This is a genomic window from Dietzia sp. Die43, assembly GCF_024519835.1.
In the GTDB taxonomy this organism is placed as follows: Bacteria; Actinomycetota; Actinomycetes; order Mycobacteriales; family Mycobacteriaceae; genus Dietzia; species Dietzia kunjamensis.
The window spans coordinates 56,384-167,534 of sequence record NZ_JALJRF010000006.1 but is presented as its reverse complement, the minus strand read 5'-3'; the positions used below and the strand labels follow the sequence as shown (position 1 = coordinate 167,534).

General features: G+C 70.4%; 116 protein-coding genes, 1 tRNA gene and 1 riboswitch (2 of these 118 cut by a window edge). Of the genes, 54 read left to right on the top strand and 63 right to left on the bottom strand.

What is annotated here, in order from left to right; genetic code table 11:
* The 3 genes from NR111_RS07100 to NR111_RS07090 all read left to right on the top strand — a co-directional run.
* Positions 1–2,083: the 3' portion of a helix-turn-helix transcriptional regulator gene (locus tag NR111_RS07100; RefSeq protein WP_256820400.1), read on the top strand. 506 nt of this gene lie to the left of the window's left edge; the window shows 2,083 of its 2,589 coding nt (coding positions 507–2,589); its start codon lies beyond the left edge, outside the window; it ends in the stop codon at positions 2,081–2,083.
* 37 nt (positions 2,084–2,120) lie between these two features.
* Positions 2,121–2,807 (top strand): hypothetical protein, encoded by a 687-nt coding sequence (locus NR111_RS07095; RefSeq protein ID WP_256820399.1) that lies wholly within the window; start codon positions 2,121–2,123, stop codon positions 2,805–2,807.
* 101 nt (positions 2,808–2,908) lie between these two features.
* On the top strand, positions 2,909–3,286 hold the full coding sequence (locus NR111_RS07090) for an excalibur calcium-binding domain-containing protein (protein WP_256820398.1): 378 nt from the start codon (positions 2,909–2,911) through the stop codon (positions 3,284–3,286).
* A 51-nt stretch (positions 3,287–3,337) separates the two neighbouring features.
* On the opposite strand, the gene NR111_RS07085 is transcribed toward NR111_RS07090, so the two are convergent.
* Both NR111_RS07085 and NR111_RS07080 read right to left on the bottom strand, forming a co-directional pair.
* Positions 3,338–4,381: an NAD(P)-dependent alcohol dehydrogenase gene (locus NR111_RS07085; RefSeq protein ID WP_256820397.1), complete on the bottom strand. Its 1,044-nt coding sequence runs from the start codon at positions 4,379–4,381 to the stop codon at positions 3,338–3,340.
* Positions 4,382–4,588: 207 nt separating this feature from the next.
* The gene (locus NR111_RS07080) at positions 4,589–5,131 is read right to left on the bottom strand and encodes a Dps family protein (protein WP_256820396.1); all 543 of its coding nucleotides are present in this window, start codon (positions 5,129–5,131) and stop codon (positions 4,589–4,591) included.
* Between the two features lie 287 nt (positions 5,132–5,418).
* On the opposite strand from NR111_RS07080, the gene NR111_RS07075 reads away from it, so the two are divergent.
* Positions 5,419–6,189: a hypothetical protein gene (locus tag NR111_RS07075; RefSeq protein ID WP_256820395.1), complete on the top strand. Its 771-nt coding sequence runs from the start codon at positions 5,419–5,421 to the stop codon at positions 6,187–6,189.
* 72 nt (positions 6,190–6,261) lie between these two features.
* Here NR111_RS07075 and NR111_RS07070 read toward each other — a convergent pair whose 3' ends face one another.
* The 9 genes from NR111_RS07070 to NR111_RS07030 form a co-directional block, all read right to left on the bottom strand.
* Entirely contained in the window at positions 6,262–6,507 is a 246-nt protein-coding gene (locus NR111_RS07070; protein ID WP_256820394.1) for a DUF6480 family protein, read from the bottom strand.
* Positions 6,504–7,691 (bottom strand): GDSL-type esterase/lipase family protein, encoded by a 1,188-nt coding sequence (locus NR111_RS07065; RefSeq protein WP_256820393.1) that lies wholly within the window; start codon positions 7,689–7,691, stop codon positions 6,504–6,506. The genes NR111_RS07070 and NR111_RS07065 overlap by 4 nt, the downstream gene beginning before the upstream one ends.
* A 71-nt stretch (positions 7,692–7,762) precedes the next feature.
* Positions 7,763–8,881, bottom strand: coding sequence for an FAD-dependent oxidoreductase (locus tag NR111_RS07060; protein WP_256820391.1), 1,119 nt, complete (start codon positions 8,879–8,881; stop codon positions 7,763–7,765).
* 30 nt (positions 8,882–8,911) lie between these two features.
* Positions 8,912–9,796 carry a DUF1295 domain-containing protein gene (locus NR111_RS07055; RefSeq protein ID WP_256820390.1) on the bottom strand — a complete coding sequence of 295 codons (885 nt, stop codon included), beginning with the start codon at positions 9,794–9,796 and terminating at the stop codon, positions 8,912–8,914.
* 66 nt (positions 9,797–9,862) lie between these two features.
* Positions 9,863–9,935 (bottom strand) — tRNA-Gly (locus NR111_RS07050).
* A gap of 115 nt (positions 9,936–10,050) precedes the next feature.
* Positions 10,051–10,341, bottom strand: a complete 291-nt coding sequence (locus tag NR111_RS07045) for a DUF4287 domain-containing protein (RefSeq protein ID WP_256820389.1) — start codon at positions 10,339–10,341, stop codon at positions 10,051–10,053.
* Between the two features lie 64 nt (positions 10,342–10,405).
* On the bottom strand, positions 10,406–10,966 hold the full coding sequence (locus tag NR111_RS07040; RefSeq protein WP_256820388.1) for a dihydrofolate reductase family protein: 561 nt from the start codon (positions 10,964–10,966) through the stop codon (positions 10,406–10,408).
* A gap of 142 nt (positions 10,967–11,108) precedes the next feature.
* On the bottom strand, positions 11,109–12,104 hold the full coding sequence (locus NR111_RS07035) for an RNA polymerase subunit sigma-70 (protein WP_256820387.1): 996 nt from the start codon (positions 12,102–12,104) through the stop codon (positions 11,109–11,111).
* 60 nt (positions 12,105–12,164) lie between these two features.
* A complete protein-coding gene (locus tag NR111_RS07030) occupies positions 12,165–12,524 on the bottom strand; it encodes an Rv2640c family ArsR-like transcriptional regulator (protein ID WP_256820386.1) in 360 nt (119 codons plus the stop codon).
* Positions 12,525–12,621: 97 nt separating this feature from the next.
* On the opposite strand from NR111_RS07030, the gene NR111_RS07025 reads away from it, so the two are divergent.
* Positions 12,622–13,149 carry an ArsI/CadI family heavy metal resistance metalloenzyme gene (locus NR111_RS07025; protein ID WP_256820385.1) on the top strand — a complete coding sequence of 176 codons (528 nt, stop codon included), beginning with the start codon at positions 12,622–12,624 and terminating at the stop codon, positions 13,147–13,149.
* Positions 13,150–13,171: 22 nt separating this feature from the next.
* Here the strand turns inward: NR111_RS07025 and NR111_RS07020 are convergent, their stop codons facing one another.
* A complete protein-coding gene (locus NR111_RS07020; RefSeq protein ID WP_256820384.1) occupies positions 13,172–13,960 on the bottom strand; it encodes an SDR family NAD(P)-dependent oxidoreductase in 789 nt (262 codons plus the stop codon).
* Between the two features lie 193 nt (positions 13,961–14,153).
* Here NR111_RS07020 and NR111_RS07015 point away from each other — a divergent pair, with 193 nt between their 5' ends.
* Positions 14,154–14,564, top strand: a complete 411-nt coding sequence (locus tag NR111_RS07015; RefSeq protein WP_256820383.1) for a YciI family protein — start codon at positions 14,154–14,156, stop codon at positions 14,562–14,564.
* Positions 14,565–14,580: 16 nt separating this feature from the next.
* On the opposite strand, the gene NR111_RS07010 is transcribed toward NR111_RS07015, so the two are convergent.
* Both NR111_RS07010 and NR111_RS07005 read right to left on the bottom strand, forming a co-directional pair.
* Positions 14,581–15,321 carry an RES domain-containing protein gene (locus NR111_RS07010; RefSeq protein ID WP_256820382.1) on the bottom strand — a complete coding sequence of 247 codons (741 nt, stop codon included), beginning with the start codon at positions 15,319–15,321 and terminating at the stop codon, positions 14,581–14,583.
* Positions 15,318–15,710, bottom strand: a complete 393-nt coding sequence (locus NR111_RS07005) for a hypothetical protein (protein WP_067716113.1) — start codon at positions 15,708–15,710, stop codon at positions 15,318–15,320. The genes NR111_RS07010 and NR111_RS07005 overlap by 4 nt, the downstream gene beginning before the upstream one ends.
* 155 nt (positions 15,711–15,865) lie before the next feature.
* Here NR111_RS07005 and NR111_RS07000 point away from each other — a divergent pair, with 155 nt between their 5' ends.
* The 5 genes from NR111_RS07000 (at position 15,866) to NR111_RS06980 (ending at position 19,201) form a co-directional block, all read left to right on the top strand.
* Positions 15,866–16,156, top strand: a complete 291-nt coding sequence (locus NR111_RS07000) for a DUF3072 domain-containing protein (RefSeq protein WP_159147892.1) — start codon at positions 15,866–15,868, stop codon at positions 16,154–16,156.
* Positions 16,157–16,169: 13 nt separating this feature from the next.
* Entirely contained in the window at positions 16,170–17,387 is a 1,218-nt protein-coding gene (locus NR111_RS06995) for an RNA polymerase sigma factor (RefSeq protein WP_256820381.1), read from the top strand.
* A gap of 142 nt (positions 17,388–17,529) precedes the next feature.
* Entirely contained in the window at positions 17,530–18,135 is a 606-nt protein-coding gene (locus NR111_RS06990; protein WP_167507222.1) for a hypothetical protein, read from the top strand.
* 13 nt (positions 18,136–18,148) lie between these two features.
* Positions 18,149–18,718 (top strand): dihydrofolate reductase family protein, encoded by a 570-nt coding sequence (locus tag NR111_RS06985; RefSeq protein WP_154829987.1) that lies wholly within the window; start codon positions 18,149–18,151, stop codon positions 18,716–18,718.
* 57 nt (positions 18,719–18,775) lie between these two features.
* Positions 18,776–19,201, top strand: a complete 426-nt coding sequence (locus NR111_RS06980; RefSeq protein WP_069390463.1) for an organic hydroperoxide resistance protein — start codon at positions 18,776–18,778, stop codon at positions 19,199–19,201.
* A gap of 49 nt (positions 19,202–19,250) precedes the next feature.
* Here NR111_RS06980 and NR111_RS06975 read toward each other — a convergent pair whose 3' ends face one another.
* Entirely contained in the window at positions 19,251–19,721 is a 471-nt protein-coding gene (locus tag NR111_RS06975) for a hypothetical protein (protein WP_256820380.1), read from the bottom strand.
* A 277-nt stretch (positions 19,722–19,998) separates the two neighbouring features.
* On the opposite strand from NR111_RS06975, the gene NR111_RS06970 reads away from it, so the two are divergent.
* Positions 19,999–20,532: a cupin domain-containing protein gene (locus NR111_RS06970; RefSeq protein WP_256820379.1), complete on the top strand. Its 534-nt coding sequence runs from the start codon at positions 19,999–20,001 to the stop codon at positions 20,530–20,532.
* Between the two features lie 45 nt (positions 20,533–20,577).
* Here the strand turns inward: NR111_RS06970 and NR111_RS06965 are convergent, their stop codons facing one another.
* Both NR111_RS06965 and NR111_RS06960 read right to left on the bottom strand, forming a co-directional pair.
* Complete coding sequence (locus NR111_RS06965; protein ID WP_256820378.1) at positions 20,578–21,333, bottom strand: SDR family NAD(P)-dependent oxidoreductase; 756 nt, start codon at positions 21,331–21,333, stop codon at positions 20,578–20,580.
* 55 nt (positions 21,334–21,388) lie between these two features.
* Complete coding sequence (locus tag NR111_RS06960; protein WP_256820377.1) at positions 21,389–22,255, bottom strand: enoyl-CoA hydratase-related protein; 867 nt, start codon at positions 22,253–22,255, stop codon at positions 21,389–21,391.
* 354 nt (positions 22,256–22,609) lie between these two features.
* Between NR111_RS06960 and NR111_RS06955 the strand changes: the two genes are divergently transcribed.
* Positions 22,610–23,053 carry a DUF4234 domain-containing protein gene (locus NR111_RS06955; RefSeq protein WP_256820376.1) on the top strand — a complete coding sequence of 148 codons (444 nt, stop codon included), beginning with the start codon at positions 22,610–22,612 and terminating at the stop codon, positions 23,051–23,053.
* Positions 23,054–23,330: 277 nt separating this feature from the next.
* On the opposite strand, the gene NR111_RS06950 is transcribed toward NR111_RS06955, so the two are convergent.
* The 3 genes from NR111_RS06950 to NR111_RS06940 form a co-directional block, all read right to left on the bottom strand.
* Entirely contained in the window at positions 23,331–26,141 is a 2,811-nt protein-coding gene (locus NR111_RS06950) for an aconitate hydratase (protein WP_256820375.1), read from the bottom strand.
* 184 nt (positions 26,142–26,325) lie between these two features.
* Positions 26,326–27,378, bottom strand: coding sequence for a TerC family protein (locus NR111_RS06945; RefSeq protein WP_256820374.1), 1,053 nt, complete (start codon positions 27,376–27,378; stop codon positions 26,326–26,328).
* 231 nt (positions 27,379–27,609) lie between these two features.
* Positions 27,610–27,813 (bottom strand): hypothetical protein, encoded by a 204-nt coding sequence (locus tag NR111_RS06940; protein ID WP_067716139.1) that lies wholly within the window; start codon positions 27,811–27,813, stop codon positions 27,610–27,612.
* A gap of 528 nt (positions 27,814–28,341) precedes the next feature.
* Between NR111_RS06940 and NR111_RS06935 the strand changes: the two genes are divergently transcribed.
* Entirely contained in the window at positions 28,342–30,030 is a 1,689-nt protein-coding gene (locus NR111_RS06935; RefSeq protein ID WP_256820373.1) for an HNH endonuclease signature motif containing protein, read from the top strand.
* Between the two features lie 43 nt (positions 30,031–30,073).
* On the opposite strand, the gene NR111_RS06930 is transcribed toward NR111_RS06935, so the two are convergent.
* The 3 genes from NR111_RS06930 to NR111_RS06920 are packed head-to-tail and all read right to left on the bottom strand — an operon-like array spanning position 30,074 to position 34,712.
* On the bottom strand, positions 30,074–32,572 hold the full coding sequence (locus NR111_RS06930; protein ID WP_256820372.1) for a PEP/pyruvate-binding domain-containing protein: 2,499 nt from the start codon (positions 32,570–32,572) through the stop codon (positions 30,074–30,076).
* Entirely contained in the window at positions 32,569–33,573 is a 1,005-nt protein-coding gene (locus tag NR111_RS06925) for a TIGR03617 family F420-dependent LLM class oxidoreductase (protein WP_256820371.1), read from the bottom strand. The genes NR111_RS06930 and NR111_RS06925 overlap by 4 nt, the downstream gene beginning before the upstream one ends.
* Positions 33,570–34,712 carry a hypothetical protein gene (locus tag NR111_RS06920; RefSeq protein ID WP_256820370.1) on the bottom strand — a complete coding sequence of 381 codons (1,143 nt, stop codon included), beginning with the start codon at positions 34,710–34,712 and terminating at the stop codon, positions 33,570–33,572. The genes NR111_RS06925 and NR111_RS06920 overlap by 4 nt, the downstream gene beginning before the upstream one ends.
* Before the next feature lie 87 nt (positions 34,713–34,799).
* Between NR111_RS06920 and NR111_RS06915 the strand changes: the two genes are divergently transcribed.
* Positions 34,800–35,435, top strand: coding sequence for a TetR/AcrR family transcriptional regulator (locus tag NR111_RS06915; protein WP_256820369.1), 636 nt, complete (start codon positions 34,800–34,802; stop codon positions 35,433–35,435).
* Between the two features lie 12 nt (positions 35,436–35,447).
* Here NR111_RS06915 and NR111_RS06910 read toward each other — a convergent pair whose 3' ends face one another.
* Positions 35,448–35,984: a hypothetical protein gene (locus NR111_RS06910; protein ID WP_256820368.1), complete on the bottom strand. Its 537-nt coding sequence runs from the start codon at positions 35,982–35,984 to the stop codon at positions 35,448–35,450.
* 235 nt (positions 35,985–36,219) lie between these two features.
* Between NR111_RS06910 and NR111_RS06905 the strand changes: the two genes are divergently transcribed.
* Both NR111_RS06905 and NR111_RS06900 read left to right on the top strand, forming a co-directional pair.
* Positions 36,220–36,612: a hypothetical protein gene (locus NR111_RS06905; RefSeq protein ID WP_256820366.1), complete on the top strand. Its 393-nt coding sequence runs from the start codon at positions 36,220–36,222 to the stop codon at positions 36,610–36,612.
* A 77-nt stretch (positions 36,613–36,689) separates the two neighbouring features.
* Positions 36,690–36,878, top strand: coding sequence for a DUF6440 family protein (locus NR111_RS06900; RefSeq protein WP_067716403.1), 189 nt, complete (start codon positions 36,690–36,692; stop codon positions 36,876–36,878).
* A 29-nt stretch (positions 36,879–36,907) separates the two neighbouring features.
* On the opposite strand, the gene NR111_RS06895 is transcribed toward NR111_RS06900, so the two are convergent.
* From NR111_RS06895 to NR111_RS06885, 3 genes are all read right to left on the bottom strand, one after another.
* Positions 36,908–37,396 carry a hypothetical protein gene (locus NR111_RS06895; RefSeq protein WP_256820365.1) on the bottom strand — a complete coding sequence of 163 codons (489 nt, stop codon included), beginning with the start codon at positions 37,394–37,396 and terminating at the stop codon, positions 36,908–36,910.
* Positions 37,397–37,760: 364 nt separating this feature from the next.
* Positions 37,761–38,165 (bottom strand): four-helix bundle copper-binding protein, encoded by a 405-nt coding sequence (locus NR111_RS06890; RefSeq protein ID WP_256820364.1) that lies wholly within the window; start codon positions 38,163–38,165, stop codon positions 37,761–37,763.
* An 85-nt stretch (positions 38,166–38,250) separates the two neighbouring features.
* The gene (locus NR111_RS06885) at positions 38,251–38,928 is read right to left on the bottom strand and encodes a TetR/AcrR family transcriptional regulator (protein WP_256820363.1); all 678 of its coding nucleotides are present in this window, start codon (positions 38,926–38,928) and stop codon (positions 38,251–38,253) included.
* Positions 38,929–38,985: 57 nt separating this feature from the next.
* Here NR111_RS06885 and NR111_RS06880 point away from each other — a divergent pair, with 57 nt between their 5' ends.
* Positions 38,986–40,224, top strand: a complete 1,239-nt coding sequence (locus NR111_RS06880; protein WP_256820362.1) for a cytochrome P450 — start codon at positions 38,986–38,988, stop codon at positions 40,222–40,224.
* Between the two features lie 24 nt (positions 40,225–40,248).
* Here the strand turns inward: NR111_RS06880 and arfB are convergent, their stop codons facing one another.
* Both arfB and NR111_RS06870 read right to left on the bottom strand, forming a co-directional pair.
* Entirely contained in the window at positions 40,249–40,689 is a 441-nt protein-coding gene (gene arfB / locus NR111_RS06875) for an alternative ribosome rescue aminoacyl-tRNA hydrolase ArfB (RefSeq protein WP_256820361.1), read from the bottom strand.
* Positions 40,690–40,745: 56 nt separating this feature from the next.
* Positions 40,746–41,357, bottom strand: a complete 612-nt coding sequence (locus NR111_RS06870; RefSeq protein WP_096906941.1) for a 1-acyl-sn-glycerol-3-phosphate acyltransferase — start codon at positions 41,355–41,357, stop codon at positions 40,746–40,748.
* A gap of 166 nt (positions 41,358–41,523) precedes the next feature.
* Here NR111_RS06870 and NR111_RS06865 point away from each other — a divergent pair, with 166 nt between their 5' ends.
* A complete protein-coding gene (locus NR111_RS06865) occupies positions 41,524–43,095 on the top strand; it encodes a DUF4389 domain-containing protein (protein WP_254050625.1) in 1,572 nt (523 codons plus the stop codon).
* Between the two features lie 17 nt (positions 43,096–43,112).
* Here the strand turns inward: NR111_RS06865 and NR111_RS06860 are convergent, their stop codons facing one another.
* Positions 43,113–43,775 (bottom strand): TetR/AcrR family transcriptional regulator, encoded by a 663-nt coding sequence (locus NR111_RS06860; RefSeq protein WP_254050626.1) that lies wholly within the window; start codon positions 43,773–43,775, stop codon positions 43,113–43,115.
* 79 nt (positions 43,776–43,854) lie between these two features.
* Here NR111_RS06860 and NR111_RS06855 point away from each other — a divergent pair, with 79 nt between their 5' ends.
* From NR111_RS06855 to NR111_RS06840, 4 genes are all read left to right on the top strand, one after another.
* Positions 43,855–44,331, top strand: a complete 477-nt coding sequence (locus tag NR111_RS06855; protein WP_256820360.1) for a nuclear transport factor 2 family protein — start codon at positions 43,855–43,857, stop codon at positions 44,329–44,331.
* A 19-nt stretch (positions 44,332–44,350) separates the two neighbouring features.
* Positions 44,351–45,079: a sulfite exporter TauE/SafE family protein gene (locus NR111_RS06850; protein WP_256820359.1), complete on the top strand. Its 729-nt coding sequence runs from the start codon at positions 44,351–44,353 to the stop codon at positions 45,077–45,079.
* Positions 45,080–45,119: 40 nt separating this feature from the next.
* On the top strand, positions 45,120–45,959 hold the full coding sequence (locus NR111_RS06845; protein ID WP_256820358.1) for an SDR family NAD(P)-dependent oxidoreductase: 840 nt from the start codon (positions 45,120–45,122) through the stop codon (positions 45,957–45,959).
* 99 nt (positions 45,960–46,058) lie between these two features.
* On the top strand, positions 46,059–47,492 hold the full coding sequence (locus tag NR111_RS06840; RefSeq protein ID WP_256820357.1) for an amidase: 1,434 nt from the start codon (positions 46,059–46,061) through the stop codon (positions 47,490–47,492).
* A gap of 487 nt (positions 47,493–47,979) precedes the next feature.
* Here the strand turns inward: NR111_RS06840 and NR111_RS06835 are convergent, their stop codons facing one another.
* The 4 genes from NR111_RS06835 to NR111_RS06820 all read right to left on the bottom strand — a co-directional run bounded on the left by NR111_RS06835 (position 47,980) and on the right by NR111_RS06820 (position 53,366).
* Positions 47,980–49,581, bottom strand: coding sequence for an ABC transporter substrate-binding protein (locus NR111_RS06835; RefSeq protein WP_256820356.1), 1,602 nt, complete (start codon positions 49,579–49,581; stop codon positions 47,980–47,982).
* A 151-nt stretch (positions 49,582–49,732) separates the two neighbouring features.
* Entirely contained in the window at positions 49,733–51,337 is a 1,605-nt protein-coding gene (locus NR111_RS06830; protein ID WP_256820355.1) for an ABC transporter substrate-binding protein, read from the bottom strand.
* Entirely contained in the window at positions 51,334–52,401 is a 1,068-nt protein-coding gene (locus tag NR111_RS06825) for an ABC transporter ATP-binding protein (protein WP_256820354.1), read from the bottom strand. The genes NR111_RS06830 and NR111_RS06825 overlap by 4 nt, the downstream gene beginning before the upstream one ends.
* Positions 52,398–53,366 carry an ABC transporter ATP-binding protein gene (locus tag NR111_RS06820; RefSeq protein ID WP_256820353.1) on the bottom strand — a complete coding sequence of 323 codons (969 nt, stop codon included), beginning with the start codon at positions 53,364–53,366 and terminating at the stop codon, positions 52,398–52,400. The genes NR111_RS06825 and NR111_RS06820 overlap by 4 nt, the downstream gene beginning before the upstream one ends.
* Before the next feature lie 267 nt (positions 53,367–53,633).
* Here NR111_RS06820 and NR111_RS06815 point away from each other — a divergent pair, with 267 nt between their 5' ends.
* The 3 genes from NR111_RS06815 to NR111_RS06805 all read left to right on the top strand — a co-directional run bounded on the left by NR111_RS06815 (position 53,634) and on the right by NR111_RS06805 (position 56,443).
* On the top strand, positions 53,634–54,752 hold the full coding sequence (locus NR111_RS06815) for an ABC transporter permease (protein ID WP_120282963.1): 1,119 nt from the start codon (positions 53,634–53,636) through the stop codon (positions 54,750–54,752).
* Entirely contained in the window at positions 54,745–55,668 is a 924-nt protein-coding gene (locus tag NR111_RS06810) for an ABC transporter permease (protein WP_256820352.1), read from the top strand. Before NR111_RS06815 ends, NR111_RS06810 begins: the two co-directional genes overlap by 8 nt.
* A 70-nt stretch (positions 55,669–55,738) precedes the next feature.
* A complete protein-coding gene (locus tag NR111_RS06805) occupies positions 55,739–56,443 on the top strand; it encodes a TetR/AcrR family transcriptional regulator (protein WP_256820351.1) in 705 nt (234 codons plus the stop codon).
* On the opposite strand, the gene NR111_RS06800 is transcribed toward NR111_RS06805, so the two are convergent.
* Both NR111_RS06800 and NR111_RS06795 read right to left on the bottom strand, forming a co-directional pair.
* On the bottom strand, positions 56,399–57,229 hold the full coding sequence (locus NR111_RS06800) for a formylglycine-generating enzyme family protein (protein ID WP_067716444.1): 831 nt from the start codon (positions 57,227–57,229) through the stop codon (positions 56,399–56,401). The genes NR111_RS06805 and NR111_RS06800 overlap by 45 nt on opposite strands.
* 134 nt (positions 57,230–57,363) lie before the next feature.
* On the bottom strand, positions 57,364–57,948 hold the full coding sequence (locus NR111_RS06795; protein WP_132063103.1) for a TetR/AcrR family transcriptional regulator: 585 nt from the start codon (positions 57,946–57,948) through the stop codon (positions 57,364–57,366).
* A 113-nt stretch (positions 57,949–58,061) separates the two neighbouring features.
* Here NR111_RS06795 and NR111_RS06790 point away from each other — a divergent pair, with 113 nt between their 5' ends.
* Entirely contained in the window at positions 58,062–58,961 is a 900-nt protein-coding gene (locus NR111_RS06790; RefSeq protein WP_119192572.1) for a TauD/TfdA family dioxygenase, read from the top strand.
* A complete protein-coding gene (locus NR111_RS06785) occupies positions 58,958–61,351 on the top strand; it encodes an arylsulfatase (protein WP_256820350.1) in 2,394 nt (797 codons plus the stop codon). Before NR111_RS06790 ends, NR111_RS06785 begins: the two co-directional genes overlap by 4 nt.
* Before the next feature lie 25 nt (positions 61,352–61,376).
* On the opposite strand, the gene NR111_RS06780 is transcribed toward NR111_RS06785, so the two are convergent.
* The 3 genes from NR111_RS06780 to NR111_RS06770 are packed head-to-tail and all read right to left on the bottom strand — an operon-like array spanning position 61,377 to position 63,806.
* Entirely contained in the window at positions 61,377–62,561 is a 1,185-nt protein-coding gene (locus NR111_RS06780; protein WP_256820349.1) for an NAD(P)/FAD-dependent oxidoreductase, read from the bottom strand.
* Between the two features lie 4 nt (positions 62,562–62,565).
* On the bottom strand, positions 62,566–62,832 hold the full coding sequence (locus NR111_RS06775) for a hypothetical protein (RefSeq protein WP_067716453.1): 267 nt from the start codon (positions 62,830–62,832) through the stop codon (positions 62,566–62,568).
* Positions 62,833–62,864: 32 nt separating this feature from the next.
* Positions 62,865–63,806 (bottom strand): aspartate dehydrogenase domain-containing protein, encoded by a 942-nt coding sequence (locus NR111_RS06770; RefSeq protein ID WP_306227600.1) that lies wholly within the window; start codon positions 63,804–63,806, stop codon positions 62,865–62,867.
* 21 nt (positions 63,807–63,827) lie between these two features.
* On the opposite strand from NR111_RS06770, the gene NR111_RS06765 reads away from it, so the two are divergent.
* Positions 63,828–64,514, top strand: coding sequence for a TetR/AcrR family transcriptional regulator (locus NR111_RS06765; protein WP_256820348.1), 687 nt, complete (start codon positions 63,828–63,830; stop codon positions 64,512–64,514).
* A 22-nt stretch (positions 64,515–64,536) separates the two neighbouring features.
* Here the strand turns inward: NR111_RS06765 and NR111_RS06760 are convergent, their stop codons facing one another.
* The gene (locus NR111_RS06760) at positions 64,537–64,836 is read right to left on the bottom strand and encodes an EthD family reductase (protein ID WP_154830542.1); all 300 of its coding nucleotides are present in this window, start codon (positions 64,834–64,836) and stop codon (positions 64,537–64,539) included.
* A gap of 154 nt (positions 64,837–64,990) precedes the next feature.
* Here NR111_RS06760 and NR111_RS06755 point away from each other — a divergent pair, with 154 nt between their 5' ends.
* Complete coding sequence (locus tag NR111_RS06755) at positions 64,991–65,185, top strand: hypothetical protein (protein WP_256820347.1); 195 nt, start codon at positions 64,991–64,993, stop codon at positions 65,183–65,185.
* A 72-nt stretch (positions 65,186–65,257) separates the two neighbouring features.
* The gene (locus NR111_RS06750; protein WP_256820346.1) at positions 65,258–65,734 is read left to right on the top strand and encodes an SRPBCC family protein; all 477 of its coding nucleotides are present in this window, start codon (positions 65,258–65,260) and stop codon (positions 65,732–65,734) included.
* Here NR111_RS06750 and pgi read toward each other — a convergent pair.
* On the bottom strand, positions 65,731–67,407 hold the full coding sequence (pgi, locus tag NR111_RS06745) for a glucose-6-phosphate isomerase (protein ID WP_256820345.1): 1,677 nt from the start codon (positions 67,405–67,407) through the stop codon (positions 65,731–65,733). The two genes, NR111_RS06750 and pgi, sit on opposite strands and share 4 nt — an antisense overlap.
* A 142-nt stretch (positions 67,408–67,549) precedes the next feature.
* Between pgi and NR111_RS06740 the strand changes: the two genes are divergently transcribed.
* The 3 genes from NR111_RS06740 to fgd are packed head-to-tail and all read left to right on the top strand — an operon-like array spanning position 67,550 to position 70,339.
* On the top strand, positions 67,550–68,350 hold the full coding sequence (locus NR111_RS06740) for an SDR family NAD(P)-dependent oxidoreductase (RefSeq protein WP_256820344.1): 801 nt from the start codon (positions 67,550–67,552) through the stop codon (positions 68,348–68,350).
* Entirely contained in the window at positions 68,341–69,273 is a 933-nt protein-coding gene (locus NR111_RS06735; protein WP_256820343.1) for a TIGR03619 family F420-dependent LLM class oxidoreductase, read from the top strand. Before NR111_RS06740 ends, NR111_RS06735 begins: the two co-directional genes overlap by 10 nt.
* 46 nt (positions 69,274–69,319) lie before the next feature.
* Positions 69,320–70,339: a glucose-6-phosphate dehydrogenase (coenzyme-F420) gene (fgd, locus tag NR111_RS06730; RefSeq protein ID WP_256820342.1), complete on the top strand. Its 1,020-nt coding sequence runs from the start codon at positions 69,320–69,322 to the stop codon at positions 70,337–70,339.
* A 49-nt stretch (positions 70,340–70,388) separates the two neighbouring features.
* Here the strand turns inward: fgd and NR111_RS06725 are convergent, their stop codons facing one another.
* Both NR111_RS06725 and NR111_RS06720 read right to left on the bottom strand, forming a co-directional pair.
* Positions 70,389–70,844 (bottom strand): hypothetical protein, encoded by a 456-nt coding sequence (locus tag NR111_RS06725; RefSeq protein WP_256820341.1) that lies wholly within the window; start codon positions 70,842–70,844, stop codon positions 70,389–70,391.
* The gene (locus tag NR111_RS06720; protein ID WP_256820340.1) at positions 70,841–72,487 is read right to left on the bottom strand and encodes a GMC oxidoreductase; all 1,647 of its coding nucleotides are present in this window, start codon (positions 72,485–72,487) and stop codon (positions 70,841–70,843) included. Before NR111_RS06720 ends, NR111_RS06725 begins: the two co-directional genes overlap by 4 nt.
* An 89-nt stretch (positions 72,488–72,576) precedes the next feature.
* A riboswitch (TPP riboswitch) is annotated at positions 72,577–72,674 on the top strand.
* A gap of 91 nt (positions 72,675–72,765) precedes the next feature.
* On the opposite strand from NR111_RS06720, the gene NR111_RS06715 reads away from it, so the two are divergent.
* From NR111_RS06715 to NR111_RS06705, 3 genes are read left to right on the top strand one after another with little or no spacing between them, the layout of a single operon-like run.
* Positions 72,766–73,530, top strand: coding sequence for a 3-oxoacyl-ACP reductase (locus NR111_RS06715; protein ID WP_256820339.1), 765 nt, complete (start codon positions 72,766–72,768; stop codon positions 73,528–73,530).
* Between the two features lie 39 nt (positions 73,531–73,569).
* Complete coding sequence (locus tag NR111_RS06710) at positions 73,570–73,935, top strand: hypothetical protein (RefSeq protein ID WP_182634564.1); 366 nt, start codon at positions 73,570–73,572, stop codon at positions 73,933–73,935.
* 4 nt (positions 73,936–73,939) lie between these two features.
* Complete coding sequence (locus NR111_RS06705; protein ID WP_256820338.1) at positions 73,940–74,410, top strand: hypothetical protein; 471 nt, start codon at positions 73,940–73,942, stop codon at positions 74,408–74,410.
* Positions 74,411–74,483: 73 nt separating this feature from the next.
* Here the strand turns inward: NR111_RS06705 and NR111_RS06700 are convergent, their stop codons facing one another.
* The gene (locus tag NR111_RS06700; protein ID WP_256820336.1) at positions 74,484–74,708 is read right to left on the bottom strand and encodes a hypothetical protein; all 225 of its coding nucleotides are present in this window, start codon (positions 74,706–74,708) and stop codon (positions 74,484–74,486) included.
* 135 nt (positions 74,709–74,843) lie between these two features.
* Here NR111_RS06700 and NR111_RS06695 point away from each other — a divergent pair, with 135 nt between their 5' ends.
* Complete coding sequence (locus NR111_RS06695) at positions 74,844–75,782, top strand: SDR family oxidoreductase (RefSeq protein WP_271799431.1); 939 nt, start codon at positions 74,844–74,846, stop codon at positions 75,780–75,782.
* Positions 75,783–75,955: 173 nt separating this feature from the next.
* Here NR111_RS06695 and NR111_RS06690 read toward each other — a convergent pair whose 3' ends face one another.
* The gene (locus NR111_RS06690; protein WP_182634558.1) at positions 75,956–76,273 is read right to left on the bottom strand and encodes a hypothetical protein; all 318 of its coding nucleotides are present in this window, start codon (positions 76,271–76,273) and stop codon (positions 75,956–75,958) included.
* A 93-nt stretch (positions 76,274–76,366) separates the two neighbouring features.
* Here NR111_RS06690 and NR111_RS06685 point away from each other — a divergent pair, with 93 nt between their 5' ends.
* Entirely contained in the window at positions 76,367–76,528 is a 162-nt protein-coding gene (locus NR111_RS06685; RefSeq protein WP_182634556.1) for a hypothetical protein, read from the top strand.
* A 594-nt stretch (positions 76,529–77,122) separates the two neighbouring features.
* Here NR111_RS06685 and NR111_RS06680 read toward each other — a convergent pair.
* From NR111_RS06680 to NR111_RS06665, 4 genes are all read right to left on the bottom strand, one after another.
* The gene (locus tag NR111_RS06680) at positions 77,123–78,235 is read right to left on the bottom strand and encodes an NDMA-dependent alcohol dehydrogenase (RefSeq protein WP_163375527.1); all 1,113 of its coding nucleotides are present in this window, start codon (positions 78,233–78,235) and stop codon (positions 77,123–77,125) included.
* Positions 78,236–78,413: 178 nt separating this feature from the next.
* A complete protein-coding gene (locus NR111_RS06675; protein ID WP_256820335.1) occupies positions 78,414–79,943 on the bottom strand; it encodes an aldehyde dehydrogenase family protein in 1,530 nt (509 codons plus the stop codon).
* A gap of 167 nt (positions 79,944–80,110) precedes the next feature.
* A complete protein-coding gene (locus tag NR111_RS06670; protein WP_256820334.1) occupies positions 80,111–81,817 on the bottom strand; it encodes a helix-turn-helix domain-containing protein in 1,707 nt (568 codons plus the stop codon).
* Positions 81,818–81,976: 159 nt separating this feature from the next.
* Positions 81,977–82,915 (bottom strand): IclR family transcriptional regulator, encoded by a 939-nt coding sequence (locus tag NR111_RS06665; RefSeq protein WP_256820333.1) that lies wholly within the window; start codon positions 82,913–82,915, stop codon positions 81,977–81,979.
* Positions 82,916–83,081: 166 nt separating this feature from the next.
* Between NR111_RS06665 and cysD the strand changes: the two genes are divergently transcribed.
* The 4 genes from cysD to NR111_RS06645 all read left to right on the top strand — a co-directional run bounded on the left by cysD (position 83,082) and on the right by NR111_RS06645 (position 88,184).
* The gene (gene cysD / locus NR111_RS06660; RefSeq protein ID WP_256820332.1) at positions 83,082–83,999 is read left to right on the top strand and encodes a sulfate adenylyltransferase subunit CysD; all 918 of its coding nucleotides are present in this window, start codon (positions 83,082–83,084) and stop codon (positions 83,997–83,999) included.
* Positions 83,999–85,912, top strand: coding sequence for a sulfate adenylyltransferase subunit CysN (gene cysN / locus NR111_RS06655; RefSeq protein ID WP_306227592.1), 1,914 nt, complete (start codon positions 83,999–84,001; stop codon positions 85,910–85,912). Before cysD ends, cysN begins: the two co-directional genes overlap by 1 nt.
* Before the next feature lie 4 nt (positions 85,913–85,916).
* Positions 85,917–86,834 carry a sulfite exporter TauE/SafE family protein gene (locus NR111_RS06650; RefSeq protein ID WP_256820331.1) on the top strand — a complete coding sequence of 306 codons (918 nt, stop codon included), beginning with the start codon at positions 85,917–85,919 and terminating at the stop codon, positions 86,832–86,834.
* A gap of 81 nt (positions 86,835–86,915) precedes the next feature.
* The gene (locus NR111_RS06645; protein WP_256820330.1) at positions 86,916–88,184 is read left to right on the top strand and encodes a sodium:proton antiporter; all 1,269 of its coding nucleotides are present in this window, start codon (positions 86,916–86,918) and stop codon (positions 88,182–88,184) included.
* Positions 88,185–88,224: 40 nt separating this feature from the next.
* Here NR111_RS06645 and NR111_RS06640 read toward each other — a convergent pair whose 3' ends face one another.
* The gene (locus NR111_RS06640; protein ID WP_154830557.1) at positions 88,225–88,707 is read right to left on the bottom strand and encodes an Rrf2 family transcriptional regulator; all 483 of its coding nucleotides are present in this window, start codon (positions 88,705–88,707) and stop codon (positions 88,225–88,227) included.
* A 46-nt stretch (positions 88,708–88,753) separates the two neighbouring features.
* Positions 88,754–89,695: a sulfite exporter TauE/SafE family protein gene (locus NR111_RS06635; protein WP_256820430.1), complete on the bottom strand. Its 942-nt coding sequence runs from the start codon at positions 89,693–89,695 to the stop codon at positions 88,754–88,756.
* A 249-nt stretch (positions 89,696–89,944) separates the two neighbouring features.
* On the opposite strand from NR111_RS06635, the gene NR111_RS06630 reads away from it, so the two are divergent.
* Positions 89,945–90,160, top strand: coding sequence for a hypothetical protein (locus NR111_RS06630; protein ID WP_067716955.1), 216 nt, complete (start codon positions 89,945–89,947; stop codon positions 90,158–90,160).
* Positions 90,161–90,203: 43 nt separating this feature from the next.
* Entirely contained in the window at positions 90,204–91,031 is an 828-nt protein-coding gene (locus tag NR111_RS06625) for a 3'(2'),5'-bisphosphate nucleotidase CysQ (RefSeq protein ID WP_256820329.1), read from the top strand.
* A gap of 52 nt (positions 91,032–91,083) precedes the next feature.
* Here NR111_RS06625 and NR111_RS06620 read toward each other — a convergent pair whose 3' ends face one another.
* Both NR111_RS06620 and NR111_RS06615 read right to left on the bottom strand, forming a co-directional pair.
* The gene (locus NR111_RS06620) at positions 91,084–92,208 is read right to left on the bottom strand and encodes an NAD-dependent epimerase/dehydratase family protein (protein ID WP_256820328.1); all 1,125 of its coding nucleotides are present in this window, start codon (positions 92,206–92,208) and stop codon (positions 91,084–91,086) included.
* 212 nt (positions 92,209–92,420) lie between these two features.
* Positions 92,421–92,816, bottom strand: a complete 396-nt coding sequence (locus NR111_RS06615) for a hypothetical protein (protein WP_119192591.1) — start codon at positions 92,814–92,816, stop codon at positions 92,421–92,423.
* Between the two features lie 168 nt (positions 92,817–92,984).
* Between NR111_RS06615 and NR111_RS06610 the strand changes: the two genes are divergently transcribed.
* A complete protein-coding gene (locus NR111_RS06610) occupies positions 92,985–94,058 on the top strand; it encodes a YihY/virulence factor BrkB family protein (RefSeq protein WP_182636011.1) in 1,074 nt (357 codons plus the stop codon).
* Between the two features lie 32 nt (positions 94,059–94,090).
* On the opposite strand, the gene NR111_RS06605 is transcribed toward NR111_RS06610, so the two are convergent.
* From NR111_RS06605 to NR111_RS06565, 9 genes are all read right to left on the bottom strand, one after another.
* Positions 94,091–94,702, bottom strand: coding sequence for a TetR/AcrR family transcriptional regulator (locus NR111_RS06605; protein WP_154830560.1), 612 nt, complete (start codon positions 94,700–94,702; stop codon positions 94,091–94,093).
* A gap of 13 nt (positions 94,703–94,715) precedes the next feature.
* The gene (locus NR111_RS06600; RefSeq protein ID WP_374210697.1) at positions 94,716–95,492 is read right to left on the bottom strand and encodes a crotonase/enoyl-CoA hydratase family protein; all 777 of its coding nucleotides are present in this window, start codon (positions 95,490–95,492) and stop codon (positions 94,716–94,718) included.
* An 11-nt stretch (positions 95,493–95,503) separates the two neighbouring features.
* Positions 95,504–96,268, bottom strand: coding sequence for an SDR family NAD(P)-dependent oxidoreductase (locus NR111_RS06595; protein WP_185950724.1), 765 nt, complete (start codon positions 96,266–96,268; stop codon positions 95,504–95,506).
* 48 nt (positions 96,269–96,316) lie between these two features.
* Positions 96,317–97,492, bottom strand: coding sequence for a thiolase family protein (locus NR111_RS06590; protein ID WP_120284236.1), 1,176 nt, complete (start codon positions 97,490–97,492; stop codon positions 96,317–96,319).
* Between the two features lie 42 nt (positions 97,493–97,534).
* Positions 97,535–99,073 carry an acyl-CoA synthetase gene (locus tag NR111_RS06585; RefSeq protein WP_154830562.1) on the bottom strand — a complete coding sequence of 513 codons (1,539 nt, stop codon included), beginning with the start codon at positions 99,071–99,073 and terminating at the stop codon, positions 97,535–97,537.
* A 31-nt stretch (positions 99,074–99,104) separates the two neighbouring features.
* Complete coding sequence (locus NR111_RS06580) at positions 99,105–100,262, bottom strand: acyl-CoA dehydrogenase family protein (RefSeq protein ID WP_120284232.1); 1,158 nt, start codon at positions 100,260–100,262, stop codon at positions 99,105–99,107.
* Between the two features lie 68 nt (positions 100,263–100,330).
* On the bottom strand, positions 100,331–101,833 hold the full coding sequence (locus NR111_RS06575; protein ID WP_120284230.1) for a TRAP transporter large permease: 1,503 nt from the start codon (positions 101,831–101,833) through the stop codon (positions 100,331–100,333).
* Entirely contained in the window at positions 101,826–102,392 is a 567-nt protein-coding gene (locus tag NR111_RS06570; RefSeq protein WP_120284228.1) for a TRAP transporter small permease subunit, read from the bottom strand. Before NR111_RS06570 ends, NR111_RS06575 begins: the two co-directional genes overlap by 8 nt.
* Positions 102,389–103,609 (bottom strand): C4-dicarboxylate TRAP transporter substrate-binding protein, encoded by a 1,221-nt coding sequence (locus NR111_RS06565; protein WP_206474817.1) that lies wholly within the window; start codon positions 103,607–103,609, stop codon positions 102,389–102,391. Before NR111_RS06565 ends, NR111_RS06570 begins: the two co-directional genes overlap by 4 nt.
* Before the next feature lie 362 nt (positions 103,610–103,971).
* Here NR111_RS06565 and NR111_RS06560 point away from each other — a divergent pair, with 362 nt between their 5' ends.
* Genes NR111_RS06560 through NR111_RS06540 form a run of 5 tightly spaced genes read left to right on the top strand, consistent with a single transcriptional unit; the run spans position 103,972 to position 108,514 of the window.
* Positions 103,972–105,009: a YihY/virulence factor BrkB family protein gene (locus tag NR111_RS06560; protein ID WP_256820326.1), complete on the top strand. Its 1,038-nt coding sequence runs from the start codon at positions 103,972–103,974 to the stop codon at positions 105,007–105,009.
* 10 nt (positions 105,010–105,019) lie between these two features.
* Positions 105,020–106,090 (top strand): dTDP-glucose 4,6-dehydratase, encoded by a 1,071-nt coding sequence (rfbB, locus tag NR111_RS06555; protein ID WP_256820325.1) that lies wholly within the window; start codon positions 105,020–105,022, stop codon positions 106,088–106,090.
* Positions 106,087–106,968: a glucose-1-phosphate thymidylyltransferase RfbA gene (gene rfbA, locus NR111_RS06550; protein WP_256820324.1), complete on the top strand. Its 882-nt coding sequence runs from the start codon at positions 106,087–106,089 to the stop codon at positions 106,966–106,968. Before rfbB ends, rfbA begins: the two co-directional genes overlap by 4 nt.
* The gene (rfbD, locus tag NR111_RS06545) at positions 106,965–107,951 is read left to right on the top strand and encodes a dTDP-4-dehydrorhamnose reductase (RefSeq protein WP_256820323.1); all 987 of its coding nucleotides are present in this window, start codon (positions 106,965–106,967) and stop codon (positions 107,949–107,951) included. The genes rfbA and rfbD overlap by 4 nt, the downstream gene beginning before the upstream one ends.
* Positions 107,948–108,514, top strand: a complete 567-nt coding sequence (locus NR111_RS06540; RefSeq protein WP_256820322.1) for a YdcF family protein — start codon at positions 107,948–107,950, stop codon at positions 108,512–108,514. The genes rfbD and NR111_RS06540 overlap by 4 nt, the downstream gene beginning before the upstream one ends.
* A gap of 36 nt (positions 108,515–108,550) precedes the next feature.
* Here NR111_RS06540 and NR111_RS06535 read toward each other — a convergent pair whose 3' ends face one another.
* Positions 108,551–109,378 (bottom strand): oxygenase MpaB family protein, encoded by an 828-nt coding sequence (locus NR111_RS06535; protein ID WP_256820321.1) that lies wholly within the window; start codon positions 109,376–109,378, stop codon positions 108,551–108,553.
* A gap of 249 nt (positions 109,379–109,627) precedes the next feature.
* Here NR111_RS06535 and NR111_RS06530 point away from each other — a divergent pair, with 249 nt between their 5' ends.
* From NR111_RS06530 to rfbC, 3 genes are all read left to right on the top strand, one after another.
* Positions 109,628–110,434, top strand: coding sequence for an SDR family oxidoreductase (locus NR111_RS06530; RefSeq protein ID WP_082923945.1), 807 nt, complete (start codon positions 109,628–109,630; stop codon positions 110,432–110,434).
* Positions 110,435–110,454: 20 nt separating this feature from the next.
* Positions 110,455–111,006 (top strand): LpqN/LpqT family lipoprotein, encoded by a 552-nt coding sequence (locus tag NR111_RS06525; protein ID WP_256820320.1) that lies wholly within the window; start codon positions 110,455–110,457, stop codon positions 111,004–111,006.
* Between the two features lie 64 nt (positions 111,007–111,070).
* Positions 111,071–111,151, top strand: the beginning of a protein-coding gene (gene rfbC, locus NR111_RS06520; protein ID WP_256820319.1) for a dTDP-4-dehydrorhamnose 3,5-epimerase. The gene runs 579 nt beyond the window's last position; only the first 81 of its 660 coding nucleotides appear in the window; it begins with the start codon at positions 111,071–111,073; the stop codon falls past the right edge of the window.

The following is a 111,151-nucleotide window of genomic DNA, read 5'->3' as shown; positions in this document are numbered from 1 at the left end:
CGCCCGCAAGCTGACCCGCCGCACCCGCGATCGGCTGGAACTCGTCGAGGATCCCGCCACCGCGATCGCGGGCGTGGCCGTTGACCCGCACCTGTGGATCGACCCCCGCACCGCCGCCACCGACACCGGCCCCCTGACCACCGCGGCGCTCGCCCGCCGCATCCCCCTCGCCGACCTGGTCCATCTCCACGACGACGACGTGGTGAGCGACCTCCTCTCCCGCGGGCTGCTGCTCGAGCGGCACGAGGGCGGCATCGAGGTGCTGTCGGTCCAGCCGCCGGTCCTGGCCAGGGCGCTGCGGGCCGGCGCCGATCACCGGCGGCGCCGCGAGGTCTACGACGCCGTGCTCGATCGCGCCGGCGAACGAGCGGGACACCATGAGGGGGACGACACAGGTGCAGGCTCAGGCGTGGGTGTAGGCGCAGGCGAAGGTGCGGGCGACGGCGTCGCCGGCCTGCCAGCCCTGTTCCAACCGGATCCGCGGATCGTGGCGTGGGCGCTGACCAACGCCCGCCGCCCCATGGCGCCCGCATGCGTGCTGGCCGCGGCCCGAGCCGCGCTCGACAGCCACGACTACCGCACCGGGGTGGAGATCCACGACGCCGCCGAGCGCGCGGGGCTCCCCCTCGCGCCGCTGCAGCAGGCCGAGCTGTCGCTGATCGCGGGCTCGTGCCTGCGGCTGCTCGACCGGCTGCCCGAGGCCGCCGCGATGCTCGACCGCTCGCTGAACTGTCTCCGGGGCGATCTCGGCGGGCCCGAGTTCACCCGGGTGCTGATCGAGAACGTCACGGCCCGCGCGGACCTCGCGCACTACCGCGACCGCGACCCTGAGCAGTCGCTGCCGCTCATCGCCTCAGCGCATCAGTGGCTCCCCGCCGACCACCCGGGGCACGCGGTGCTCGACGCGCTGACCGTGGTGCACCTGAGCTACTCGGGCCGATACCGCGAGGCGGACCGCGCCTACGGCGAGCTCACCGCTGATCTTCCGGCCGAGTGGGCGCGCCGCCTAGAGCCGATCCACGCCCTCGCGCTGGATGCCATGGGGCAGTCGGATGCGGCGCTCGCGGTCATCCGGCGCGTGGCCCGCCGGTCCCGCTCGATGGGCAACCAGACGTGGGCGTCCGAGGAGTTCCTGGCGGCGCTGGTGTCGGTGATGCTGCACGGCTTCGGGATCACTGCGCTGCTCACCGAGTTGGCGCCGGTCGTTGCCGTGGAGCAGGACGATTCCGTGCGTGTCGATTACGGCGTGCGACGGGTGGTCGACGCCGAGATCTCACTGGCCGCCGGTGACCTGCCGGCCGCGATCAGTGCGGCGTCCGACGCGGTGGCGGTCGTCGAGGTGGACGGTCCCGAGGATTTCCTGTCCCGTGCGCTGTCGTTGTACGCGCTGGCCGCCGCGATGTCCGGGCAGGCGGCCACGGCGGAGAAGTACCTGCAGCGGATGCGCGCCATCCCGGGGTACGCCAACTCGCCGGTGGGTCCCGAGATCCGCGGCGTGGAGGCGGGGGTGCTCGTCTGCCTGGGCCGCCCCGACGAGGCGGGCGAGGTCGTCCGGTCGCTGATCGACGAGGGGCTGAACGGTGCCGCCACCCGCGCTGCCCTGGCCGGGGTCCTCACCGCGGACCCGGAGATCTGCCGGGCACTGGCCGAGGTGGACGTCACCGGCGACGTGCCGGTGCTGGTACGCGACCTGGCGGTGGCGATGTCGGCCCGCAACCCCCGGTTGTTGCTGGACGCGGCCCGCCGGGCCCGGACGTACGGGCTGCACATGGTGGCGGCGGTCGCCGCGGACCGTGCCCGCGATGCAGCGTCGCCGGGATCGAAGTTCCACTCCCAGGCCGAGCGGATGCTCGCGACCACCGAGCTGGGCGGGCCACTGGCCGGCCTCACCCGCGTCGGTGCCCCCACAGTCTCGGTTCCGGCCGGAGTCTCGTTGACGCGCCGCGAATCCCAGATCGCTGACCTGGTCGGGCAGGGGCTGACCAACGCCGAGATCGCCGCCGAGTTGCACCTGTCCAAGCGCACGGTCGAGGGGCACCTCAACCGGATCTACAGCAAGACGGGCACCCGACTGCGAGGCTGAGACCACGGCGGGGCCGAGTCGGATTCGAGGTGTGCGCGTGCAGCAGTCAGAGAGTGGTCGGCAGGCCCCGGGCGATCGGGCGACCTTCTGCGAGGCCCCGGCGGCCTACATCGTGGAGACCTACTTCGTGCTCCGGATGGTGATCGCGGGCGCGGCCATCGGCCTGCCCGTGGCACTTCTGGTGTGGGTGACCCTCGACCCCGATTTTCCGATGATGGACTCGCTGAGCTCCTTCTACTACACCCCGGCTCGCGGGCTGTTCGTCGGAACGCTGGTGGCGATCGGGGTCGCTCTGGTGGCGTACCGCGGCTACACGCGCGGTGAGAACTGGCTGCTCAACGCCGCCGGGACGCTCGCGATCGTCGTCGCCCTGTTCCCGACCGAGGACCCGGTGTTGCCCGGGCTGAACGCGGTGAGCATCACCCACGCGGTGGCGGCCACGTCCTTCTTCGTGCTGGCGGCACTGTCGATCTTCTTCTACGGGCAGGAGACGATCGCCTCCATCCTGAACGCGGAGCTGCAGCGCAGCTACCGCCTGGGCTATCGGATCCTGGTGGTGCTGGTCCTGCTCTTCCCGGCCGTCGCGCTGCTCATCGCCTGGCTGATGGAGTCCACCCTGTGGCTGTTCCTGGTCGAGACCGCCGCGCTCTACGCCTTCGCGACGTTCTGGATCGTCAAGACCTACGAACTCTCGCGGTCGCATTCCCGGCGCATGCTCGTGTGATGCGTCCGCGCGAAACGGTCAGCGACGTGAACATGACTCGGTTAATCTGAGCTCACTATTCAACGCCACTCCCATGGCCTTCTCCCCTCGAGGTTCTCACCATGATCCGTCGTTCCCTCACCGCTCTCGGCCTGGCGACTCTCGCAGCTCTCGGCGCCGCCCCCTCCGCCGTCGCCGCCGAGATCCCCGTCGGATCAGGGGGCATCGCCGTGCCGGACATCGCGCCGATCGTCGTTCCGGTCCCGATGGGATTCGACGCCGCCGCCCTGCCGCTCCTGCCGTTCCCACTGGTCTGGGCCCCGCAGTTCATGCCCGCGCCGGTCGAGATCGCGCCCGCGACCACGCCGGTCCGGCGTCTCTCGGGTTGCCGCGAAGCGTGGGACCTCGGAGTGGCGCCAATCCACCGCGGCAGCGAGTACTACGACCCGTCGATGGACGGCGACAACGACGGCATCGCCTGCGAGCGGGACAACCGCTAGTGCCGGCTGGCTCCTGCGGCGGGCGGGCGGAGGCGTGGCCTCCTCGCGGGGCTATGTGCCGTGCGGCGCGATCACGGCCCGCCCGCTGATCTGGCCGTCGACGAGCTGCTGGTAGGCCTCCAAGGCCCGGTCGAGCGGGTACACGTGGACCTCCGGTGAGATCTTGCCCGAACGGTACAACTCCACCACCTCGTGGAGGTCCTCGAGCGTGCCCCAGTAGGTGGAGGAGAAGTCGACCTCGTAGGGCAGCTTGAAGGCGTTCCAGGCGAAGTCGTCGCCGGCCAGGCCCACCACCGTCAGCGAGCCCTGCTGGGCGACGCAGGCCGCGGCGAGCTCGAGGGTCGGGGCGGCGCCGACGAAGTCGAACACCGCGTTGACGCCGAGCCCGCCGGTGAGCTCCCTGATCTTCTCGGCGGCGCCGTCGGTCGGGACACCGATCGCGCCATCGGCCTCCGCGGCGGCTACGGCGTCGGGCTTGGTGTCGGTGGCGTACACGGTGGCCCCGGTGAGCGCCTTGATGATCTGCACCCCGACCAGGCCCAGACCGCCCAGGCCGATGCACAGCGCGGTCGCCCCGGGCGTGGTGAGGTGGGGCATCGCGCGCTTGATGGCGTGGTACGGGGTCAGGCCGGCGTCGGCGAGCGGGGCCGCGGCCACGGGGTCGGCGTCGCCGAGGGGGACGAGGTTGCGGGCATAGGTGGTCATGTACTCGGCCATGCCGCCGTCGCGACCCAACCCGGTGGCGAGGTAGCCCACCGACGGCACGTCCTGGCAGTACGTGTCCTGCCCGCGCGAACACGGCTTGCACCGGCCGCAGCCGATCGGGCCGTAGACCAGGTAGGCATCGCCCTTCGTGAGCCCGGTGACCCCCGGGCCCAGCTCCTCCACCCAGCCCGAGACCTCGTGGCCCAGGGTGAACGGCGGGGTGAGAAAGCCCGTGGGGTCGCCGGGGAAATCGTGGAACAGCCCCACGTCGGAATGACATGCACCGGAGCCGGCCACCTTGAGCAGGACCTCGCCGGGGCCCGGGGAGGGCCGATCGACATCCTTGAGTACGGGGAAGGTCTTGAAACCCTCGAACACGACTGCCTTCATGGCTGCGCACCTCGCTGAATCGCCGGAGGACGCACCGGACGAGTGACGTCCGTCACAAGTATCCCCCGGCTGTCCAGAGGCACCGGTTGTCCAGAGACGCCAGCGGGCCGGACCCCGGGGAGAGGTCCGGCCCGACGGCTCAGCGCGCGTGGCCGCTCAGCGCGCGTGGCCGCTCAGCGCGCGTGGCCGCTCAGCGCGCGTGGCGGCTCAGGCGGAGGCGTTCTTGGCGGCGGCCTTCTCCGAGGCGTCGTCAGCGGTGGGCAGGCTGCCAGCGGCGTTCTCGAGGTGCGCGCGCACGAACCACTGGAACTTCTCGAGCTCCGCGGTCTGGCCGATGAGGATGTCCTCGGTGACCGGGTCGACGTCGCCGGCCACCGAGATGGCCTTGCGGTGGTCGGAGATCATGCCGTCGTAGACCTTGTCGAGCGCACCGAGGTGGGCCTGCGCGGTGTCCCGGCCGAGGGAGTAGTCGTCCCACGAGCGGTGATCGGCGTTCGCGCCCATTGTGCCCACCGGCGAACCGCCCAGCGTGGCGATGCGCTCGGCCAGCACGTCCGCGAAGCCGCGCACCAGCTCGACCTGCGGGTCCAGCATCTCGTGCACCGAGATGAAGTTGGGACCCACCACGTTCCAGTGCACGTGCTTGAGCGTGAGGTGCAGGTCGTTGCACGCCGTCAGACGCTTCTGCAGCGTCTCGGCGAGCGTGGCCGAGTCGGCGGTGGACAGTCCGGGAACAGTGAATTGAGGCATGGCCCGACCGTAGCGGCGGCGGCTGCCGGTTGCGACCGATCGCCGCTTCGCCGGCGTCCGGCGGCCCGGCCGGCGCGGCCCGGCCGGCGCGGCCCGGCCGGCGTGGCCCAGCGATCGGCCGGGGATCGGCCTTGAGGTTGACACCGTCAAGACCAAGACAACCGTCCAAAATGGCGGGTTTCGACCTACCATCAGGAGCGCCGACACGTGGCGAGCACCAGCTCACCTGCCGGCCACCACGCCCGCATCGAGCGGCCCCGCGGCCGTCGCCTGAAGACAGGAATCACATGACATCACGGACCCTCCGATCCCTCGCCACCGGCGCGGCCGCGCTACTCGTCGCCTCCGGACTCGCCGCGGGAACCGGGGCCGGCGTCGCCGGTGCCGAGCCCGTCACCGCCGAGCCGACCGCCACCGAGTGCGCGACCTCGCAGACCGTGACGTACAACGACTCCTCCACCCTGTGGACCGACTACCACCTCACCAAGGAGGTCGTGGGCGACGGCACCGCCGCCCCCGGCGGGACCGTGACGTTCCGGACCACCGTCAGCGGCGCCGGGGCCCTGGTCAGCCGGATCGACGACTTCCACCCGGCCGGGTTCGAGCTCGTCCGGGCGAGGGAGAGCGTCTGGTTCCTCATCGGCGGCCAGACGTGGTCGACGGTCACCGACGACGTGACCCGCGATTCCGCCACCAACTCCGTCCGCCACTCCGGGGCCGGATGGACCACCGCCGGCAACGCCAAGGCCACCCTCGAGACCACCTACCGCGTGCCCGACGACGCCACCCCCGGCGACGTGCTCAACACCGGCGCCGCCACGAACCTCGTCCTGGCCGACGGCCGCAAGGTGGCCAACCCCATCAACACCTGCGTCACCATCCGCGAGCCCAACCCCGCCGAGGCCGTCACCGGCAGCCTCGAGGGACTCGGCCTGGGGTCGCTGACCTCCGGCTCGAGCGCGCTGGGTGACATCGGCGCCGACCCCGCGGTGTTCTCCGCCGACCTCATCAACAACATCGACGTCGGTCAGCTGATCGGCGCAGTCGCCGGGAGCTGAGCCCCGGAGCGCCGAGGGCCGCGGCAGGATCGAACTCTGCCGCGGCCCTTGTCGTCGTCGTCATCCCAGTCGTCATCCCAGTCCGAACATCCGCCCGACGAGCCCGAAGACCATCACCAGCACCACCAGGATGATGATCGCCAGCAGCACCACGATGCCGACGCGGGAGTTCGACTTGGTCGGGCTCTGGCCGGTGCGAGCGCTGTCGGAGGCCAGGGAGGTGGAATCCGAGTCCGGCGTCATGGGACCCACGGGGGAGCCGCCCGCGTCGAGGTCGGGGGAGTCGCTGGGATCCGGATCCGGGGGCGTAGTCGTCATAGCCCGTGTGTACACGATTCGCCACGGGCGCGATCGCCGCGAGCGAAGGGGCCCCCGTCCCCGAACGCGTGCCGGGCGAAGCGCGTGCCGATCAGCTCATGCGTGGCGGTGTCGGGGTGCAGGGCGTCGGGGAGCGGGTGCTCGTCGGCGTCCGCGGATCCGTACAGCGCGGTGCCGTCGAGATGGTGGAGGTTCTCGTCGTCCCGGGCCTCCACGATCGACGCGAGTGCGTCCCGGATGACGCGGAGAGTCAGCCGCCCCTGCGCGGTGTCCCCGGTCTCGCCCGTCGCGATGAACCGCACCTCGCCCGTGCGGAAGGTGTCCGGATCGAACGCGCCGGGGCCCGGCGTGTCCTCGTGGATCCCGCAGTAGATCGGCGAGACGAGCAGCAGCGGGGTGGTGGGGTGCCCGTCACGGATCGTGTCGAGGAACCCGTGCACCGCGGGGACGAACGCGCGCAGCCGCATCGAGTCCGAGTTGGTGACGTTGATGCCCAGCTTGAGGCTGATCAGGTCGGCGGGGGTGTCGCGCATGACGCGGGCCATGAACGGGTCGACGAGCGCGCTGCCGCCGACGCCGAGGTTGCGCAGGTCCACTCCCCCGAGGCGGGCGGCGAGGGCGGGCCAGGTCCGCGCCGACGACGTGGCGTTGGAACCGTGGCTGATCGAGCTCCCGTGGTGGAGCCAGCGGCGCCTGTCCGTCGGTGCGGGTGTCACCGGGGCATCCGTCCGGAGTTTGAGGAGCTCGACTTGCTCGTTGTGCGGCAGCCACAGCTCGACGAGTTTCTCGCCAGCGCCCAGCCCGGTGAACCGCGTGAGGTGCGGTGGGCCGGGCACGAGTTCGGTCACGCCGGTCTGGAGGTCCGTCTCGATGGCGTCGCCGCCGGTGAGCTGGTCGCTCGCGACGAGTCGGTGGTCGACCACCAGATCGATGCTCCCGCGGGGGCGTTGGATACCGCGGTAGACGAGGCGGGTGGGGTGGGTGACCAGCTCGATGCTCTCCGCGTCGGTGACCACCGCGACCCGGACCCCGGAGGGCTGCGCCTCGACCGAGAGCAACTGCGGATCGGGGAACCGGGCGCCGACCCAGGCCGGAAGCCGGTGCGGTCGCAGCCCGCGCGAGGTCGTCTCGAGGTACTCGTGACCGCGCAGGAGCTCGGGCGTCAGGGGAGTGCGGATGGTCATGGGCCAAGTGTCCACTACGGGGTGCCGTGTGGCCGGGCTGGTGGGCGCCTGCGTATGCCCGCGCGGCCACGTCACCGCGGACGGCGACGCACCCCGCCGTAGATCCCCTGGCGGGTGATGAGGCGCTGGAGCACGACGTCGTTGACCCGCGCCGGCACGCGCACGCCTTGGCCGGTGGGCGCGAACACGATGAGGCCGTCGCGGAGCGGACCGAGCACCGAACCCCATCGGCGCGGCGGCCGGCGGTAGTCGCGCAACGGCTGGCCGGCGAGATGCGCCCGGATGTTGCGCGCGAGCAGGACGTGTCCGCGGTTGCGGGCGGAGGTGCGCAGCGGGTCGGTGGCCGCGACATCCCCCACGGCGAACACGCCCGGATAGCCGGTGACCTCCAGAGTCGGCTCCACGGCGACGAACCCGCGGTCGTCGAGCATCCCGTCCGGAAGCCACGCGGTGTTGGGGGTGACGCGGCCGATCGCCCAGATCACCACGTCGGCGTCGGCCGGCGGCTGCCCCGTGGTCCAGGTGACGGGCCCGCCGGTGAGGTGGCGGGTCTCGTGGTCGGGCGGCAGGTCCGCGCGGTGACCCGGGTGCAGGCCCACGCCGAGGCGCTCGAGGCGGGACCGCACGCGCAACCAGACGCGGTGGTGGTGATGGGGCAGCGCCCGCTCACCGGGGAAGCACAGGTCCACGGCCGTGGCCGGCCACCGCTCGGCCACCTGCGCGGCCGCGCTCACCGCCGCCGCGCCGCCGCCGATCACCGCCACCGACCCGGCCGCCGCGAGGCGCTGGTGCGGAGAGGCGAGCTCGGCGTCGACGTCCGCCGCGTCCCGGAGGGTGGGGTGGCGCCAGAAGCCGTTGGTCACCCCGGTGGAGACGACGACGACGTCGTACGGTTCCTCGGCACGGGTTCCATCGGCGAGGGTCACGCGCACGAGCCGCTCGCGGGTGTCCAGGCCGGTCGCGGTGCCGTGCACGATGCGCGTGCGGTCGAGGCCGCGGAACCGGCGGTAGGCGATGCGGTAGTCCCGCTCCCACTCCTCCGGCCGGGCCAGGCGCAGGCCGAGCTCCTGGCCGCTGACGAACTCCGGCGTGGCGGTGATTCCCACGACGTCGGCATACCGGTGCAGCGCGATGGCGGTGAGGACGCCCGTGTCGCCGAGGCCGACGATCACGACGCGGGGGCGGGTCACGCGCGGGGCCGGGTCATATGCGGCGCCGCGTCATACGCGGGCGGTGGCCTTCCTGGGCGGTCGCGGGAGGAACCGGGACACGCGCTGCATGACGTCGTCGTACTCGGGGCGGCGTTCGAGGCTGCGGCGCTCCATCATCGGGATGCTCACGCCGAGGAACATGGCGAGCATCGCGGCGGCGCCGACGAACACCCACCACGCGCCGGGCCAGGCGGCCAGGCCGAACAGGGCCATCGACAGCCAGATGCCGCACTCGCCGACGTAGTTCGGGTGCCGCGACCACGACCACACCCCGGTCTGCATGACCTGGCCCGGCGTGCGGGTGGCGAGGAAGCGGTGCATCTGCAGGTCGGCGATCGTCTCCAGTGCCAGTGCGGCGATGCCGACGGCGAACGCGACGATGTCCAGCCAGCCGAGTGGTTGCCCGGCGCGCGTGGCCACCACGTAGACGGGGATGACGCCCGCGAACACCACCAGGGTGGGAAAGACGTGGATCCCCATGAGGTCGGCGACGAGGCCGAACCTCCCGGCCTTCTCGCGGACCAGCGGGTAGCGCCAGTCCTCGTGATGCATCCCGGGGAAGGTGCGGACCCAGTTGGCGGTGAGGCGGATCGCCCACGCCACCAGCACAGCCATCATGAGCCACCAGCGGACGTCGTTCACGCCGGCATCGGCGGCGACCCACCAGTAGAACGCCAGCAGCGGCGGGATGACCGACCAGTAGGCGTCGTAGGTGCTGGAGTTCCGGAAGATGCGGCTGAACCCGAAGATGACCAGCGTCGCCACGAGGTCGGCGATCAGCCCGTCCAGCCACAACTGCCCGGTGTCCGGACCCCACACCAGCCACGCCAGCCCGGCGGCGATGGCGATGACGTACGCGACGGTGATTCGCAGGAGGGACGCGCCTCGACTCATGTCAGGAGGGTAGAGCGGCGCGCGGCTGTTGGTTGAGGAAACAGCGAATGCCATGTGGTTCACGAGAGCGGATGACGAGATTCGAACTCGCGACCCTCACCTTGGCAAGGTGATGCGCTACCAGCTGCGCCACATCCGCATCGCTCCGCAGGCTCGCTCTCGCTCACCGCGTTGCGAGAAAGAACTCTAGACCATCCCTCCGGGAGCTCGTCGGGGAGGTACCCCTCGGGCGCCCACGTCGCCCGGCGGCCCTGTCACCTGTCGGGGTTGGTGGCCGCCCCGTCGAGCCACAGCGTGTCGGAGGCGTCGGAGTGGGAGCCCCCCGACCCCACGTGCTTCGGGTCGATCTTCGGACCCTTGGTGATGACGTGGACCAGGGCCATCCCGTGTCCGCGGCCCAGGTCGTAGTCCTCCTTGAGCCACGCGAGGATCGGGCCCGCCTTGGTTCCGGGGCCGAAGCCCTTCTCGGTGGCGGCGTCGGCCAGTTGCCGGGGTGTGAGTCCGGTCTTGGTCTCGATCGTGTCGAGGTACGCCTGGAATGACATGGGGTGCTCCTTGCTGGTGGGTGGTGGCGGGTACGTGGTGGCCGACAGGTGCTGTGCGGGGCGGTCAGGTGGCCGGGGTGTCGGGGCGGACGGAGTAGGTGGCGACGATGTTGCCCGCCGGGGTCTGGGTAGAGTTCAGCAGTTGCAGCCGCGTGGTGGGGACGGAGTCGTCGAAGAGCCTGCGACCGTCACCGGTGATCACCGGGTGGATGGTCAGGGTGAGCTCGTCGATCAGGCCGGCCAGGACCAGTCGCCGGGTGGTCTCGATCCCGCCGCCGACGGCGATGTCCCCGCCGGGCTGCGTGCGCAGCTGCTTGAGGTACTCCGCCGGGTCGCCGGAGACGATCGTGCTGTTCCACGGCAGGTCGCCGGTCAGCGTCGAGGTGAGCACGTGCTTGCGGACCGGGTTGACCCACTGGGCGAACGGGTCGTCGGCGTGGGTGGGCCAGAATCCGGACCATTCCTGCCAGAGCGTGCGGCCCAGCACCAGGTCAGTGGTGGTGGCGGTCATCTGCTGCATGGACTGCATCTCGTCGGGGCCGAACGCGTCGAATTGCCAGCGCTCCGCGTGCTCGGACACGCCGTTGAGCGTGGAGAACATGTGCGCGGTGATCGTGCGGCTCATGATGATCCCTCCTGCGGGGTTTCGGGGGCCGGTCGAGCGGGTGCTCGTGGCCCGGGGGAGCTGCCTTCACAGGGGTAGACGGGACGGGGCGGCGAAAATGATCGGTGCTGCGAGAAACTCCTCGGCGCGCCGGCGTCCGGGCCTACGGCAGCTGTGCGGGGAGGCCGAACTCGGCGAAGTGGTGCGCGCCGATGAAGTGGGTGATGGTCGAGATGCGGCCGGCGGCGGAGTCGAGGACGTGGATCGCGAACGGTTCCCAGCGCTGGTCGCCGGCCTGGTGGTAGACCGCGACGGCGGGTCGGCCGTTGGCGGAGGTGGTGATCGTGCGCGCGTTGCGGCAGACCTCGCCCGGACCACGCCACCACCGTTCGATCTCCGCCGCTCCGCGCAGCCAGAGTTCGAACGGCGGCATGGTGAACTCGGCGTCGTCGGTGAGCAGGGCGACCAGGCGGTCGACGTCGTAGGCCTCGAACGCCGCGACGTACTGCTCGAGGAGGCGCGCGTCGACGTGGGGGTCGGGGCGGGGCGGCAGTGACGACCGTGACGACGAGGACGACGAGGTGTTCTCCGTCGGGTCGGGGAGCGCGGTCTCGTGCTGGGACAGGGTCTTCCGGGCGCGGGCGAGCGCGGAATTGACGGAGGGGAGCGTCATCCCCAGGAGTTCGGCGCACTCCGCGGCCGAGTGGTCGAGGACGTCGCGCAGGAGCAGGACGACCCGCTGCCGGGGCGGCAGGTACTGGAGGGCGGCGACAAAGGCGAGCCGGACGGACTCACGCTCGATCGCGGTCGCAGAGGGGTCGATCCCCAGGTGCGCGTCGCTCGCCGGGCCGATCCAGGTGGTCTCGGGCAGGGTGGTCAGCGTCGTGGGGTCGTCGGGTACGCGGCCGGGTCCGGTGAGGTCCGCGGGCAGGGCCCTGCGCTGCGGGGCCCGGGTCATGTCCAGGCAGACGTGGGTGGCGATCGAGTACAGCCACGTGCGCAGGGACGACCGGCCCTGGAACCCGGCGCCGTCGCGGGCCTTCCACGCGCGGAGCATGGTCTCCTGCGTCGCGTCCTCGGCCTCGGCGAAGCAGCCGAAGTAGCGGTAGCAGTAGCCGAGGATCTCGCGCCGGTAGTCCTCTGCCTCGATCGTGTGCACGGAAGACAGTCTCCGCCGAGGCGCGACGGTCGTGGGGTGGTTTGCGCCTCAGCCGGGCGGTCAGCGGCAGCAGTTCGGGTCGAGCACCCCGCGCAGGGCGTCGAGGGACTCGGCGCGCGCCCGGTGGTAGACGTTCATGCCGCGGCGTTCGGAGTCGACCATGCCGGCCTTGCGCAACTGCCCGAGGTGGTAGCTGACGGTGGATTCGGCAAGGTCGACACCCGTGGCGAGGTCGCAGGTGCACACGCCGTCGCCGCTGTCGGTGAGCAGGATCGACACGAGCCTGAGGCGAACCGGGTCGGCGAGGGCCTTGAGGCGCAGCGCCAGTTCAAGGGCGGCGGCATCGCTCATGGGGGCGGCCGACACGGGCTCGCAACAGATGGGTCCGCTGACGTCGATCACCGGGAGCGCTTTGGGCATGAGCCGATTCTAGCAACCCTCTTGACATATATCGAAGAGCAGGAGCATCCTGGCAGAGCAGAGTAATTCGATATACGTCACACAGGTGGAGGTCACCATGTCCCGCGCTCAACTCGCCCTCAACGTCGACGACCTGGACGAGGCGGTGACGTTCTACTCCAAGCTCTTCGGAGTCCAGCCCGCCAAGCTCAAGCCGGGCTACGCGAACTTCGCGATCACCGAGCCGCCGCTCAAGCTCGTCCTGCTCGAGAACCCCGGCAAGGGTGGCTCCATCAACCACCTCGGCGTTGAAGTCGAGTCGTCGGAGAAGGTCCACGCCGAGATCGCCCGCCTGACCGACGAAGGGCTGTTCACTGACGAGGAGATCGGCACCACCTGCTGCTTCGCCACCCAGGACAAGGTGTGGGTCACCGGGCCGGCGGGGGAGAAGTGGGAGGTCTACACCGTCCTCGCCGACTCCGAGACCTTCGGCACGAGTCCGCAGCACCTCGACGACCCGGCCGACTCCGAGGCCGGCCCGGCCGGCTCCGACGGCGGCGTGTGCTGTGGCACCGCAGCCGCGGCCGCTTCCCCCGAGCCGGGCGATCACGCACCGGCCGAGACCGCGGGCACGTCCTGCTGCTGAAGGCCCTCGTCGTCGTCGTTCCTCAGTCCACCGACGGCGCCCACTGCACACCGTTGATGTGCGCGCCACCGTCGACGAACAGGGTGTTGCCGGTGAGGTAGCGGCTGGCGTCGCCCGCGAGGAACGCCGCCACCGGGCCGATGTCGGCGAGCGGGTCGCCGACGCGGCCCATCGGGTTGGCCGCCGCCATGCCCGCCGCCATCTCCGGATCGGCCTCCGTCACCCGCCGATAGGCCTCGCTCTGCGCGCCGGGGCAGATGACGTTGCAGCACACCTGACGCGGCGCCCACTCCCGGGCGGCCGTGCGGGTGAGGGTCCGCAGCGCTTCCTTGGCCGCGTTGTACTGCACCGAGTACATGTGTGCGTTGACGCCGTTGAGCGAGCACAGGTTGATGACCCGGCCGGTGCCACGCTTCTCCAGCTCCGGCAGGGCCGCCTGCATCGCCCAGAACGCGGCCATCACGGCCATGTCGAAGCCGGCGCGCAGCTTGTCGTCGGTCATGTTCTCCAGGCGGGCGAACCCCGATCCCCGCCAGGCGTTGTTGACCAGGATGTCCAGGCGGCCGAAGCGGTCGGTGGCGGCGTCCACCATGGCCAGGACCTGCTCCTTGTCGGTGACATCGGTGCGCACGAACTCGGCCTGCGCACCCCACTCGTCCCGCAGCCACTGCGCGGTGTCCGTGCCGGCGGCCTCGTCGATCTCGGCCACCACCACCGAGGCGCCCTCGCGGGCCAACGCCCCGGCGATCCCCCGGCCGATGCCCATCCCGGCGCCGGTCACCACGGCCACCCGTCCGTCCAGAGTTCCCATGCCCATCCTTAAGTCGGTTTCTTAAATCGATTACTGGAACAAGTTCTACTAGAAACTCTCCGCCCGGCGCGGCGGATCGGTGACGGGTCGGGCTATGGCGGTTATCTGCGGTCCGATGTCGAGAACCCGCGACCTGTTCCGTCTCCCCGGTGAAGCGACCACACTGGGGCGCACCGCACGAGGAGGTTCTGTCATGGCCAAGTACCTGATGCTCAAGCACTATCGCGGCTCCGCGCCCGAGGAGCCCGCCTATCCGCCGCTGGGTGAGTGGGATTCCGACGACGTCGCCGCCCACTTCCAGTACATGGAGGACTTCGCGGACCGTCTGCGGGACTCAGGGGAGTACGTGGACTCCCACGCGCTGTCGGAGTCGGGGACGTGGGTGCGGTACGACGGCGAGGGCCGCCCGCCGCTGACCGACGGCCCCTTCGCCGAGACCAAGGACCTGATCGCCGGCTGGATGATCATCGATGTGGCCGACTACGACCGGGCCCTGGCTCTCGCGTCCGAGCTGTCCGCGGCGCCGGGCCCGGGCGGCGAACCGATCCGCGAGTGGCTCGAACTGCGGCCCCTGCTCACCGCTCCCACGGAGATCGGGGACTGACCGCGGCCGGTCCGCCTCAGTCGGCCCAGCGCAGGCCGAGCAATTCCATCGCGCGGTTAAGGTCTGCGTCACCCGTTCCGAGACCCGCGTTGTCGAAGCGCGGCGCCAGGATGGCCGACACGTCCCCATCTCGGGAGCGTTCGAAGATCGCCCACAAGGTGAGGTCGTCCCCGTGTCGGGAGGCGAATTCGATTCCGTCGAGTGGGACGTCGTCTACGTCCGTGACCCCGTGGAGCCAGGAGGCGATTCCCCGTGTGAGGGTGCGGGGTCTCGCGTCCCTGATCGCCGCAGCATCGAGGTCGTCGAGCCCGAGTCCGAGGGCGGTCATTCTGAACCTTGATCGCAGAGCGGCCAGCGAGCGGTGATCACCAGGAACAGCAAAGCTGCCTGACATCATCGCTGTTCCACTGCATCGCACCTCGCACCAGTCGGGTGGAATCGTGCCCGCCTCGATGGTCGGGAATTCGTCTTCCCCGTCGACTTCTATCTCCGCGAGTTCGTCGGACACCCGCGAGCTGGGCCTGAACCTCGCGAGGAGCTCCAGAAGGCAGGCGAGCCGGGTCTCGCCCACGTAGAGGGTCCGCCAGGAGCCTCCGGGGTCGTCCCACCGTCCATCGAATCGGCCTTCCTCGGCGTAAGCCCAATCGGTCCACTGCCACGGTGTGGGAGCGAATCCCACGCGGTGAACTGTTATGGCGGTGTGTCTCCGGACGACTATGTCGCCGGCGTCGGTACTGACTACCGTCTCGCGGCTCATCCGACCGATACGAATTGACGCGCGGCGGCGAGCACCATCGGGCCGGTTTCTCCGACGTCACCATCGCGGAGCAGCAGAGCCGGGGCCCTGTCATCGAGAAGCGGATTGAGTCCTTGCATCCACGCCTGGGCGACCGCCGGGGAATCGCGCTCGCAGATCATTCGAGCGATCCGGTAGGCGATTCGAAGCCGTTCCACGGTTTCCGGCCCGGCGATCTGTCGGGTGCCGTCGGCCCATCCCCGTACCGCACGGGTTTCTTTGACCTGCCCCAAGTAGGCGACCAACCGATCACCCAGGAGTGGCCGGAGTGCACCGACGAGCTCGGCGTTCGTCATCCGGTTCGCCTCTTCGAACGCGGCGAGATCCGGCCGCCGATGAAGTATCGCCATCGTGATGCTCCCTGACGTGTGGGCTGTCACTGCTGAATCCCACCTTGTTTCCCACATCGTATCCCCAGCAGGTCCCAGTGACCATCCCCATTCTGGCGTCGGGCACCCCGCACTGGCCGGTGGTTCGACCGGGAGCGCGGGCGTACCGTGCGGGCATGACCAACCCGGACGCGACCACCCCGATGCCCGACGAGAACCAGAACCGCGCAGAGGAGACCCTCGGTTCGCCCGTCCCCGAGGGCCGGACCACCGACGGCAGCTCGGTGCAGCGTGACCCCGACGACTGGGTCACCGGCGACGAGCCCATGACGGAGGCGCAGAAGAGCTACCTCGATACCCTCGCCCGCGAGGCCGGCGAGGAACTCCCGGCGACGCTGACCAAGGCCGAGGCCTCCGAGCACATCGACCGCCTGCAGAAGAACAGCCCGCGCACCGGCCACGCCTAGACGAGCCGGTGCCATGACCGCCCCCGACCTCCGGACGCTGACGCCGCAGGTCATCGGCATCCTCATCCGCCGCGGAGCCGACTTCGCCACGGCCGAGGACGCCGTCCAGGAGGCGCTCATCGAGGCACTGCGCGTCTGGCCTGACGACCCACCGCGTGACCCCCACGCCTGGCTGACCGCCGTGGCCTGGCGCAGATTCCTCGACATCGTCCGTTCCGAGGGCGCCCGTCGGCGTCGTGAGCAGCGGGCGGCGGAGGAGCAGGGGCCGGGCTCGTCGTTGTCGCTGTCGTCGTCGTTGCTCGTGCCTCCGGACCCCACCGACGACACCCTCTGGCTCTACTTCCTGTGCGCCCACCCGTCGCTGCCGATGCCGTCGGCGATCGCGCTGACCCTCCGCGCGGTGGGTGGGCTGACCACCCGCCAGATCGCGCGGGCGTTCCTCGTGCCGGAGGCGACCATGGCGCAGCGGATCAGCCGCGCCAAGCGCACCCTCGCCGGCGAGCGCCTCGACCGGCCCGGCGAGGTGGCCACTGTCCTGCGGGTGCTGTACCTGGTGTTCAACGAGGGCTACACCGGCGAGGTCGACCTCGCCGAGGAGGCCCTGCGCCTGACCCGGCAGCTGTCGGCGGCCATCGACCACCCCGAGGTGCGGGGCCTGCTCGCGTTGATGCTGCTGCACCACGCGCGCCGCGCCGCGCGGTTCAGGAGCGGCGGGGCCGGCCGTGACAGCAACGACGACGACGACGGCGACGACGACGAGCTGATCCCCCTCGCCGAGCAGGACCGCACCCGATGGGACGCGCGAGCGATCGCGGAAGGTGTCGCGATCCTGCAGGCAGCGCTCGCACGCGACCAGCTGGGGGAGTACCAGGCGCAGGCCGCGATCGCCGCTCTGCACGCCGACGCCGCGAGCACCGCCGAGACCGACTGGGTCCAGATCGTCGAGTGGTACGACGAGCTGCTCGCCCTGCACGACAATCCCGTGGCGCGGCTGGGGCGGGCCGTCGCGGTGGGCCACGCCGTCGGCCCGCACGCCGGCCTGGCGGCGCTGGTCGATCTGCCGGAGTCGCTGCCCCGCCGCACCGCCGCGCAGGCGTACCTCCACGAACTGGCGGGGGACACCGGCGAGGCCGCCGGGCTGTACGGCCGCGCCGCCACCGAGGCGACGTCGGTGGCCGAGCGCCGGTACCTGGCCCGCAAGGCCGCCGAGCTGCGGCGGGCACACTCCTGAGACCCGTACCGGCGGCCACGTTTCCAGCATGTTTCGAGTCGGCCCAGCCCCTCGCTGTGGGCGACTGCGCGGTCTAAAATTCGCTGGAGAAGGCGAGGTGCCCGCGATGACTCTTCAGAACCGGACGGCGTCACGGAGGTCCGTGTCCGAGGACACCGCGGAGCGTGCCCTGCGGGACCTCGACGACCGACACTTCACCGAGGTCATGCTGCGGGAGTTGAGGCGGCGCAGGACGTTCGCCAGGGTGGCCGACCAGGTCGACGGAGCCCTCCGGGCAGCGCGCTTCCCGATAGGGGATCCGTTCCGGCCGCCCGCCGACCCCGCCGCTGCCGCCCGTCGGGCGATGATCGCCTCCGCAGTGCACAGTGCCGTGCTGCAGGTACCCCACGCCTGCTCCACCGAGGCATGCGAGATCCTCATCGAGCGGGGCGTGGTCCCCGGCTCCACACCCGCGGATGCGCTGCGGACCTTCGCGAGGGACGGCCGGCTCATCGTGCTCCGCGGCGACCGACGCTGGGTCTACCCGCGGTTCCAGCTCGACCACTTCGACCCGCGCGACCCGGACAACATCGTCGCCGTGATCAACCGGATGCTCGACGCCGGCCACTACCCCGAGTCCGCCACCGCGTGGTGGACAGCGCCGGCCGACTCGTTGCCGGACCGCCGCTCACCCACGGGGTTGCTCGGACAGGACCACGCCACCCTGCGGCAGCTCGCAGCGGGGTACGCGGCCGCGGCGGGACTCTGAGGACGGTGACGTGATGGGCGTCGTCGCGTGGGGCTTCACCTGTTCGATCGATGGGTTCATCGCCGGGCCGGGGCACGACATGAGCTGGATGGAGGCCGCCGAGCCGCTCGCCGAGGGCACCGTCGAGCGCATGGCCGCCGACGTCGCGGTGATCATCGCCGGCCGGGACGGGTACGACGCGGCCCGCGCCCAGCGTGACGAGCGAGACGATCTCACCAGCGAGGCGTACGGAGGGGCGTGGTCCGGAACCGAGTTCATCCTCACCCATCGGCCCGAGGAACTGGCGGACGACCCGAGTGTGGTGGCTCTGGACTGCCACATCACCGAGGTGATCAGCCGAGCGCAGGAGATCGCCGGGGACCGGAACATCCAGATCATCAGCGCCGACATCGCCCGGCAGGCACTCGAGCACGACCTCATCGACGAACTGCAGGTGTTCGTGGCGCCGGTGTTCCTGGGCGACGGGATCCGCATTTTCGACGTGCCCGGAGGCAGGCGGATCGTCTGGGAACTCGTGGAGATCTACTCCGACAGCCCCCGCAGCTTCGGCCGGGTATACCGACCCGCAGGGAGAGCCGAGTAGCCGCCGGGGGCGTACGTTGGGCCACACCTGCACGTCCCCGACCGAGGAGATTCCCGAATGTCCGATGCGCTCTACACCGTCGAAGCCCTCTCCACCGGCGGAGGCCGGGACGGGCACGTCGCCACCGCCGACAAGGCCGTGGACCTGGAGATGGCCCCGCCGAAGGAACTCGGCGGCTCGGGCGAGGGCAACAATCCCGAGCAGCTGTTCGCCGCCGGGTTCGCCGCCTGCTTCCACTCCGCCCTGCAGAGCGCGGCGCGGGCGAAGAAGGTCACGATCAACGGCTCGTCCGTGGGCGCGCGGGTGTCACTGGTGCGCTCGGGCGAGGAGAGCATCGACATCGCCGTGGACCTCGAGGTCATCATCCCCGACGTCGAGGCCGAGCAGGCCGACGAACTCGCGAAGCTGGCCCACGAGCTGTGCCCGTACTCGCGGGCCACGCGGGGCAACATCGAGGTGACCGTCTCGGTCGGCGAGGACTGAGGCCCGGCCCCGTCAGTGGGCCGCTCGGGGCGTGGGCTAGGTGAACGGGCTACGAGAGCGTGCGATCCGTCAGCCACCAGGTCACGGCGCGGTTCACCGGCTCGCGCGTGGACCCGTCGCCCAGGCGGGGCACGTCGAACCACACCCGTAGGGGCGGCCCACCGATCGCGGGCACGTCCACGAACTCCAGCGAACGCTGCCTCGAGTCGAAGTCCCACCTGTTGATGGTCGAACACGAGATGACCGGCACGAAACCCGTCGCACAGATCACCTCGGCGCGCGGCTCGAGCGGGGTCAGGACCCTCGTCCCCGGGATCGCCGGGTTCCAGAACGCCGGGTCCTCCGGCCCGAGCACGTCGCTGACGACCTGCGGCATCCCGCGGGGCACCGGAGGCGCCGCGGCGGGCAGTCCCGCGGCGTCCGGATCGGCGGCAGCAGTGGCGGTGCCGAGCGCGCTCACCGCGCCGGCCAGGGCGACCGCGAGGCCGAGACGACGACACGCGAAATGGGGCAGGGGCACGGCAACTCCTGGGTGGGTGAGAGAGGCCCCACGCTAGCAGCGGGGTCGCGCGACCGGTTCGGCCTTCCGCGAGGCGGCGGCGGTTCGCTGAGGGGCTGACTTCGTCGTCGTCGTCGTCGTTCAGGCCGTCGCCTACAGGCCGTCGCGATCGACGCCCGCTCGGCCCCGACCTCGGTAGAAGAACGATGATGGCCGAACTCGGGGCCCGTTCGCTGATAGCGTTTGTTCAGCCGACCGAATCCCCCTTCGGTCCGAGCAGACTCAGGGATCAGCAGGTATGCGCCACAGACTGACCAGATCGACCATCTCCATACTCGCCGGGGTCTGCGTCCTCGCCACCGCCGCGTGCGGTTCCGACGACCCCACGGCGGAGTCGCCCGAGGTGAGAACAGTGAACCCGACCGAGCCGCTCCCGCCCGCCTCGACGATAGCGGGGTCGCAGCCCTTCCTGGCCGTCGACATCGTGCAGGGCCGACAGGCCCGCCCCGTCGACCTACAGGTCGACGGCGGCGAGGACGGCGTCTCGGTGACCTTCCGCGAGATCACGATCGAGCCCGGGGCGAGCACCGGCGAACACTGCCACCACGGATCCCTGATCGCCGTCGTCAAGCAAGGCGAACTCACGCACTACTCCGATCGCCACCCCGGCGGCTCCCGCATCTACCGCGTCGGGGACTCGAACATCGAGGAAGCGGGCTCGATCTACGAGAGCCGGAACCACGGGACGGAGGACGTGGTTCTGATGGCGACCTACGTCACCCCGGTCGGGCAGGAGCTCCTCGAGACGGACCTGACGAAGTGTGAGGCGTGACTGCCCCGCTCGTCGGCTGAGGAGCCAGCGGGGGGTCAGCGGGGGTCAGCGGGGAAGCTGCCCGTCGTCGATCTTGATGACGGTGCCGGTGACCGCCTCCGACGCGTCGGACACCAGGTAGAGCAGCGTCGAATCGATCTGCTCGGGCTGGCCGAGGCGCTGACGGGGGAGCCCGGGCGCGATGTCGCCGACGCGGGCGAGCATGCCGTCGGTCATCTCCGAGGCGAAGACCCCCGGAGCGATCGCGTTGACGTTGATGAACCTGCGCGACCACTCCACGGCGAGGGCCTCCGTCATCCGACTGACCGCGGCTTTGGTGGTCGAGTAGAGAGCCGCTCCGTTGCCGTCGTACTGGTAGGCGCTCATCGACGTGATGTTGACGATCCGGCCCGGCACCCCGGCCTCGATCAGGCGGCGGGCCACGCCGGTCGCCATGAGCCACGGGCCGCGGACATTGGTGTCCAGCACGGCGTCCACCAGCTCCAACGACATCTTGTGCGCACGCTGCGCGTCAGGGATGCCGGCGTTGTTGACGAGGATCTGCGGGAGGCCGATCTGCTCGGTGACTCCGGTGAGGCAATCCTCGATCGAGGCGGGATCGGTGACGTCGAGCCGAACGCCGTGCGCCTTGCCGCCGCTCCGGCCGATGGACTCGACGACCTCCCGGATCCGTTCGGTGCGCCGCCCGGTGACGACGACAGTCGCGCCCGCGCCTGCGAGTACGTGCGCGAATCTGGCACCGAGTCCGGCCGTCGATCCGGTGACGATCGCGACGCGACCCGTGAGGTCGTCAGCAGTCATGGTGGGGTCCTATCGGTCGTGGGCCCGAGAGCGGCCGGGGTAAGGAGAAGCCGGGTCAGGAGAAGAGGTCGGGCAGGCCGTCGGACACCCGATCAGGGAACTCCGGCTCCTTCTTGGCGAGGAACGCGGTGACGCCAGCCCGCACGTCCGCCGACTTCCCACGGGTGTAGATGCCGATCGACTCGGCGCGGTGGGCCACCTCGGGATCGGGCGCGCCGAGCATGCGCCACATCAGCTGGCGGGTCAGCGCGGCCGACACGGGCGACGTGCCGCGCGTCATCTCGCGTGCGACCTCGATGGCGCGCGGGAGGACCTCGTCCGCCGGGAGCACCTCGCTCACCAGTCCTCTCTCCAGAGCTTCGGCGGCGAGGATCGTCTTGCCGCCAACAGCCCATTCGATCGCGGTCGAGATGCCCACGATGCGGGGCAGGAACCACGTCGAGCACGCCTCCGGGACCAGGCCCCGGCGCGTGAACACGAACCCGAACTTGGCGGTGTCCGCGGCGATGCGCACGTCCGTCGGCAGGGTCATGGTCACCCCGACGCCCGCGGCCGACCCGTTGATCGCCGAGATGACCGGCTTGGTCATGCGGAAGATGCGCAGCGCGACCTGACCGCCGGTGTCCGGCGGGGCCTCGCCGGTGTCGGCATCGGGATCAGCCGCGAACGTGTCGCCCCCGCCCGAGATGTCGGCCCCCGCGCAGAACGCCCGGCCCGTGCCGGTGAGGACCACGGCACGCACATCGTCGTCCGCATCGCAGTTGTCCAACGCGGTGATGATGTCCGTCAGGTTCTCGTACGTCGCCGCGTTGAGCTTGGTCGGACGATTGAGCCGGATCACGGCGATCTCGCCGTGGCGATCAAGGATGACCTCGGGCTGGTCGGGCGGGTTCTCGGAAGCCTGATCCGGCGAGGGCTGCATGGTGTCGGACGTTACCTGCCTTGCCGGGGGGTCTGCGACGTTCCGTCGAACCCGCACTTGAGTCCAGCCGAGCAGAGATCACACCTGTGGGAAGGCGACCATCTTTCTCGTCCTCATAATGTGAGATGTACCCGTGTAAATACTGAGCAATTCGGAAGTGATCGGGTGTAAGATCCTTCGAGTACGTTCCAGCGCCGCGTCGAACTGCACTAACGGCGACCCGAGCTCGGCCCCTATTCCAAAGGTTCTCTCATGTCTGACCCCTCATCCCTTACTTCCGGGCCGTCATACCCACCGCAGGCCACGCACCAGTACGGCCAGGCCCCGACTTACCCGGCGCCGCATGTTCAGGCGATGGCTGTGCACTCACACCCCGGTGGCCAGGGCGGCCCTGTCGCCTCGGGCCTGATGTTCAAGAAGCGCAATCCAGTCATGACCTGGCTGGTGTTCCCGCTGATCACCCTCGGTATCTACCAGCTGGTCTGGTACTACAAGATCCACAAGGAGATGGCAGAGTTCGACCGTCGCCGCCAGGTGCCGGTCGCCGGGCCGGCGCTGGTCATGTTCTTCCTCGGTTGGACCGGCATCGCGTTGCTGATCAGCTACTACAACACCGGCCAGCGAATTCAGAACGCCCAGCGGGCGGCGGGACTCGCCCCGACCTGTTCGCCGGCCGTGTCCTGCGTGCTCGCCATCGTCTTCGGACTTAGCACCTTCTACATGCAGTCGGAGCTCAACAAGATTGTCGAGCACTACGGAAGCGCTCCTGAGGGCGCAGTGGTTCCGCTCTTCGTCTGACGCCGTCCGTGTCATCAGCTACACCCGAGCCATACCCGGCTCGGGCGTAGTGGTCTCCAATGAGGCGGGACCCCGAATCCGGGCCGGCACCTGAGCCGGTTCGGAAGGCCTCGACGACGCGGGCGTGCGCGAGAGCTCACCTCGTCGTCGTCGACACCCCGCGAGCCAACTCGCGCCTCATCGACAAGACAGTTCAGCGCACCTGCCTCTCGCAGAACGTGCGCGGAACGCTCTTCGCGACGGTGGGCTGGGTCGCGGGCGTGGGAGGGGCGCGGCGTCAGAGCATCTGGCGGAGCATGTACGGCAGGATGCCGCCGTGCTCGTAGTACGCCTCCTCCGCCGGGGTGTCGATGCGGACCTTCGCCGTGAACTCGACCGCCGAGTCGCCCTCGCCGGCCCGGACCGTCACCTCCTCCGGAACGCTGTCCCGGCCCTCGAGCCCGGTGATGGAGAACAACTCGTCGCCCTTGAGGCCGAGACTCTCGGCGGACTCGCCCTCGGGGAACTGCAGGGGCAGGACACCCATCCCGATGAGGTTCGAGCGGTGGATCCGCTCGTACGACTGCGCGATCACCGCCCGTACCCCCAGCAGGGACGTACCCTTGGCCGCCCAGTCCCGCGACGACCCGGACCCGTACTCGGCCCCGGCGATCACCACCAACGGCACGCCCTCCTCGGCGTAGCGGTTCGAGGCGTCATAGATGCTGGTCTGCTCACCGCTGGGGAAATGGGTGGTGACCCCGCCCTCGGTGCCGGGCGCCAACAGATTCCGCAGCCGGACGTTGGCGAACGTGCCACGGATCATCACCTCGTGATTGCCGCGCCTCGACCCGTACGAATTGAAGTCCGCCGGCTCGACCCCCTGCTGCTGCAGGTACTCGCCCGCGGGCGAACTGGGCTTGATCGCCCCGGCCGGTGAGATGTGGTCCGTGGTCACAGAATCGCCCAGCAGCGCCAGGACGCGGGCGTCGGTGATGTCCCGCATCGGCTCGGGCTCGACCGCCATTCCGTCGAAGTACGGCGGCCGGCGGATGTAGGTGGAGTCCTCGATCCAGTCGAACTTGTCACCCCCCGGCACGTCCATGCCGCGCCAGTTGTCGTCCCCGTCGAAGACGTCGGCGTAGCCCTTGGTGAACATGTCTGCCTCGAGATTGGCGTCCACGACCTCCTTGATCTCCGCCGAGCTGGGCCACACATCACGGAGGTAGACCGGCTCGCCGTCAGAGCCCGTTCCGAGCGGGTCCTCAAGAAGGTTCTTGCGCATCGTTCCGGCCAGCGCATAGGCGATGACCAGCGGCGGGGACGCCAGGAAGTTCATCTTGACCTCGGGGTGGATGCGGCCCTCGAAGTTGCGGTTGCCCGACAGGACCGCGGCGACGTTGAGGTCCTTGTCATTGACCGCCCTGCTCACCGCCGGGGTCAGCGGCCCGGAGTTGCCGATACACGTCGTGCAGCCGTAGCCGACCAGATCGAACCCGAGCTCCGCCAGGTAGGGGGTGAGGCCGGACCGGTCGTAATAGTCGGTGACGACCCGAGACCCGGGGGCCAACGTCGTCTTGACCCACGGCTTGGGCTTCAGACCCCGCTCGACGGCCTTCTTGGCCAGCAGCGCCGCACCGATCATCACCGAGGGGTTGGACGTGTTGGTGCACGAGGTGATCGCCGCGATGACCACGTCCGCGTGGTCGAAGATCACCGGCGACTCGTCACCGTCGATCATGATCTCCGCGGGATCGCTCGGCCACCCGAGCTCGGCGTTGGCGGTCAGCTGCTCCTCGGAGTAGTGGCGGGGAGGCTCGTTCTTCGCCGTACTGGAACCGGGGGAGACCGGATCGCTGGCGGGGAAGGAGTCCGCCGAGGCGTCATCCAGGCTCCCGTCGTCCTTCTCCGACCGGTTCTTCTCCTCGTCGAGATTGCCCAGCACCACGGCCGGCGCATCACCCAGCGCGATGCGGTCCTGCGGCCGCTTGGGTCCGGCGATCGAGGGCACCACCGTCCCCAGGTCCAGCTCGATGATCTCGCTGTACTCGGCAGGGTTGTCCGGGTCGTGCCACAGGCCCTGCTCCTTGGCATAGACCTCGACCAGCTCGATCTGCTGCTCCGACCGACCGGTCAGCCGCAGGTAGTCGAGAGTCTCGTCGTCCACGGGGAAGATGGCGCACGTCGAGCCGAACTCGGGGCTCATGTTGCCCAGTGTCGCCCGGTTGGCCAGCGGGACCGCGGCGACACCGGGGCCGAAGAACTCCACGAACTTGCCCACGACGCCGGTCTGGCGCAGCAGCTCCGCGACTGTGAGGACGAGATCGGTTGCCGTGGTGCCCTCCCGCAACTCGCCGGTCAGCTTGAGCCCGATGACCTGCGGGATCAGCATGCTCATCGGCTGGCCGAGCAACGCGGCCTCCGCCTCGATGCCGCCGACGCCCCAGCCCAGCACGCCGAGACCGTTGACCATCGGCGTGTGGGAGTCGGTACCGACGAGCGTGTCCGGGTAGGCCTGGGTCATACCGTCGGTCCCCTCGCGCGTGAAGACGACCCGGGACAGGTATTCGAGGTTGACCTGGTGGCAGATGCCGGTGTTCGGCGGGACCACCACGAAGTCGGCGAACGACTCCTGCGCCCACCGGAGCAGCTGGTAGCGCTCCTGGTTGCGGCCGAACTCCAGCTCGGCATTGACCTCGAACGCATCTGGGCGGCCGAATACGTCCGCGATGATCGAGTGGTCGATCACGAGCTCGCCGGGGATGAGCGGATTGATCTTCTTGGGGTCGCCGCCGAGGTCGGTGATGGCATCGCGCATCGCGACCAGATCCACCACGCACGGCACCCCGGTGAAGTCCTGCATCAGCACCCGGGCGGGCGTGTACTGGATCTCCCGCTCCGGCGGGGACTGGGGAGTCCACTCCCGCAGTGCCTCGACCTGCTCGGCCGTCACCACTCGGCCGTCCTCGTTGCGCAGGAGATTCTCCAGCAGGACCTTGAGGCTGTAGGGGAGCGGGACCGCGGTGGAGACCTGATCGAGTCGGTAGACCTCGTAGTCCACGCCCCCGACTGCCAGCGAATCCCTCGAACCGAAACTGTTGACACTCATGACCGGCCCTTTCGTAGAGGTGCCGGTGCGGCCCGTGCTAGTGACGAGGATCACCGGCGTTGTTGCCGACCCTACTCCCGAAAGCCGGAAGTTATAAGGCGTCACGCGTACCCGGGCCGGGGCTCGAGAGAGTCCCGCGCACCCGCTTCTCGCGGGGTGTGCGCGGGACGCTCTTCGGCAACGGTCAGCGTGGTGTCGCGGCGGGGGAGTCCTCTGACACGCCGCGCGTCCGCCCGCGACGGAACAGCGGCTCGAGCTGCGTGTCCTCCTCGGCGGTGGCGATACGGAACGGAGGTTCGGCCGGTGTCGGCAGGCTCTGGCGCTCGTGACCACGCGTGGCCCGCAGGCTCGCCACGATCGACACGGTGAGGATGGTCGCGATCACGGCCAGCGAGATGGGGGTCGGAATGTAGAGGACGTCGATCTTGAGCAGCATCTTCGCGCCGACCCACATCAGCACTAGTGCCAGCCCGATCTTGAGGTAGACGAACCGGTGGACCAGATCCGCCAGCAGGAAGTACATCGCGCGCAGGCCCAGGATCGCGAACGCGTTGGCCGTGAAGACCAGGAACACCTCGTCGGTGACCGCGAAGATGGCGGGAATGGAGTCGACGGCGAAGACCACATCGGTCGTCTCGACCAGCACCAGCACAGCCAACAGGGGAGTGGCCATGATCAGCCCGCCCTTACGGACCAGCAGCCGCTGACCGTGGAACGTGTCCGTCATGGGCACCAGCCGGCGGAAGACCGCGAGAATGCGGGACTGGTCCGGGTTGAGGTGCTCGTCGCGCTGGCGGATCATGCGAAAGCCCGTGTACAGCAGGAATGCGGCGAAGATGTACAGGATCCAGGAGAAGTTCTGGATGAGCAGCGCGCCGCCGGCGATGAAGATGCCGCGGAATACCAGCGCGCCCAGGACGCCGAGGAACAGGACCCGGTGCTGGAACTGGGCGGGCACCGCGAAGTGGGCGAAGATGATCGCCCAGACGAAGACGTTGTCCACTGCCAGAGACTTCTCGATGAGATATCCGGCGAAGTACTGCTGGCCGAAGTCCGCGCCCCAGACCGCCCAGACGATCGCGCCGAAGCCGACGCCGAGGGCGATCCAGATGGCAGACCACATCGCGGCTTCCCTGACGCCAATGACATGGGCTTTGCGGTGGGCGAAGAGGTCGATGGCCAGCATCAAGACGATGAAGGCGATGACCGCGAGCCAGAGCCAGAGAGGGGTGTGCATTATCTGGGACCTTTCGATCAGTGGGTGATCGAAGGTCTCTCCCGGCCTGGTCGGCCCGCGCCGCCGGGCCCGAGGGCCGGAATGACGACGACGCGTGTGAGGGATACTCCCCTTCTGGTGCTGCAAGGTTAGCGGCACCGGCAGGGCGGCGCAACGGCGGATTCGTCACCTTGGCTACACCCCTTGCCGGTTCGGCACGCTCCGCGCCCGGCTCAGGCGCGGAGCGCAGGGTCAGGCGACCTCGTCGTCGTCACCCACCGCTTCGCCGTCGCCGTCATCGGCGGGGAGCTCGATGGCCTGCTCGGCAACGTCGGCCGGATTTGCCTCGCGGAAGGGGTCCTCGACGGTCACCTCGGGCTCGTACTCCTCGGGTGCGGTGACTGAATCCGGGCCCGGGGTGTACTCGTCCGGGTCGATACGGTCCTCGGCGATCATCTCGTCCTCCTCCTGGCGCAGGGGCGTGTACCTCCACCTCTAGCAGCCTCCCGCGAGCGGCGCCAGGGGCGGCGGCAACGAATGATCGTCTCGCTGGCATCGTCCCGGGTCGAGAGCCTGTTGTGGTCGATGCTTCGGGGGATCTTGCGGCGTGGAGGGGGCCTGTTGCGACGAGTCCACCTTGCTGGTTGAGGGCTTCTGCGCCAGTCAAGAGGGCTGGGCCTCGGGTGGCGAAATATCCTGATTCAACCCTTGCCTGTTCGAATGTGTGTGCGTATCATAGAACAAAGATTCGATATCAGGTAGCCGGACGGTCAGGGGGTGGAGCACATGGGCGGAAACGCAGACGCCTCGGCCGGTGGCCCGTCCCCGTCCCCGTCCGGTGGCTCGCCCTCGGCCGGTGGTCCGTCCCCGTCCCCGTCCGGTGGCCCCTCCTCGTCCGGTGGTCCGTCCCCGTCTGATGGCGGCGCCGGTTCCGCGGCGCCCTCTTCGTTGTCGGGGTTGCGGGCGGCGGCGCGTGAGGGGTGGATGGGCGAGAATCGTGCGGTGGCGCGCCGGTTCGTGGCCTGTTACGAGTTGTTTGTCGAATGCCAGCGTCGGGAGGAGTCCGGGGCGGGCGGCGGTGAGTGTCGGCCCGGTCATGCCGTGCTCGATCCGATCGATGTCGCGGCCGGGTACGTGGTGTCGGCGATGGCGATCTCGACGGGCCGGGCCGAACGGATGATCACCTTCGCCCTCGATCTGCACCTGCGGTATCCGGCGATCCTGTCCGCGATGGCGCAGGGGCGGCTGGATCTGCAGGCCGCGAATATCCTCGCCTCGCAGATGGCCACCGTCCACGTCGATGTGCTCGAGGCGGTGCAGCGGCAGGTCGTCGAGGAGTATCTCGCCGCGATCGAGGGCGGGGTGCGCCTGGGCGAGAAAGCCATCCGCGGCAACATCGACGCCATCATCGCCCGCTACGACTCGAACGGCATCCGCCTGCGCCGCCAGGAAGCGGCCCGCACCCGCGGGGTGCGACTGCACAAGGGCGTCGACGGCATGTCCAGCGTCTCGGCGATCCTGGCCACCGAGGAAGCGGCCGTCCTGGCCGAGGCCCTCGACCAGCGCGTGAAAGACCACAAGTACGCCGACGCCCAAGCATCTGCCAACACCCAAGCCGACACCGCCAACCCCGGCGCCGGCGGCGCTGGCGGCGCTGGCGGCTCTGGCGAGGTCGAGGATTACTCGATCGCCGAGCGTCGCGCCGACGCCCTGATGTCTCTGGTGTGCGGCGATCCCGCCCCGGCCGGCACCGCGGCCCGCCCCGGCGGGACCGGTGGGGTGGCGTTGCGGCCGAAGGTCACCGTCATCGCCACCGGCAACACCGCCCGCGACGCTGGCGGCGCCCGAGTGGAGTTCACCCGCACCGGCCAGGCCGCCCTGCAGGCCCTGCTCGACATGCTCGCCACCAGCGACGGCGCCACCCTCGAGCCCATCGACCCGCGCATCGGCGCCGCCGACGACGCCCGCGCCGCCCTGAAATACCGGCCCAGCGCCGAACTCGCGCGACGGATCCGGCTGCGCGATGGCACCTGCCGCCACCCCGGCTGCGCGATCCCGGCCGAGGCCTGTGATCTGGACCATGTGGTGCCGTTTGATCACGCCGACCCCCAACGGGGCGGACACACCATCGAGGCCAACCTCGCCGCAATGTGCCGGCGCCATCACCGGTTCAAGACCTTCTCCGACTGGATCTACGACCTGCAGCCCGACGGCACCCTGCTGGTGCGCACCCCGGACGGCACCACCATGCTCACCCGACCCTCCGGCCCGCTGGCCGAGTACCGGCGTGAACATGCCCGCGCCGAAACCGAGGCGTGGACCCGGCAACAACGCCGCAGCCCAAGGCCCACCGGTGACGAGCAGGCCGACGCCGAGCCGACCTTCTGGTCGCGCCGCGCCTCCCGCCACCGCACCGAACGCCGCAAGGCCGAACGCGCCCGCACCTTTGACCCCACCCCACCCGCCCCCGGCACCGGGACGGGCGCCTCCGGGAACGGCACGGTCGCAGAGACCGGCACGGGCACGGACGCCGCCACCCCCGCCAGCGCCACCCCCGAGAGCGCCAGCCGCTGGTGGGCCCGCAACAAACCCCACCACAGCGACATCGAAAAAGGCATCCGCGCCCTACTCCACGAACGCCTCGACGAACTCATCGACCCACCACCGTTCTGACCTGACCGCGCAGTTTGCGGCGCAGTAGCTGGGTGCCGGGCCCTCACCCCTCCAGTCGAGTCACCACGCCGCGGTCGCCGTCCACTCGGACGCGGTCGCCGGTGCGCAGCGTTCGGGTGGCATCGATGGTGTTGACCACGCATGGCAGGCCGTACTCGCGGGCGACCACCGCGCCGTGAGAGACAGAACTGCCGATATCAGTGACCAGCGCCGCGATCACCGTGAAATACGGAGTCCAGCCCACGTCCGTCACGGGCGCGACCAGGATCTCACCGGGCTGCACCTCGCGGGCGTCGACGATCGAGCGGGCCACCCGCACCACGCCCTCCACCGTTCCGCGGCTCGCCGGACGGCCCACGATCTCGCCGCCCGCAGCCTCGCGGGGCGGCCGGGCGATCAACGCAGTCGGCCGGCCCACCGACACGTCCGGGAACTCGAGCGCGTCCTGGAACGCCAGCGCCTTCCGACGCTCGACAGCCTGCGCGACCAGTTCCTCCGGGGAGGCCGACACGCTGCCGTCCGGGCCGTGGCTCCCGAGTCCGCCGGTCACCGGGCCCGGCGCGCCGACGATCCGCGCCAGCTCGGGCCGGTCGAAGAAGAACACCAGATCCGCATCGGGCAGCCGCCCGGACGCCGAGAGCACCTCGCCCAGATGTCGATAACCGCGCTTCAAGGAGTGCGCCATCAGCGCCATCCTGGACTTGGTCTCCTCGCGGCCCCGCGCCCCGGCCCGGGCCCACCGCGCCAGCTGGCGGATCGCGGGTGACTCCGGCTCCGGGACCGCCGCGGTCTCGGACGCCCGCCCACCCCGCTCGAGCGTGGACCGCACCATGACCTGCATGATCGCGCCCAACCCCTCGGGATCGTCGGCCCACGACGCGTCTCGCATACACAGCTCGCGATACCCGCGATGGCCATGGCGTGACAGGAACCGCCGCAGCGCGACGCCCCACCCGTCAGCCGAGGCGAGCACCGCCTCCACCGCCGCGCCGGGATCCGCTCCGAGAAACCGCTCGGCGGCGCCGGAGTCGGCGGCCAACAACCGCACCACGGCGTCGAGTTCGGCCAGCATGAGCGCACTCTCCACATCTGCGGCGCCGGCCATGAGCCGGGAGGCCTCGGCGCGGCCGTTGTCCTCGGTGCCGCCCGCGGCGACGGCCTGCCGCATGAGCACGCTCTCCAGCACGTTGGCCGCGACCGCCGCGCGAGACGAGGACCGCACGTGCGTCAATGTCACTTCGCAGTACAGCCGCATCCCGCCCTCGAGATGTCGCCACACCCGTAGAGGGTCGCAGCCGGTGGGGACCTCGAACGCGCCGATCTGCTCGCCCAGACCCCGCACGGCCGGGCCCGCGGTGAGGGCGAACGTCGACAGGCGAACCGTATTACCGAGTCGCCGCGGGAACGGCTGCGGCGGCTTGGGCACGAGCTCGTCGACCACCCGCCCGCAGATCGACGTGGAGAACTGCTCCAGCGAATTGCCCAGCAGTCCCGAGCTCAGCGCGGTGCCCTCGGTGAGGTTGAGGAACATGTGCCCGGAGAAGTAGCCCACCTGCAGCCACGGTTGCTCGTAACTCGGCTGCGCGCGGGCGACCACCTGCACCGTCTGCATGGCGTGGTCGATCGCGTACCCCGACACCGACGCGGTGAGCGGGCAGTACGCCCCCGGCATCATCTCGCCGATGTTGCAGCGCGTGTACACGTGGTCGCTGCCGGCGAGCGTCGAATCCATCCCGCCCAGGCCCGCGGGCAGCGTGGTGATCGGCCGCGCCTGCAGCCACCACAGCCGCCCGTCCCGGTCGATCGCCCACTCCAGATCCATCGGCCGGTCCCAGTGCCGCTCGGCGGTCAGTGCGCCGGAGCGGATCGCCGCGATGTCCTCGGCGAGGAGCACCGGGCGCTCGCCGACCTCGCGCACCGCCACGGTGCCGGCGGCGTCGAGGACCAGGTGGTCGGGGGAGGCGGTGCCGTCGACCAGCGACTCGCCCAGCCCGGCGATGGCGTCGATCACCATGAGGTCGCGCCGGCCCGTGGCGGGGTCGGCGGTGAACACCACGCCGGCCGCGCGGGCGTCCACCATCTGCTGGACCACCAGGTGCATGGTGGCGGGGAGGTCGGTGGCAGGGGAGTCGGGCCCTGCGCCGCGGTAGGCCGTCGCGCGCCCCGATGCCGCCGACGCCACGCACGTCCGCACCGCCTCGGCCAGCGCCTCGGCCGAGTCCACGCCCAGCACGGTGTCGTACTGCCCGGCGAAGGACTGTTGCGCGCCGTCCTCCCCGGCCGCCGAGGACCGCACCGCGACCGGAGTCGCGTCTGCGTCGGCCATACGCCGGTACCACCGGGCGGCGGTGTCGGCTGGGACGATGGTGTGGTCTGGGACGGTGGTGTCGGACTGAGTGTCGACGACGACGAGGTCGGCTCCCGCGTCCGCGATGACGAACCCCGGCGGCACATCCAGGCCTATTCGGATGAGCTCGGCCAGGCCTGCGGCTTTGCCGCCGTAGCGGTCGTCGGTGACCTGCTCGAACTCGACGGTGTTCACGGCCGACTCGACAACTCGTCGACGATCTGCGCGAGCGCATCGGTGGCGATCGGCCCGGTCTGGTACAGGCACACGCGGTCGCCGACGCCGTCCACGCGGTCGCGGACGTGGGCGGCGACCTCGGCCGGGGAACCGCACGCGGCGATCGTGTGCAGGATCTCGTCGCTGATGAGCGTCGTCATTTCCTGCCACCGCCCCTGCTTGCTCATGGCGTTCAGCTCGGGCTGCAGATCGCCCCAGCCGTGGGCATCCAACACCGGTTTGTAGGCGGGCGTCGAGCCGTAGAACGCCAACAGGCGACGGGTGGACATGTGGTCGTCGTCGTCGCTCTGGTCGTTAGTCACGGCCACGATCACCTCGGGCACCACCTCGAACTCGGCCTCGCTCCGCCCGGCGGCCGCCAGGCCAGCCCGCACGTTCGTCATCGTGTGCTCGTGGAGGAACTTCGTGGTGCCGAACGGCATCACGAGCAGCCCGTCGGCGACCTCGGCCGCCGCGCGCGTCAGTCGCGGGCCGAGCGCACCGAGGTAGATGGGCGGCGGGCCGTACGGGGTGGGCGGCGGCACGAACGTGGGGGTCATGAGGGTGTGGCGGTAGAACTCGCCGCGGAAGTCCAGTCGCTCGCCCGTGGCCCATGTATGGAAGATCGCCCGCAGGGCGCCCACGAGGTCCTTCATCCGCTCGACGGGCCGGTCGAATTCGGTGCCGTAGCGCTTCTCGATCTGCGCCCGGATCTGCGTGCCCAGGCCCAGGACGAACCGTCCCTCGCTGAGCGTCTGCAGGTCGTGCGCCTGGTGCGCGAGCTGGATGGGGTTGCGGGGGAAGGCGATCGCCACGTTGGACATCAGGTCCAGGCCGCCGACCTGCGAGGCCAGCACGAGGGGGGTGAACACGTCGTGCGGGCCCTCGAAGGTGAACACCCCGGACGCGCCCGCCTCCCTGAGCTCCTCCGCCCGCCGGACCGCGTCGGTGGGGCTGAACAGGGCCGTCATGACCTTCATGCCTGCGCCCCCGCGTCTGCGCCGGGCTCGGCGCCGTCGGTCCAGTCCGAGAACCCCGAGGGGTGATGCGGGCCGATCACCCCGTGCTCGAACAGGCCCGCGCCCTCGCGGGTGGTGCCGTCGGCCTCGGTGCACACGGCGTGGCCCACGTGGTCGATGAGACTGAACGCCGCCCCGGCCATGACCTGCGGGTCCGTGAGATCGAAGGTCACGCGGTCGGTGAAACCCTCGCCCTTCCAGCTGCCGTGCGCCCACGTGGAGTCGCCGCCGTAGCCGGAGCCGAACGCGATCGGGGCGTACAGCCGGGACTCCACCTCGAGCCGGATCTGGTCGCCCGCGCGGTTCATGAACTCCACCCGCACGCCGGTCGGGATGCGGGTGCCGGGGGTGTACTCGACCGCCACGCGCACGCCGTCGAGCTGCTCGACCCGGCCGTCGGCCCAGCGGCGGGTGCAGTCGTAGAGGCTGCGGTGGCCGTCCGGGTCCTCCTGCAGGATGAGGAACAGCTGGAAATCATCGAACGCCAGCGGGAGATACAGCCACCACATGCCCCGGAACGCCGTGTCGGGCCTGCCGGCCGGTTCGGCCTCGCCCACCGGGCGGATGCCCCACGAGCGGTCCCGGGCGGCGACCGACGAGGAGTGGGTGACCTCCATCTTGTCGTCGTCGATCTCGATCCACCCCTCCCACGAGCCGACCTGCGCGAACCGGCTGGCCTGGAGCGTCACCCGCCGGTCGGTGAGCATGGAGTGCGGGTCCTCCAGCGCGGCGGGGAACAGGCCGCGCCACGTCAGGTCCGCGGCGATGCCCTCCGTTCGCTCGAGGGTCAGCCGGATCTCCCGCAGTGGCTCGATCACCTCCAGCCGGTACCCGCCGACGTGGGGGTTGAGGCGGTCGTCGTCGATGGCGTCGCTCATCCGCACCGCGGTCTGCGTGTCGCCGCGGCGGACCACGAAGTACGCGTCCTTCACGCCCAGGCGCGGGTAGTAGCCGATTCCGGTGAGCACCATGAAGCGGCCCTCGCGGTCCAGCACGTTGAAGTAGGAGCGGTCGTAGAAGTTGCGGTCCGAGGTGGCCGGCCACGTCAGCGGCGCGGGCGTCTGGTGGATGGGGAACTCGTCGAGCGGGCTCAGGTGCACGGGGCTCTCCCTGGGGTGCTGGGTGGTGGCGTCTCGCGCCGACGGCGGGGAATACGATGTGCGGCGTATCGGAACTAGGGTGAGACCATGACAGCAGACGGCGACAGCGCGCGCGGCGGATCGGCGAAGTCCGCGCCCGGACGGCCGCGCGACGGTCGGATCGACGCCGCGATCATCGCCGCGACCCGTGAGCTCCTCCTCGAGACGGGCTATCCCGCGCTCACGCTGTCCGCCATCGCGGCGCGCGCCGGGACGACCACCGCCGCGCTGTATCGCCGCTGGTCGAGCAAGGCGCAGCTCGTCCACGAGGCGGTGCTCGAGGCCGAGGTGATCCCGGCGTTCGAGCTACCCGACGGCGCGGGCGGTGGGGCTGGTGCCGCTGTCGGGGATCCGCAGGCCGACATCCGCGCGCTGGTCGAGACGGTCCGCGTGCTGTTCGACCGACCCGAGGTGCGCGTCGCGCTGCCCGGCCTCATCGCCGACACCGTGGCCGACGCCGACCTGCACGCCCGGATGATCGCCCGGCTCGCCGGCGACCTGCCCGCGTTCGAATCGCGCTTCGGTCGGGCCCGCCGGAGCGACGACCACCTGCCCGTGCTGGCGGAGGTCGTCGCGGGTGCGGCGATCTTCCGGCTGCTGGTGAGCCCTGCCGCCGCCCTGGACGACCAGTGGGCCGAGGAGCTGACCGCGCTCATCACCGGGCGGTGGCAGGCCGGCGGCTGAGGCGGGAGCCGGTCAGGAACCCGCGATCGCCAGGATGATCCAGACCGGCAGCCACAGTCCGAAGGTCAGCAGCGTGAGGATCAGGTGCAGGGCGTGATTGACGCGCCTGACCTGCCCGCCGTGCACGTACACCGTCTGCTGCATCGGCGGATAACCGAACTGCGGCGGGTAGGGGCCCTGCGGGAACTGGTGCGGCGCCACGTGCAGGTGCTGCGGGATGTACTGATCGGCGTACCCGAACTGCTGGCCGGGGCCATACGGGGCGGCCGGACCGTAGGGCGCGGCGGGCGGCATGCCGTACGGGAACCCACCCTCGTGGGCCAGCGGCCCGGGCGGTCGCGCGTACGGCTGGGCCGGGTGGTGCGGGTTGGCGAAGCGCTGGGGTTCGTAGCGCTGGGGCTCATGCTGCTCGGCGGGCGGGAACTGCGCCGTGGGGAACTGCTCGGTGGGGAATCGCTCGGTTGGGTTGGCCTGCCCCGGCGTCTCGGACCGGTCGAGCCAGTCCTCGGACCACGGCCCGTCCGGTCGCCGCGCGTGCTGCTCGTTCATGCTGGCTCGATTCGAGGGGTCGCTGGCGGGATGGGACGCCCTCCAACATAACCCCCGACACCGTCCCGTCGGCACCGGTGAGGGCCGATCTCAGGGTCGAATCCGGGTCACCCTGAGGGCCGCGGTGTGAATCCGAGGGGCGGCAGTGTGAACCTCGGGAACATTCCGGTCCGCCACCCATCCGGATGGCGGGGGCCTCCGAATCCTGTATAGACGCCCAGACAGGAGATCCATCATGAGCACGGTCCCCGTACGTCGCCGCAGCACGATCACGATGGCCGCCCTCGTCGGACTCGGCCTCACCGCCGCGACCCTCGCGCTGGGGGCAGGCCTGCTGACGATCGGGTCGTCGTTGAACGCCACCGTCGCATCCGCCGAACTCGCCGCCGGAGCCGCACTGATGTCCCGCACCACCTGGATGCTGCCCGCCCTGTTCACCGTCATGGTGTTCGCGGGAATGGTCGTCGCCGTTCACCTGATCGGCGGTCGCAGACGCCCGCAGACCACCGAGGCCCGGATGCGCACCCGCGACAACGAGCCCCACCCCGCCATCCCGTTCGAACTCCGTGCTCCGGACCGGGCCGTCGCCGAGGCCACCCGCGGACTGTTCCGCCACATCGACTCCTGAATCGGATTCCGGGGCGGGGTGACCTCGTCGTCGTCGTACCTTTGTCCGGCGCACCCCGCCGGTGCCACGATGGGCGCATGGCGAAAAAGGACAAGCGGTTCGAGAAGATCCATTCCGAGTCGATGGGGTTCGGCGGGACCGCGGAGATCCTGCGCGACACCCGCACCGGCGTCTGCTACCTGTGGCGCTCGGCCGGTGGGAGCGGGGGCGGGCTCACCGTGCTCGTCGACGCCCAGGGCAAGCCGCTGATCGAGTACGGGCTCTAGGCCGCCGCAGCCGGGGGTGACGCTGCAGGTCAGCCCGCGCACGCCCCGCCGGTGCCGTCGCCGGTGCCTGAGGTCGAGCCGAGATCCGCACCCAGCTTCTCCGCGAGCCCGGTCGGGGTGGGCTGCGGACACGTCGGCACGGTCGCGGGCGCGGTCGCGGACGTCAGCGAGGACCCGCCCGGCGGCGCGGCGGAATGCGCCGTGGTGGTCGCCGAAACGGCCCCGGGTTCAGGGGTCGGGCCGGCGGCGGGGACCCGGATGATCACGGACGCCCAATCGTCGCTGTCGCCGTCGCCGACGCCGCCCCGGTCGTTTCCGGTGGCGCGGGCGCCCTTCGGGTCGCGCTCGGCCTCGGAGTCACCGGCGTTCGGGCCCGGATCGGCGACGGTCGACGACAGGACCCAGGTCTGCGGACCGGGAGTCTGCGGGACGGGGTCGGCGGATGTGGTCGGAACCACCGCAGCCGATCGTTCCAGGCCCAGCGGCACCAGGAAGAACAGGCCGAGGAGGAGCGCCACACCCAGGACGGCCCAGCCGAGCCCCGGAGGGGAGGCCGGGCGCGGAGCGCTTCTTGTGATGCCGTGAGCCGGGGAAGGGGCCTGCCGGGTGGCGGCCTCGTCTCCGACAGGGCGGCGATCTCCGTGTCTGGACCGCCTGAAGCCGACCATCGTGTCTCCCTCGGCAAGGCACCGCCGCGGATCGGCTCTGTGCGACTGCGGGAGACACTCGCCACCCCTTCTCCCAGCAGTACCATCGCCTAGAGTTTGGTAAGCGTTACTTCATGATCTCGGATGACGTGGCCTGCGAACAGGGAGGCTGGAAGTGACCGCCGGTCCAGACGGCTCGCGCGGCTGCCACCCGGGGGCGCTGTTGATCGTGAGCTCAGCCGATCGCGGCGAGCAGATCGGCGCAGGCCTTCTCGCAGCGGCGGCAGGCCCGGGCGCAGTGCTTGCAGTGCTCGTGCATCTCGGCGTGCTGTTCGCAGTCGTCGGCGCAGGCCGCGCAGGCGGTCCGGCACGCCGTCAACTGTGCCTTGACGACGTCGAGGTTGCTGCCGGTCCGGCGGCTCAGCAGGGCGGCGGTGGCGGTGCAGACTTCAGCGCAGTCGAGGTCGGTGCGGATGCAGTCGCGCAGGTCGGCGACGGACTCCTCGGCGAGGCACGCGTCGGCGCACGACGTGCAGGTGGTGGCGCAGGACGCGGCCGCGTCGATGGCCTCGGAGAGCAGGTGCACGTCGAGGCCGTCGGTCGGATTCGGATGGGACGTGATCATCTCGGAAGTGCTCATACCTCCACGCTACTGGTGCCGCCCGGTGGCGCAAGGTCTGAGATCAAGACGATATAGCGCCTGGTGGGGGGCTTGGAGGTGTCCTTCAGGGGCGGGGCGCGGGCCGCGCGAGCCCTCGCGCGAACCCGTCGATCAGGTCGGCCACGTACGTCCCGTGCGCGGGTCCGAACTCCGGGGGATCGCAGGCCCGTGCCGCGAGCTCGGCGGTGAGCATCACGATGAACTGCCGGACCCGGTGGCGGGCCAGGTCCGGGCCGCACGCCGCCGTCGCGGCCGCGACCAGCATCTCCAGCTGATCCTGCAGTGCGGTGTCCGCGACCGGTCCGGTGCTGACCGTCCGGCCCACCTCCGCGAGCGCTCCCAGCTGGCCGATCACCCGGAGCGTCCAGCGGCCCTCGTCGTCGTCCAACAGATCCGCCAACGGGGACACCACCGCCCGCACGATCTCGGCGAGGTCGGGCGGCGACGACGCCCACGTGTGCAGGTCCGCGCGTCGCTCCGCCTCCATTCGCAGGACGCCGCGGTGCAGCACCTCCCCGAGCAGTCCCGCGCGGCCGCCGAAGTGGTAGTTGATCGCCGAGTCGTTGCCCTGGCCGGCATCGGCGACGATGTCGCGGACCCGTGCCGTCCGCCAGCCGTCCGAGGCGAAGCGGCGCAGTCCGGCGAGGTAGAGGGCGTCCCGGGTGGCGGTGGCGCGGGGTGTGGTGGGGCGGGGGGTAGTGGAGCGGGGGGTAGTGGAGCGCGGGGTGGCGGGGCGGGGCACGCGCTCGAGTCTAGAGGCGCCCTTCCCATTGTTTAACAGTCCGTGTTAAATGGCGCCATGATGCAGCAGCCGGCGACGGCCCCCACGTTCAACCCGTTCGACCCCGCGCACCTCGCCGACCCCTACCCGGGCTACCGGCTGCTGCGCGAGACCGATCCGGTGCACCATCACCGCGGCGACGGCACCACCGCCCACCCCGACTTCTGGGCACTGTCCCGCTACGCCGACGTCGACGCCGCGGTGTGCGACCCCGGGACCTTCTCCTCCGCCAGCGGGCTGACCTTCTACCGCGACGAGATCGAGAAGCTGGGGCTGGCCCCGACCATCGTCATGATGGACCCGCCCGAGCACTCCGGGAAGCGGCGGCTGCTGGCCAAGGCGTTCTCCCCGAAGCGCGTCGCCGCCACCGAGCCGCGGATCCGCGACTTCGTCCGTGGGCGGCTGGCGGAGATGGCCGAGAGGTACGACGACGACGAGGTGGTCGATCTCCACCGCGACTTCAGTGCGCAGATCCCGACATTCGTGCTGGCCCACCTGTTCGACCTGCCGACAGCGGACCGCCCGCTGTTCGGCCCGTGGGTCAGTGCGCTGACGACCCTGCAGGAGGAGGGATTCCGCCCGGCCGGTCTCGAGGGCGGGGCGGTGGACGCGGTGGCGGAGATGTTCGCCTACTTCGGTGAACTCGTCGCCGAGCGGAGGGCCCACCCGGGTGACGACCTCATCTCCGCTCTGGCTCAGGCCGAGATCGAGGGCGAGCGGCTGGACGACTGGGACATCCTCGGGTTCTGCTTCGTCATCGTCGCCGGCGGCAACGACACCACCGGCAACCTCATCTCGCACACCGTCGCGCTGCTCGACTCCCATCCGCGGCAGCGGGAGATGCTCGCGGCCGACCCCGGGCTGATCCCCGGCGCGCTCTCGGAGTGCCTGCGCTTCGAGTCGAGCGTGCAGGCGCTCGCGCGGACGACCACCCGCGAGGTGACCGTCGGCGGGACGACGATCCCGGCGGGGGAGAAGGTGATGATGCTCTACGGCTCGGCCAACCGCGACGAGCGCGAGTTCGGTCCGACCGCCGGGCAGCTCGACATCACGCGCGAGATCAGCGGGCACCTCGGGTTCGCCCGCGGCCCGCACTTCTGCATCGGCTCGCACTTCGCGCGGCTGCAGGCCCGAATCGCGGTGGAGGAACTCTACGCCGCGCACCCGACGGTCGGGGTCGACCGGGACTCGGCGGTACGGGCGCTCTCGCCGTTCACCCGAGGGTTCGTCTCTCTACCCGCGACGGGCCTGGCCTGACCTGACCTAACCTACGGCTGGGCATCAGTCGTGTTCGGGGCGCCTCCGATTGCGCTTGATCTCGGCCCGGCGGCGTTCATGCTGGACACGTCGCCGCTGCGAACCGCGGGTGGGTCGGGTCGCACGCCTGGCGGCCGGCGGCGCCACCGCTTCGCGCAACAGCTCCTCGAGGCGCCGGCGTGCCGTCGCCCGGTTGCGCCGCTGCGACCTGTTCTCCTCGGCGCTGACGGTGAGGACCGTGCCGGACAGTTTCGGGGCGAGGGTGCGCAGGGCCCGTTCGCGCTGGACCTCGTCCAACGCCGTCGTGGTGCCCAGGTCGATGCTCAGCTGCACGCGCGAATCGGCGGTATTGACGTGCTGGCCGCCGGGGCCCGACGACCTCGAGAAGCGCTCGACCAGGTCTCCCGCCGGCACCGTGAGGCCACGGGGCGCGCCGGGCCCCGGAGTCACGCGCAGGCCGTCCACGGAGCCAGTATCCCGCACCGACGAGCGCGGCCGGGAACCCGACAGCAGTCCGGACGTCAGTCGAGCTGCTCCTGCGGCAACTCGGCATCCGTGCCCGCCGCCCGGCGCTCGTCGACCAGACGGGGCTCGACCCGCTGTGAGGGATGGAACCCGGCCTTGTCCGCGTAGAAGGCACGGATCCTGTCCATGTCCGCGGCCACGTCGCCGGTCAGATCGATCGTCGGGCCGAGCCCGGTCGTCATGGTGCTGCGATCGACGTAGCCCAGCGTCACCGGCATGCCGGTTTCGCGGGCGATCCGGTAGAAACCCGACTTCCAGTGCGTGTGCCCGCCGCGGGTGCCGTCCGGGGCGACGACCAGGCCGAACGTCTCGCCCGCGTGGACCTGCCCGACCATGTCCTCGACGACCCGGGCGGGGTTCGCCCGATCGACCGGAACCCCACCGAGCGCCCGCATGATCGGCCGGCGCCACCCGGTGAAGAGGCTGGCCTTGCCGAGCCAGTGCATGTCGATGCCCAGTCGCCAGGCGATGCCGAGCATGAACACGAAATCCCAGTTGGACGTGTGCGGTGCGCCCAAGAGCACCGTGGGTCGATCCGGAGCCGGTCGGGTCGACAACTCCCAACGGCTGAAGAACCAGAAGGCGCGGGAGACGAGGCGGCGGATCACCCCGTCACCCTAGGCCACCGCCGGGTGCGGCGGAGGGGGTCGAGGCCGGACGGGAAATCGACACACAATCGACGCAGTTACACTGCGAATATAACAATATAGTCATCTTTACGACGGCATCGTCGATCCAGACGAGTGTCGTGACACCTACTCCTGAGGAACCGCTATGGGTGCTCCGCAACCCGCTCCGTCCCACTCCGATCCGAACCCCGGCTCGACGGCCCCGCCCAGATCCGGGCAGGGGACCCGTCCACTCAACTGGATCATGCTCGTCGCCGGGGTGCTGCTCACGGCGCTGGGCCTGACGCTGAGCGCTGCGGGCATCTTTCTCGCCGTCGCCGAGGCCTCGCAGCGGGACGGGCGGTATGCGTACACCGAGACCGAGCAGTTCCGCTCGGTCGGCAACGCGATCATCACGGCCCCGTTCACCCTCAACCTGGACGAGGACCAGGCTGCCTCCTCGGGTGCGTTCGATCTCGAGGACCTGATCAGCGTCCGGGTCCGCGCCACTCCTGTCGTCCCGGGACAACGGGTGTTCCTCGGCATGGCGCCCGCCGATGCCGTCGACGAGTATCTCCGGGATGTGCCCCACGCCGTGTTCGGCACCGACCCGTGGGCCGACGGCTATGGCATGGACGCCTCGGACTGGACCGGCCGATCAGGCTCGAATGACGACGTCGACGAGGTCCCCGGGACGCGAGTGCCGGGCCCTCCCGCCGACGAGCGGTTCTGGGAGCGCTCTGTTACCGGCTCCACCCAGCAGACCCTCAATGTGGATTTGCAGTCCGGGAACTGGGTGATCGTCGTGATGAACAGCGACGGCAACCGCCCGGTGTGGGTGGACGTGCAGGCGGGGGCCCACACCGAATTGTTCGGATTCGCGAACCCGGCCACGCTGATCGCCGGGATCGTCGGTCTGGTGCTGGGGATCCCGCTGATCCTGCTCGGCGCCGCCGGGCTGGGGCGCGACGTCGAACGCCGAACCGCGGGCGTCCCGGGCGCTGATGTCACGGGCCGGTTGACCGGCCCCGATCCGCTGCGGCTGACCGGCCATCTGGATCCGGGCGTCTCCCGCGCACTGTGGCTGATCAAGTGGGCGCTGGCCATTCCGCACTACATCGTGCTGGCGGTCCTGGGCTTCGCCGCGGTCGTGGTCACGGTGGCCGCGGGCCTGGCGATCCTGTTCACCGGCCGCTACCCGCGCTCGTGGTTCTCCTTCATCGTGGGCGCGATGCGGTGGCACTGGCGGGTCGGCTTCTACGCCTACGCCGCCCTGGGCACCGACCGGTACCCGCCCTTCGCGCTGGGCCGGGCGGACTACCCCGCCGATCTGGACGTCGTCTACCCCGAACGTCTGTCGCGGGGTCTCGTGCTGGTCAAGTGGTGGCTACTGGTGATCCCGCACCTGCTGATCGTCGGCATCATCACCGGCAGTGGCGCGGCGGCGGTCGACGCCTCGACCGACAACGACGGCATCAGCGTCGGCTTCACCCTGCTGGGACTCCTGGTGCTGATCGCCGCGATCGGCCTGCTGTTCACCGGGCGCTACCTGCCGGGCCTGTTCGTTCTGAACGTCGGCCTCAACCGCTGGGTCTACCGGGTCGCGTCGTACGTTCTGCTGCTGCGCGACGAGTACCCGCCGTTCCGCCTCGACCAGGGGCCGACCGAACCGGCACCCGCCGCCGAGCACGCCACACCCGCCGAGTACGCCACACCCGACGGGCCTGCCGACCGCTGAGGGGCCGGGCGGGGGCCTCAGCGGTCGCCGGTGATGACGCGGGCCAGCAGATCCGCCAGCCGCTCGTCGATGCCGTCGCGGTCGGCCTCGGGGATGTCGAGCGCGTCCAGCAGTGCCCCCCGCAGCACGGGCCAGGCGTACACGGCGGTGAAGACCAGCAGCAGCTCGACGTCGCCGGCGGGCGGGGGAGAGGTCATCCGCCGCAACGCGGCCGCCGGACGCTGCGACGGGTCGAGCATCGGCGGGAACGCCGCCTCGCGGTCCAGGGCCAGCCACGCGAGCAGCCGGCTGATCTCCGGGTGCGACGAGGCCCCGAGCAGCATCCCGCGCGCGGCCTCACCGGCGTCGTCGAGGTCCTCCAGGCGGGCGGCACCGTAACGCACCGCATCCTGCATCACCTCGGTGAGCAGCGCGTCCTTGCGCCCGATGTGCCGGTGGATCAGGCCGAGATTGACCTGCGCCGCGTCGGCGATATCGCGCAGCGGGACGTTCGGACCGCGCTCGGACAGCAACCGGCGGGCCTCCCGCATGACGGCCGAGCGGACCTCGTCGCGGCCGGTCGGGCGTGTGGGGGACGGGCTGCCCTCGTTGTCGTCGTCGCGGTTGTCGTCGTCGCGGCGGTTGTCGTCGCCGTTCCGGGCGCCCGACGCGCCTCCGACGGCATTCTTCCCGGTTTCCATTCCCGAACTGTACACAATTGACTACAGTCTCTGCTGTGCGCGCGACACGCGCGCCCCGACCCCTTCCGAAAGGCCCGCGATGAGCACTCCCGACCGCCGCGACGACATCGACGCCATCAAATCACTCAAGTACCGCTACCTGCGCTGCGTCGACCTGCGGCTGTGGGACGAGCTCGCCCAGACGCTGGCGCCCGACGTCACCGCGTCCTACGGCAAGCGGCTGTCCTACACCGGTCGCGACGAGGTGGTCACAGGGTTGCAGGGCCAGATGACCGACGACGTCATCACCGAACACCAGGCCCACCACCCGGAGATCGAGGTCGACGGTGACACCGCCACGGGCCGCTGGTACCTGCAGGACCGGGTGATCGTGCCCGCCTTCGACACGATGATCTTCGGCAGCGCGTTCTACTCCGACAACTACGCGCGCATCGACGGCCGCTGGATGATCACGAAGACCGGTTACAAGCGCACCTACGAGGCGATGATCAACCTCAAGGACGTGCCCAGCTTCCAGCTCAACGACAACCACCTCGCACCCGCCGACGCGACGTGACGGCACGAGCAGGTGACGTGTGGGCCTGATCGTCATCGCGGCGCTGTGCGTCGCGGCCGCCTCGGTGATCGGCGGGGCCACCGGCTTCGGAACCGCGCTCATCGCCACCCCGCTCATGCTCACGGCGGGGATCGGATTGCCGGAGACCGTGGCTGTCAACCTGGTGGTCGCGCTGGTCACACGGGTCGGCGTCACCGTGCAGTTGCGCCGACACATCACCTGGCGACGCGTAGCGGTCCTCGGCGCGGCCAGCGTGCCGGGGGCGTGGCTGGGCGTACGGACACTGGGCCTGCTGCCCGAGCAGCACCTCCAGCCGGCCGCCGGCGCCATCACCGTCCTGTGCGGCCTCGCGATGGCGCTGCCCACCACCCACCACGCCCGCCCGCCCTCGGCGCTGGCGTCGGCCACGGCCGGGGCGATCGGCGGGTACCTGTCCACCACGACCTCGCTCAACGGGCCGCCCGTCGTACTCCTGCTCGGCAGGGCCAGACTCCCGCCCCTGGCGTTCATCGCCGACCTCGCGGGCTACTTCGTCGTCACCAGCGTCGTCGCGCTGACGCTGCTGTGGACCGGAACCGGCATCGACCTGCCGGGCCTGGCACCACTTCTCCTGGTGTGCACCGTCGCCGGGGTGTCGGCCAACCAGCTGGGTATCGCGATCGCTCAACGCCTGCCCACCCACGTGTTCCGCTCGGCCGTGATCGCCCTCGTGGTGGTCGCCGGCCTGCTCACCATCGTCACGGCGTGATCACCGCTCGCCGACATCCAGATCAACCACGGAGGACCCCATGACCGAGAACCCCACCCAGACCACGCCCGCGGCGGGCGCCCAGCCGGGCACCACCGCCCAGCCGGGAGCCGACCGCGACAACCGGCTGGCCGGGAAGGTCGCGATCGTCACGGGCGGAGGCCAGGGCGTCGGCCGCGGCATCTCGCTCGGCCTCGCCGAATCCGGCGCGGCGGTCCTGCTGGTCGGACGCAAGATGCACAAGCTCGAGCGCGTCGCCGAGGAGATCCGCTCCGCCGGCGGCACCGCCGAGTGTCTGGCCGCCGACATCGTCACCGACGGCGCGCCGGAACAGATCATCGCCACGGCCGTAGAGCGCCTCGGCGGTGTGGACATCCTCGTCAACAATGCCAACATGGCGATGCCGCTGCCGCTGTCGGACTACCCCGACGACGACTTCCGCAAGGCCTTCGAGGGCGGCCCCCGCGTCTCCCTGACCCTGATGAAGCTCGCCCGCCCCGAGATGGCCAAGCGCGGGGGCGGCACCGTCATCAACCTCGTCACCTCCGCGGCCGTTCGCTGGGACGCCGCCAACTACGGCATCTACTCCGCGGTCAAGGAGGCCGTCCGCGCCCTCACCCGCGCCGCCGCCTACGAGTGGGCCGCCGAGGGAATCCGCGCGCTCAACGTGGCCCCCCACGCCCACAGCCCCGGACTCGACTGGTGGATGGAGAACAACCCGGAGGAGGCCGCCGAGTTCGTCGCAGGCATCCCCGCCGGCCGGGTGGGCGACCCCCTCGCCGACATCGGCCGGCCCGTCGCCTGGCTGTGCTCGGCGGAGGCCTCGTACCTGAGCGGTGCGACCATCCCGTTGGACGGCGGCCAGTCCCGCTGGGGCTGACCTCGTCGTCGTCGTCGTCGCCGTCGTCGCCGTCGTCGCCGTCGTCGTCACCATCATCACCGTCGTCCCACCATCCCCACGCCCACGAGAGGCCACCCCGTGACCGACACCCCCACCCCGACCCGCGACGCGCTCGCCCTGGCCGCCGACATCCGCGCCGGTGCCACCAGCGCCGCCGAGGTGCTCGAGACCGCGATCGCCCGTATCGAGCGGCTCGACCCCGAGCTCAACGCGATGGTCTCCACCCGGTTCGACGCCGCGCGCGCCGAGGTGGAGGCCGGACTGCCCGACGGCCCGCTGCGCGGGGTGCCGATCGTCATCAAGGCGCTCGGCACCGACGTCGCCGGGCTGCCCGCCGCCGACGGCTCCCGGCTGCTCGCCGACGTCGTGGCGACCGTCGACAGCACCGTCGTACAGCGCTACAAGGCGGCCGGGATGGTGGTGCTCGGCACGACCAACGTGCCCGAGATGGGCAAGTCCACCACCACCGAGTCGCTGCTGCACGGCCCGTGCCGCAACCCCTGGGACACCGGGTACTCGACGGGCGGGTCGAGCGGCGGATCGGCGGCGGCCGTCGCCTCGGGCATGGTGCCGGTCGCGCACGGCACCGACGGCGGCGGCTCCATCCGCATTCCCGCCGCGATGTGCGGCCTGGTGGGCCTCAAGCCCAGCCGCGGGCGCGTACCGACGTGGCCGCACCCCGACGCCCTCTCGTCGCCGCTGTCCTACCACCACGCCCTGACCACCACCGTCCGCGACAGCGCCGCGCTGCTCGACGCCGTCGCCGGCCACCGCCCCGGCGACTCCTACGGTGCGCCCACCCCGCCGCGCCCGTTCCTCGAGGAGGTCGGCGCCGACCCCGGCCGCCTGCGCATCGGGCTGCTGCGCGTCGCGCCCGGACCGTTCCCCACCGACCCCGCCTGCAGCGCCGCGGTCGATCACACCGCCGAGCTGCTCGCCGGGCTCGGCCACGACGTGCGCGAGGTGGAGTTGGACGTCGACGTGCTGGAGGGGATGTCGGCCGTCGGCGCCATCATGGGCGCCCAGCTGCGGGCGACCATCGACGCGCGCCTCGCCGCGCTGGGACGGGACCTCGACGACGACGACATCGAGCCCTGGACCCGGGTGATCCTCGACAACGCCATGACCCACACGGCCCCCGACGTCGCGCGGGCCCTGCAGACCGCCACCCGGACCGGCTGGCGCGTGGCCGAACTGTTCGGGCCAGGTGGCGTGGACGTGCTGATGCTGCCGACGCTGCCCTCCACCACCCCGGAGCTGGGCTACCTCGACCCCACCGATCCGGAGGCGATGTGGACGCGGTCCTCGGCGTTCTCGGTGTGCACGAGCATGTTTAACCTGTCGGGCCAGCCGGCGATCTCCCTGCCGCTGGCCGCGGACGACCGCGGGTTGCCCGTGGGCCTGCAGCTGGTCGCCGACTACGGCCGCGAGGACCTGCTGCTGCGGCTGTCGGGGCAGCTCGAGGCGGCCGCGCCGTGGGCCACCGTGGCGCCGGGGTACGACGGGTGGTGACGGGCCCGGCCAGACGAGGGGCCTGAGCTGGCCCGCGTCCGGGCCTCCTGGGCTCCTGGGCTCCTGGGCTCCTTGCACGCTTGGCATCTGCTCCTGCGCCTGGCGTCTCGCGCTCGGTGTTGGCTTCTCGCGTTCGCCGGAGTGCGCCCATCTCGGCACAGCCGCCCCCTGGCATGGCGTCTCGCTCCCCGAAATGCACGGGATCTCACCAGCCGCTCCTGGCCGTGGCGTCTCGCCCACCCCGCGGTGCGCGCGAGACGCCACGTTGGGGCGCGGCTGTGAGCGGCGCGGCTGTGAGCGGCGCGGCTGTGAGCGGCGCGGCTGCTGTCCGCCTGGCCCACCCGGCCCGCCCGGCCCACCCGGCCCCGCCGGCCCGCCCGCCCCACCCCGCCTCGCCCCACCCCGGACAGCCGACGGCCCCGGATCCCGTGGAGATGTCTCCGGGATCCGGGGCCGTCGGTGTTCGAGAGGCGGGCGGGCCGCGCGATCACTCCTGGACGAACGCCCCGTCGAAGAACATCGTGGAGTACAGGCTCGGCGAGACGCCCTTGACGGAGTCGTCGACCACCACGTACTCCTGCGCATTGGCCATCACGGCGAACGGCACGACCCGGTTGTAGACCTCCTGCAGGTCGGTCGCCGCGGCCTTCTGCGCCTCGAGGTCGGCGGCGGCCTTGAACGCGGTCACGGCCTTCGTGAGCTCGGGGTCGTCGACGCCCGGGATGTTGAGCGAGCCACCGGGGGTCATGGCGCTGGCGAAGGTGGAGGCCGGGTCGGCGTCCGAGGGGGACAGACCACCTATGACGGCCTCGTAGTCACCGGTGAACTGGCGGGCCACGACCTGCGCGACCGGCTGGCTCTGAATGGTCACGGTGAAGCCGGCCGCGTCGAGCAGTGCCTTGACGGCCACGCCGGACTCCATGTTCTCCGGGCTGTCCGCCACGAGCAGGGTGAGCTCGCCGTTCCAGTCCGGACGGTCGGCCTTGACCTCGTCGATGAGGGCGGTGGCCTGCTCGACGTCGAACTCGGGGCCCTGCTGGCCGTCGTAGAAGCGTGAGGACTCCGCGATGATGGCGGACGTGGGCTGGCCGAGGCCGCCGGTGAGGCGCTGATCGATGAGTTCCCGGTCGAGCGCCATGGCGAACGCCTGACGGGCCCGCTCGTCGGTGAGGACGCCGTCGTATCCGGCGTTACCCGCGTTGAGGTTGACGATGGAGCCGGCGCTGGTGATGGTCTCGAAGCCCCGGTCGCCGGCGTCCTGGGCGGCGGTGACGGTCTTGGCGCCCCGCAGGAACCCGACCTGGACCTCGCCGGTCTGGAACGCCTCGTAGGTGCCCTGGGAGCCGGGGATGCGGATGAACTCGAGGGTCGGGCAGACGGGCCCGCCGTAGTAGTCCGGGTTGGGCTCCAGCACCAGCTCCTGGTCCGGGATGTACTCGGAGACCGTGAACGCGCCGGCACCGATCGGATTGCGGGCCCACTGGGCGGGGTCCGCGGCCTCGTAGGCGTCCTTGGGGATCACCTCGCCCGCGGTCCCGGCCAGCAGGATCGGGAAGCCGGCCCACGGCTCGGTCAGCGTGAACTCGACGGTCAGCGGGTCCACCACGCGGGCCTGCTCCACCTGCATCGCGTCGGTCATCGCGTTGGAGACGGTCTTCGGGTCCTTGTGGAGGTCGATCGTGAACGCGACGTCCTCGGCGGTGAGCGGATCGCCGTTGGAGAAGGTGACGCCGTCGCGGAGCGTGAGCGTCCACACGGTGTTGTCGTCATTCGCCTCGAGCGACTCGGCCAGCTTGGGCTCGAACTCGGCGGCCTCGGGGTTCCACCGCATGAGGCGGTCGTAGACGGCCGCGGACTCGGTGGCCCCGCGGACACCGAACTGGCCCTGGCCGGGCGCGAACGAGGGGAGCATCGCGTACTCGCCCATGGTGATGGTGCCGCCGACGCGGTCGGCGGTGCAGCGCTCGGACTGGTCCGGGGCGGTGGCGCCGGAGGCCGAGGCGGTGGTGTCGGCTCCGCCGCCTCCGCATGCGGTGAGCGCGAGGGTGGTCGCGGCGAGGACGGCCAGGGCGCTGGTGGCGCGGGTCATCTGTTCTCCTGATCGTGAGGGGCGGCGGGCCGGTCGGCTCGCCGCGTGGGTGTTTCCGGCACAGAGATGCCCCGGGCTCTCACCGGTGGGCGGGAGCCCGGGGCACGTCTGTGTGGTTCGGGCGCGGCCCGTCAGGACCGCGGGGGAGTGATCACTCCTTCACGAACGCCCCGTCGTACAGGACGACCGAGGACAGGGTCGGGGTGAGTCCGCCGACCGTGTCGGAGACGGCCACGTACTGCTCGGCGTTGGCCATCACGGTGAACGGCTGCACCTCGTTGAAGACCTCCTGCAGGCGGGTCATCGCCTCCTTCTGGGCGTCGAGGTCGGCGGCGGCCTTGAGCTCGTTGACCGCGGCGGTGAGCTCGGGGTCGTCGATGCCCGTGAGGTTGGTCGCGCCGGTCGGGGTGAACGCGCTGGCGAACGTGGACGCCGGGTCGGCGTCCGAGGTGGCCAGGCCGCCGATCACGATCTCGTAGTCACCGGTGAACTGACGCGCGGTGACCTGGGAGACCGGGGCGTTCTCGATCTGGACGTTGAACCCGGCCGCGTCCAGAAGCGCCTTGGCGACCACGCCGGCCTCGATGTTCTCGGGGCCGTCGGAGATGAGCATGCGCAGCTCGCCGTCCCAGTCGGGGCGGTCCGCCTTGAGCTCCTCCACGAGCGCCTTCGCACGCTCGACGTCGTACGTCGGGCCCTCCTGGCCGTCGTACAGGCGGGAGGACTCGGCGACCAGGGCGGAGGTCGGCTGGCCCTCGCCGTCGTACAGGCGCTGGTTCCACAGGTCGCGGTCCATGGCGGCGGCGACGGCCTGGCGGGCGCGGACGTCGGTGAGGATGCCGTCGTAGCCGGCCTTGCCGGAGTTCATATTGATCACCGAGCCGGCGCTGATGACCTCCTCGAAGCCGCGGACGTCATCGGACGTGGCCATGTTCAGGAACTTGGCGCCGCGCAGGAAGGCGACCTGGAGCTCGTCGGTCTGGAACGCGTCGTAGGTGCCCTGGGAGCCGGGGATGCGGATGAACTTCAGGGTGGGGCAGACGGGGCCGCCGTAGTAGTCGGGGTTGGGCTCGAGGACGGTCTCCTGGTCGGGGATGTAGTTGGCGACCGTGAACGCGCCGGCGCCGATCGGATTGCGGGCCCAGTCCTGCGGGTCGGCGGCCTCGTAGGCCTTCTGGGGGATGACCTCACCGATGGTGCCGGCGAGCGCGACTGGGAAACCGGCCCACGGCCGGGCGAGCGTGAACTCGACGGTGAGCGGGTCGACCACGCGGGTCTCAGAGATCTCCATCGCGTCGGTCATCGCGACCGACCGGGTGGCGGGGTCCTTGTGCAGGCCGACGGTGAACGCGACGTCCTCCGCGGTGAGCGGGTCGCCGTTGGAGAAGGTGACGCCATCACGCAGGGTGAGGGTCCACACGGTGTTGTCGTCGTTGGCCTCGAGGGACTCGGCGAGCTTGGGCTCGAACTCCTCGGCCTCGGGGTTCCACACCATGAGCCGGTCGTAGACGGCCGCCGACTGCGCGCCGCCGCGGACACCGTACTGGCCCTGGCCGGGCGCGAAGGACGGGAGCATGGAGAACTCGCCCACGGTGATCTCGCCGCCGGCCCGGTCCTCGGTGCACCGCTCGGACTGGTCGGGGGCCTGGCCCTCGGCGCCGCCGGAGGCGGAGGTGGACTCTTCCCCGCCGCCGCAGGCGGACAGGGTCAGGGCGGCGGCCGCGAGGACGGCCATGGCGCTGGTGGTGCGCTTCATCGATTCTCCTGGAGTGGGTGGTGGCACGCGACCTGGTGGCCGGGTGCGATGTCGACCAACGGGGGGCGTTCGGTGGCGCAGATGTCGGTGGCCAGTGGGCACCGGGTTCGGAATCTGCATCCGGATGGGGGGTTCAGGGGCGAGGGCAGCTCGGAGCTGGTCGCGGTGATGGAGTCCTCGCCGAGCGTGTCGGCGAGCGTGCCGCCGAGCGTGGGCGCGGACGAGATGAGGAGCATCGTGTACGGGTGGGCCGGGGCCCGGTACAGCGACTCGGTGTCGGCGACCTCGCAGACGGTGCCGAGGTACATCACCGCCACGCGGTCGGCGATGTTGTGCACCACCGACAGGTCGTGGGAGATGAAGATCATCGTCAGGCGGTAGCGCTCCTTCATCTCCTCGAGGAGGTTGAGGATCTGTGCCTGCACGGAGACGTCGAGGGCCGAGACCGGCTCGTCGCACACCAGCACCTCGGGCTCCAGGACGAGTGCGCGGGCCAGGGCGATGCGCTGGCACTGCCCGCCGGAGAACTCCGACGGGCGGCGGCCGCCGGCGTGCTCGGGGTCGAGTCCGACGGCCTCGAGGGCGGAGTCGACGCGGCGCCGGATCTCCTCGCGTCCACCGTCGACGCCCTGGATCTCGAGGCCCTCGGCCACGATGTCGCGGACCCTGCGGCGCGGGTTGAGGGAGGACACGGGGTCCTGGAAGACCATCTGGATCATCTTGCGGGCCCGGGTCAGGGCCGCCCCGGACAGCGAGCACAGGTCCGTGTCGTCGACCATCACGCGCCCGGAGTTCGGGCGGGGCAGCTGCAGCATCGCCCGGCCGAGGCTGGACTTTCCACAGCCGGACTCGCCGACCAGGGCCAGTGTGGAGCCGCGGGGGACGCTGAGGGAGACGTCCGAGACGGCGTGGACCGTGCCCTTGCGGGTGTGGTACTCGACGGTCACGTGGTCGACGACGAGTTTGTCGGCCCCGTGCTCGTCGACGACGACGTCGGCATCGGCCGGAGGGCCCGCGTTCTCCGGCTCGGCCGAACCGGTGAGGTGGGGGGAGGGGACGGTCATGATGCCTCGCTGGTGGTGCTGGAAGTGGCGGGGGCGAGCGGGTGATGGCACGCGGCGCGGTGGATTTCAGCGATGGGGACACCGAACCGCGGTGTCACGTCGGGTGCCGTCGCCAGGTCCTCGAGCGGCGGGTCCACGGCGAGGCAGTCGTCGGCCACACGCGGGCAGCGGGGTGCGAACCGGCAGCCGGCGGGCATCTCCCGCAGGTTCGGCGGGCGTCCCTCGATCACGGTGAGCCGGGTGTGCGGCGGCAGGTCGGGACGCGGGATCGAGTCCAGCAGCGCCCCGGTGTACGGGTGTGCGGGCTCGTCGAGCAGGGCCCGGGTGTCGCCCACCTCGAGGAACCGTCCGGCGTACATGACCCCGATCCTGTCGGTGTGCTGCGAGACCACCGCGAGGTCGTGGCTGACGAGGATCATCGCCATGTCCGAATCGGCCTGCAGCCCGTGCAGCAGGTCGAGGATCTCGTGCTGCACCGTCACGTCGAGCGCGGTCGTGGGCTCGTCGGCGATGAGGAGCTTGGGCGAGCAGGACAGGGCGATCGCGATGCCGACCCGCTGGCGCATGCCGCCGGAGAGCTGGTGCGGGTACTCGGAGAGCCGGGCGCGCGGTGAGGGGATGCGCACCCGGGTCAGCAGCTCGACCGCGTGGTCGGTGGCCTCGCGGCGGCTCAGTCCCAGGTGGTGGCGCAGCGGGTCGGTGATCTGGCGGCCGATGGTCCGGATCGGGTTGAGCGAGGTCAGCGGGTCCTGGAACACCATGGCGATCTCGCGGCCCCAGAACCTCTGCGCCTCGCGCTGGGACAGGGACAGGACGTCCCGGCCGTCGAAGCGGACCGTGGAGCCCTGATCGACGCGGGCGGTGGTCGGCGCGATGCCCATGATCGACCGCACGAGCATCGACTTGCCCGAGCCGGACTCGCCCACGATGCCGATCGTCTCGCCCCGGCGCAGGGAGATGTTCACCCCGTCGACGGGCGTGATGCGACCGTCGGGGGTGTCGATGTGGGTGCGCAGGTCGCGGACCTCGAGCAGCAGGTCGGGGTCCGAAGGCCCGTGTCCGCTGGGTGCTGCGGCGGCGATGGCTGCCTCCTGGGGTTGGTGTCTCGGACGGGGATCTAAGACAACTGCTTAGAACGTGTTGCTGTGATGAGTATCACGGCATAGGGTGTCCACGTCAAGGTGATTAAGAAGCCGCCTCATGCGGTGACTCAAACGAAGGGGTCTCCCCACGTGCTCAGGTTCATTGGCGAACGCGCTCTGCACGCGGTCGTCGTCGTCGTACTCGCGACCATCGGCGCGTTCTTCCTGATGGAGGCCGTTCCCGGCGACTCCGCGGCATCCGCCGTGGGGCCGGGCGCGACCGCGGAGCAATACCAGGCAGCCCGGGAGGAGCTGGGTCTCGACGACCCGGTCACCACCCGGTTCGCGGAATGGGTCGGCAGCATGGCCTCGGCCGACCTGGGCAACTCGCTCATCCCGCCCAACCAGCCGGTCACCGAGATGATCGGCAACGCGCTGCCGGTCACCATCCAGCTGGCGTTCCTGTCGATCATCCTGTCGCTGGCGATCGCGGTCCCGGTGGCGGTGTGGTCGGCCTACCGCCGTGGTGGGGTGTTCGACCAGGTCGCCTCGGTCGTGGCGTTCGCGTTCATCTCGGTGCCCAGCTTCGTGGCCGGGCTGCTGCTGATCTACCTGCTGGTGTTCAACCACTCCTTCGCGCAGCAGCTCATCCTCGGCGCGGCCGTCGTGATCGGGCTGGTGGTGGCGCTGTCGCCGCTGGGCCGTCGGGGCGGGCGCGGGGCACCCGGCGTCACCTGGGGCCGGTCCCTCATCGCCGGTCTCGCGGTGGGCGGGGTGATCGCGGTGATCGCTCTGTTCCTGCCCGAGTTCCCCCGCCAGGGCTACGCGCCGCTGGCCGAGGGGCTGGGGGAGAACCTGCGCAGCATCATGCTGCCCGCGCTCACCCTCGCGCTGATGGAGGTCGCGATCTTCACCCGTGTCCTGCGGACCGACATGATCTCGACCCTGCAGCAGGACTTCGTCCTGTCCTCGCGCGCGAAGGGCATGCCGACCGGCCACGTCCTGGTCAAGGAGGCCCTGCGGCCGTCGACGGTCTCGATCATCACCCTCGCCGGCATCAGCCTCGGTCGCCTCATCGGCGGGACGGTGGTCGTCGAGCGGCTGTTCAACCTGCCCGGGATGGGCAGCATGATCGTCGACGCCGTCCAGAACGACAACCTGCCCGTGGTGCTCGGCGGCGTGATCGTCATCGCCGTCTTCTACGTCGTGGTCAACATGACCGTGGACGTCACCTACGCTCTCATCGACCCGAGGATCCGCCGTGGCTGACAACGACCCCACCCGTTCCACCGTCGCCTCGACCGCGACCGCGACCATCGCCGCGGAGGTGCCCGCCCGGCGCAAGCTGCGTCTGCCGAAGCTCTCCGCGGTCGGCACCCTGCTCGCCCTCGGGTGGACCGCCCTCATCGTTCTCGGCGCGTTGATCGTCGACTTCCTGCCGCTGGCCGAGGCGCGCGACCCGCAGTTCGCGCTGACGACCCGGTCCCTGCTTCCGCCGGATCTGCTCACCGCGCATCCCCTGGGCACCGACCGGCAGGGCCTCGACATTCTCGGCGGGCTGCTCTACGGCGCCCGAGTCTCCATCGTGGTGGGCATCGGCGGTGTCGTCATCGGCGCCCTCATCGGCGGTGCGCTGGGCCTGGTGGCCGGGTACAAGGGCGGCTGGGTCGACCGGCTCGTCTCCATCATCAGCGACGTCCTGCTGGCGTTCCCGTCGCTCATCCTGCTCATCGCGATCGTCACGGTCCTCGACCCGACCCTGCTCAACGTCACCCTGGCGCTGGGCATCATGGTGGTGCCGTCGTACGCACGGCTCGTCCGCGCCAACGCGATGAGCTTCGCCGGCCGCGAGTTCGTCACCGCCGCCCGGTCGCTCGGTGCGGGCGAGACCCGCATCATGCTGCGCGAGGTGGCCCCCAACATCGTGGCGCCGGTGCTGTCCTACAGTTTCATGCTCGTGGCGGTGCTGATCGTCGCGGAGGCCTCGCTGAGCTACCTGGGGCTGAGCATTCCTCGGCCCGAACCGACGTGGGGCAACATGATCAGCGCCGGTCAGTCCGATTTCGAGAGGTACCCCGGACTGGTGGGGATTCCCGCCATCGTCCTGTTCCTCACGGTGTTGAGCTTCAACCAGCTGGGCGAGGCCGCCGGCCGCAAGTGGAGCCCCGGAGCGGCCAAGATCTGATCGACGCCGACCGGACCGGTCCGGCGGCGGTACGGGCACGTGTTCAATCCAGGCGGAGGAGAGGGGACCGATGGACCCGACGAGTGAGGCCACGGTCGACGGGCCCGCCCAGGCGAGGGACGCCAAGACGGCGATGCTCGAGATCGCCGAGCAGCTGATCAGCGAGCGTGGCCTGGACCGGGTCTCGATGCGCGACGTCGCCACCGCGGCCGGGCAACGCAACAATTCCGCGGTGCAGTACCACTTCGGCAGCCGCGACGGTCTCATCCTGCAGGTGCTGCGGCGCCGGCTGGCCGCCCTCGACGTCGATCGCCGGCAGCGGTTGGCGGAGATCGACGAGCAGGGCCTGGGCACCGACCTCGCGACTCTCGTGCGGGTGCTGTTCGAACCGATCGTCGACCTGCTGCGGGCCTCGCCCGACGCCACCCACTACGCCCGGTTCCTGCAGCGGGTCGGGCCGGTGATGGGACCCGGCGCACCCGAGGTGCGGCTCCGCACGGCGACCGACGACGTGGTGGTCCGCCTGATCGACGCCATGTCGCACCTGTCCCGGCGCGTGGCCTTCGAGCGGATCGACCTCGCCGTCCAGATGTTCACCGGTGCACTGGCCGTTTACGAGGACCGTCGGGACGCCCGGAACGCCGTGGTCAACGCCGACTTCGACAAGGTCGTCGCCCATCTCTACGACATGGTCGAGGCCGCGCTGCGTGCAGGGGTCGGACCAGGGGAGTCACACGTCGCGGACGCACCGGAAGCCGAGGTTGGCAGTAGCTGAACCGGCGGTGTTCGCGGATCGGGCCGCCACCCGGTATCGGTGGCAGTACGACTCGTGGCACAGGTAGGAACCTCCCCGCATCACGCGCCACGTCTCGTCGCCCGGGCTCCCGTCGGGGCGCGGACCGCGGGGATCCTCTCGGGGCGAGACCGCGTAGTAGCCGGGGTCGAACACGTCGGCGCACCATTCCCACACGTTGCCGACCATCTGGTGCAGGCCGTATCCGTTCGGCCGGAACGCGCGTACCGGGGCGGTCGTCAGGTGGCCGTCGTCGAGCGTGTTGTGGGAGGGGAACCGTCCCTGCCACACATTGAGACCCCACCGACCACGCGGGGTCAGCTCGTCGCCCCACGGGAAGCGGGCCCCGGCGAGGCCGCCCCGTGCCGCGTACTCCCACTCCGCCTCGGTGGGCAGGCGGGCCCCCGCCCATTCGCAGTAGGCCGTCGCGTCGTTCCAGGACACGTGCACGACCGGGTGGTTCTGCACAGCGGTGATCGAGGACCGGCGCCCGCCGGGGTGGCGCCAGTCGGCTCCCCGCACGGCCACCCACCACGGCGTGGAATCCAGGTGGTGGAGGACGTCGGCCGGGTCGGCCTCCACGGCGAGATGGAACACCGGCGAGACGCCGAGGTCCTCCGCGTCGGTCACGTACCCGGTGTCCTTGCAGAACCTGGCGAACTGGGCGTTGGTGACGGCGCACTCGTCCATCCGGAACGAGCGCAGGCTCACCTCGTGCAGGGGTAGCTCCCCGTCGTCGGGGTACCCCTCGTCGAAGTGGTCGCCCATCACCGACGTCCCGCCGGGAATCAGGACCTGCCGGCGGGGACGGTCGGCTCCACGGCCCGGGGACCGCGGGCCCCGCAGGTTCGGCCCGTCGGGAGGGGGCGGGGCGCCCGGTGCGCAGCAGGCCCTCGTCGTCGTCATCGTCCTTCCCCGGCTCCCCGGCCCGTGACCACCTCGGACAGGAGTTCCGCCATCCGCGTGTCGACGCCCTCGCGGTCGGCGGCTCCGACGTCCAGGACGTCGAGGATCTGGTCGCGCAGAACCGGCCAGGCATAGATCACCGTGAGGGCGAGCGCGAGATGCAGTTCGCCGGCCGGCGGGGGATCGGTCATGCGGGACACCGCGCCGGCGGGCCGGACCGAGGCGTCGATCAGCGGCCGCGACACGGCGTCCGGATCCAGGGACAGCCACACCAACAGGCGGCTGAAATCCGGGTTCTCGACGGCTCCGGTGAGCATGGAGTACACGGCCCGGCCGGCATCGTCGTGGTCTCCCACCCGGGCGGTGCCGTGCCGCAGGCCGTCCTCGAGTACCGCAGACAACAGGTCGTCCTTGTTCCCGATGTGTCGGTGGATGAGACCGAGGTTCACCCCCGCGGCCTCGGCCACCAGGCGCAGGGGCGCCCGTGGCCCGCGGGCCGCGAAGATCCGGCGGGCGGTGCCGAGAACGGCGCGGCGTACTGCGTCTCGTCCGACGGGGCGATCCGATTCGGGGAGATCCATGGACGCCACTGTAGACGATCGTCTACAGTCACGGTTGAGCACGCTGTAGACAGATGTCTACGCCTCGCGCGTCGTCCCCTCGACCAGGCCCACCGGCCACGGAAGGAACCCCCATGCAGGTCACGATCGGCGATCACGACATCGAGTTCGGCCCCAAGCGGATGCGGCTGACGGCCGACGATGCCCCGCCCGCCACCTACCATCACATCGGCGTGCGGCCCGTCACCCCGTTCATCGGAGCGGACGTCGAGGGCGTCGACCTCGCCGCCCCGTCACCCGAGCAGATCTCCGAACTCAAGACCGCGCTGCTCGAGAGGAAGGTGCTCTTCTTCCGGGACCAACAGCACGTCACCGCCCACCAGCACCGCGACTTCGCCGCCCACTGGGGCGACCTGGAGGTCCACCCGCTCCTCGACCAGGGGGAGATCCCCGAGGTCGTGAGGTTCGACCGCGGACAGGACAACCCGGGCATGGAGAACATCTGGCACGTGGACGTCACCTGGCAGGACCGGCCCCCCATGGGGTCGGTGCTGCGGGCGATCCAGGTCCCCGATGCCGGCGGCGACACCCTGTGGTCGGACATGGGCAACGCCTACGACGCGCTGCCGGACGAGATCAAGGAGCGGATCGACGGGCTGACGGCCACACACGACTTCACGCCGTCGTTCGGCCGGAGCATGTCCCCCGACAAGCTCGCCGAGATGCAGAAGCGCTACCCGCCGCAGCACCATCCGGTGGTCCGCACGCACCCCGAGACCGGCCGCAGACTCCTGTTCGTCAACAGCCTGTTCACCACCGGTATCGACGGCATGGACCCGGTCGAGGGCAGGGAGTTGTTACGGCGCCTGCTCGACCAGGTCAAGATGCCCGACTTCCAGGCACGCCTGCGTTGGGCCCCGGGCACGGTGGCGTTCTGGGACAACCGGGCCACCCAGCACTACGCGTGCAGTGACTACTTCCCCCATCGTCGGGTCATGGAGCGCGTCGCCATCGTCGGAGACGTGCCGGCATGAGCCCGTCAGACGACGCGTTCCCCGAGGCCGGTCTCGACCGTCACGTCCTGCCCGTGCGGCGGCTCGCCGGTCGGGTGCCCGCTGAGATGGACCGCCGCGATCAGCAGGACGGGTTCCCGGGCGTCGAGCAGATCCGCCCACCGCAGGGGGCGCCCAACGTCCTGCTGGTGATGCTCGACGACGTGGGGTTCGGCACGTCCACGGCGTTCGGGGGCCCCTGCCGCACCCCGACCATCGAGCGCCTCAACCACGACGGGGCGGGGTACACGCGGTTCCACACCACCGCGCTGTGCTCGCCGACCCGCGCCGCGACCCTCACCGGGCGCAACCACCACAGCGTGGGGATGGGCGTGATCGCCGAGATGAGCACCCGCGCACCCGGATACACGGGCATGCGGCCCGACTCGGCGGCCACCATCGCCCGGGTGCTGCGCGGCAACGGCTACGCCACCGGCGCGTTCGGCAAGATGCACCAGACCCCGCCGTGGGAGACCACGGCCGCCGGGCCGTTCGACCGCTGGCCCACCGAGGAGGGGTTCGACACGTTCTACGGGTTCCTGGGCGCCGAGGCGGACCACTTCACCCCGGTCCTCTACGACGGGCGTCGACAGGTGGACCCGCCCCGGACGCCGGAGGAGGGATACCACCTCACCGAGGACCTGGTGGACCACGCCGTCCAGTGGGTCGAGAACGTCTCCGCCGTGGCCCCCGACATGCCGTGGTTCTGCTACCTGCCGCTGGGCGCGGTCCACGCGCCGCTGCACGTCCCCGAGTCCTATCGCGACCGGTACGTCGGCGAGTTCGACGACGGCTGGGACGCCCTGCGTGAGCGGACCCTGGCGCGCCAGAAGGAACTGGGAGTGGTCCCCGAGGACACCGAGCTCGGACCATGGGCGCCCGGTCTGCCGCACTGGGACGAGCTCGACGACGACGAGAAGAAGGTCGCCGCCCGACTCATGGAGCTGTACGCCGGGTTCCTCGAGCACACCGATGACCAGGTGGGGCGATTCATCGACCATCTCGACTCGACGGGTGCGCTGGAGAACACCCTGGTCCTGTACATGGTCGGGGACAACGGCGCCTCCACGGAGGGCGGCCGGCTGGGCGCGTTCAACTACCTCGCCGGACTCAACGGGCTGCCCTCGACCACCGAGGAACTGCTGGCCAAGTGGGACGATCTCGGCGGCCCCGACTCGTACCCGCACTTCCCGTCGTCCTGGGCACTGGCGCTGAACACCCCCTACCAGTGGGCCAAACAGGTCGCCTCCCACTACGGCGGGACCCGGAACGCCCTCGTCGCCCACTGGCCGGGCCGGATCGCCGAGCCGGGCAGGTTGCGCCACCAGTGGCACCACTGCGTGGACATCGCCCCCACCATCCTCGAGGCCGCGGGCCTGCCGATGCCGCACACCGTGGACGGCGTGGCGCAGAAGCCGTTGGAGGGGGTGGGCATGACCTACACCTTCGACCAGCCCGACGCCCCGGACCGGCACACCACCCAGTACTTCGAGATCTTCGGCAACCGCGGGATCTACGACCACGGGTGGACCGCCGTGACCGCGCAACGGGCGCCCTGGCTGATGGCCACCTCCGGCGTCGACCTCACGCCGCTGGCGGACAGTACATGGGAGCTCTACGACACCCGCGCGGACTGGTCGCAGTCCCGTGACCTCGCCGCAGAGCACCCCGAGATCCTCGAGCGGTTGACGATGAAGTTCATCGCCGAGGCCGCGCGGTACGACGTCCTGCCGCTGGACGACAGCACCGTGGGACGCCAGGCCGGCGTCGACAACCGCCCACCCCACCCCATGGGCGGCCGCTCGTCGATCACCCTGTACCCGCACATGGACGGGCTCAACGAGAAGGCCGCGCCCAAGCTGCTCAACCGTGCGTTTCGTCTCACGGCGTCGCTGGAGGTCCACGGAGGCGATTCCCCCGCGGCCGGGTCCTGCGAGGGTGTGCTGCTCAGCCTGGGCGGCCGCTTCGGTGGCATGACGCTGTACATCGTCGACGGGGTGCCCGTCTTCGAGTACAACTTCTTCGGTCGACACCACGGCCGGGCAGCCGGCAGCGAACCGCTCGCCGCGGGTGCGCGCACCGTCGAGCTCGAGTTCGCCTACGACGGAGGGATCGCGGCGGGCGCGGACCTGCGCCTGCTCATCGACGGTGAGCAGGTGGGGCACGGGCGGATCGCCGTGACGGCCCCCGCGATGTTCAGCATGAACGAGACCCTCGACATCGGGCGCAGTCGGGGGAGCGCGGTGAGCACCGCGTACGAGGGATCGTTCCCGGTCCGCGGCGCCACGCTCCACCACGTGCAGGTGGATCTCGGTCGCGGCAGTGAACTCCCGCAGGCGCGACGGGACGAGATCGAACTGGCCACCCACTGACCTCGGCGACGGACCGGTCGCCGGGTCAGACCCGGCCGCGCAGGAGCTTGCGGAAGTACACGACGGGCTGGACGAACCGGTCGAACGCGTACGTCATCCGTCGCGGGGCGAAGAGGTCGATCCCCGGCACCGACGGGGCCGGCCGGCCGTCCCGGTCGTGCTCGTCGAGCACCAGTCGGCCCCTGCTCACGGCCACGGGGATGACCGTGTAGCCGTCGTACTCCTTCAGCGGCTCACCGTCGCGGGCGGCGCGCAGGTTGTCGGCCACCACCGCGACCTGGTCGCGCAACGCGCCACCGGACGGGCGGGTGTCCACGGTCGCGGCGTCCCCCAGTCCCCACACCGTCTCGTGGCGCGTGTGGCGCAGGGTGCGGGGGTCCACCTCGACGAGCGTGGCGGCGTCGCCCGTCGCCAGGCCCGAGTCGGCGACGAATCGCGGTGCGCGGCTGTCCGGGGTGACGTAGGCGAGGTTGACGTGCTCGAGGGTCACCGGGGCGGGGCCGTCGAGCGAGACGGTCCGGGCGGCGTGGTCCACGGCGGTCACCCGTGTGTCGGCGTGCACCGTGATGCCGTAGTCCTCGATGAACGGCTGCAATCGGGAGTCGATCTTCTCCAGTCCGAGCAGTCCGCCGAACGGGGTCACCAGGTGCACGTCGATCCGGTCGAGCACCTCGGCCCGCCGCCACCGGTCGCACGCCAGGAACATCGCCTTGAGCACCGTCCCGCCGCAGGATGCCGGCTCGGGCGGAACCGAGAACACCACGGTGCCCTCACGTTCACGCACGAGGGCGGCACATGCCCGACCGGCGTACTCGGGCACGTGGGCGGACACCGCCCAGCCGTCGACGTAGGCCTCCTGCAGTCCCGGAATCTCCTCCCAGTGCGGGGTGAGACCGGGGCACAACACCAGGTCGCGGTAGCTGACGGACGCGCCGCTGTCGAGGGTGACGGTCCGGGCGTCGGGATCGACGCGGGTGGCCGCGTGCGGCACGAGTTCGACCCCGTCCGGGACCACGGTCGCCATGGCCCGCTCGTAGCGGGACATGCGTGCCTGCCCGGCCGCGGCGTAGTTCAGCATCGGCCGGTAGCGGTGCACCGGGCTGGGGTCGATGAGCGCGATGCCGCCCACGCCATCGCGCCTGAGGCGGGCCGCCAGGGAGACCCCGGCATTGCCTGCCCCGACGATCACGGTGTCGAACGCGGCGGGCATGGCTCTAGAACACCTCGAACGCGTAGCCGACGAGGCCGACCACCAGGAGGAGGACGACGATGGCGATGACCACGATCCACACGACGGGACTCGTGCGTCCCGGCTGGGGAGTCGGGCTCTGCCGCTCCGTGGGGGCCTGCTTCCGGGCCGCGCTGTCCGACTGCAACGAGGTCGAGTCGGAGTCCGGGGTCACCCCGGCAGGGGCGGAACCGGTGTCATCCACGTCCGGGCTCTGGGCGGGATCAGGGTCTGACGGTCGGGCGTTGGTCATAGTCGCACCTCTCGTTGACTGGGACCCACACGCTAGGTCGTCGGTGGTCGACTATCCACCGGTCGGTGCCCGAGCACGACCACACCCGGCCCCGCCCCGGCCGCGAGACAGGAGAGGACCTCCGCGACAGACCACGCGGTGATCGCGGACGTACGACCGCCGGAGTCGGGGTCCACGGCGTTCTCGAACTGCAGGTCGTAGCGGCCCATCGGTGACTCCCACTCCACGACGTGGCGGGTGCGCCGGACCGCAGGGTCGGCGACGACGATCACCTCGGTCCGGTCCAACCCCAGCGTGGCCAGCGCGAGCGCGACCGAGGTGTTGGAGGTGAGCGGGAACTCCAGAGCGGCCTCACGGGCGGAACCGCGGAACACCTCCCGGCGTTCGGAGAGCTGCTCGTCGACGTTCAGCGCGGCCGGGCTCTTGATGGTGACGTGCCGAAGGTGGGCGTCGTCGGTGCCCGCGCGTGCGGCCGCCGCGAGAATGTCGAGCCCGCCGACCGCTCCGGCGGGCACGAGAACACGACCGGCGCCGGGCCCGCGGGAGACGAGTTCACGGGGGTCGGCGTGACGGGCGAAGACCCCGCAGGAGCACACGACCATGTCCCTGCCGGCCGCCGTCACTCGCGGGATGAACTCCTCGGCAGCGTCGACGCTGCTGGCCTCGACCACCACGTCGGCCGCCGCGATGGCCTCGGTGATCTCCTCGTCCGTGCTGCCCGATCGGAGCACGTCGCCGAGCCGAGCACCGGGGACGTCGCCCCGTTCCAGCGCCTCGATCACCGCGCCGCCGATCGCGCCGGCACCGATCACGGCGACTGCCAGCGGGCGGCTGCGCGTGGTCTGATCCGCCGCGGCGGGCGCGTGAGCCTCGCCGGTCGCGGGTCCGTTCGCCGGCTCGGGTGAGGGGCCGGGCGCCGGGCTGGATGCGGGGCCGGGCGCCGGCTCGGGTGAGGGGGAGCGGGACGGGGTCATGATGAGGCCACCGTACCCACTGTGAGCAGCCGAGACCGGCCGGTGGGGGACTTTTGCGCGACCGATCGGCGACTCCCCGCCGAGGCGATCGACGGCCGTCGTCGGCGTATCCCGATGGGCGAGGTCCAGCGTCAGCTCATCCTCGATGGGGTCGAGGGACTGCTCGAGCAGATGCCGGCATCGGACATCTCGGTCAAGGACATCACCGACGCCGCGGGGATCAAGCGGCCGAACTTCTACTTCTACTTCGAGTCCAAGGACGAGGTCCTGGGGGAGCTGGTCGGGCGGGACTGGGACGCCTGGATCGAGACCGTCGGGAGCTATCACCGTCGGGCGGGGGAATCGCACTCCGACTACTTCGACCGGCTCTTCGGCCAGTCCTACGCCGCGTGGGTGGAACACGACCAGGTGATGGTCGCCGGCCTACAGGCGACCGGGTACGACGACAAGGTGAGGTCCCGCTGGACCGAGTTGGTGACCGGGTTGAACGCTCACCTCTCGGAGCAGATGACGCAGGACGTGGAGGCCGGGCTGATCACCCCGTTGTCCGATGACCACGGGGCGATCATCGACAGGCTGACGGACATGATCGTCATGGCCTTGTACCAGGACCGGTCGCTCAAGCCCGTCGAGGCCGAGTCGGCGCGGATGCTGGCGTCCATCAAGGCGATCTGGCTGGGTGCGTGGGGAGCACCGTACGGCCGGTGAGGCCGTTTCCCGGTGCTGCCGGCTACTCGGTGCTACCGACGAGCATGGTCGGGGTGACGCCGAGGTTGGCGCCGTCCGCGGCCAGGGCCCGGCCCTCCTCGGTGGACATCGCGGCACCCATCGCCTCGGCGTCCGCGAAGAACAACTGGGCCATGAGATGGAACTCGGGTGCGGATCCGTCCGGGCCGGGCAGGAAGCGCGTGACCTTGGCGTCCTCGAGGCCGGGCACCTTGAGGGCGAGGGGAATGTGAGTCCCGGTGTAGTACTCGTCGAACTCCTCCACGTCGTCGGGGGTGCCGTAGAGAACAGTGAGGGTGATCAAGGGGTTTCCTTTCGAGGGGCGCCCGGCCCGATGGCCGGCCGTGGGGTGTCGTAGCGGTGATGATGCCCCAGTCCACGGCGCCACGGGCCCGGTCCGTCAGGTGAGTCCGCCCTGATCCGTTGATCCCGTCCCGGACTGGTTCTAGCGTGAACCCATGAGGTCACACGCGGCGGGACCGCTGGTCGGGCTGGGGCTCCTCTACGGGGCCGGGGTGGGCGCCGTCCTCGGCGTCGTGATCGCCGGCCCCCCGAACCCGGCCACCTGGATGGTGATGGGCGCAGGCATCGGTGTGGTCGTGGGGAGCGTCGCCGAACTGTGGCGTGACGTGGCACGACGATCCGCGCACTGACGCCCGCGGTACCGGCCTCGGCCCTATCGTGATGTGATCCGATCCCGAGAACTCCGGAAGGACCGATCTGCCATGACCACCATCAACACCGTCGACCGCGGCCCCCGCGTCGTCGCCCGCAGCGTCACCGTCAACGCCCCCGCCGAGGAACTGTTCGCCCTCGTCACCGACCCCCGCAAGCACGGACTCGTCGACGGGTCGGGAACCGTGAAGAGCAACGTCAAGGGCCCGTCGACCCTGTCCGAGGGCGCCAAGTTCACCACCTCGATGCGCATGTACGGCGTCCCGTACCGCATCACCAGCACGGTCACCGAGTACGTCGACTCCCCTGACCGGAAGGTCATCGAGTGGGCGCACCCCGCGGGCCATCGCTGGCGCTGGGAGTTCACCCCGACCGCGGACGGGCGCACCGAGGTCACCGAGAGCTTCGACCCCCGACCCTCGAAGATCGGCGCGATCTTCGAGAAGATCGGCGTGGCCGACCAGAACGCCTCCGGCATCACCGAGACGCTCTCGCGCCTGGCCGCGAAGTACGAGACCGCGGGCTAACCTCTCGTCGCCGACCGATCCCGGCCGCGTGCACCCCGATAGCGGGAGATGAGGGTCGCTGTCGAGGAATCCAGTTCGATCCCGGAGGTGTCGCCGGAGGCGAGTGCCGGGTAGAGGTCGCGGGCCTGCTTCTTCCCCAGTTCGACCCCCCACTGGTCGAAGGCGTTGATGTTCCAGATCGCCCCCTGGACAAAGACGACGTGTTCGTAGAGCGCGATGAGTTGTCCGAGCACGCCCGGGGTCAGGGCGGGCGCGAGGATCGTGGTCGAGGGGCGGTTTCCGGGCATCTTCCGGTGCGGGAGGAGAGCGGTGTCGGTGCCGTCGGCCCGCAGCTCTGCCTCGGTCCGGCCGAACGCGAGCACCCGGGACTGGGCGAAGAGGTTACTCACGAGCAGGTCGTGCATCGCGCCGCGGTCGTCGGCCGCCATGGTTCCGTCCGAGGGGCGGGCGATGCCGATGAAGTCGACGGGGACGAGGTGCGTGCCCTGGTGCAGGAGTTGGAAGAACGCGTGCTGACCGTTCGTCCCCGGTTCGCCCCAGTAGATCTCACCAGTGGGGTGGTCGACCGCGGATCCGTCGAGGCGGACCGATTTGCCCAGCGACTCCATGGTCAGCTGCTGGAGATGGGCGGGGAACCGCGCGAGATCGTGCGCGTAGGGGATGACGGCTTTGGACTGGGCGCCCAGGAAACTCGTGTACCAGATGCCCAGCAGCCCCATGAGCAGTGGCGCGTTACGGTCGTCCGCGGCGCCGGCGAAGTGCTCATCGATCGTGTTCATGCCCTCCAGAAATTCGATGAAGGCCCCGGGCCCGAGGGTGATCATGCAGCTGAGCCCGATCGCGGACCCCACCGAGAAGCGGCCACCGACCCAGTCCCAGAAGCCGAACACCGCCTCCTCGGCGATGCCGAAGGCGGCGACCTCGTCCGCCGCGGTGGAGACGGCGACGAAGTGCGCGGCCACGGCGTCCTCCGCGCCGAGCCGCTCGAGGAACCACCGGCGGGCGGCGTGGGCGTTCGCGAGGGTCTCCTCGGTGGTGAACGTCTTCGACGCGACGATCACCAGGGTGGTCTCGGGGTCGATCCCGGCCAGGGTGGAGTCGAGGTCGCGGGGGTCGACGTTCGACACGTAGTGGGCTGCGATCCCGGCGGTCTGCAAGGGGCGCAGGGCCCGGTCGACCATCGCGGGTCCCAGATCCGAGCCGCCGATCCCGATGTTGACCACGGTGTCGATCCGCTTGCCGGTGTACCCGGTCCAGTCCCCGCTCCGGACCCGCTCGGCGAAGGCGGTCATCCTCCGAAGGGTCTCGTGGACGTCGGCGATCACGTCGCGACCGTCCGGGGCGAGCGATTCGCCGGGGCCCCGCCGGAGGGCCGTGTGGAGGACGGCCCGGTCCTCCGTGGTGTTGATGCGGTCGCCGCGGAACATGGCGGCGCGGCGGCCCGGCAGGTCGGCGGCGTGCGCGAGGCCGAGTAGCGCGGTGACGACCTCGTCGGTGACCAGGTTCTTGGACAGGTCGATGTAGAGATCTCCTGCCGTCACGCCCAGGCGGCGACCGCGATCGGGATCGCGGTCGAACAGCGCTCGCAGGGTGGTCCGTCTCGTCGAGGCCGCCAGGGCCTCGACCGCTCGCCACTCATCGGTGGTGCTGATGTCTGAATCGACGCTGTTCAACGGCTGTCCTTCGCTGTGAGGGAGGGGGTGGGTCGAGCCGACGATACCGCGGTGTACACATTTGACTACAGCTTCTGTACACAAATGACTACAGTGGCGGTGTCGGGTCGACGATCCGGCTGCGCCCACGAGAGAGGTCTCGATGACGAACTCGAGCACGACGATGAACCCCGGCCGTGCCGCGACCCGACTCTCCGGGAAGGTGGCTGTGGTCACCGGCGCCGGACAGGGAGTGGGTCGGGGCATAGCCCTCGCGCTGGCGGAGTCCGGCGCCGCGGTGTTACTGGTCGGCCGGACGCTGCGGAAACTCGAATCGGTGGCCGAGGAGATTCGCGCCGCCGGCGGCACCGCGGACACCCTCGCCGTCGACATCACCGACGACGCCGCACCGGAGACCATCATCTCCACGGCCGTCTCGTGGATGGGTTCGGTCGACATCCTGGTCAACAATGCCAATCTCGCCGAACCGTTGCCGCTGGAGGAGTACTCGGACGCCGCGTTCCGCACCGCGTTCGAGGCCGGCCCCCGGGCGTCCCTGAGCTTGATGAAGCAGGCTCGTCCGTCCATGGTCGCTCGGGGTGGCGGGGTGGTGATCAACCTCGCCTCCTCGGCCGCGGTGCGGTGGGACGCGGCGGACTACGGCGTCTACGCCGCGGTGAAGGAGGCGATCAGGGCCCTGACCCGGGCGGCCGCCTGCGAGTGGGGCGCTGACGGGATCCGGGCACTCAATGTCGCTCCCCACGCCCACAGCCCCGGCCTGGACTGGTGGATGCGCCACAACCCGGAGGAGGCCGAGGAGTTCGTCGCGGCCATACCGGCCGGGCGCGTGGGCGACGCCGTGGCGGACATCGGCCGGCCAGTGGCGTGGCTGTGCTCGGCGGAGGCGTCCTATCTCACCGGGGTGACCATCCCGCTCGACGGTGGCCAGTCCCGATGGGGCTGACCTCCGCTCCCACCATCAACGACAGAAGAGGCCACACCATGCAGTTCTCCGTCCCGGTCGCGTTCAGCCCGATCGACCAACTCCTCGGCCTGGCCCGCGCGGCCGAGGACGCGGGCTTCGCCCGCGTCACGCTTCCCGATTCACTGTTCCTGCCCCACCGGCAGGACACCGACTACCCCTACACGCCCGACGGGTCGCGGATGTGGGACGAGCACACCCCGTGGGTAGAACCTCTGACCGCGATCGCGGCGATGGGCGTGGTCACCTCGACCATCAGGTTCTGCCCGCAGGTCCTCAAACTCGGCCCCCGTCAGCCCCTTCTCCTGGCACGGCAGTTGTCCACGGTCTCCCACCTGACCGGCGGGCGCGTCGACCTGGGGGTGGGGATCGGTTGGGATCCCAACGAGTTCGCCTGGTGCGGCGTCCCCTACCCCGGGCGGGGCAAGAGGGTCGACGAGATGCTCGAGATCATCCGCCTGGCCGGTGACGGCGGGTGGTTCGAATACCACGGTGAGCACTTCGACTTCGACCGCCTCACACTGGATCCGCCGCCCGTGGCCCAGGTGCCGTTCTACGTGGGCGGGCACACCGCTCCGGCGCTGCGCCGCGCCGTCCGGATCGGCCAGGGGTGGACCTCGGCGATGATGGGATTCGACGAGATCGCCGCCACCATCACCCGCCTCGGAGAACTACTCGAGGCCGACGGCCGCTCCCTCGCCGACCGCGGGGACGGCCGACCGTTCGAGGTTCAGGTGGCCTGCACCGACCGATACGGCAGCCGCGGTTTCGCCCAACTCGAAGAGGCGGGGGTCACCGATGTCATCGTCATCCCGTGGTTGATCGAGGGCCACGGATACGACGCCCCGCTGGACGCCAAGTGCGAGTCGATCGCCCGGTTCGGCGAGAAGTACATCAGCGCATGACCTCGACACACATCAACCACACCGCTACGACCCCAAGGAGCCCCGCATGCCCGACACCCCGTCCCTGAAGCTCGGTTACAAGGCGTCGGCCGAGCAGTTTGGTCCGCGTGATCTGGTGGAGTTCGCCGTGCTGGCGGAGCAGGCGGGGATGGATTCGGCGACGGTGTCGGATCATTTCCAGCCCTGGCGCCACGACGGCGGCCACGCGCCGTTCTCGTTGGCGTGGCTGACGGCGGTGGGGGAGCGCACCGAGCGGCTGCAACTCGGCACCTCGGTCCTGACGCCGACGTTTCGCTACAACCCCGCCGTGCTCGCCCAGGCGTTCGCCACCATGGCGTGCCTCTACCCGGGCCGCGTCTTCCTGGGGGTGGGCACCGGCGAGGCGCTCAACGAGATCGCCACCGGCCACCAGGGTGAGTGGCCGGAGTTCAAGGAGCGGTTCGCGCGCCTGCGCGAGTCGGTCCGGCTCATGCGCGCACTGTGGACCGGTGAGACCACCAACTTCGAGGGCGACTACTACTCCACCAAGGACGCATTCCTCTACGACGTTCCCGAGGGTGGCGTGCCTGTCTACGTCGCCGCGGGCGGCCCGGTGGTGGCCAAGTACGCCGGCCGCGTCGGCGACGGGTTCATCTGCACCTCCGGCAAGGGGATGGAGCTGTACACCGACAAGCTGCTGCCGGCCGTCGAGGAGGGAGCGCAGATCAACGAGCGTGACTCGGCGAAGATCGATCGGATGATCGAGATCAAGATCTCCTACGACCCCGACCCGGCCGCCGCGCTGGAGAACTGCCGCTTCTGGGCCCCGCTGTCCCTGACCCCGGAGCAGAAGCACTCGGTGGACTCCGCGCGCGAGATGGAACGCCTGGCCGACGAGCTGCCCATCGAGCAGGTCGCCAAGCGGTGGATCGTCGCCTCAGACCCCGACGAGGCCGTCGAGCAGGTCAAGAAATACGTTGACGCGGGCCTCAACCACCTGGTCTTCCACGCCCCCGGCCACGACCAGAAACGCTTCCTCGACCTGTTCACATCCGACCTCGAACCGCGACTGCGTCGCCTCGCGTAGGCACCGCGGGCGGGCAGGTGACCCGCCCGCCCGGCCGCCCACCCCGCGCTTAGGCCCGGGTGAGCAGCAGCGGAGCCGCCGCGACCCGCGACCAGGGCCCGCCCGCGAAGGTCAGGCCGATCAGGCGCCGGTCGTCGAGCGGCCGGAATTCGTCCCGCACCCAGCGCCACGGCACCGGGCTCGAGGCGCCGTACGAGCAGACGATCACCTGACCGCCGTCGAGCCACGAGGACTCCAGCGTCATCCGCATCGGCAGGGTCTCCCGTGGCGGGCGGCCCTCGTCGTCGTCGACCAGGTTCATCGCGCCGCCCCCGGGGGCGAAACGCTTGCCCTGCCAGCCCGGCATGCCGCCGAGGGCGATCGCGCGCGGTGCCACCACCCTCAGCGGGGCGGGGCCGACGAACGTGACGAGGTAGTCGCCGGGGGCGGGCAGGTCGGTCGGCGGTGTGGCCTGCGAGAACAGGGCCCGCAGTCGGCCGAGAGAGGTCGGCAGGGCGGTGGTCACGGAGCTCCGTTCGACAGGGACGCGGTGGTGGGGGACGCGGTGGTGGGGGCGGCGCGGCGGGCCCGGTAGCGGGCGGCGAACCGTTCGGCCATGGCGGTGATGGTCAGGCTCGGGTTGACGCCGACGTTCGCCGGGATTGACGACCCGTCCACCACGTACAGGCCCGGATGCCCGAAGACCTGGTGGTCCGTGTCGATCACACCGTCGGAGGCATCGGTGCCCATCCCGGCCCCGCCGAGCACGTGCGCGGTGATCGACTTGCCGCCCACGCTCTCCAGTAGCAGGTTGAGGGGCCGGCCGCCCACCGACTCGGCGAACCGCCGCGCGACCTCGTTGGCCTGCGGCAGATAGCTGGGGGGCGGGGCGCCGTCGCCGGTGCGCGACCGCAGGACCCGCCGCCACGGCGTGACAGGGGAGCGGTCGAACACCAGCCGGATCTCGTTCTCCACGTTCTGCATCACCGTGAACACGCTCAGGCGCTCGATGAAGTGCCGGGCGGTCATCAGCCGCAGCTGGCGGAGCGGGTGTCGTGCGAGGGCGGCCAGGGTCGCGCGCCTGCGTCGGGCCGGGTCTGCGCCGTCGACCAGTGGGCCGAGCTGCAATCGCATGTGCCAGCCGCCGACGTATCGGTTCTGGGTGACATGCGTGGCCGCGTCGGGGTAGAACTCGCTGGAGATGGTGGGGCCGCGGGTGAGATCGGCGTCGGGGTCGTCGGCCAGGACCGCGGTGATGGCCTCGGAGTTGGTGCGCACACCCTCGCCGAGCCTGGTGGAGACGCGGGGGAGGAGGCCCTGCTCGCGGGAGCGGAACAGCAGTTCGACCGTGCCCAGCACGCCGGCCGCCACCACCACCTCGGCCGCGCGGAGCGTCTGGCCGCCCGCGGTGCGGACCTCGTATCCGCCGCCGGCGCGTTCGGCGATCGTGTCGACCTTCGTGTCCGGGCGGATCCGGGCGCCGCGGCCCTCGGCCAGCCACAGGTAGTTGAGGTCGAGGGTGTTCTTGCTGCCGTACGGGCAACCGACCAGGCATGCGCCGCAGAGCCGGCACCCCGTGCGATCGGGCCCCTCGCCGCCGAAGAACGGGTCCGGCACGGTCTCGCCCTCCTCGCCGGGGGCGCCGAACCAGATCGCCATCGGCGTCGGGCCATACGTCCCGCCGGCACCCATCGCCTCGGCGGTGGCCTCGAGGTGCCGGTCCATCTCGCCGGTGAAACGGGTCGTCTCGCGGCCCAGCATGCGGGCGGCGGTGCGGTAGTGCTCGGCCAGCTGGGCGCGCCACCCGTCGGCGACCGCGGGCCAGGCCGGGTCGGTGAAGAACTCGTCCTTTGGTTCGAGCAGCACGCCGGCCCACACGATGCTGCCGCCGCCCACGCCCGCGCCGCCGATGATCCCCACATGCCGCAGGACCCGCTGCCAGAAGAAGCCCTTGAGTCCCAGCTCGGGCATCCACAGGTACTTTCGCGGGTCGGTGCGGGCGGCGAGGAGATCGGCGGGGGAGTGACGACGACCCTGTTCGAGCACCAGGACCGAACGCCCCTGCTCGGCCAGCCGAAGGGCCGAGACCGCGCCGCCGAAACCACTGCCGATCACGATGACATCAGCGGTGTCGGAAAGGCGCGGGTCGCGAGGCGGGCCGGGGGCCATACGCCGATTCTAGGACGGTTGTCCAGGTGTTCGGGGCGGATCGGGCCGGCCGGCTCCAATCCCGACCGTGACCCGTGTGACCTAGGGTGGGCGGCGACACGGGGTGCCGCCCGTCCGGGCAGCTGAGATCACACCCGTCGAACCTGAACTGGGTAGTTCCAGCGGAGGAATGTCGTGTGCGTCGCCCCGGGCGGCGTCGCCTCGCAGGTGCGGTCGCCGCGGGGCGGGCGGGTGAGCATCGCGTTTCTCTGTGAGGAACCACCGGGAAGCGAGTGGAGATGCGTATCAACGAGCAGGTCGTCCTGGTCACCGGCGGCGCCCGCGGACTCGGCGTGGAGATCATCCGCGCCTTCTCCCGCGAGGGTGCCCTCGTCGTCGTCAACTACCGACGCAGCGAGGCAGCCGCCGCCGACCTCGTCCGTGAGCTCGGCTCCGGCCGCGCCGTCGCACTACGCGCCGACGTGACCGACGACGACGAGGTCCGCACCCTCTTCGACGCGGCCCGCGCCCACTTCGGTCGGCCGATCAGCACGGTGGTCAACAACGCACTGGTCGACTTCCGGTTCAACGGCGACGTCCGGCTGCGGCCGGAAACCCTGACCTGGGAGGACTTCGACTCGCAGCTGCGCGGCGCGGTCAAGGCCACCCTCGCCACCACCCAGGCCGCACTGCCGGGGATGCGCGAGGCAGGGTTCGGGCGGATCGTGAACATCGGCACCAACCTGTTCCAGCACCCGGTGGTGCCGTATCACGACTACACCGCCGCCAAGGCCGCCGCACTCTCGCTCACCCGGACCCTGGCCACGGATCTGGGGCCGGACGGCATCACGGTCAACATGGTCTCGGGCGGCCTGCTGCGCACCACCGACGCCAGCGCCGCTACACCTGAAGAGGTGTTCGACATCATCGCCTCCGGCACCCCGCTGCGACGGGTGATCACCCCGGCCGAACTCGCCGACGCGGTGTTGTTCTTCGCCTCCCCGTGGGCACGGGCCGTGACCGGACAGAACCTCATCGTGGACGGCGGGCTGGTCAAGGGCTGACCCTTGCCCGGCCCAGCTCGGGTGGTGGAAGCTGGAGGTATGGAACTGCCGTCGGTCACCTCCCCGCGAACCGCCGAGGGGCGGCGGATCGAGGCGGCCGAGGCGGCGGTGTACGAACTCGACCAGCGGCTGGCCGAATGGGATCAGCAGCGGGCGCTCGTCGTCGCCGAGGAACTCGGAAGCGACCCCCACGCCCACGTCCCGGCGACCTGGCCGACGGTCGCGGAGGCGCACGCGGCAGCGGCCGGGCGTCTCGCGTCACCCCTGTCACCCGCTGCACTCGCTGCGGAGTGCGCGGAGTTGCGCTGGACGGGCGTGGGGAAACTGATCGGGGCCGGGATCTCGGCGGCGGTGCTCCTGTCCGTCCCGCTGACGCTCGTCCTGCGCGCACTGGGCGGGGGGTGATGTCGTGCCGCTCATCCTCGCGTTACTGCTACTCATCGTGATCGCCGGGCTCGCGGCCTGGGTCGCGGCGACCGGATGGCTGGTCCGCGCCGGGCTGGAGGACCTGTCCCGCCGCCGACGGCTCAGACTCGGGGCCGACCCGGTGCAGCTCACCGCCGAGCGGGCGGTGGACTCGGCCCGGCGGACCCACCTCCTGGCGCTGGAAGCGCTGACGCAAACCCTCGACCGCTGGTACGAGATCCGGTTCACGCTGGGGATCGACACCCCGCTGGAGGGCGCGTACCCCGAGGTCAGAGACCACCTCGATGCCGATCCGGACTTCGCCGGGTTGTTGGAGCGGGCCAACACCGCCTGCCTGGACAGTCGCTCGACCGCGCCGGCCACCGTCGCGGAACTGCTCGACGAGGCCGCGCGGATGGATTCGATGATGCTCGCCATCCGCGGCCACCTCCACCGCGCGGGGCGGTCGAAATGAGCGACTCCGCCCCGCTCCCCCCACGAGAAGTGGGGATGGGCGAGGCGGAGTGACGCTGTCCGCGGGGGCGGGCTCAGGCGATGCCGGTGCCCTCGTCGGCCGCGGGGGAGGTGTTGGTGCCGCCGTCGTTGATCTCGAAGCGTGTCCACTTGCCGTCCATGTCGACCTCCATGGCGTAACCGAGCGCGTCGTCCGGGACCTCGACCGTCTTGAACCAGTCGTAGGCCTTGGTGTCGTCGCCGAACTCCTTCTCGTCGATCACGTTCTGCTCGGGGTCAATCACGCGGTAACGGGGCATGCTTGCTCCTTCGTCTCGAGGGAAGTTGAGTTCTCTTCCGCAGTGTGGGGGATTCGGCACGACCTCGCATCCGGACGGGTGGTCGCGCGGCGGGGCGTACGGTCGATGCAGCCACACGATCCAGGAGGCCCACACGTGAGCACCGACCCCACCGCTTCACCCTCCGAGCAGCCCGACGCCGTCCAGCCCGACGACGCGGTGCTGGTCGATCCCACCTCCAAGTACGAGGTGGAGATTCCGCTGCAGTCGCAGCCCGTTCCGGGGCTCGCGTCGGAGCTCGACCCGCCCGCGGATCACGGCGAGACGTCGTACGTCGGCCACGGTCGCCTCACCGGTCGGCGGGCGCTCATCACCGGAGGCGACTCGGGGATCGGCCGGGCGGTGGCGATCGCGTATGCCCGCGAGGGCGCGGATGTCGCGATCGGCTACCTGCCATCCGAACAGTCCGACGCCGACGAGGTCGCGCGACTGGTCCGGGAGGCCGGGCGGACATGCGTGCTGCTCCCCGGCGATGTCGGCGACGAGGAGGTCGCGCGGGGGATCGTCCGCGACGCCGTCGCCGGGCTCGGCGGGATCGACGTGCTGGTGCTCAACGCCGCCCGGCAGACGTACGTGGAGAACCTCGAGGACTTGACCTCCGAGCAGTGGGCCGAGACGATGAACGTCAACATCTCCGCCCCGTTCTGGATGATGCAGGAAGCGCTCGGCCACCTGCAGCCCGGTGCGAGCGTCATCTTCACCTCGTCTGTCCAGGCCTACACTCCGTCGCCGGGCCTCGTGGACTACGCGACCTCTCGCGCTGCGGTCAACACGATGTCCAAGGCGTTGGCGCAGCAGCTCGCGCCCCGGGGAATCCGCGTCAACGCCGTCGCGCCCGGGCCGTTCTGGACCGCGTTGCAGGTCACCGGCGGGCAGAAGCCGGAGAAGCTCCCGTACTTCGGGCAGAAGAATCCGCTCGGCAGGCCCGGCCAGCCCGTGGAGATGGCCGGCGCGTACGTGTATCTGGCCTCCGAGGAGTCGTCGTATACTACCGGCAACACCCTCTCGGTGACGGGCGGGGCGCCCACGCCCTGAGCCGACTCGGCGCAGCCGCACGCCGGGTTCAGCCGCCTGCCGTGTCCAGCCGCCTCAGCATCCGCGCGCGGACGGTGCAGCCGCGCACGAAAATTCGTCAGCGGTTGCAGTGGTTGCGCGCGGATGCCGTGAGGTGCGCTGCGGGCCGGTTCGTGAGGTCGGCTGTGGTCAGGTCAGAGGAGGTGCGCTCGTCGGAGCCCGCCGAGCAGCAGTCGCTCGAACCGGACGGGCTTGAACAGGTCGTGCCAGACCCAGCGGATCACCACCACGCCGAGATCCCTCAGCTGGTCCTCGCGCTGCTTCTCGAGCCACACCACCTCGCTCGGGTCCGCGCTGTTGCCGGCGCGGCCGGAGTACTTGATCCTGCCGTCGAACTCCCCGGCCAGTGTGCCGTCTCCCCAGGAGAAGTCGGTGCGGGCGATGACCTGCCCCTCCTCGGAGAGGTATCGGTGCTGCAGTCGAGGCGCCGGAATCGCACGCAGGGATCTCATGACGCAGCGCGAGAGCGATTCACCGGGGCTCTCCGCGAGCGGGTCCGCAAAATCGATAGCCTCTCGGGCAATCGCGACACCGGTGCGGCCGCGGTGAAGTTCGAGCTCGTTCACCAGGGAAGCCCGCGTGACCAACTTCAGGCGCAGCGCATGGTCTGCCGCGCAGACACCCGCGTCGAAGCCTGCAGTCCGGGCAAGGTCGATGATCGTCCGATCAACGGTCGTGACGGGGATGCCGTCGACCTCGGTGGCTGACAGGGAACTCCCCGGAGAGGTATGGATCTGGACGTGAGGGGTCTTGCGTCCTCCGGCGGGCCGGCCGACCGTCAGGTGGACGCCCTGGGTCCGGGTTCTGACGAGGGGGAGGCCGTGAAGCTCCGCTGCCGTGTGGTGGCTGATCAGTGCCCCAGCAGGTCCCTCCGCTAGCGCGATCCTGGAGGACCTGACGGCGGAGACCTTCCGGGACTCACCGGCTACGGGCACATGAAACCACCCGTGCCTGCTCCTGATCAGGCTTCCTGCAGAGACCGCGGCAGTGAGTGCGCGGTGCGACAATCCCGCCCGGGTCGCCTCTGCCGTGGTGAATGGTTGCCCCGTGAGAAACGGGATCGCTGGAGTCATGGCGGCAACGGTGCCAGGGGCCCCCGGTGAATCCGGCCTGCGAACAAGGCCGGCGGCCGGGATCTGTGGAGAACTCGGCCCTGTGGAATTCAGGCTTTGGCAGCTTCGGACCACTCCTCGGCGGACAACCGCGCGCAATCACTGCAGCCGCCCACGAAATTTCGTGAGCGGCTGCAGTGATTGCGCGCGGCTGCGGGCGGAGTTGTCGGGACGGCTGCCGGCGACGGATCAGGTGTCGTGGATGATCACCCCGCGCATGATCTTGCCGTCCTGCAGGTCCTGGTAGCCCTCGTTCACCTGGTCGAGCGTGTAGGTCGTGGTGATGAGTTCGTCCAGCTTGAGCTTGCCCTCGTCGTACAGGCGCAGGAGCTTGACGATGTCGTACTGCGGGTTGGCGGAACCGAACAGGGTGCCTGTGATGGTCTTCCCGAACAGGGCCATCATGGTGCCGCTGACCTGGACGGTCTTGTCCGTCATGTTGCCCAGGCCGGTGATCACCACCGTGCCGCCCTTGCCGATCACGTCGAACGCGCTCGAGACGACCTGCTCGTCGACGGTGCCCACCAGGATGAGCGCCTGGTCCGCCATCTGACCCCAGGTCAGCTTCTCGACCTCGGCGTGGGCCTCGGCGGCGTCGGCGAAGGCGTGGGTGGCGCCGAACTTCAACGCCTCGTCGCGCTTGAACTGAACGGGATCCACCACGACGACGTGGCGGGCACCGGAGTGGACGGCGCCCTGGACGGCGTTGATGCCCAGGCCGCCGATGCCGTAGATCACCACGGTGTCGCCCTGGCGCACGTTGCCGGCGTAGGTGGCGGTGCCCCAGCCCGACGGCACGCCGCAACCCACCAGGACAGCCTTGTCGAGCGGCAGCCAGTCGTCGACCTTGACCACCGAGTGCTGCGAGATCACCGAACGCTCGGAGAACGTCCCGAGCATGCACATGGCACCGAAGTCCTTGCCGTCCGAGTGGAAGCGGAAGGTCCCGTCGGGCATGTGGCCCTCGAGGATCGTCGCACCCATGTCGCAGAGGTTCTGCCGACCGGTCGAGCAATACCTACAGGTCCCGCAGTTGGGGATGAACGAGCACACCACGTGGTCGCCCGGCTTGACCTTGGTCACGCCCACGCCCACGGCCTCGATCACCCCGGCTCCCTCGTGCCCGCCGACGATCGGGAAGCGCGGCGGGAGTGAGCCGTCGGACAGGTGCAGGTCGGAGTGGCACAGGCCCGCGGCCGTGTACTTGATCAACACCTCACCGGGGCCGGGATCGTCCAGGTCGAGCTCGATGATCTCGAACGGCTTGTGGAGGTCGAACAGTACTGCTGCTTTGGTCTTCACGACGGTGTTCCTTTCGGGGAGCGCAGGAGGTGGGTAGTGCAGGGTGGGTAGTGCTGGGTGGGAAGCGCAGGATGGGAAGGGGTGAGTGGGAAGAGAGGGGAGTCGCCGACGTCCCCGGAGGGGGCACAGGGACGCCGGGTCCCGGTTCGTGGAGCTCGATAACTCAGAGCTCGATCAATCAGAGCTGGATGTTGACCGACCTGGTCTGGGTGTAGAGGTCGAGCGCACCCTGGCCCAGTTCGCGGCCCCATCCGGACTGCTTGAACCCGCCGAACGGCATGGCGGTGTCGAAGCCGTTGTACTGGTTGACCCAGACCGAGCCGGCGTGCAGACGGCTGGCGACCTTGTGGGCCTTGGAGATGTCCTTCGTCCAGACGCCCGCGGCCAGGCCGTAGATCGAGTCGTTGGCCTGCCGGACCGCGTCGTCGATGTCGGTGAACCGCAGGGCCGAGACGACGGGGCCGAAGATCTCGTCCGTGACCACCCGGTGGTCGGGTTCGACGTCCACGAAGACGGTCGGTTGGACGAAGAAGCCGGTGTCACCGTGTCGGCCGCCCCCGGTCAGAGCGCGTCCGCCGTCCTCGATCCCGGCTCGTAGGTAGTAGGAGACCTTGTCGAACTGGTCCTGGTCGACGAGCGGGCCGAGTTCGGTGGCGGGGTCCAGGCCGTGCCCGATGGTGGCCTGGGCGGCGGCGTCGGCGACGGCCTGCGTGAACTCCTCGTAGATGGAGTCCTCGACGTACAGGCGGGTGCCGGCGGTGCAGGCCTGCCCGTGGTTGAACATCCACGCGGCCACGGACCCGGCGACGGCGGCCTCGAAGTCGCAGTCGGCGAAGACGATGTTGGCGCTCTTGCCGCCCAGCTCGAGGGAGACCTTCTTGAGGTTGCCCTTGGCTGCGTCGACGATCAGCTTCCCGACCTCGGTGGAGCCGGTGAAGGCCACCTTGTCCACGTCGTCGTGGGCCGAGATGGCCGCGCCGGCGTCGCCGAAGCCGGTGACGATGTTGACCACGCCGTCGGGAACCCCGGCCTCGGCGATGACCTCGCCCAGCAGCAGCGCGGTCAGCGGCGTCTGCTCGGCCGGCTTGAGCACCAGCGTGTTGCCGGTGGCCAGGGCGGGTGCGAGCTTCCATGCCGCCATGAGCAGGGGGAAGTTCCAGGGGATGATCTGCCCGCACACGCCCACGGGGACGCGCTGGGTGTAGGCGTGGAACTGCTTGTCGCCGGCGAACGGCATCGACACGTTGACGGTGGAGCCCTCGATCTTGGTGGACCAGCCGGCGTAGTAGCGGAACACGTCCGCAGCCCATGCCACGTCGACGGCGGTCGCGATCGCCACGGACTTGCCGTTGTCCAGCGCCTCGATCTGGCCGAACAGCTCGGCCTTGGCGTCCAGCAGGTCGCCGATGCGCCAGAGGATCTGCTCGCGCTGGTTGGGCTTCATCGTGGCCCAGGCGCCGTCGTCGAATGCGCGGCGTGCGGCGGCCACGGCCCGGTTGACGTCCTCGGGCCCGCCGTGGGCGACCTGGGTGATCTCGGCGCCGGTAGCGGGGTCGTAGGTGCCGAAGGTGCGGCCGTCGGCGGCGTCGACCCACTTCCCGTCGATGAAGAGCTGGTGCGGGCGGCCGAGGAAGTCGCGGGCCTCGGTGCCGAGCCGCTCGTCGACCTGGGTGGTGGCGCCGGTGTCCCGGGAGAGTGTGCCGGTCATTGTGTCCTCCAAGAATCCCGACCGGCTCAGGTGTGAGGCCGGTCACAACCCATCATGGGGTCGTGGGTAGGACGTGGAGTGTTCAGATTCTGGACAACATGGACAACATGGACAGCGTCGACGACGCCGGGACGACGCCGGGACGACGCCGGGACGACGCCCGCCCGTCAGGACAAGCCGAACTCGCGCATCCGGGCGTACAGGGTGGTCCTGCTGATGCCCAGCCGTCTGGCGGCGCGCGACCGGACGCCGTCGCATCCGGCCAGGGCGGCGACGATCGCGTCGTACTCGCCTCTCGCCAGCTCCCCGGCCCGGGGTGGGCGTCCGGTGCGGGCGCGGGACGGTAGTGAGTCCACGTCGAGGGTCGTCGACCCCCTGCGCCCGGACCCGGTGAGGCACTCGCTCAGGATCGACCGCAGGGAGATCAGTCCGTTGGGCAGGTCCAGGGCGCAGACGGCGTCCGTGAACCGCGCCGTGGGCACGGTCGGGCCCAACCCGTTCTCCGCGGCCAGCTCCGCCACCATCCGGGCGACGATCTCGGCGCTCTCGGCCCCCCGTTCGTGCAACGGCCGCAGGACGGTCCGCGCCCCGCACGCGTCCAGTGCCTCCGTCACCGCCGCGCGGGGGTCCTCGCGACTGGTGACGACGACGAGGGCGGCCCCCGCCGACCGTAGGCGTGCTGCCAGGCGGCGCAGGTCGGCGTCGTCGAGGAGGTCGATGTCGTCCAGGACCAGCGGTCGGCCCTCATCGCCCTGGTCACGTAGGGCGGGCACCACGAGCCCGATCCACGCGGCGTCCGCGCTGTCGGCTTCCGCGAGACGGACGTGCAGGGCGCCCGGGCCGGCGATGTCCCGCGCCGTCGTCGAACGTCCCGACCCGGAGGGGCCGACCACGGCGTGGGCCCGCCCGGTGGCCCCGCTGGAGGAGCCGGGCGAGGGGGCGGCGGGCGTCGCCGACACCGCCGGGATGGCGGCGCGCAGGGGAGAGGTGGGGGCCGGCCCGGTGCCGCGCAGGATCGGCACGGCCGGGCCCTGCTGATCCGGGAAGACCAGGTCGAGCAGGTGCCCACGACGGCCGACCCGGCTCGAGAGCACCCCGACCGTACCCACCGACAGCTCCACGGAGTCGCCCAGTTCGTCCCGGTCGACCAGGCGCCGGAGCCTGCCGAGGTCGCGGGAGTCCAGCCGTTCCAGGCTCGAGTGCGAGGCCAGTACGACCTCGTCGCCGAACGCGCAGGTCGCGGTGTCGGAGGTACGAGTACGTTCGACGAACCGGTGCCACAGTTCGCGGTCGTCGGCACGGGCGGTGTCGACGTAGCGGGCCTCGATGTCCGCGACGATCTTCCGGACGAACGGCGCGAACATGCGGGAGGCGTCGGCGCTCATGCCCGTGAGATCCACCGCGCCGACCAGGCGTCGCGTGAGCGGGTCGATGATCGGGTGCCCGTAGCAGGCGAAGTCGCGCAGGACCTCGGCGAAGTGTTGCTCGCCGTGGATGAACACCCCGGCGCGGGTCTCGAGGGCCGTGCCGATGCCGTTGTTGCCCACCGCGTCCTCGGTCAGGGTGGCCCCGTCGTCGACCCCTCGACGCAGCAGCATGCGGGAGATCCGTGCGTTGTCGCGCACCGAGCGGATGACCCGACCCTCGCGGTCGGCGAGCAGGAGCATCGCCCCGGTGTCCTTGAGGACCTCGTCCAGGTCGTCCATCACCGGGCGGGCGGCCTCGGCGAGCCGGTGGGAGCGCGATGCGCGCGGGTCGGGGGCTCCGGGTCGGGCGCTCTTCGGTGTGAGTCCGCACGATGCGGATCTGCGCCAGGACAGATCGATGTGGTCCTCACCGGGGGCAGGGGAGGAGGGGCGGACGGTCTGGGTCACAGGGCGCCTCCGGTCGGTCGAGGGGTGTGATCTACACCATACGGTCGCCGCGGTGTGCGTGATGTCCTCGGACGTGAGCCGCTGGTCGGGAGGTCGTCGCGCCCGAGAGGGTCGGGCGGGGTCGGGCGGGTGTGCGGGCGGCGGCAGGCGGGTCCGGGTTCAGGGGTGGCGCGCCGCGTGCGCCGGGTGGACGAGGTGCGGGGGCAGGCCGGCGGCGGGGGCGCGGCCCGGGCGCGAGGCCAGCCGGGCGGAGACCGAGTCGGCGCACGCACTGACCGCCCGGGTGGCACGGGCGACGGCCCGACCGGTCATGCGTCGGCCCGGGGCGACGGCCACCGAGCCGATCGCGCGGCCGTCCGCACGCAGGACCGGTGCCGCGATCGAGGCCACCGCCAGGTCCGCGGCGGCGTCGAGCTCGGCGTTGGTCACGTCGATCTCCGACAGCTCCACGAACAGTTCGGACACGCGGTCACGGACCAGGGCACCGATCCCGGACGCCTCGAGGGAGTCGGCCATCCGGAGCAGCTCGCGTCGCGCGGGGGTCAGCCGCTCGATCGACCACCCGCGTCGCGCGATCTGCGGCAGGACGGCCTCCAGGCGGTCCCGTGCGGCGGGGGTGAGCCCCGCGGAGTCGGCGAGCCAGCGGCGCTGCTCGACCACCGGGAGGCGGGCCGCCAGTTCGCGGGCGAAGGGCGCCCGCACCGGGACCACATGACCGACGGGCATGGCCTTCCGGGAGGCGGTTCGCATGCCGGCACCGACCGAATCCACGACCTCGGCCATCCCGTCACGGACCCCAAAGACGACGGCGGCGATGCCGGTGGCGTCGGCCAGGGCCTCGAGGGGCTCGCGGGCCGCCCGGACGAGATCGACCTCGGCGGCAAGCGCCGTACCCACCTCACGCAGCCTCGGCCCGGCACGCCACCCGCCGTCGACCTTCTCGGCCCAGGCCTGCGACTCCATCTCGGAGAGCACCGCGTGGAGGGTCGACCGGCTGGCCCCGGTGACGCGGACGAGCTCGGCCAGGGACAAGGGAGGGCCGTCGGTCGCCAGTGCCTCAACTACGGAGAGGGCCCGATGGGTTGGTTCGTGTCGCATAGTCGTCATCCTATGTCGATTAATCGACATATTCCTGTCGAGTGGGGTCCCCGAGGTGCCATTTTCGTCCCGGCGGGCGCACGATGGTCCGGATGCCCGAGGGCAGACAGATCTGTCTGCCAGCAGCCGCCCGGCATCCCGGGCGGCCCATGACACTGGAGGTCGCATGACGACGAGGTCGGCGGTGACGCTCTCGCATCTCGACGCGCTCGAGGCGGAGTCCGTCCACATCTTCCGCGAGGTAGCCGCGCAGTTCGAACGCCCGGGGATGCTCTTCTCCGGAGGCAAGGACTCGGTGGTGATGTTCCACCTCGCCCGCAAGGCCTTCTGGCCCGCGCCGATGCCGTTCCCACTCATGCACGTCGACACGGGACACAACTTCGACGAGGTCATCGAGTACCGAGACCGCGTTGTCGCCGAGACCGGCGTCCAGCTCCTGGTCTCCCATGTGCAGGACGACATCGACGCCGGCCGCGTGGTCGAGGACACCGGGGTCGGCGCCAGCCGTAACCGCCTCCAGACCACCGCGCTGCTGCGGGGCATCCAGGAGAACCGCTTCGACGCCGTCTTCGGAGGCGCCCGCCGCGACGAGGAGAAGGCCCGGGCCAAGGAGCGGGTCTTCTCGTTCCGTGACGCGTTCGGCGCCTGGGACCCCCGCGCGCAGCGCCCCGAGCTGTGGAAGCTCTACAACGGCAACCACCGCAAGGGCGAGCACATCCGCGTGTTCCCGCTGTCCAACTGGACGGAGCTCGACATCTGGCAGTACATCGAGCGCGAGGACATCGACCTGCCGCCGATCTACTACGCCCACGAGCGCGAGGTCATCGAGCGCGACGGGATGCTCCTGGCCAACACCCGGTTCCTCGAGACGCTTCCCGGCGAGGAGGCCCGTACCGAACTGGTCCGCTTCCGCACCGTCGGCGATGCCACCTGCACCGGTTGCGTCGAGTCCGATGCCGCCGACAACGCCGCCGTCGTCGCGGAGGTCGCGGGCACCCGCGTGACCGAGCGCGGCGCCACCCGGGCCGACGACCGCATCTCGGAGGCCGGCATGGAAGACCGCAAGAAGGAGGGCTACTTCTGATGAGCACCCCGACCACCGAGACCCGCCCGGTCGAGACCGAGCACGGCCACGCCGACCACGGCCACACCATGTCCGACCAGGCCCAGTTGCTGCGCATCGCCACCGCCGGATCCGTCGACGACGGCAAGTCGACCCTCATCGGCCGTCTGCTGTTCGACTCCAAGGGCATCTTCGAGGACCAGCTCGCCTCCATTGAGGCCACCTCCGCCAAGCGGGGCGACGAGTACACCGACCTCGCGCTGCTCACCGACGGGCTGCGGTCCGAGCGGGAGCAGGGCATCACGATTGACGTGGCGTACCGCTACTTCTCGACCCCGCGGCGCAAGTTCATCATCGCCGATACCCCGGGCCATGTGCAGTACACGCGCAACATGGTCACCGGTGCCTCGACGGCCGATGTGGCGATCATCCTCGTCGACGCCCGCAAGGGTGTGCTCGAGCAGACGCGCCGCCACGCCTTCCTCTCCGCACTGCTGGGCATCCCGCGCCTGGTCGTGGCCGTGAACAAGATGGACCTGGTGGACTACGACGAGGCCACCTTCGAGGCGATCCGCACCGAGTTCACCGACTTCGCCGCCAAGCTCGAGGTGCACGACGTCACCTTCGTGCCGCTGTCGGCGCTCAAGGGCGACAATGTGGTGGATCGATCCGAGGCCATGCCCTGGTACACGGGGCCGGCGCTGCTGGACCACCTCGAGAACGTGCACATCGCCTCGGATCGCAACCTCACCGACGTCCGGTTCCCGGTCCAGTACGTGATCCGCCCCCAGCGCGCCGACGGGCTGGATCACCGCTCGTTCGCCGGCACCGTCGCGGGCGGCATCATCAAGGTCGACGACGACGTGGTGGTCATGCCATCCGGTCGGCAGTCCACGGTCAAGGCGATCTGGGGCCCGGGCGGGGCGGAGCTGGACGAGGCCGCCGCGCCCGCCGCGGTGACGATCGCACTGAACGACGAGATCGACATCGTCCGCGGCGAGATGATCGCCCGTCCGGGCAACCGTCCGCACCAGGGCACCGAACTCGAGGCGATGATCTGCTGGTTCGACGACGTCACCACGCTGCAGCAGAACAAGCGCTACGTCATCAAGCACACCACCCGCGACACCAAGGCGATCGTCACGGGGATGGAGTACCGGCTCGACGTCAACACGCTGCACCGCGACCCGGACTCCACCGAACTCGACCTCAACGAGATCGGCCGCATCGGCCTGCGCACGCAGACCCCGCTGATGTACGACCCGTACCGGCGCAACCGCGACACCGGTGCGTTCATCATGGTCGACGAGATCACCGGCAACACCGTGGGCGCGGGCATGATCATCGGGCCCGCCACCACGGGGTCCAACGTGGTCTGGCACGCCGGGGCCGTCCAGCGCGGGGACCGGGGGCAGGGCCGCACGCTGTGGCTCACCGGTCTGTCGGGCTCGGGCAAGTCCACGATCGCCTCCGAGGTGGAGCGGCTGCTCATCGAGTCCGGGCACCCCGCCTACATCCTCGACGGCGACAATCTGCGGCACGGTCTCAACGCCGACCTCGGGTTCTCGGCCGCCGATCGCGCCGAGAACATCCGCCGCACCGCGGAGGTCGCGGCGCTGTTCGCGGACGCCGGCGTCGTCGTCGTCTGTTCCCTCATCTCGCCCATGCGCGCCGACCGCGACGCGGCGCGCGAGGTCCACGCCAAGGCCGACCTGCCGTTCACCGAGGTCTTCGTGGACACCCCGCTGGCCGAGTGCGAGGCCCGCGACCCCAAGGGCCTGTACGCCAAGGCCCGGTCCGGCGAGATCCCGGAGTTCACCGGGGTGTCGGCTCCGTACGAGCCGCCGCTGACCCCCGACCTGCACATCCGCCCCGAGGACGGGACCGCGGAAGAGGTCGCGCAGCGCATCCTCAGCTCCATCCTGGGAATCTGAGCCGGTGCCCGAGGCCCTCTGGACCTACGATTCGCTGGGGCTGCTGGTCGTCAGCGCCGTCATCGGCGTGGTGATCGGTCTGACGGGGATGGGCGGCGGCGCCCTGATGACGCCGGCGCTCATCCTCGTGGGCATCCCGCCGACGGCGGCGGTCGCCAACGACCTGGTGGTCAACGCGGTCAACAAGGTCATCGGCGCGGGCGTGCACTGGCGGCACGGCAAACCCAATCTCAAGATCGCGTTCTGGCTCATCCTGGGATCCGTGCCGACGGCCTATCTGGGGGCGTGGCTCGTCCACGCGATCGGTGCCGACGACGTGCAGGGCCTGCTCAAGAAGGCCATCGGTGCCACGCTCATCGTGGCCTCGACGGCCTATTTCCTGCGGGCCTTCTTCGAGATGTCCGGGCGCATACGCACCGGTGACGACCCCGACCCGCCCGTCAAGCCGCTCATCACCCTGCTGGTCGGGGTGATCGGCGGCCTGATGGTGGGCATCACCTCGGTGGGCTCGGGCACGGTCATCATGATGTGCATCATGCTGCTGTACCCGACCCTGGCGGCGCTGCGGCTGGTGGGCACCGACCTGGTGCAGGCGGTCCCGCTGGTCATCGCGGCGGCGATCGGGCACGTGATGGTCACCGGCGTCGACTGGAACCTACTGGTCCCGCTGCTGATCGGGGGTGCGGTCGGCACGTTCTTCGGTTCGAAGTTCGCCAGCCGCGTCCCCCAGGGGCTGATCCGTCGAGGTATCACGATCGTGTTGGCCGTGACCGCCTCGGCGATGTTGGGTGCGTCCCCGCTCCTCATCGGCGTCATCACGCTGGTGCTGGTCGTGGCCGGGCCGCTGGTGTGGAGGGTGCTGGTGCGCCGGTTCTCGGTGCACCGCGACGAGCACGCGGAGCCGACGGTCGCCCGCACCTGACGGGGCCGCGACCGCCTCCGCTTCTCGGGAGGGCTCGTGTTCCGGTGGCGCGTCGACCCCCCGTGGGGCCACACTCCTGCGGTGGCCAACACCGACCTCATGTTCGCGGTCATCGGGGCGGCGTTACTCGTCGGCTCACTCCTTCCGCGACTGCTCCGCGAGCGGGTCCTGTCCGCGCCGATCGTCGTGGTGGCCGTGGGCATGCTCATCGGCTGGCTCATGCCCAACGAGTCGCAGCTCGTCGACGTCATCGAGCACGCGGAGCTCGCCGAGCGGATGGCGGAGATCACCGTCATCGTCGCGCTGTTCGGCGTCGGCCTGGCGCTCGACCGTCAACTCACCTTCCGAGGCTGGAGCACCACCTGGCGCCTGCTCGCCATCGGGATGCCGCTGTCCATCGCCGGGGTCGCGGTCCTGGGGTGGTGGGTGCTGGGGGTGACACCCGCGGTCGCGGTGCTGCTCGGTGCCGTACTCGCCCCGACCGATCCGGTGCTGGCCTCCGACGTGCAGGTGGAGGGCCCCGGTCACGGGTCGGGGGAGAAGGTTGACGACGAGCACGACGAGGCGCGCTTCGCCCTCACCTCGGAGGCTGGCCTCAACGACGCGCTGGCGTTCCCGTTCGTCTACCTGGCGATCTTCCTGGCCACCAAGGGCGCGCCGAGCGAGTGGGTCTGGACCTGGCTGGCGTGGGATCTGGTCGGCAAGACCGTCATCGGGGCCGTGGCCGGGTGGGTCATCGGCCGGCTGGTGGGGGCGGCCCTCTACCGGGTCCGCATCGGGGAGCACCGCCTCGTCGGATATGCCGAACCCGCGGCCGCGGTGGCCACGTTGCTCCTGGCATACGGTGTCGGCGAACTCGTGGGCGGATGGGGATTCCTGGCGGTGTTCTGCGCGGCGCTGGGCGTCCGCGCGGCGGAGCGTCACGACGAGAAGCACGCCCGGGCTCACGAGTTCATCGAGTTCACCGAGCATCTGCTCACGCTTCTGATCCTGCTGGTGATCGGGGCGTCGTTCATCTCGGATGCGGTCTTCCGGTTGGAGTGGTCGCACGCCGCGGTGGCGGCCGGGGTCCTGTTCGTGATCAGGCCGCTCACCGCCTGGATCGCTCTGCTGGGCGATCGCAAGCTGCGGCGCCCCGAGCGACTTTTCGTCGCCGCCTTCGGTGTCCGGGGCGTCGGGTCACTGTTCTATCTCTGCTACGCGATGGGCTACTTCTCGAAGGATGACGGCTGGTCACTCTGGCCCGCGGTGTCGCTGGTCATCGTCGCCTCCATCGTCCTGCACGGCGCGGCGGCGTCTCCCGCCGTGTCCTGGCTCGACCGCCACCGCGGGCGTGGGCAGGCGACGTGAGTCCGGCGGGAGCGGACCGGGCGGCGGAACCGGCGTCCGACTAGCGGGGCTCCCACGCGTCGGTGTCGAGGGTCAACTCGTGGACCTCGCCCGGCAGGTGCCCGGCGGCCAGGTCGGCGATCGTCACGGCGTCCATCACCCGGCGCAGGGCCGCGCGCGAGGCGATCCATACGTGCTGCAGGATCGCGGCGCGGTCGTTGTAGACCACCGCCTCCGGGCGGACGTCGTAGACGCTCACCAAGGGACCGTCGACCGCCCGCAGGACATCGGCGACCGAGATGTCCCCCGCCTCCCGGCCGAGGAACCATCCGCCCGTCTTGCCCCGGCGACTGGTGACGATCCCGGCCCGCCGCAGGTCCGACAGGATCGCCTGGAGGAACCCGTGCGGGATGTCCTGCCGCCGCCCCAGTTCTTCGGCGCTCAGCGGATTGTCGCGGGGATCGTCGTCGGGGCTGGCGAGCTGTGCCGCCGCGAGTTCGACGAGTGCGCGCAACGCATAGTCGGACTTGGCGGTGACCCTCATGCCGACAGTCTCCCAGAGGGGCCGCCTCACCGGGCGTCGGCCCGGATCAGCGCTGCGCCGGGGCGGATTCGGCGGCCGCGGCAGGGGCGGGTCCGGTCCCGCCGGTGCCAACCTCGTCGTCGTCGCCGCCGGAGGCCCTGCGCTCGGCGAGCACGGCCCACGTGACCAGGCCGATCCACACGGTGACCAGGGCCAGCAGGATCGGGGTGGTCGCCGACGAGGGCACCTCGGCCCACACCAGCAGGGTGCGGGAGTTGGTGACGACGATCAGGCCGCCGGCCGCCGTGCCGAGCACCCGGGCGGGCAGGTGCTTGACGAGCCACGCCGCGAGCGGTGCGACGAGCACACCTCCCACCAGCAGCGCCAGCGCGTAACCCCAGTTGATGCCGGCGGCGCCCAGGCCCACGAGGAAGCCGAGCGACCCGCCGACGGCCACCACGAACTCGGAGGTGTCGATGGAGCCCACGACCTTGCGCGGCTCGACCCGGCCCGAGGACAGCAGGGAGGTGGTGCCGACCGGGCCCCAGCCACCGCCGCCGAGGGAGTCGAGGGTGCCGCCGACCAGTCCGAGCGGGACGAGGAACCCGGTGCGGACCCGCCCGCGGAACTCGGGGCGACGGCCGCCGAGTGCGAGGAACCGGTACAGGACGTACAGGCCCAGGCCGAGCAGGATCGCCCCCACGACGGGCTTGGCGACGTCGGCGGGGAGGCTGGACAGCAGGGTGGCGCCGGCGAACGCCCCGATTGCGCCCGGCACCGCGAGGATGCGCACGATCCGCCAGTCGACGTTGCCGAGTCGGTGGTGGGAGATGCCGGAGGCGAGGGTGGTGCCGATCTCCGCGAAGTGCACGGACGCCGATGCGGCGGCGGGCGCGATACCGGCCGCGACCAGCAGGGTCGTGGACGTGACGCCGTAGGCCATGCCCAGGGACCCGTCGATGAGTTGGGCGATGGCGCCGACGACGCCGAGCACGATGAGTGTCTTCACGAGCATCCCTCGAGTAGTGAGTCGAGTAAGTAGATCGATACAGTAGACATAAGGAAGGGACGCTGTCTAGACCGACCTGTCCAGTGGGGGCCGGGTGCGATTCGATCGCCCGTCCAGGACTGGATCGGGCATCGCTGAGGTGGGGCGCCGGACGCAGTGATGTTTTCGTTGTCCAGTAGTAAAAATTTATGACACAATAGCGATCTACGTGCCGGCTGGAGGTTGGCGCAGTTTCTCCCGGGGGGAACGATGAACGAGGTCGGACAGCGGCAGTGCTACGTCGAGGAGACGGCCGACGGCGCGGTCTGGGGCTGTCACCGCTGCGACGCCCGCAGCGGTGTCCTGCCGTCCCGGGGCGCGGCCCGGGTCGCGGCCGACGCGCACCGGTGTCCGGACGAGCCCGCCCGCGTCGTCCGCCAGTACGGGAGTGGCCGGCGCCGGGGGCTGCGGTCGCGCCGTCGGTAGGCGTCCCGCGCCGCGCCCGGAGTGCGCCTCCTAGGCTGGGGGCATGACCGCCGCCACACGTACCCCGGACCAGCAACTCGCCGTCGACCTCGCCATCGAGGCCGGGAGACTGCTGGTGGACCTGCGCTCCTCCGGCCCCACCGGACGGGAGCTCGGCGACATCGGCGACCGCCGCGCCAACACGCTGCTCCTCGAACGGCTCGCCGCCGCGCGCCCGGACGACGCGGTCCTGTCGGAGGAGTCCGCCGACGATCTCGCCCGAGTGGACGCCGACCGCGTGTGGATCATCGACCCCGTCGACGGCACCCGCGAGTACGGCCTCGGCGACCGGCCGGACTGGGCCGTCCACGTCGCCCTGTGGGAGCGCGCGGGGGACCCGGCGTTGTCGCGACTCACCGCCGCGGCGGTCGGGCTCCCGGCGCTCGGAGTGGTGTCGGGGGTCGACGACGACGAGGTCTACGCCGCACCCGTGGGCAACGGCGGGGTCGACGGGGGTGGCCTTCTTCCCCCGCGAACGGGCTCCCGACCGCGGATCGTCCTCTCGGCCTCCCGCCCGCCGCGATTCGCGGATGCGGTCGCCGAGGCGGTGGGCGGGGATCTCGTGCCGCTGGGGTCGGCCGGGGCCAAGACGGCGGCCGTCGTCCGCGGTGAGGCGGACGCCTACATCCACGCCGGCGGGCAGTACCAGTGGGACTCCGCGGCGCCGGCCGGGGTGGCGTTGGCCCGCGGGTTCGTCGCGGTGCGGATCGACGGCACCCCGCTGGAGTACAACGTGTCCGACACCTACCTGCCGGACCTCGTCGTGTGCCGCGCCGACCTGGCGGACGCGATCCTCGGTGCCATCGCGGACGAGGGCGCGGCGAAGCGCTAGTTACGACGCGGCGGGCCTGTGCGGGCGGTCGTCAACGGCGGGCCCGCGTCTGTCAGGGGAGGCGCCTGACGTCGACGGGGCCGCCGCGGCGCAGTGAGGCCAGCGCGTCCCGCAGGGTCCGCGGGCGCAGGGGAGGGGACGTTCCTGCCCGTCCGGCGGCGATGGCGTCGACGAGTTCGCGCAGGGCCTCGTCGGCCGCGACCGTGGGGTGCCAGCCGAGCTCCGCGCGGGCCCGGGTGGTGTGCATGAGTGGGACGCCGAACGCGAGGTCCACCCAGCCGATGCTGAGCGGTTGGAGGTGGAGCAGCCAGCTGACGTGCACCAGCCTCCGCAGGATCCCGAACGGGAGCCCGACCGGAACGGCACCGAGCTCGCGGGCGATCATGTCGCGCGTGACGGGCGGTTCGGCCGCGATGTTGAACGCGCCCTGCGCGCCGGTCGTGGCCGCGGCGGCGAGTGTCGAGGCCATGTCGTCGCCGTGGACCAGGGGGACGGTGAGGCGACGGTCCACGGGCAGGACCGGCAGGGCCCGGATCAGCCGGACCGGTGCGAAGGCGGGGCTGAAGTAGCGCACCAGGCCCGAGGCGGCCTCGCCGTGCACGATGAACGCGGCCCGCATGCGGGCGATCGTCGGGGTTCCCGGATGTTCGCGCTCATGCTGGTCGAGCAGGTGCTCGGCGGCGGTCTTGTGGTGGTTGTAGGCGGCGGTCGGAACGCCACCCAGCTCGACGCCCTCACTGACGCGGGTGTCCACGGACACCCCGGGGCCGCCGTCGGACACCGGGGCGTAGGCGCCCACGGAGGACTGGTGCACGAGATGCGGCACTCCCGCCAGGCGGCAGGCGTTGACGACCGCGGCGGTCCCCCCGACGCCCAGTCGGCGGTGGTGGTCGACGTCGCGGGTCGGTTGGAAGCCCCAGGCCAGGTGGATCACCGCGTCCGCGCCGCGGAAGACCTCCACCAGGTCCTCCGCGCGGGCGTACGACAGGTCCACCCGATGCCACCGCGCGCCGTCGTAGGGCGGCGTGGCCGGGGGGATCCGGCGGCACAGTCCCACCACGTCGTGCCCGTCGGAGAGCAGACGCCGCACGAGCGGGGTGCCGACGTTGCCGCTGGCACCGGTGACGACTATCCGCATCCGGCGGGCCGGGGTATCGGATTCCGGGTTCTGCGTCATCGCACCATGGTCGGCGACCCGCGTGGGCCGCGCATCCGGTCCGGGGTGCGTGTGGCAGGTGTCCGCGCGTGTGCCGGGAACGCGCGTGTGCCGGGAACGCGAGCGGCCCGGCCCCGCGTGATGCGGGACCGGGCCGTCGCGCCGGCAGGGCCGGGTGCCGTAGCGCCGGCGGCGCCGGGTGCCGGGGGTGTCGAGCCCGCCGGCGGGGGAGGCTACCGGTCGGTGACCAGCGCGCCGGCGATGGCGGCCATGAACGCGTCCTTGGCCAGGGACATGCCCTCCTGGCTGGGGCGGATGCCGTCGGCCTCGGTCATGGTGGGGTTGCGGAAGTACATCGCGAGCAGGCCGGCGGAGAAGACGCCGAGGGCGGCGCCGGCGATCTGGCGGGGCACGACCGGGGTGAGGAGGGCGGCGCCGATCCCGATCTCGGAGTAGGCGACGAACTTGCCGAAGGAATCGGGATCCATGTTGTTCACGGCGGGCACTCCCGTCGCGGCGAAGCCTTGTAGACCCTGGGCGGCCTCGGTCGGCATGCCGCGCTTGCTCAGGCCGGAGTTGAGGACGAAGGCCCCGGTGACTCCACGGAGGATGGCGTTGGACAGACTCACTGTGTTTCTCCCTCTGGTGCGGTGACGGTCGACGAAATCGAAGTTGTTGATACGACACTTTGGTGACGTGACATCAAAGAGGGTAACGCACAGAGCGGCGTCCGTAATCCCGCGGGGGGACGGCCGGGCCGGATGCGGGGGAGGCCCGGTGGTGGAAAGGTGCTTGGTATGAGTACGAGCAGCCGCGACATCACCGACAAGCCCCACACGGATGCCGACCCCGACACCGGCAAGCCCGAGTCGCCCACCAAGCTCACCGGTGGCGCCTGGAAGGTCGGCCTCAAACGCGCCGCCGGGGAGTTCTCCAAGGACAACTGCACCGACCTCGCGGCATCGCTCACCTACTTCGCCGTTCTCTCGTTGTTCCCGGCGCTTCTCGCCGTGGTCTCGCTGCTCGGTGTGTTCGGCCAGGGGCAGGCCACGGTCGACGCGGTGATGGGCCTCGTCGAGGGTTCGGTACCGGAGCAGACCCTCAACGAACTCCGCGGGCCGATCGAGGGACTGGTCAACACTCCGGCCGCCGGGATCGCCCTGATCACCGGTATTCTCGGCGCGCTCTGGACGGCCTCCGGATACGTGGGCGCCTTCGGTCGCGCCATGAACCGCATCTACGAGGTCGAGGAGGGGCGCCCCTTCTGGAAGCTCAAGCCCCTGATGATCCTGCTCACCGCCGTGCTGCTGATCCTGGTCGCCCTGGCCGGCGTGATGTTGGTCGTCAGCGGGCCGATCGCCGAGTGGGTGGGGGACCTCATCGGTCTCGGCTCGACGGCGGTCACCGTCTGGGGCATCGCCAAGTGGCCGGCGCTGGTCCTCGTCGTCGTCGTCATCCTCGCGGTCCTCTACGGGTTCGCCCCCAACGTGAAGCAGCCCAAGTTCCGCTGGATCTCGCTCGGCGCGGTGGTCGCGCTGGTGGTGTGGGGCCTCGCGACCGTCGGCTTCTTCTTCTACGTGTCCAACTTCGGCAGCTACAACGCGACCTACGGTTCGCTGGCCGGCGTCATCGTCTTCCTGCTCTGGCTGTGGATCACCAACAACGCCTTCCTGTTCGGTGCCGAGGTGGACGCCGAGATGGAGCGCGCCCGTGAGCTCCAGGCGGGCATGCACGCCGAGGAGACCATCCAGCTCCCGCCGCGCGACACCACTGCCAGCGACAAGGCGGCCGAGAAGCAGCAGAAGGCCATCGACGAGGCTGCAGACGTCCGACGCGAGGCCCAGGTCGACCAGGCCCGCCACCGCGACTGACGCCCGCCCGGCCCGACTGGCCTTCGGCCCGGCTAGCCCGGTTTCAGGGGGGCAGGGACGGTGACATCCCGGTGGTAAACCACGCCCAGTGCGAGTTCTTGGTAGCGGTGGACGATCTCCTCGACCGCCAAGTCGCCGTCCGGCTCGTACCAGTGGGCGATCGCGTTGCACATGCCCAGGATGGACCGGTAGGAGTCCTCGGGGAATCGGGTGCAGAACTCGCCGCTCGCGACGCCGTCGGCGACCGCCTGTCGCAGCGGCTCACTGGACTGCCGCTGTCGCTCCCGATAGGCCGCGAGGTGCTTCGGCTCGAGGTTACGGGTTTCGGTTTGGACCAGCTGGGACTGTTCCTGCTCGAGCGTGCGGAACCGGACCAGTGAGGCGACGAAGCCCAGGAGCCGGCCGGTGGGGGTCGAGTCCTTGGCCTCGAACTCCTCGGTCACGCGCCCCTCGAAGGAGTCCATCCCCGCGTTGAGCATGGCCGCCAGCAGCTCCTGCTTACTGGCGTAGTGGTAATACATCGCCGACAGGCTCACCCCGGTCTTCTGTGCGATCGACCGGATCGATGCGCCCCCGTAGCCGTGTTCCACGAACTCCCGGCGGGCGACCGCCAGGAGGTCGTGCTGCACCGTGCCACTGGTCATCGTGTCGGTCCTCTCAGGTCGCCGTCCACCGTGGAGCCCGCTTCTCCTTGAAGGCGAGCGCCCCTTCGCGGGCGTCGTTCGACGACCGGACCGGGAGGTAGATATCTCTCATCTTGTCGAATTCCTCCTCGGAGTTCCACTCGCGCGACCGGGCCATGATCTCTTTGGATGCCCGCACGGCAAGCGGGGCGTTCGCGGCGATCGCTTTGGCCAATTCCACGGCGGCGGCGGTCGCCTCACCCGCCGGGACGAGCCGGTTGACCAGGCCGGCGCCCCGGGCGGTCTCGGCGTCGATCGGTTGGCCGGTCAGGGCGGCTTCCATCGCCAGCTGATACGGAATGCGTCGGGGGAGCCGGAGCAGGCCGCCCGCGCCCGCCAGGAGACCACGCCTGACCTCGGGGAGGCCGAAGGAGGCGTTCTCCGACGCCACGACCAGATCGCAGGACAGGACGATCTCGAAACCGCCGCCCAGCGCCGGACCGTCGACCGCCGCGATGAGCGGTTTTGCCGGGGGCTTCTCCACCAGGCCCGCGAAGCCGAGCTCGGGTAGTGAGACGTTCTCCCCAGCGATGAAGGCCTTCAGGTCCATCCCGGCACAGAAGACGGATCCCGCGCCGGCGATCACTCCGGCGGTGAGGTCGTCACGCCGGTCCAGCTCGGCCATCGCCGCAGCGATCGCCTCCGAGGTGGCCCGGTTGATGGAGTTACGCGCGTGCTGGCGGTCGATGGTCACCACCAGGACGCCGTCGGTCTCCTCGACGTGAACCCGGTCCACCACGGTCGCGCTCACCTGCGGGCCGCTCACTTGGGGGCCATCCGGATCGCGCCGTCGATGCGGATGGTCTCGCCGTTGATCATGGCGTTGTCCACCACGTGCAGGGCGAGCTTGGCGTACTCGTCGGGCTTGCCGAGACGCGAGGGGTGCGGGATCTGCGCGGCCAGACCCTCGACGAGCTCCGCGGGATGGCGGTCGAAGATCGGGGTCTCGAAGATGCCGGGGGCGATCGTGTTGACGCGGATCTGGCGGCGGGCGAGGTCGCGGGCGGCGACGATCGTCATCCCGACGATGCCGGCCTTGGACGCCGAGTAGGGCATCTGCCCGATCTGGCCCTCCCATGCGGCCACGGAGGCGGTCATCACGATCACGCCGCGCTCGCCGTCGGTCGGTTCGTTCTTCGCCATCTCCGCCGCGGCGATCCGCAGGACGTTGAACGAGCCCAGGAGGTTCACGCGGACGACGAGCTCGAAGTCCTCCAGCGAACCCGGCTCGCCCTCGCGGTCCACCACCCGGACGGTCCGGCCGATGCCCGCGCAGTGCACGACCGCGCGCAGGGGGGCGCGCTCGGCTGCACTCCGGACAGCCGCGGTGACCTGCTCGGGATCGGCGACGTCGGCGGGGGCGAACGTGACGAGGTCACCGAACCCGTCGGCCACCTGCTGCCCGTCGGAAGACGGCAGGTCCACCAGGATGGTGGGGACGCCGGCGTCGACGAGACGGGCGACGGTGGCCCGGCCGAGGCCGGAGGCCCCGCCGGTCACCAGGGCGCTCGCATTGGTCAGATTCATCGGTCTTACCTCTCTCTACAAGAAAAGGGGGTCACAAGGAGAAGGCGGTCAGAGCGCTTCGACGACGGTGGCGTTGGCCATGCCGCCGGCCTCGCACATCGTCTGGAGCCCGTAGCGTCCGCCGGTGCGACGCAGGTGGTGGATCATCGTGGTCATGATGCGGATCCCGGAGGCTCCCAGCGGGTGCCCGAGCGCCACCGCGCCGCCGACGGGGTTGAGCTTGGCGTCGTCGGCTCCGAACTCGTACCGCCAGGCCAGGGGTACCGAGGCGAACGCCTCGTTGACCTCGTAGGTGTCGAGGTCGGCGACGGTCATCCCGGCGCGGTCGAGAGCTTTGTGGGTGGCGGGGATCGGGCCGGTCAGCATGAGGACGGGGTCATCGGCGACGACGGCGGAGGCCACGATCCTCGCGATCGGGGTCAGTCCCAGGGACTTCGCGACGTCCTCGTTCATGATGAGCATCGCGGCTGCGCCGTCAGTGATCTGGGAGGAGTTACCGGCCGTGACCTTCCAGTCCACGTCGGGCCGCTCGGCTCGAGCGCTCTCGGAATCGAATGCCGTGCGCAAGCCGGCCAACTTCTCGGAGGTGGTGCCCGGTCGGATCGACTCGTCGGTGTCCACGACTCCCGCCGGCGTGGTCACGGGCACGATCTCGTCGTCGAACCATCCGCCTGACCGCGCGGCGTCCGCGCGCTCATGGGAGCGGGCCGAGTAGTCGTCCAGCTGCTCACGGGACAGCCCCCACTTCCCGGCCACGAGTTCGGCGGCCACGCCCTGATTGGTCAGGCCCGGGTACCGCTCGTGGACGACCGGACCGTAGGGGTCCTTGTCGAGCTTGTTGACCCCCATGGGGACGCGGCTCATCGATTCCAGTCCGGCGGCGATCACCACGTCATAGGCGCCGGCGACCACACCCTGGACGGCGAAGTCCACGGCCTGCTGGCTCGAGCCGCACTTGCGCTCGACGGTGACGCCGGGGACGTGCTCGGGGAAGCCCGCGGCGAGGGCGGCCTGACGTCCGACGGTGCCGGACTGCTCACCGACCTGGCTGACGACGCCCACGATGACGTCCTCGACGAGTGCGGTGTCGAGGCCGGTGCGTTCGGCGAGCCCGGAGAGGATCTGGGCGAGGAGATCGACAGGGTGCAGATCGGCGAGGGCGCCGCCGGCCTTGCCGCGGCCCATGGGGGAGCGGACGGCGTCGATGATGACTGCGTTCGGCACGGAATCTCCGATTCGGATGAGGGTGAGGGTGGGGCGGGCAGGTCAGACGGAGGCGTCGAGGCGCCCCTTGACCAACTTCCCGGTCTGGGTGCGGGGGATGACCTCGGTGAACGCCACCGTGCGAGGGCACTTGTAGCGGGCGATCCGGTCGAGGCAGTGCTGTTTGATGGCGTCGGCCGTCGCATCGGTCGGTTCAACACCCGGGGCGAGCTGGACCACGGCCTTGACGGTCTGTCCCATCACCTCGTCCGGAACGCCGATCACTGCGACGTCGATGACGTCCGGGTGCACGGCGATGCAGTTCTCGATCTCCTGCGGGTAGATGTTGACCCCGCCCGAGATGATGGTGAACTTGGCGCGGTCGGTGAGGTAAAGGAAGCCCTCGTCGTCGACATGTCCGATGTCGCCGAGGGTGGTCCACTCGGGGTGGTCGGGGTGCCGCGTCTCGGCGGTCTTCTCGGGATCGTTGTGGTATTCGAAGGCGTAGTCGTGCCGTTCGAAGTAGATCCAGCCGGTCTCCCCGGCAGGCAGTTCGCGGCCCAGTTCGTCGCAGACGTGGAGGATGGCGGGGGACCCCTTGCCCACGCGGCCGACGCTGCCGGGCTTACGCCGCCACTCCTCGGGGGCGATCGTGGTGGTGCCGTTGGACTCGGTGGAGGAGTAGTACTCGTAGACCACCGGGCCCCACCAGTCCAGCATGGCCTCCTTGACCTCGATCGGGCACGGGGCCGCGGCATGGATGGCCACCTCGAGTGACGAGACATCGTAGGCCTCGCGCACTTCCTCGGGGAGGCGGAGCATGCGGATGAAGTGGGTGGGCACCCACTGGCTGTGGGTGACGCCGTACTTCTCGATGGCGGCCAGGCAGTTCTCGGGGTCGAAGTGGTCCATGAGGATTACGGTGCCGCCGTGTGCCTGGGTTCCGGTGGCGTAGCGCAGCGGGGCCGCGTGGTAGACGGGCGCTGGCGAGAGGTACACCGTGTCCGGGTTGAAGTCGTAGTTGATCTTCATCCGGGCGATGACGTTGGGGCCGGGCTCGTCGCCCACCTGTGCGCCGTCGAGGGCCGGCTTGATGCCCTTGGGGCGTCCGGTTGTGCCCGAGGAGTAGAGCATGTCCGCGCCGCGCGGTTGATCTGCCGGCGGGGTGCTGGGCATGCTTCCCACGGCCGCCTCGTAGTCGAGGTGGCCGGGGATCTCGCCGCCGAAGGCCAGCCGGTGCTCCACGTGGGGCGACTGTTCGACGATCGCCTCGCCGAGCTCGGCCAGTGGTGCGGACACCACGAGGACCCGGGCGCCGCTGTCGCCGACGATGTAGGCGACCTCGTCGGTGGCCAGGTGGGTGTTGACCATCGTGAAGTACAGGCCGCAACGCATCGCGCCCCAGTAGAGCTCAAACACGGTGGCGTCGTTGACCGAGAGCGCGGCGATGTGATCGCCCGGCTTGAGCCCCTGTGCCAGGAGCCAGTTAACGAATCGGGCCGATCGTTCCTCGAGCTGGGCGTAGGTCATCACCCGACCGGTGGCGTCCTCGATGACTGCGGGCTTGTCCGGAGTGGACGCGGCCCATTTTCCTGGATACATAGATGTCCTCCTGTGGTGTCCGCGCGGAGCGTCAGAGCCCGAGGCTCTTGGCGATGATGGTCTTCATGACCTCGCTGGTTCCGCCGTAGATCCGGGAGACGCGGGTGTCCGTGTAGAGGCGGGCGATGGGGTACTCGGTGATGTAGCCGTACCCGCCGTGCAGCTGCAGGCACCGGTCGATCACACGCGCGGCCATCTCGGTGGCGTGGAGCTTGGCCTTGGCGGCGTCCGCCACGGTGAGCTCGCCCCGGTCGAGCAACTCCAGGCAGTGATCCACGTAGACGCGGGCCACCTCGACCTCGGTTGCGCACTCCGCCAGCACGAACTTGGTGTTCTGGAAGCTCGAGACGGGTTTGCCGAAGACGTTGCGTTCACGCGTGTAGTCGGTGGCCAGCCGCAGCGCGGCCTCGGACTGGGAGACCGCGTTGAGCGCGATGCTCAGGCGTTCCTGCGGGAGGTTGTGGGTGAGGTAGGAGAACGCCGCGTCCTTCTCGCCGAGGAGGTTCTCGACCGGCACCTTGACGTCGTTGTACGACAGCTCCGCGGTGTCCTGCTGGCGCAGACCGATCTTGTCGAGCTTGCGGCCCACGGCGAAGCCCTCGGAGTCGGTGGGGACGCAGAGGATGGACAGGCCGTGACGGCGGTTGTCCGGGTCGAACGGTGAGGTACGGCAGACCGTGAGGATCATGTCCGCGGTCACGCCGCCGGTGATGAACGTCTTGGAACCGTTGACGACGTAGTGGGTGCCGTCGGCACTGAGCTTGGCGGTGGTGGAGATGTTCGCCAGGTCCGACCCGGTACCGGGCTCGGTCATGGCGATGGCGGTCATCAGCTCGCCGGAGGCGAAGGCCGGCAGCCACCGCTGCAGCTGCTCGGGCGTCCCGTACTCCATGAGGTACGGCAGGATCAGGCAGCAGTGCACGGTGTACGAGCCGAAGGACACTCCCGCTCGGGCGACCTCCTCGAACACGATCGCGCTGTACTTGAAGCTCGTCTCGCCGCCGCCCCCGAACTCCTCGGGGACCTGGACGCCTAGGATGCCGAGCTCGCCGAGCTTGTGGAAGAACTCGCGCGGGGGCCTGCCGAGCTCGTCCCACTCCTCGCGGTGGGGGGCGACCTCCTTGGCGATGAAGTCACGCACCAATTGGCGGAACTCGTCCTGCTCTCGGGTGAAGATCGTCCGCTGCATGTGTACTCCTGAGGTTCGTGTTGCTGGTGTCTGGTGGTGTCTGGCCGTGGCGTGTGGCGATGACCCGGTCACTCCGCGGCGGAGGAATTGGGCAGCCAGAGGGCGATGTCGGGGAAGAAGATCAGGGCGAGGAGGATCACGGCGCTGGTGGCCACGAACCAGGCCACTCCCTTGAACACGTCGGACAGTCGCACGGTCACCCCCAGGTTGACCTCGGGGTTCGACGCGATCCGGTGAACGATGTAACTGAGCATGCCGATCGGAGGGGTGACCAGCGCGAGCTCGACGAGGATCACCATGAACACGCCGAACCACAGGAGGCTGATGTCGTAGGTGTCGAGCACCGGCATGAGGATCGGGACCGTGAGCAGGATCATCGCCAGGCCGTCCATGAACATGCCCAGGATGAGGAACACGAAGATCAGTCCGACGAGGAACAGGGTCCGGCTCAGTCCCAGCGAGGTGATCGTGTCGGTGAGCCAGTTGGCGACCCCGGACAAGGCCACCACGCGGGTGAGCACGTGCACGCCCATGAGGAGCAGGAAGATCGAGGCGACGCCGGCCGCGGTCTCGCGGAGCGAGGTCAGCACCGTCCGCACGAGGTGTCCGACGGAACGGTCGTCACCGAACAGCCAACCCAGCAGGATTGCCGCGATCGCACCGAAGGCCCCGGCCTCGGTGGGCGTGAAGATTCCGGTGTACATGCCACCGATGATGAGGATGAGGATCAACGCGACCGGGGTGATGTCCCCGAGGGACCGGATCCGCTGGCCCCAGGTGTAGTGGGTGGTCGACCGGGGCGCGAGGGTCGGGTCGATGGTGCACCTGACGACGATGAGGGTCGCGTACGCCATCGCCGTGATCAGTCCCGGGATGAGCGCGGCGAGCAACTGCGGGCCGACGGGCGTCTCGGCGACACCGGCGTAGATCACCAGCACCACACTCGGCGGGATGAGCATTCCCAAGGTGCCGGACATGGCGACCACGCCGGTCGCCAGGGACGGCTTGTATCCGGCACGGAGCATCTCGGGGATGGTCGTGCGGCCCAGGGCGTAGGAGATCGCGATCGAGCTACCGCTCGAGGCCGCCAGTCCGGCGCCGGCGAAGTTGGTCGAGACCGCCAGTCCACCGGGCAGCCGGCCGAGCCAGGCCTGGGCCGAGGTGAACAGTTTTCCGGTCAGGTTGAACCGGCCCATCGCCACGCCCATGAGGATGAACAGCGGGATGACGGACAGGCTCCAGCTGGCGGCGGAGGTGAAGGGGACGTCCTCGAACGTGACTGCGACGGCGCTTGTGCCCGCTAGCTTCCACAGGCCGACCGCACCGGCGCCCATGATCGCGATCCCCACGTGGATACCGGCGACCATGGCGACGATCGACAGCACGATCGTCAGGAGGCCGACCATGAGGTCTGGCAGGTTCGGTGTGAACAGGATGACCGCGGCGATGATCAGCGAGAAGCCGAAGTTGCCCCAGTAGGCCCGGATGAGGTTGCGGTTCGGTTCCGGGGCGCCGAGGTCGTCGTCCGGTTCTAGGCCGGTGTAGTCGGTGGCGAGGGTGGTGTCAGACATGGGACTTCCTCGGACGGTCGTTGGTCAACAGGCTGATGATCGACACCAGGAGCTGGAGGGCGAACAGGGCGAATCCGATTGCGAGGACGATCTTGACCGGCCAGATCGGGATGGTGATCGCCCCGAGGGCGACCTGCTGGACCTCGACGGCGAAGACCGCCGCGGTGATCGAGTAGTAGGTCAGTGCACAGACGAACAGGAACATCAGACCCTTGACGACCAGGTCCGACCACCAACGCGAGACGGGGTCGAGGTACTGGGTGAGGATGGTGGCGTTGATGTGCTCGCCGATCTGCTCCGCGTACCCCATAGCGAGCATCACGATGAGGACCATCGACCAGTTTTGGGTGATTTCGAGCGTGCCGGACAGGGGGGCGCCCGTCAGGTTGCGGGAGCTGACGTCCGCGGCGATGTGCAGCGCCAGGACCAAGGTGGCGATCCCCGCGATCACGGCACACGCGTACAGCACCCGGGAGAGGGCCCGCTGTCCCGGAACGAGTCGCTCCGCAACGGTGGTGGTGGTGTCCATCATGTTCTCCAACCGGTCTGAGGGGGTCACGGTGCGGTGCGGTCGAAGATCTCCGACCGAACCGTCTGCATGTAGGGGTCCAGGTCGATCTCCACGGTTTCGGGATCGTCCGGGATCTCGGCGAGGGCCGGGTCGTCGTATCCCATGTCCTCCAGCCGGGTCTTCCAGTCGGCCATGATCTGGCGGTACCGCTCGACAGTTCCCTCGGGATCCTCTAGGCCCTCTGGTGCGCGGTCCGGCAGGGAACGCAGCGACTCCTCCTGGTAGGCCTCGAGGGTGTCCTGGAGTCCGGGGGCGACGTCGTAGAAGTTCACGCCCATGTCCGCGCCCTCGGCCAGCAGGCGCTGTTGAAGGATGATCCCCTCCTCGCGGAGGTAGCCCTCGAACCACGTCTCCCGGGCCTCGTCGATGACCTGACGGGCGTCCTCGGGGAGCTTGTCCCAGACGTTCTTGTTCATGATCACGTACTGCGTGTAGCTCGAGAACGGGATGTCGACGTAGTGTTTTGCGACCTCCCACAGGCCGAGGGCGATCATGATCTTGCCGTTAGCCAGGGAGCAGTCGATCACCCCGCGCTGCAGGCCCTCGTAGATCTCGCCGGTCGGAAGGGTCACCGGGACCATTCCGAGCGCTTCGATCTCGCCGTAGTTGAAGGCGCCGCCGCTGCGAACCCGCTTGCCGCGGGCCTCCTCGAGGCTGTTGACGGGCTCTTTGCACACGAGGTGGTAGTTGGTCGACGGGGTCCAGGTGAACAGCAGCTTGATGTCCTGGTCCGAGAACTGCTTCTCGATCAGCGGATTGGTGAGCGCGAACTCGCTGCCGCCGGCGAAGGCCTGCATCATGCCGAGCGGGTACTCCGGCTCGACGACGCTGGCCATCTGGGAGGTCCAGTCGGTCATGGGGAACTCTGACGGGTAGTAACTCGGGGTGAACATGCCCATGTCCACGATCCCGCCGCGGACCCCCTGCGCCATGTCGGCGCCCTTGACCAGGCTGCCGCCCCAGTACTCGTCGAAGGTGATCTTCCCGCCGGTCTCTTCCTCGACCTGCGCGGCGAAGTCGCGGAAGGGGCCAGCCGAGGAGACGGTCGTGTAGTCGCCGTAGCGCAGTGTGATCGGCTCCATCGTCTCGATGCTGTCGCCGGTGATGCGGTGGCCGCCGGTGCAGCCCGTGGCGACGAGCGATCCGATCATCGTCAGGGCGAGCGCTGCGCGTCGGGCCACGCGGCTTCGGGTGCTGGTGGGCATCGGGGATCCTTCTGGTTCCGGGCCGGGCGCTCGAAGGGGCGTCCGGGGTCCTGATGGATGGCCTGAGGGGGCGGGTCGAACTGGTCGATCAGCTGCGAAAGCGATGTAATCCAGGTCACGTTTCGAACGTTCGTTAAGTTAATCGGGCGTTGACGTCTTGTCAAGACAATCATTGTCATGGATTGCGCATTGCGGCACGCAGCACGCAGCACCAGGCACTCAGATGCCCAGGCGGATGGTCGTGGTGGGCGCGGCGTGTGGCGCGCCCACGCGGGATGAGCGCCGACAGCAGTCACAATCGGGACATGACGACATCCGGAGGGCCCGCGGCGACTGCCCGCAGAGGATTGCGGACCGTCCGAATGGTACTCGTGCGGTCCGTGGGGGAGTTCCTGCGCGACCGCGGCCCCGATCTCGCGGGCTCGCTCACCTTCTACGGCGTGCTCTCGCTCTTCCCGGCGATCCTGGTGGTGATCTCGCTGCTCGGCGTGTTCGGCCAGGGGAACCGGACCGTCGACGCCGTCATGGACATGCTCTCCGACGTCGCGCCGCCCGACGTGCTCGACCCGGTCCGCGGGCCGATCGAGGCGTTGGTGACCACGCCGGCCGCCGGGACAGCACTCCTCGTGGGCACGGTCGTGGCGCTGTGGTCGGCCTCACGCTATGTGTGGGCGCTGGGCCGCGCGATGAACGCCGTGTACGGGGTCGAGGAGGGGCGGCCCATCTGGCGGCTGATGCCCGCCGGGGCGCTGCTTACGGCATTGCTCATCGCGTTGGTGGTCGTCGGCGGTCTGGCCCTGGTGTTCACCGGCCCCGTCGCAGAGACGGTCGGCGGGTGGATCGGCCTCGGTGACACCGCACTGGCCGTATGGGAGATCGCCAAGTGGCCGGCCGGGATGGTGTCGGCGGTTCTCGCGCTGGCGATCCTCTACCGGTTCGCCCCCAATGTGTCGGGACGCAGGTTCAGCTGGGTGTCCCTCGGAGCGGCGGCGGCGCTGGTGATCATCGGCGTGGCCACCGCCGGATTCAACTTCTTCGTCTCTAGGTTCGGAAACTTCAACGAGGTGTACGGATCTCTCGCGGGGGTGATCGTCTTCCTGCTGTGGCTGTGGTTGGTGAACATGGCGGTGGTCTACGGCGTCCGGCTGGATGCGGAGGTGCTGCGTGTGCGGCAGTTGCGCGCGGGGATCTCCGCGGAGGAGGCGGTACTGGTGACCCCGCGGGTGACGGCCGCGAGCGAGCGCCAGGCCCGGCGACGGGAGGAGATGCTCGCCGCCTATCGGGAGCTGCTCCGCGTGCCCGACGACCACGCACTCGATGACCGCGCACTCGGCTCCTCGGACCACTCGGCAGCGGGCATCACCGGGGAGGCGGCCGAGGCGGATCGTTCGCGGCGGTAGGGTTGAGCCCATGCGCCTCGTCGTCACCGGGGGAGCCGGGTTCATCGGCGCCAACTTCGTCCACACCGCGGTCCGCGAGTACCCGGACGCCCACATCACGGTGCTGGATTCCATGACGTACGCCGCCAACCGCGCCAACCTGGACGGACTGCCCGCCGAGCGGGTGGAGTTGGTCGAGGCGGACTGCGCGGACCCGGCGGTCACGGACCGGCTGGTCGCCGAGCTGACGGGGCCGGACGACGCTGTGGTGCACTTCGCTGCGGAGAGCCACAACGACAATTCGCTGGCCACCCCGTGGCCCTTCCTGCACTCCAACATCGTCGGCACCTACGCCGTGCTCGAGGCGTGTCGGCGGCATGACGTGCGCCTGCACCACGTGTCGACGGACGAGGTGTACGGGGACCTGCAACTCGACGACCCGGCCAAGTTCACCCCGGACACGGCGTACAACCCGTCGAGCCCGTATTCGGCCACCAAGGCCGGGGCCGACATGCTCGTGCGCGCGTGGGTCCGCAGTTTCGGGGTGCGGGCCACCATCAGCAACTGCTCGAACAACTACGGCCCGTTCCAGCACGTCGAGAAGTTCATCCCGCGTCAGATCACCAACATCCTCGACGGTCGCCGGCCCCGCCTCTACGGCAGTGGGGCCAACGTGCGGGACTGGATCCATGTCGACGACCACAACGCGGCGGTCCTGCGCATCCTGGCCGCGGGCGAGCCGGGCCGGACGTACCTCATTGGCGCGGACGGTGAGCACTCGAACCTGCAGGTGATGCAGATGATCTGCGAGCTCATGGGGGTGGCTGGCGGCGTTGGGGGAAACGGGGCCGGCACCGGGGGCGACCCGGGTTTCGACCATGTCACCGACCGGCCGGGCCACGACCTGCGCTACGCCATCGACGCCACCGCCACCCGGCAGGAACTGGGCTGGGAGCCGAGGCACACCGACCTGCGCGAGGGCTTGCGGCAGACGATCGAGTGGTATTCCACCCATCGCGACTGGTGGGAGCCGGTCAAGGAGCGCGTCGAGGCGAAGTACGCGCGGACGGAACACGTGCTGGACCCGGGGGCCACGCGGTGAAGGGGATCGTCCTGGCCGGCGGCAGCGGCACCCGGTTGAGCCCGCTCACCCTGGCGACGAGCAAGCAGTTGATGCCGGTGTACGACAAGCCGATGATCTACTACCCGCTGTCGACGCTCATGCTGGCGGGGATCCGGGACATCCTCATCATCACGACCCCCCAGGACGCTCCGCAGTTCCGCCGGTTGCTGGGTGACGGCAGCCAGTTCGGCATCGCCCTGAGCTATGTGGAGCAGGCGGCGCCGGAGGGGCTGGCGCAGGCGTTCGTGCTGGGTGCCGAGCACATCGGCGACGAGCCGGTGGCCCTCATCCTGGGCGACAACATCTTCTACGGGCCGGGGATGGGTACGCAGCTGCGGCGCTTCGCCGAGCCCGAGGGCGGCGCCGTGTTCGCCTACCGCGTCTCCAATCCGAGCGAGTACGGGGTGATCGACTTCGACGCCGACGGCCGCGCCATCAGCCTGGAGGAGAAGCCCGAGGACCCGTCCTCCGATTTCGCCGTTCCCGGCCTCTACTTCTATAGCGCCGACGTGGTGGACGTGGCGCGCGGGCTCGGCAGGTCCGCGCGCGGCGAGTACGAGATCACCGACATCAACCGGCACTACCTGCGCGAGGGCCGACTGCAGGTGGAGGTGCTGCCACGGGGAACGGCGTGGCTGGACACGGGTACGCACGACTCCCTACTCGACGCGAGCAACTACGTCCGCACGATCGAGGACCGGCAGGGCCTGAAGATCGGCTGCCCGGAGGAGGTGGCATGGCGTATGGGGTATATCGACGACGACGAGCTCACCGCCCGCGCCCACGACCTGCGCAAATCGGGGTACGGCCTGTACCTCCTGGACATTCTGCGCCGCGAGAAGGGGCGCAGCCTGTGACCGCCGGCCGGTGGCCGCGGATCCTCGCGACGGGCGGCCGCGGACAGCTCGGGCACTACCTGGACAGGCAATCGAGGCGTCAGCTCGGCGGTGGCGCGGTCGCGGTGGGCCGCGACGAGCTCGACCTCACCGACCCGGCCTCGATCGCCTCCGCCCTGGACCGTCACGCACCGGAGGTCGTGATCAACGCGGCCGCGTACACGGACGTCGACGGCGCGGAGGCCGACGAGGTCACCGCGCACGCGGTCAACGCCGACGGCGTGGAATCGCTGGCCGTGGCGTGCCGCGACCGCGGGATCCGGCTGGTCCACATCAGCACCGACTACGTCTTCTCGGGCGAGGTCCCCGGCGGGGGCGACCCGGCCACCGCTCCGGCGCTCGAGCCGCACGACCCGACCGCGCCGGTGACCGCGTACGGGCGCACCAAACTCGCGGGGGAACGGGCGGCGTTGGCGGTGTACCCCGAGACGACGATCGTCCGCACCGCGTGGGTGTACACCGGCCCCGTGCGCCACGGGCAGGGGCTGCGCGGTTCGGACTTCGTCGACACCATGGTCCGCCTCGAGCGCGAGCGGGACACGCTCTCGGTGGTGGACGACCAGTGGGGTTCGCCCACCTACACGGCGCCGCTGGCCGATCAACTGCTCGGCCTCGTCGGCGGGGAGGCCTGGGGCGGTTTCGACGCGCGGGGCCTGACCCTGCACCTGGCAGGGGGAGGCCGCGCGACGTGGTTCGACCTCGCCCGGGCGGTGTTCACGTGGTTCGGGGCTGATCCCGAGCGGGTGCGACCCTGCACCAGTGAGGAGTTCGCGCGCCCCGCTCCGAGGCCGGCCTTCTCCGTGCTCTCCGATGCCTCGTGGCGTGCCGTCGGGCTGGAGCCGATGGACGACTGGACGCAGGATCTCGTCCGCGCGATCGCCCACGAGGGCTGGATCGCCCAGCGACAGCGGGAGCGGGGCGACCTCCCGGGACCCGGGTCGTGAACCGGACCCGCCACGGAGTGCTCGCGGCCGGGAGCGCCGCCGCGGTGGCGGCCGCCGCCGTCGCCGCGCTCGCTCTCACGGCGTGGGGCGCGTTCCTGCTTCAGCCGCGCGCCGACGAGCCCGTTCACGCCGACGCCGTGGTGATGCTCGCCGGCGCCGACGACGGTCGCCACCTGTACGCCCGGGACCTCGTGGAAGCCGGGTATGCCGACACGCTGCTCGTGAGCAACCCCGGCGGCACTTCCGAGACGGTGGCCCGGCGGCTGTGCACCGGAATCGCCCGACCCGCGGGCGCCGAGGTCGTGTGCTTCTCGCCCGACCCGCGCACCACCTGGGGCGAGGCGCAGACGGTCGCGTCGATCGCGCGGGTGCGCGGGTGGGACCGGATCCTGGTGGTGACCAACCGGCCCCACACCCTCCGGGCGGGGACATGGATGCGCACCGCCACCGGTCTGGACGTGCGGATGGTGCCCGTCGAGCGGCTCGACCGTGGGATGCTGCCGGTTCATCTGGTGTGGGAGGCCGCCGGATGGATCAAGGGCCGCGTCAACGGCCACTGGTGACCCCGGGCGGCCGGGGTGTTACGCGCGAGGCGGGGCTCAGGCGGTCCGGGCCCGCATCGCCGACGGGGCCGCGATGGGCGCCCGGGTCGTGAGCCGCGGCGAGGACAGGCCCTGGTGCGCCTTGGTGATCCTCCCGAACACTGCCGCGCGGTCCATCGGACGGTGCGGGAGATCCAGCGCGCGGCGCACCTCCGACGGCACCAGGCTCGCCGCGGCGTCCACGACCGTCGTGCACGACCGGTGCGCGATCACCGAGTTCTCCGTGACCCCGGGGCAGGCGCGGGAGTCCTCACGGAGCTTCCTCGCCGCGCGGCGACCGGCATCGGTGGGCCGGGCGCGGCCGCGGGACCTGCGCAGGAGCTGCTCGAGTTCGCGGACGGTCGAGGGGAAGCTGCGGGCACCGTGGAGCCGCGCGAGGCCCGCCCACTGGTAGACGTACCGGTCGGATTCGGCGGGGGACAGGGGACGCCCCGAGAAGCGCTGGAAGGCGACGAGCAGGGCCCACGTCATGGCGGCCTGCGACCACTGGATCAGCCCGGGGTCGGAGCCATAGAAGTAGTCGCCGTACTCGGTGGTGCCGGAGAACGAATTGTGGTCACGACGGGCGTGCTCGATGGTCACCATGGCGTCATCGACCGTGCCGAAGGTCGAGATCTCCACGAGGTCGTGCAGGTAGTCGTCCATCGTCCACGGCTCGGCGTCCGCACCGCACGCGACCATCACGGCGGAGTAGGCGGGGTCGGCGGCGAGCATGAGCAGACCGGTCGTGATGCCGATCGGGGTGGACACGTCGCCGTGGACCCGCCAGATGGGATCGCTCGCCGTGAACCACCGCGGGCCCGGGATATCGAGGATCGAGCACACGGGTGAGTCCGCGCCAGCGCGTGGAATTAGTGGTGACATGCACACACCCCGGGGTAGTGGAGCCGCCCGAGGGGGCGGCCGGATGGGACCTGTCACGAACTCTAGCGCCCGGCGGCGCCGTAGTGAAGGAAAGCCGGAGGGTCCGCTGAGGAGATGCCGTGAGGCCCCGGCGCGGCCTGGCACACCGACACGGCCTCTAGGCTGGGCGACGCACGCCAGACGCATTCCGACCCTCGCAAGGAGACGGCCGTGACCGCTACCCCCCTGCCCGCCCCCCGGACCGGCCCCGTCGTCCCGGACCGCTTCGCCGGCCGCACCGCGCTCGTCACCGGCGCGAGCCGCGGGATCGGCCTGGGCATCGCCCGTCGCCTGCTCGCGGAAGGCGCGTCGGTGGTCATCACGGCGCGCGGCCAGGAGGGGCTCGACGACGCCGTCGCCGACCTCGGCACACCGGAGCGGGTGCTGGCGGTGGCGGGCAAGAGCGACGACGAGGACCACCAGCGTGAGGTCGTGGCCCGGGCCGAAGAGTCGTTCGGGCCCATCGACCTGCTGGTCAACAACACGGGGATCAACCCGGCATTCGGCCGCACGGTGGACATCGACCTCGCCGCGGCCCGCAAGATCACCGAGGTCAACGCCCTCGGCACCCTGTCCTGGACGCAGAAGGTCTACCACTCGGGCCTCGGCGAGCGCGGCGGCGCCGTCGTCAACATCGCCTCCATCGCCGGCCTGGCACCGTCGCCGGGGATCGGCTGGTACGGCGCCACCAAGGCGTTGGTCATGCGGCTGACCCAGGAGCTCGCCGTAGAGGTCGGACCCGCCGTGCGCGTCAACGCCGTCGCCCCGGGCGTGGTCAAGACCAGGTTCGCCGAGGCGCTGTATTCCGGCCGCGAGGAGGCCATGTCCGCGGCGCTGCCAGCCGGGCGACTGGGGGTGCCCGACGACATCGCCGGCCCCGTGGCGTTCCTGCTATCCGATGACGCGCACTGGATGACCGGGCAGACCCTCGTCGTCGACGGTGGCGCGCACATCGTCGGCGCGGGACTACAGGGCTGACGGGGCGCGGGGATCCGGAGATGACCTCGATCCAGGAGTACTGCGCGTCGACCGGTCGCATTCTCGAGGCGAGCCCACCGATGGCCGTGGCCGCACAGCCGCTGACCTGGGTGGACAGCCCGCCGTGGCAGTGCATCGAATCGCCCGAGCCGTCCGCGGTGATCTACGTGGACCCGGGTGCGCACCGTGACGGGTTCTCACCCAACGCGGTGGCCACCTGCGCCCGTGTCGCGCCCGCGATGGACACCGAGCAGGCGGTCGAGATGATCGTCGCCACCGCCGACGCACTGCCCGACTGGACACTGCTCGAGCAGGTCGCCGGTGAAGGGGACGAGTCCGCCGGAGCCGTCCGTAGCATCTACCGCTACCTGAGGGGCACCTACACCGCCGAGCCGGGCCGGATGGCGACCTCGAGTCTGATCGTGGGATGGAGCGACGACGAGGCCACCTACATCTTCCAGTTCGTCGTCACCGGATGGGACGAGGACGCCTCCGTCCACGACGACGCCATGGGTTGTCTGCTGATCGGCGAGTGGACGGCAGCGCAGATCGTGGACGCCATGCGCGGCTAGGGTGGTCGTGACCCGGGCGCCGGGGGCGACCGGGATCGATAGACAACGGGAAGGCGGGACCGGAGTGCAACTACGCGAGCTCAGCGTGTCGGGGGCGTGGGAGATCACCCCCCGGCAGATCTCTGACGACCGCGGGGTGTTCCAC

Coding starts and splice junctions, on each gene's coding strand:
- NR111_RS07090 (WP_256820398.1), top strand. CDS start 2,909: ATGATCCGTCGTTCCCTCACCGCTCTCGGCCTGGCGACTCTCGCAGCT.
- NR111_RS07085 (WP_256820397.1), bottom strand. CDS start 4,381: ATGAAGGCAGTCGTGTTCGAGGGTTTCAAGACCTTCCCCGTACTCAAG.
- NR111_RS07080 (WP_256820396.1), bottom strand. CDS start 5,131: ATGCCTCAATTCACTGTTCCCGGACTGTCCACCGCCGACTCGGCCACG.
- NR111_RS07075 (WP_256820395.1), top strand. CDS start 5,419: ATGACATCACGGACCCTCCGATCCCTCGCCACCGGCGCGGCCGCGCTA.
- NR111_RS07070 (WP_256820394.1), bottom strand. CDS start 6,507: ATGACGACTACGCCCCCGGATCCGGATCCCAGCGACTCCCCCGACCTC.
- NR111_RS07065 (WP_256820393.1), bottom strand. CDS start 7,691: ATGACCATCCGCACTCCCCTGACGCCCGAGCTCCTGCGCGGTCACGAG.
- NR111_RS07055 (WP_256820390.1), bottom strand. CDS start 9,796: ATGAGTCGAGGCGCGTCCCTCCTGCGAATCACCGTCGCGTACGTCATC.
- NR111_RS07045 (WP_256820389.1), bottom strand. CDS start 10,341: ATGTCATTCCAGGCGTACCTCGACACGATCGAGACCAAGACCGGACTC.
- NR111_RS07040 (WP_256820388.1), bottom strand. CDS start 10,966: ATGAGCCGCACGATCACCGCGCACATGTTCTCCACGCTCAACGGCGTG.
- NR111_RS07030 (WP_256820386.1), bottom strand. CDS start 12,524: ATGCCCAAAGCGCTCCCGGTGATCGACGTCAGCGGACCCATCTGTTGC.
- NR111_RS07025 (WP_256820385.1), top strand. CDS start 12,622: ATGTCCCGCGCTCAACTCGCCCTCAACGTCGACGACCTGGACGAGGCG.
- NR111_RS07020 (WP_256820384.1), bottom strand. CDS start 13,960: ATGGGAACTCTGGACGGACGGGTGGCCGTGGTGACCGGCGCCGGGATG.
- NR111_RS07015 (WP_256820383.1), top strand. CDS start 14,154: ATGGCCAAGTACCTGATGCTCAAGCACTATCGCGGCTCCGCGCCCGAG.
- NR111_RS07010 (WP_256820382.1), bottom strand. CDS start 15,321: ATGAGCCGCGAGACGGTAGTCAGTACCGACGCCGGCGACATAGTCGTC.
- NR111_RS07005 (WP_067716113.1), bottom strand. CDS start 15,710: ATGGCGATACTTCATCGGCGGCCGGATCTCGCCGCGTTCGAAGAGGCG.
- NR111_RS07000 (WP_159147892.1), top strand. CDS start 15,866: ATGACCAACCCGGACGCGACCACCCCGATGCCCGACGAGAACCAGAAC.
- NR111_RS06995 (WP_256820381.1), top strand. CDS start 16,170: ATGACCGCCCCCGACCTCCGGACGCTGACGCCGCAGGTCATCGGCATC.
- NR111_RS06985 (WP_154829987.1), top strand. CDS start 18,149: ATGGGCGTCGTCGCGTGGGGCTTCACCTGTTCGATCGATGGGTTCATC.
- NR111_RS06980 (WP_069390463.1), top strand. CDS start 18,776: ATGTCCGATGCGCTCTACACCGTCGAAGCCCTCTCCACCGGCGGAGGC.
- NR111_RS06970 (WP_256820379.1), top strand. CDS start 19,999: ATGCGCCACAGACTGACCAGATCGACCATCTCCATACTCGCCGGGGTC.
- NR111_RS06965 (WP_256820378.1), bottom strand. CDS start 21,333: ATGACTGCTGACGACCTCACGGGTCGCGTCGCGATCGTCACCGGATCG.
- NR111_RS06960 (WP_256820377.1), bottom strand. CDS start 22,255: ATGCAGCCCTCGCCGGATCAGGCTTCCGAGAACCCGCCCGACCAGCCC.
- NR111_RS06955 (WP_256820376.1), top strand. CDS start 22,610: ATGGCTGTGCACTCACACCCCGGTGGCCAGGGCGGCCCTGTCGCCTCG.
- NR111_RS06950 (WP_256820375.1), bottom strand. CDS start 26,141: ATGAGTGTCAACAGTTTCGGTTCGAGGGATTCGCTGGCAGTCGGGGGC.
- NR111_RS06945 (WP_256820374.1), bottom strand. CDS start 27,378: ATGCACACCCCTCTCTGGCTCTGGCTCGCGGTCATCGCCTTCATCGTC.
- NR111_RS06940 (WP_067716139.1), bottom strand. CDS start 27,813: ATGATCGCCGAGGACCGTATCGACCCGGACGAGTACACCCCGGGCCCG.
- NR111_RS06935 (WP_256820373.1), top strand. CDS start 28,342: ATGGGCGAGAATCGTGCGGTGGCGCGCCGGTTCGTGGCCTGTTACGAG.
- NR111_RS06925 (WP_256820371.1), bottom strand. CDS start 33,573: ATGAAGGTCATGACGGCCCTGTTCAGCCCCACCGACGCGGTCCGGCGG.
- NR111_RS06915 (WP_256820369.1), top strand. CDS start 34,800: ATGACAGCAGACGGCGACAGCGCGCGCGGCGGATCGGCGAAGTCCGCG.
- NR111_RS06910 (WP_256820368.1), bottom strand. CDS start 35,984: ATGAACGAGCAGCACGCGCGGCGACCGGACGGGCCGTGGTCCGAGGAC.
- NR111_RS06905 (WP_256820366.1), top strand. CDS start 36,220: ATGAGCACGGTCCCCGTACGTCGCCGCAGCACGATCACGATGGCCGCC.
- NR111_RS06900 (WP_067716403.1), top strand. CDS start 36,690: ATGGCGAAAAAGGACAAGCGGTTCGAGAAGATCCATTCCGAGTCGATG.
- NR111_RS06890 (WP_256820364.1), bottom strand. CDS start 38,165: ATGAGCACTTCCGAGATGATCACGTCCCATCCGAATCCGACCGACGGC.
- NR111_RS06880 (WP_256820362.1), top strand. CDS start 38,986: ATGATGCAGCAGCCGGCGACGGCCCCCACGTTCAACCCGTTCGACCCC.
- NR111_RS06865 (WP_254050625.1), top strand. CDS start 41,524: ATGGGTGCTCCGCAACCCGCTCCGTCCCACTCCGATCCGAACCCCGGC.
- NR111_RS06860 (WP_254050626.1), bottom strand. CDS start 43,775: ATGGAAACCGGGAAGAATGCCGTCGGAGGCGCGTCGGGCGCCCGGAAC.
- NR111_RS06855 (WP_256820360.1), top strand. CDS start 43,855: ATGAGCACTCCCGACCGCCGCGACGACATCGACGCCATCAAATCACTC.
- NR111_RS06845 (WP_256820358.1), top strand. CDS start 45,120: ATGACCGAGAACCCCACCCAGACCACGCCCGCGGCGGGCGCCCAGCCG.
- NR111_RS06835 (WP_256820356.1), bottom strand. CDS start 49,581: ATGACCCGCGCCACCAGCGCCCTGGCCGTCCTCGCCGCGACCACCCTC.
- NR111_RS06830 (WP_256820355.1), bottom strand. CDS start 51,337: ATGAAGCGCACCACCAGCGCCATGGCCGTCCTCGCGGCCGCCGCCCTG.
- NR111_RS06825 (WP_256820354.1), bottom strand. CDS start 52,401: ATGACCGTCCCCTCCCCCCACCTCACCGGTTCGGCCGAGCCGGAGAAC.
- NR111_RS06805 (WP_256820351.1), top strand. CDS start 55,739: ATGGACCCGACGAGTGAGGCCACGGTCGACGGGCCCGCCCAGGCGAGG.
- NR111_RS06800 (WP_067716444.1), bottom strand. CDS start 57,229: ATGGGCGACCACTTCGACGAGGGGTACCCCGACGACGGGGAGCTACCC.
- NR111_RS06795 (WP_132063103.1), bottom strand. CDS start 57,948: ATGGATCTCCCCGAATCGGATCGCCCCGTCGGACGAGACGCAGTACGC.
- NR111_RS06790 (WP_119192572.1), top strand. CDS start 58,062: ATGCAGGTCACGATCGGCGATCACGACATCGAGTTCGGCCCCAAGCGG.
- NR111_RS06785 (WP_256820350.1), top strand. CDS start 58,958: ATGAGCCCGTCAGACGACGCGTTCCCCGAGGCCGGTCTCGACCGTCAC.
- NR111_RS06780 (WP_256820349.1), bottom strand. CDS start 62,561: ATGCCCGCCGCGTTCGACACCGTGATCGTCGGGGCAGGCAATGCCGGG.
- NR111_RS06775 (WP_067716453.1), bottom strand. CDS start 62,832: ATGACCAACGCCCGACCGTCAGACCCTGATCCCGCCCAGAGCCCGGAC.
- NR111_RS06770 (WP_306227600.1), bottom strand. CDS start 63,806: ATGACCCCGTCCCGCTCCCCCTCACCCGAGCCGGCGCCCGGCCCCGCA.
- NR111_RS06755 (WP_256820347.1), top strand. CDS start 64,991: ATGAGGTCACACGCGGCGGGACCGCTGGTCGGGCTGGGGCTCCTCTAC.
- NR111_RS06750 (WP_256820346.1), top strand. CDS start 65,258: ATGACCACCATCAACACCGTCGACCGCGGCCCCCGCGTCGTCGCCCGC.
- NR111_RS06740 (WP_256820344.1), top strand. CDS start 67,550: ATGACGAACTCGAGCACGACGATGAACCCCGGCCGTGCCGCGACCCGA.
- NR111_RS06735 (WP_256820343.1), top strand. CDS start 68,341: ATGGGGCTGACCTCCGCTCCCACCATCAACGACAGAAGAGGCCACACC.
- fgd (WP_256820342.1), top strand. CDS start 69,320: ATGCCCGACACCCCGTCCCTGAAGCTCGGTTACAAGGCGTCGGCCGAG.
- NR111_RS06720 (WP_256820340.1), bottom strand. CDS start 72,487: ATGGCCCCCGGCCCGCCTCGCGACCCGCGCCTTTCCGACACCGCTGAT.
- NR111_RS06715 (WP_256820339.1), top strand. CDS start 72,766: ATGCGTATCAACGAGCAGGTCGTCCTGGTCACCGGCGGCGCCCGCGGA.
- NR111_RS06710 (WP_182634564.1), top strand. CDS start 73,570: ATGGAACTGCCGTCGGTCACCTCCCCGCGAACCGCCGAGGGGCGGCGG.
- NR111_RS06700 (WP_256820336.1), bottom strand. CDS start 74,708: ATGCCCCGTTACCGCGTGATTGACCCCGAGCAGAACGTGATCGACGAG.
- NR111_RS06690 (WP_182634558.1), bottom strand. CDS start 76,273: ATGAGATCCCTGCGTGCGATTCCGGCGCCTCGACTGCAGCACCGATAC.
- NR111_RS06675 (WP_256820335.1), bottom strand. CDS start 79,943: ATGACCGGCACACTCTCCCGGGACACCGGCGCCACCACCCAGGTCGAC.
- NR111_RS06665 (WP_256820333.1), bottom strand. CDS start 82,915: ATGCGACACGAACCAACCCATCGGGCCCTCTCCGTAGTTGAGGCACTG.
- cysD (WP_256820332.1), top strand. CDS start 83,082: ATGACGACGAGGTCGGCGGTGACGCTCTCGCATCTCGACGCGCTCGAG.
- cysN (WP_306227592.1), top strand. CDS start 83,999: ATGAGCACCCCGACCACCGAGACCCGCCCGGTCGAGACCGAGCACGGC.
- NR111_RS06640 (WP_154830557.1), bottom strand. CDS start 88,707: ATGAGGGTCACCGCCAAGTCCGACTATGCGTTGCGCGCACTCGTCGAA.
- NR111_RS06630 (WP_067716955.1), top strand. CDS start 89,945: ATGAACGAGGTCGGACAGCGGCAGTGCTACGTCGAGGAGACGGCCGAC.
- NR111_RS06625 (WP_256820329.1), top strand. CDS start 90,204: ATGACCGCCGCCACACGTACCCCGGACCAGCAACTCGCCGTCGACCTC.
- NR111_RS06620 (WP_256820328.1), bottom strand. CDS start 92,208: ATGACGCAGAACCCGGAATCCGATACCCCGGCCCGCCGGATGCGGATA.
- NR111_RS06610 (WP_182636011.1), top strand. CDS start 92,985: ATGAGTACGAGCAGCCGCGACATCACCGACAAGCCCCACACGGATGCC.
- NR111_RS06605 (WP_154830560.1), bottom strand. CDS start 94,702: ATGACCAGTGGCACGGTGCAGCACGACCTCCTGGCGGTCGCCCGCCGG.
- NR111_RS06595 (WP_185950724.1), bottom strand. CDS start 96,268: ATGAATCTGACCAATGCGAGCGCCCTGGTGACCGGCGGGGCCTCCGGC.
- NR111_RS06585 (WP_154830562.1), bottom strand. CDS start 99,073: ATGTATCCAGGAAAATGGGCCGCGTCCACTCCGGACAAGCCCGCAGTC.
- NR111_RS06580 (WP_120284232.1), bottom strand. CDS start 100,262: ATGCAGCGGACGATCTTCACCCGAGAGCAGGACGAGTTCCGCCAATTG.
- NR111_RS06575 (WP_120284230.1), bottom strand. CDS start 101,833: ATGTCTGACACCACCCTCGCCACCGACTACACCGGCCTAGAACCGGAC.
- NR111_RS06565 (WP_206474817.1), bottom strand. CDS start 103,609: ATGCCCACCAGCACCCGAAGCCGCGTGGCCCGACGCGCAGCGCTCGCC.
- NR111_RS06560 (WP_256820326.1), top strand. CDS start 103,972: ATGGTACTCGTGCGGTCCGTGGGGGAGTTCCTGCGCGACCGCGGCCCC.
- rfbB (WP_256820325.1), top strand. CDS start 105,020: ATGCGCCTCGTCGTCACCGGGGGAGCCGGGTTCATCGGCGCCAACTTC.
- NR111_RS06525 (WP_256820320.1), top strand. CDS start 110,455: ATGACCTCGATCCAGGAGTACTGCGCGTCGACCGGTCGCATTCTCGAG.